The sequence below is a fragment of the Streptomyces sp. NPDC085524 genome (assembly GCF_044541755.1).
Classification (GTDB): domain Bacteria; phylum Actinomycetota; class Actinomycetes; order Streptomycetales; family Streptomycetaceae; genus Streptomyces.
The window spans coordinates 1-109,109 of sequence record NZ_JBITTH010000026.1 but is presented as its reverse complement, the minus strand read 5'-3'; the positions used below and the strand labels follow the sequence as shown (position 1 = coordinate 109,109).

General features: G+C 71.8%; 114 protein-coding genes, 1 tRNA gene and 1 riboswitch (1 of these 116 running past the window's edge). Of the genes, 52 read left to right on the top strand and 63 right to left on the bottom strand.

The features are described from left to right. Positions 1-521 carry the 5' portion of a phosphoribosylanthranilate isomerase gene (locus ACIGFK_RS32535; protein ID WP_376661396.1) on the bottom strand. The gene continues 97 nt to the left of window position 1, outside the view, so only the first 521 of its 618 coding nucleotides appear in the window; it begins with the start codon at positions 519-521; its stop codon lies off the left edge, out of view. A 136-nt stretch (positions 522-657) separates the two neighbouring features. Here ACIGFK_RS32535 and ACIGFK_RS32530 point away from each other — a divergent pair, with 136 nt between their 5' ends. Together ACIGFK_RS32530 and ACIGFK_RS32525 are read left to right on the top strand one after the other, a co-directional pair. Next, entirely contained in the window at positions 658-1,245 is a 588-nt protein-coding gene (locus tag ACIGFK_RS32530; protein WP_376661404.1) for a Uma2 family endonuclease, read from the top strand. 4 nt (positions 1,246-1,249) lie between these two features. Continuing rightward, positions 1,250-1,678, top strand: coding sequence for a GNAT family N-acetyltransferase (locus ACIGFK_RS32525; RefSeq protein WP_400054657.1), 429 nt, complete (start codon positions 1,250-1,252; stop codon positions 1,676-1,678). Between the two features lie 152 nt (positions 1,679-1,830). Here ACIGFK_RS32525 and groL read toward each other — a convergent pair whose 3' ends face one another. From groL to thrC, 4 genes are all read right to left on the bottom strand, one after another. Next, the gene (gene groL / locus ACIGFK_RS32520) at positions 1,831-3,453 is read right to left on the bottom strand and encodes a chaperonin GroEL (RefSeq protein ID WP_376661398.1); all 1,623 of its coding nucleotides are present in this window, start codon (positions 3,451-3,453) and stop codon (positions 1,831-1,833) included. Positions 3,454-3,796: 343 nt separating this feature from the next. After that, the gene (locus ACIGFK_RS32515; protein WP_030009783.1) at positions 3,797-4,003 is read right to left on the bottom strand and encodes a cold-shock protein; all 207 of its coding nucleotides are present in this window, start codon (positions 4,001-4,003) and stop codon (positions 3,797-3,799) included. 408 nt (positions 4,004-4,411) lie between these two features. Beyond that, positions 4,412-4,690 (bottom strand): MoaD/ThiS family protein, encoded by a 279-nt coding sequence (locus tag ACIGFK_RS32510; protein WP_376661399.1) that lies wholly within the window; start codon positions 4,688-4,690, stop codon positions 4,412-4,414. Positions 4,691-4,726: 36 nt separating this feature from the next. Next, positions 4,727-6,040: a threonine synthase gene (thrC, locus tag ACIGFK_RS32505; protein WP_376661400.1), complete on the bottom strand. Its 1,314-nt coding sequence runs from the start codon at positions 6,038-6,040 to the stop codon at positions 4,727-4,729. Further along, positions 6,034-6,186: riboswitch (SAM riboswitch) on the bottom strand. Its footprint overlaps the gene before it by 7 nt. 185 nt (positions 6,187-6,371) lie before the next feature. Between thrC and ACIGFK_RS32500 the strand changes: the two genes are divergently transcribed. Both ACIGFK_RS32500 and ACIGFK_RS32495 read left to right on the top strand, forming a co-directional pair. Beyond that, positions 6,372-7,349, top strand: a complete 978-nt coding sequence (locus ACIGFK_RS32500; protein ID WP_400054654.1) for a glucosyl-3-phosphoglycerate synthase — start codon at positions 6,372-6,374, stop codon at positions 7,347-7,349. 46 nt (positions 7,350-7,395) lie between these two features. After that, positions 7,396-8,856: a trehalose-6-phosphate synthase gene (locus tag ACIGFK_RS32495; protein WP_376661402.1), complete on the top strand. Its 1,461-nt coding sequence runs from the start codon at positions 7,396-7,398 to the stop codon at positions 8,854-8,856. Between the two features lie 231 nt (positions 8,857-9,087). Here the strand turns inward: ACIGFK_RS32495 and otsB are convergent, their stop codons facing one another. Genes otsB through ACIGFK_RS32480 form a run of 3 tightly spaced genes read right to left on the bottom strand, consistent with a single transcriptional unit; the run spans position 9,088 to position 11,586 of the window. Next, positions 9,088-9,939, bottom strand: coding sequence for a trehalose-phosphatase (gene otsB, locus ACIGFK_RS32490; RefSeq protein ID WP_376658594.1), 852 nt, complete (start codon positions 9,937-9,939; stop codon positions 9,088-9,090). A gap of 60 nt (positions 9,940-9,999) precedes the next feature. After that, positions 10,000-10,236: a DUF3263 domain-containing protein gene (locus tag ACIGFK_RS32485; protein ID WP_376658593.1), complete on the bottom strand. Its 237-nt coding sequence runs from the start codon at positions 10,234-10,236 to the stop codon at positions 10,000-10,002. 45 nt (positions 10,237-10,281) lie between these two features. Then, entirely contained in the window at positions 10,282-11,586 is a 1,305-nt protein-coding gene (locus ACIGFK_RS32480) for an extracellular solute-binding protein (protein ID WP_386471734.1), read from the bottom strand. Positions 11,587-11,764: 178 nt separating this feature from the next. Between ACIGFK_RS32480 and ACIGFK_RS32475 the strand changes: the two genes are divergently transcribed. From ACIGFK_RS32475 to ACIGFK_RS32465, 3 genes are all read left to right on the top strand, one after another. Then, positions 11,765-12,697, top strand: coding sequence for an ROK family protein (locus ACIGFK_RS32475; RefSeq protein ID WP_376658596.1), 933 nt, complete (start codon positions 11,765-11,767; stop codon positions 12,695-12,697). Beyond that, entirely contained in the window at positions 12,697-13,848 is a 1,152-nt protein-coding gene (nagA, locus tag ACIGFK_RS32470) for an N-acetylglucosamine-6-phosphate deacetylase (protein ID WP_376658591.1), read from the top strand. The genes ACIGFK_RS32475 and nagA overlap by 1 nt, the downstream gene beginning before the upstream one ends. 114 nt (positions 13,849-13,962) lie before the next feature. After that, on the top strand, positions 13,963-14,883 hold the full coding sequence (locus tag ACIGFK_RS32465) for a 1-phosphofructokinase family hexose kinase (protein ID WP_376658590.1): 921 nt from the start codon (positions 13,963-13,965) through the stop codon (positions 14,881-14,883). A 22-nt stretch (positions 14,884-14,905) separates the two neighbouring features. Here the strand turns inward: ACIGFK_RS32465 and ACIGFK_RS32460 are convergent, their stop codons facing one another. Both ACIGFK_RS32460 and cdgB read right to left on the bottom strand, forming a co-directional pair. Next, positions 14,906-15,913, bottom strand: a complete 1,008-nt coding sequence (locus ACIGFK_RS32460) for a CBM35 domain-containing protein (RefSeq protein ID WP_400054650.1) — start codon at positions 15,911-15,913, stop codon at positions 14,906-14,908. A gap of 68 nt (positions 15,914-15,981) precedes the next feature. Further along, positions 15,982-17,706 carry a diguanylate cyclase CdgB gene (gene cdgB / locus ACIGFK_RS32455; RefSeq protein WP_376658588.1) on the bottom strand — a complete coding sequence of 575 codons (1,725 nt, stop codon included), beginning with the start codon at positions 17,704-17,706 and terminating at the stop codon, positions 15,982-15,984. 321 nt (positions 17,707-18,027) lie between these two features. On the opposite strand from cdgB, the gene ACIGFK_RS32450 reads away from it, so the two are divergent. Beyond that, complete coding sequence (locus ACIGFK_RS32450; RefSeq protein WP_376658587.1) at positions 18,028-18,597, top strand: flavin reductase family protein; 570 nt, start codon at positions 18,028-18,030, stop codon at positions 18,595-18,597. A gap of 87 nt (positions 18,598-18,684) precedes the next feature. Here the strand turns inward: ACIGFK_RS32450 and arfB are convergent, their stop codons facing one another. Next, complete coding sequence (arfB, locus tag ACIGFK_RS32445) at positions 18,685-19,110, bottom strand: alternative ribosome rescue aminoacyl-tRNA hydrolase ArfB (RefSeq protein WP_376658586.1); 426 nt, start codon at positions 19,108-19,110, stop codon at positions 18,685-18,687. 197 nt (positions 19,111-19,307) lie between these two features. Here arfB and ACIGFK_RS32440 point away from each other — a divergent pair, with 197 nt between their 5' ends. Both ACIGFK_RS32440 and ACIGFK_RS32435 read left to right on the top strand, forming a co-directional pair. After that, entirely contained in the window at positions 19,308-19,883 is a 576-nt protein-coding gene (locus ACIGFK_RS32440) for a TerD family protein (protein ID WP_376658585.1), read from the top strand. Between the two features lie 96 nt (positions 19,884-19,979). Then, complete coding sequence (locus ACIGFK_RS32435; protein ID WP_376658584.1) at positions 19,980-20,504, top strand: GNAT family N-acetyltransferase; 525 nt, start codon at positions 19,980-19,982, stop codon at positions 20,502-20,504. Positions 20,505-20,557: 53 nt separating this feature from the next. Here the strand turns inward: ACIGFK_RS32435 and ACIGFK_RS32430 are convergent, their stop codons facing one another. Further along, complete coding sequence (locus tag ACIGFK_RS32430; RefSeq protein ID WP_376658583.1) at positions 20,558-21,970, bottom strand: M1 family metallopeptidase; 1,413 nt, start codon at positions 21,968-21,970, stop codon at positions 20,558-20,560. A 44-nt stretch (positions 21,971-22,014) separates the two neighbouring features. Further along, a complete protein-coding gene (locus ACIGFK_RS32425; protein ID WP_376658582.1) occupies positions 22,015-22,572 on the bottom strand; it encodes a heme-binding protein in 558 nt (185 codons plus the stop codon). A 590-nt stretch (positions 22,573-23,162) separates the two neighbouring features. Between ACIGFK_RS32425 and ACIGFK_RS32420 the strand changes: the two genes are divergently transcribed. The 3 genes from ACIGFK_RS32420 to ACIGFK_RS32410 all read left to right on the top strand — a co-directional run bounded on the left by ACIGFK_RS32420 (position 23,163) and on the right by ACIGFK_RS32410 (position 25,646). Further along, complete coding sequence (locus ACIGFK_RS32420; protein WP_376658581.1) at positions 23,163-24,374, top strand: sensor histidine kinase; 1,212 nt, start codon at positions 23,163-23,165, stop codon at positions 24,372-24,374. Continuing rightward, positions 24,371-24,994 (top strand): response regulator, encoded by a 624-nt coding sequence (locus ACIGFK_RS32415; RefSeq protein ID WP_376658580.1) that lies wholly within the window; start codon positions 24,371-24,373, stop codon positions 24,992-24,994. Before ACIGFK_RS32420 ends, ACIGFK_RS32415 begins: the two co-directional genes overlap by 4 nt. A gap of 148 nt (positions 24,995-25,142) precedes the next feature. Next, on the top strand, positions 25,143-25,646 hold the full coding sequence (locus ACIGFK_RS32410) for a hypothetical protein (RefSeq protein ID WP_376658579.1): 504 nt from the start codon (positions 25,143-25,145) through the stop codon (positions 25,644-25,646). 403 nt (positions 25,647-26,049) lie between these two features. Here the strand turns inward: ACIGFK_RS32410 and ACIGFK_RS32405 are convergent, their stop codons facing one another. After that, complete coding sequence (locus ACIGFK_RS32405; RefSeq protein WP_376658578.1) at positions 26,050-26,724, bottom strand: pentapeptide repeat-containing protein; 675 nt, start codon at positions 26,722-26,724, stop codon at positions 26,050-26,052. A 95-nt stretch (positions 26,725-26,819) separates the two neighbouring features. Between ACIGFK_RS32405 and ACIGFK_RS32400 the strand changes: the two genes are divergently transcribed. Continuing rightward, positions 26,820-27,812 carry a zinc-binding dehydrogenase gene (locus ACIGFK_RS32400; protein ID WP_376658595.1) on the top strand — a complete coding sequence of 331 codons (993 nt, stop codon included), beginning with the start codon at positions 26,820-26,822 and terminating at the stop codon, positions 27,810-27,812. A 3-nt stretch (positions 27,813-27,815) separates the two neighbouring features. On the opposite strand, the gene ACIGFK_RS32395 is transcribed toward ACIGFK_RS32400, so the two are convergent. Both ACIGFK_RS32395 and ACIGFK_RS32390 read right to left on the bottom strand, forming a co-directional pair. Next, on the bottom strand, positions 27,816-28,286 hold the full coding sequence (locus tag ACIGFK_RS32395; protein ID WP_376658577.1) for a GNAT family N-acetyltransferase: 471 nt from the start codon (positions 28,284-28,286) through the stop codon (positions 27,816-27,818). Positions 28,287-28,295: 9 nt separating this feature from the next. After that, positions 28,296-29,120 (bottom strand): aminoglycoside phosphotransferase family protein, encoded by an 825-nt coding sequence (locus tag ACIGFK_RS32390; RefSeq protein ID WP_400054644.1) that lies wholly within the window; start codon positions 29,118-29,120, stop codon positions 28,296-28,298. Positions 29,121-29,281: 161 nt separating this feature from the next. On the opposite strand from ACIGFK_RS32390, the gene ACIGFK_RS32385 reads away from it, so the two are divergent. Next, a complete protein-coding gene (locus ACIGFK_RS32385; protein WP_376658575.1) occupies positions 29,282-30,664 on the top strand; it encodes an NAD(P)/FAD-dependent oxidoreductase in 1,383 nt (460 codons plus the stop codon). An 88-nt stretch (positions 30,665-30,752) separates the two neighbouring features. Here ACIGFK_RS32385 and ACIGFK_RS32380 read toward each other — a convergent pair. After that, a tRNA-Thr gene (locus ACIGFK_RS32380) sits at positions 30,753-30,826 on the bottom strand. 399 nt (positions 30,827-31,225) lie between these two features. On the opposite strand from ACIGFK_RS32380, the gene ACIGFK_RS32375 reads away from it, so the two are divergent. The 3 genes from ACIGFK_RS32375 (at position 31,226) to ACIGFK_RS32365 (ending at position 33,680) form a co-directional block, all read left to right on the top strand. Further along, positions 31,226-32,314, top strand: coding sequence for an ABC transporter ATP-binding protein (locus tag ACIGFK_RS32375; RefSeq protein ID WP_376658574.1), 1,089 nt, complete (start codon positions 31,226-31,228; stop codon positions 32,312-32,314). A 165-nt stretch (positions 32,315-32,479) separates the two neighbouring features. Further along, complete coding sequence (locus tag ACIGFK_RS32370; RefSeq protein WP_376658573.1) at positions 32,480-32,893, top strand: hypothetical protein; 414 nt, start codon at positions 32,480-32,482, stop codon at positions 32,891-32,893. A gap of 28 nt (positions 32,894-32,921) precedes the next feature. Next, on the top strand, positions 32,922-33,680 hold the full coding sequence (locus ACIGFK_RS32365) for an NDP-sugar synthase (protein WP_376658572.1): 759 nt from the start codon (positions 32,922-32,924) through the stop codon (positions 33,678-33,680). Positions 33,681-33,821: 141 nt separating this feature from the next. On the opposite strand, the gene ACIGFK_RS32360 is transcribed toward ACIGFK_RS32365, so the two are convergent. From ACIGFK_RS32360 to ACIGFK_RS32335, 6 genes are all read right to left on the bottom strand, one after another. Beyond that, the gene (locus ACIGFK_RS32360; protein ID WP_376658571.1) at positions 33,822-35,351 is read right to left on the bottom strand and encodes a DoxX family membrane protein; all 1,530 of its coding nucleotides are present in this window, start codon (positions 35,349-35,351) and stop codon (positions 33,822-33,824) included. Between the two features lie 152 nt (positions 35,352-35,503). Then, a complete protein-coding gene (rlmB, locus tag ACIGFK_RS32355) occupies positions 35,504-36,475 on the bottom strand; it encodes a 23S rRNA (guanosine(2251)-2'-O)-methyltransferase RlmB (RefSeq protein ID WP_376658570.1) in 972 nt (323 codons plus the stop codon). 94 nt (positions 36,476-36,569) lie between these two features. Continuing rightward, positions 36,570-37,970: a cysteine--tRNA ligase gene (gene cysS, locus ACIGFK_RS32350; RefSeq protein ID WP_376658569.1), complete on the bottom strand. Its 1,401-nt coding sequence runs from the start codon at positions 37,968-37,970 to the stop codon at positions 36,570-36,572. Between the two features lie 94 nt (positions 37,971-38,064). Beyond that, positions 38,065-38,562, bottom strand: a complete 498-nt coding sequence (ispF, locus tag ACIGFK_RS32345) for a 2-C-methyl-D-erythritol 2,4-cyclodiphosphate synthase (RefSeq protein WP_376658568.1) — start codon at positions 38,560-38,562, stop codon at positions 38,065-38,067. Next, complete coding sequence (gene ispD, locus ACIGFK_RS32340) at positions 38,552-39,298, bottom strand: 2-C-methyl-D-erythritol 4-phosphate cytidylyltransferase (RefSeq protein WP_386471755.1); 747 nt, start codon at positions 39,296-39,298, stop codon at positions 38,552-38,554. Before ispD ends, ispF begins: the two co-directional genes overlap by 11 nt. Positions 39,299-39,585: 287 nt before the next feature. Then, positions 39,586-40,068: a CarD family transcriptional regulator gene (locus tag ACIGFK_RS32335; RefSeq protein ID WP_003953493.1), complete on the bottom strand. Its 483-nt coding sequence runs from the start codon at positions 40,066-40,068 to the stop codon at positions 39,586-39,588. 670 nt (positions 40,069-40,738) lie between these two features. Here ACIGFK_RS32335 and ACIGFK_RS32330 point away from each other — a divergent pair. Beyond that, positions 40,739-41,425 (top strand): DUF461 domain-containing protein, encoded by a 687-nt coding sequence (locus tag ACIGFK_RS32330; RefSeq protein WP_386471758.1) that lies wholly within the window; start codon positions 40,739-40,741, stop codon positions 41,423-41,425. Positions 41,426-41,511: 86 nt separating this feature from the next. Here the strand turns inward: ACIGFK_RS32330 and ACIGFK_RS32325 are convergent, their stop codons facing one another. Both ACIGFK_RS32325 and ACIGFK_RS32320 read right to left on the bottom strand, forming a co-directional pair. Further along, complete coding sequence (locus tag ACIGFK_RS32325) at positions 41,512-42,192, bottom strand: response regulator transcription factor (RefSeq protein WP_007265514.1); 681 nt, start codon at positions 42,190-42,192, stop codon at positions 41,512-41,514. 52 nt (positions 42,193-42,244) lie between these two features. Next, entirely contained in the window at positions 42,245-43,444 is a 1,200-nt protein-coding gene (locus ACIGFK_RS32320) for a sensor histidine kinase (protein WP_376661782.1), read from the bottom strand. Positions 43,445-43,670: 226 nt separating this feature from the next. Here ACIGFK_RS32320 and phoU point away from each other — a divergent pair, with 226 nt between their 5' ends. Together phoU and ACIGFK_RS32310 are read left to right on the top strand one after the other, a co-directional pair. Continuing rightward, positions 43,671-44,348 carry a phosphate signaling complex protein PhoU gene (phoU, locus tag ACIGFK_RS32315; RefSeq protein WP_376661783.1) on the top strand — a complete coding sequence of 226 codons (678 nt, stop codon included), beginning with the start codon at positions 43,671-43,673 and terminating at the stop codon, positions 44,346-44,348. Positions 44,349-44,465: 117 nt separating this feature from the next. After that, the gene (locus ACIGFK_RS32310; RefSeq protein WP_376661784.1) at positions 44,466-44,615 is read left to right on the top strand and encodes a hypothetical protein; all 150 of its coding nucleotides are present in this window, start codon (positions 44,466-44,468) and stop codon (positions 44,613-44,615) included. Between the two features lie 87 nt (positions 44,616-44,702). On the opposite strand, the gene ACIGFK_RS32305 is transcribed toward ACIGFK_RS32310, so the two are convergent. Together ACIGFK_RS32305 and ACIGFK_RS32300 are read right to left on the bottom strand one after the other, a co-directional pair. Next, the gene (locus ACIGFK_RS32305; RefSeq protein WP_376661785.1) at positions 44,703-45,065 is read right to left on the bottom strand and encodes a hypothetical protein; all 363 of its coding nucleotides are present in this window, start codon (positions 45,063-45,065) and stop codon (positions 44,703-44,705) included. A gap of 164 nt (positions 45,066-45,229) precedes the next feature. After that, positions 45,230-45,988 (bottom strand): phosphoglyceromutase, encoded by a 759-nt coding sequence (locus tag ACIGFK_RS32300; RefSeq protein WP_386471763.1) that lies wholly within the window; start codon positions 45,986-45,988, stop codon positions 45,230-45,232. Positions 45,989-46,140: 152 nt separating this feature from the next. Between ACIGFK_RS32300 and ACIGFK_RS32295 the strand changes: the two genes are divergently transcribed. After that, on the top strand, positions 46,141-47,472 hold the full coding sequence (locus tag ACIGFK_RS32295) for an MDR family MFS transporter (protein ID WP_376661789.1): 1,332 nt from the start codon (positions 46,141-46,143) through the stop codon (positions 47,470-47,472). 32 nt (positions 47,473-47,504) lie between these two features. Here ACIGFK_RS32295 and ACIGFK_RS32290 read toward each other — a convergent pair whose 3' ends face one another. After that, positions 47,505-48,002 carry a YbjN domain-containing protein gene (locus ACIGFK_RS32290; RefSeq protein ID WP_376662294.1) on the bottom strand — a complete coding sequence of 166 codons (498 nt, stop codon included), beginning with the start codon at positions 48,000-48,002 and terminating at the stop codon, positions 47,505-47,507. Next, positions 47,995-49,377, bottom strand: a complete 1,383-nt coding sequence (gene mshA, locus ACIGFK_RS32285) for a D-inositol-3-phosphate glycosyltransferase (protein ID WP_400054637.1) — start codon at positions 49,375-49,377, stop codon at positions 47,995-47,997. Before mshA ends, ACIGFK_RS32290 begins: the two co-directional genes overlap by 8 nt. Before the next feature lie 213 nt (positions 49,378-49,590). Here mshA and ACIGFK_RS32280 point away from each other — a divergent pair, with 213 nt between their 5' ends. The 3 genes from ACIGFK_RS32280 (at position 49,591) to ACIGFK_RS32270 (ending at position 53,973) form a co-directional block, all read left to right on the top strand. Then, the gene (locus ACIGFK_RS32280) at positions 49,591-50,430 is read left to right on the top strand and encodes a class I SAM-dependent methyltransferase (RefSeq protein ID WP_376662296.1); all 840 of its coding nucleotides are present in this window, start codon (positions 49,591-49,593) and stop codon (positions 50,428-50,430) included. 188 nt (positions 50,431-50,618) lie between these two features. Next, positions 50,619-51,695, top strand: coding sequence for an NlpC/P60 family protein (locus ACIGFK_RS32275; RefSeq protein ID WP_400054684.1), 1,077 nt, complete (start codon positions 50,619-50,621; stop codon positions 51,693-51,695). Positions 51,696-52,644: 949 nt separating this feature from the next. Then, positions 52,645-53,973: a PP2C family protein-serine/threonine phosphatase gene (locus ACIGFK_RS32270; RefSeq protein ID WP_376659482.1), complete on the top strand. Its 1,329-nt coding sequence runs from the start codon at positions 52,645-52,647 to the stop codon at positions 53,971-53,973. Positions 53,974-53,981: 8 nt separating this feature from the next. Here ACIGFK_RS32270 and ACIGFK_RS32265 read toward each other — a convergent pair whose 3' ends face one another. The 7 genes from ACIGFK_RS32265 to ACIGFK_RS32235 form a co-directional block, all read right to left on the bottom strand. Next, positions 53,982-54,323 carry a DUF2516 family protein gene (locus ACIGFK_RS32265; protein WP_376659483.1) on the bottom strand — a complete coding sequence of 114 codons (342 nt, stop codon included), beginning with the start codon at positions 54,321-54,323 and terminating at the stop codon, positions 53,982-53,984. A 124-nt stretch (positions 54,324-54,447) separates the two neighbouring features. Beyond that, positions 54,448-55,008, bottom strand: a complete 561-nt coding sequence (locus tag ACIGFK_RS32260) for a hypothetical protein (protein WP_376659484.1) — start codon at positions 55,006-55,008, stop codon at positions 54,448-54,450. 24 nt (positions 55,009-55,032) lie between these two features. Then, a complete protein-coding gene (locus ACIGFK_RS32255) occupies positions 55,033-55,443 on the bottom strand; it encodes a helix-turn-helix domain-containing protein (RefSeq protein WP_376659485.1) in 411 nt (136 codons plus the stop codon). Between the two features lie 133 nt (positions 55,444-55,576). Next, entirely contained in the window at positions 55,577-56,344 is a 768-nt protein-coding gene (locus ACIGFK_RS32250) for a putative protein N(5)-glutamine methyltransferase (RefSeq protein WP_400054682.1), read from the bottom strand. A gap of 24 nt (positions 56,345-56,368) precedes the next feature. Then, positions 56,369-57,184 carry a sigma factor-like helix-turn-helix DNA-binding protein gene (locus ACIGFK_RS32245; RefSeq protein WP_376659486.1) on the bottom strand — a complete coding sequence of 272 codons (816 nt, stop codon included), beginning with the start codon at positions 57,182-57,184 and terminating at the stop codon, positions 56,369-56,371. Positions 57,185-57,261: 77 nt separating this feature from the next. Further along, positions 57,262-58,506: a GNAT family N-acetyltransferase gene (locus ACIGFK_RS32240; RefSeq protein ID WP_386472560.1), complete on the bottom strand. Its 1,245-nt coding sequence runs from the start codon at positions 58,504-58,506 to the stop codon at positions 57,262-57,264. A gap of 71 nt (positions 58,507-58,577) precedes the next feature. Continuing rightward, entirely contained in the window at positions 58,578-59,153 is a 576-nt protein-coding gene (locus ACIGFK_RS32235; RefSeq protein WP_376659488.1) for an AmfC protein, read from the bottom strand. Between the two features lie 136 nt (positions 59,154-59,289). Here ACIGFK_RS32235 and dtd point away from each other — a divergent pair, with 136 nt between their 5' ends. Continuing rightward, positions 59,290-59,715: a D-aminoacyl-tRNA deacylase gene (dtd, locus tag ACIGFK_RS32230; protein WP_376659489.1), complete on the top strand. Its 426-nt coding sequence runs from the start codon at positions 59,290-59,292 to the stop codon at positions 59,713-59,715. A 10-nt stretch (positions 59,716-59,725) separates the two neighbouring features. Here the strand turns inward: dtd and ACIGFK_RS32225 are convergent, their stop codons facing one another. The 13 genes from ACIGFK_RS32225 to ACIGFK_RS32165 form a co-directional block, all read right to left on the bottom strand. Next, positions 59,726-60,694 carry a YgfZ/GcvT domain-containing protein gene (locus tag ACIGFK_RS32225; RefSeq protein ID WP_376659490.1) on the bottom strand — a complete coding sequence of 323 codons (969 nt, stop codon included), beginning with the start codon at positions 60,692-60,694 and terminating at the stop codon, positions 59,726-59,728. Between the two features lie 21 nt (positions 60,695-60,715). Continuing rightward, on the bottom strand, positions 60,716-61,177 hold the full coding sequence (locus ACIGFK_RS32220) for a Fur family transcriptional regulator (protein WP_376659491.1): 462 nt from the start codon (positions 61,175-61,177) through the stop codon (positions 60,716-60,718). Positions 61,178-61,261: 84 nt separating this feature from the next. Further along, positions 61,262-61,834 (bottom strand): FABP family protein, encoded by a 573-nt coding sequence (locus ACIGFK_RS32215; protein WP_329381583.1) that lies wholly within the window; start codon positions 61,832-61,834, stop codon positions 61,262-61,264. A gap of 273 nt (positions 61,835-62,107) precedes the next feature. Beyond that, positions 62,108-63,160 (bottom strand): hypothetical protein, encoded by a 1,053-nt coding sequence (locus ACIGFK_RS32210; protein WP_376659492.1) that lies wholly within the window; start codon positions 63,158-63,160, stop codon positions 62,108-62,110. Further along, on the bottom strand, positions 63,157-64,020 hold the full coding sequence (locus ACIGFK_RS32205) for a hypothetical protein (protein WP_376659493.1): 864 nt from the start codon (positions 64,018-64,020) through the stop codon (positions 63,157-63,159). Before ACIGFK_RS32205 ends, ACIGFK_RS32210 begins: the two co-directional genes overlap by 4 nt. Then, a complete protein-coding gene (locus ACIGFK_RS32200; protein WP_376659494.1) occupies positions 64,017-64,844 on the bottom strand; it encodes a hypothetical protein in 828 nt (275 codons plus the stop codon). The genes ACIGFK_RS32205 and ACIGFK_RS32200 overlap by 4 nt, the downstream gene beginning before the upstream one ends. A gap of 140 nt (positions 64,845-64,984) precedes the next feature. Beyond that, positions 64,985-65,248 (bottom strand): DUF3099 domain-containing protein, encoded by a 264-nt coding sequence (locus ACIGFK_RS32195; RefSeq protein WP_376659495.1) that lies wholly within the window; start codon positions 65,246-65,248, stop codon positions 64,985-64,987. Positions 65,249-65,388: 140 nt separating this feature from the next. Next, positions 65,389-65,679, bottom strand: coding sequence for a DUF1416 domain-containing protein (locus tag ACIGFK_RS32190; RefSeq protein ID WP_329381595.1), 291 nt, complete (start codon positions 65,677-65,679; stop codon positions 65,389-65,391). 63 nt (positions 65,680-65,742) lie between these two features. After that, positions 65,743-66,588, bottom strand: a complete 846-nt coding sequence (locus ACIGFK_RS32185) for a sulfurtransferase (protein ID WP_376659496.1) — start codon at positions 66,586-66,588, stop codon at positions 65,743-65,745. 184 nt (positions 66,589-66,772) lie between these two features. Continuing rightward, positions 66,773-66,856, bottom strand: a complete 84-nt coding sequence (locus tag ACIGFK_RS32180; protein WP_350206375.1) for a putative leader peptide — start codon at positions 66,854-66,856, stop codon at positions 66,773-66,775. A 161-nt stretch (positions 66,857-67,017) separates the two neighbouring features. Continuing rightward, positions 67,018-67,734, bottom strand: a complete 717-nt coding sequence (locus tag ACIGFK_RS32175; RefSeq protein ID WP_376659497.1) for a DUF2993 domain-containing protein — start codon at positions 67,732-67,734, stop codon at positions 67,018-67,020. A gap of 64 nt (positions 67,735-67,798) precedes the next feature. Further along, a complete protein-coding gene (locus ACIGFK_RS32170; RefSeq protein WP_400054630.1) occupies positions 67,799-69,619 on the bottom strand; it encodes a hypothetical protein in 1,821 nt (606 codons plus the stop codon). A 10-nt stretch (positions 69,620-69,629) separates the two neighbouring features. Next, positions 69,630-69,884 (bottom strand): MoaD/ThiS family protein, encoded by a 255-nt coding sequence (locus ACIGFK_RS32165; protein WP_376659499.1) that lies wholly within the window; start codon positions 69,882-69,884, stop codon positions 69,630-69,632. A 472-nt stretch (positions 69,885-70,356) separates the two neighbouring features. On the opposite strand from ACIGFK_RS32165, the gene ACIGFK_RS32160 reads away from it, so the two are divergent. Then, positions 70,357-71,130, top strand: coding sequence for a response regulator transcription factor (locus tag ACIGFK_RS32160; protein WP_376659500.1), 774 nt, complete (start codon positions 70,357-70,359; stop codon positions 71,128-71,130). A gap of 91 nt (positions 71,131-71,221) precedes the next feature. Beyond that, positions 71,222-72,244, top strand: coding sequence for a LacI family DNA-binding transcriptional regulator (locus ACIGFK_RS32155; protein WP_376659501.1), 1,023 nt, complete (start codon positions 71,222-71,224; stop codon positions 72,242-72,244). A gap of 94 nt (positions 72,245-72,338) precedes the next feature. Here the strand turns inward: ACIGFK_RS32155 and ACIGFK_RS32150 are convergent, their stop codons facing one another. Beyond that, positions 72,339-72,731: a hypothetical protein gene (locus ACIGFK_RS32150; RefSeq protein ID WP_400054628.1), complete on the bottom strand. Its 393-nt coding sequence runs from the start codon at positions 72,729-72,731 to the stop codon at positions 72,339-72,341. A gap of 158 nt (positions 72,732-72,889) precedes the next feature. On the opposite strand from ACIGFK_RS32150, the gene ACIGFK_RS32145 reads away from it, so the two are divergent. From ACIGFK_RS32145 to ACIGFK_RS32135, 3 genes are read left to right on the top strand one after another with little or no spacing between them, the layout of a single operon-like run. Beyond that, positions 72,890-74,113 (top strand): S1C family serine protease, encoded by a 1,224-nt coding sequence (locus ACIGFK_RS32145; RefSeq protein ID WP_400054627.1) that lies wholly within the window; start codon positions 72,890-72,892, stop codon positions 74,111-74,113. A 60-nt stretch (positions 74,114-74,173) separates the two neighbouring features. Further along, positions 74,174-74,905: a response regulator transcription factor gene (locus ACIGFK_RS32140; protein WP_400054625.1), complete on the top strand. Its 732-nt coding sequence runs from the start codon at positions 74,174-74,176 to the stop codon at positions 74,903-74,905. After that, the gene (locus ACIGFK_RS32135) at positions 74,902-76,359 is read left to right on the top strand and encodes a sensor histidine kinase (RefSeq protein ID WP_386472586.1); all 1,458 of its coding nucleotides are present in this window, start codon (positions 74,902-74,904) and stop codon (positions 76,357-76,359) included. Before ACIGFK_RS32140 ends, ACIGFK_RS32135 begins: the two co-directional genes overlap by 4 nt. Here the strand turns inward: ACIGFK_RS32135 and ACIGFK_RS32130 are convergent. Further along, positions 76,339-77,211 carry a phosphatidylinositol-specific phospholipase C gene (locus tag ACIGFK_RS32130; RefSeq protein ID WP_376661773.1) on the bottom strand — a complete coding sequence of 291 codons (873 nt, stop codon included), beginning with the start codon at positions 77,209-77,211 and terminating at the stop codon, positions 76,339-76,341. The two genes, ACIGFK_RS32135 and ACIGFK_RS32130, sit on opposite strands and share 21 nt — an antisense overlap. 157 nt (positions 77,212-77,368) lie before the next feature. Continuing rightward, positions 77,369-77,938: a TetR/AcrR family transcriptional regulator gene (locus ACIGFK_RS32125; protein ID WP_386472589.1), complete on the bottom strand. Its 570-nt coding sequence runs from the start codon at positions 77,936-77,938 to the stop codon at positions 77,369-77,371. A gap of 130 nt (positions 77,939-78,068) precedes the next feature. On the opposite strand from ACIGFK_RS32125, the gene ACIGFK_RS32120 reads away from it, so the two are divergent. Next, entirely contained in the window at positions 78,069-78,926 is an 858-nt protein-coding gene (locus ACIGFK_RS32120; protein ID WP_400054622.1) for an alpha/beta fold hydrolase, read from the top strand. Positions 78,927-78,985: 59 nt separating this feature from the next. Then, positions 78,986-79,636, top strand: coding sequence for a dihydrofolate reductase family protein (locus ACIGFK_RS32115; protein WP_386472592.1), 651 nt, complete (start codon positions 78,986-78,988; stop codon positions 79,634-79,636). A 59-nt stretch (positions 79,637-79,695) separates the two neighbouring features. On the opposite strand, the gene ACIGFK_RS32110 is transcribed toward ACIGFK_RS32115, so the two are convergent. Beyond that, complete coding sequence (locus tag ACIGFK_RS32110) at positions 79,696-81,513, bottom strand: bifunctional metallophosphatase/5'-nucleotidase (protein ID WP_376661769.1); 1,818 nt, start codon at positions 81,511-81,513, stop codon at positions 79,696-79,698. A gap of 191 nt (positions 81,514-81,704) precedes the next feature. On the opposite strand from ACIGFK_RS32110, the gene mshD reads away from it, so the two are divergent. The 8 genes from mshD (at position 81,705) to ACIGFK_RS32070 (ending at position 90,987) form a co-directional block, all read left to right on the top strand. After that, the gene (gene mshD, locus ACIGFK_RS32105; RefSeq protein WP_376661768.1) at positions 81,705-82,631 is read left to right on the top strand and encodes a mycothiol synthase; all 927 of its coding nucleotides are present in this window, start codon (positions 81,705-81,707) and stop codon (positions 82,629-82,631) included. A 339-nt stretch (positions 82,632-82,970) separates the two neighbouring features. Then, positions 82,971-85,232 carry an RNA degradosome polyphosphate kinase gene (locus tag ACIGFK_RS32100; RefSeq protein ID WP_376661767.1) on the top strand — a complete coding sequence of 754 codons (2,262 nt, stop codon included), beginning with the start codon at positions 82,971-82,973 and terminating at the stop codon, positions 85,230-85,232. Further along, entirely contained in the window at positions 85,213-86,178 is a 966-nt protein-coding gene (locus tag ACIGFK_RS32095; protein WP_400054619.1) for a CHAD domain-containing protein, read from the top strand. Before ACIGFK_RS32100 ends, ACIGFK_RS32095 begins: the two co-directional genes overlap by 20 nt. A gap of 245 nt (positions 86,179-86,423) precedes the next feature. Beyond that, positions 86,424-87,560 carry a phosphate ABC transporter substrate-binding protein PstS gene (gene pstS, locus ACIGFK_RS32090; protein WP_376662206.1) on the top strand — a complete coding sequence of 379 codons (1,137 nt, stop codon included), beginning with the start codon at positions 86,424-86,426 and terminating at the stop codon, positions 87,558-87,560. A gap of 128 nt (positions 87,561-87,688) precedes the next feature. Continuing rightward, entirely contained in the window at positions 87,689-88,675 is a 987-nt protein-coding gene (gene pstC, locus ACIGFK_RS32085) for a phosphate ABC transporter permease subunit PstC (protein WP_376662207.1), read from the top strand. Next, positions 88,675-89,757, top strand: a complete 1,083-nt coding sequence (pstA, locus tag ACIGFK_RS32080; protein WP_400054617.1) for a phosphate ABC transporter permease PstA — start codon at positions 88,675-88,677, stop codon at positions 89,755-89,757. The genes pstC and pstA overlap by 1 nt, the downstream gene beginning before the upstream one ends. Before the next feature lie 29 nt (positions 89,758-89,786). After that, positions 89,787-90,563 carry a phosphate ABC transporter ATP-binding protein PstB gene (gene pstB / locus ACIGFK_RS32075; protein ID WP_384590827.1) on the top strand — a complete coding sequence of 259 codons (777 nt, stop codon included), beginning with the start codon at positions 89,787-89,789 and terminating at the stop codon, positions 90,561-90,563. A 133-nt stretch (positions 90,564-90,696) separates the two neighbouring features. Continuing rightward, positions 90,697-90,987 carry an FG-GAP repeat protein gene (locus ACIGFK_RS32070; RefSeq protein WP_400054615.1) on the top strand — a complete coding sequence of 97 codons (291 nt, stop codon included), beginning with the start codon at positions 90,697-90,699 and terminating at the stop codon, positions 90,985-90,987. Here the strand turns inward: ACIGFK_RS32070 and ACIGFK_RS32065 are convergent. Together ACIGFK_RS32065 and ACIGFK_RS32060 are read right to left on the bottom strand one after the other, a co-directional pair. Beyond that, positions 90,984-91,982: an anion permease gene (locus ACIGFK_RS32065; protein ID WP_376660443.1), complete on the bottom strand. Its 999-nt coding sequence runs from the start codon at positions 91,980-91,982 to the stop codon at positions 90,984-90,986. The genes ACIGFK_RS32070 and ACIGFK_RS32065 overlap by 4 nt on opposite strands. 5 nt (positions 91,983-91,987) lie before the next feature. Then, entirely contained in the window at positions 91,988-92,608 is a 621-nt protein-coding gene (locus ACIGFK_RS32060; protein ID WP_376660442.1) for a DUF47 domain-containing protein, read from the bottom strand. A 187-nt stretch (positions 92,609-92,795) separates the two neighbouring features. Between ACIGFK_RS32060 and ACIGFK_RS32055 the strand changes: the two genes are divergently transcribed. Then, on the top strand, positions 92,796-93,110 hold the full coding sequence (locus tag ACIGFK_RS32055) for a metal-sensitive transcriptional regulator (protein WP_376660441.1): 315 nt from the start codon (positions 92,796-92,798) through the stop codon (positions 93,108-93,110). Positions 93,111-93,350: 240 nt separating this feature from the next. Here the strand turns inward: ACIGFK_RS32055 and ACIGFK_RS32050 are convergent, their stop codons facing one another. Beyond that, positions 93,351-93,545, bottom strand: a complete 195-nt coding sequence (locus tag ACIGFK_RS32050; RefSeq protein WP_376660440.1) for a hypothetical protein — start codon at positions 93,543-93,545, stop codon at positions 93,351-93,353. A gap of 150 nt (positions 93,546-93,695) precedes the next feature. Further along, positions 93,696-94,529, bottom strand: a complete 834-nt coding sequence (locus ACIGFK_RS32045; protein ID WP_400054611.1) for a hypothetical protein — start codon at positions 94,527-94,529, stop codon at positions 93,696-93,698. A gap of 132 nt (positions 94,530-94,661) precedes the next feature. On the opposite strand from ACIGFK_RS32045, the gene ACIGFK_RS32040 reads away from it, so the two are divergent. Beyond that, the gene (locus ACIGFK_RS32040; protein ID WP_386473402.1) at positions 94,662-94,877 is read left to right on the top strand and encodes a hypothetical protein; all 216 of its coding nucleotides are present in this window, start codon (positions 94,662-94,664) and stop codon (positions 94,875-94,877) included. A 54-nt stretch (positions 94,878-94,931) separates the two neighbouring features. Continuing rightward, the gene (locus ACIGFK_RS32035; protein WP_376660437.1) at positions 94,932-95,150 is read left to right on the top strand and encodes a hypothetical protein; all 219 of its coding nucleotides are present in this window, start codon (positions 94,932-94,934) and stop codon (positions 95,148-95,150) included. A 119-nt stretch (positions 95,151-95,269) separates the two neighbouring features. Here the strand turns inward: ACIGFK_RS32035 and ACIGFK_RS32030 are convergent, their stop codons facing one another. The 4 genes from ACIGFK_RS32030 to ACIGFK_RS32015 all read right to left on the bottom strand — a co-directional run bounded on the left by ACIGFK_RS32030 (position 95,270) and on the right by ACIGFK_RS32015 (position 98,873). After that, on the bottom strand, positions 95,270-96,010 hold the full coding sequence (locus tag ACIGFK_RS32030) for a phosphatase PAP2 family protein (protein ID WP_376660436.1): 741 nt from the start codon (positions 96,008-96,010) through the stop codon (positions 95,270-95,272). 204 nt (positions 96,011-96,214) lie between these two features. Next, entirely contained in the window at positions 96,215-97,222 is a 1,008-nt protein-coding gene (locus ACIGFK_RS32025; RefSeq protein WP_376660444.1) for an NlpC/P60 family protein, read from the bottom strand. Positions 97,223-97,417: 195 nt separating this feature from the next. Continuing rightward, positions 97,418-98,212, bottom strand: a complete 795-nt coding sequence (locus ACIGFK_RS32020; RefSeq protein WP_376660435.1) for a thioesterase family protein — start codon at positions 98,210-98,212, stop codon at positions 97,418-97,420. Positions 98,213-98,264: 52 nt separating this feature from the next. After that, a complete protein-coding gene (locus ACIGFK_RS32015) occupies positions 98,265-98,873 on the bottom strand; it encodes a LysE family translocator (RefSeq protein ID WP_376660434.1) in 609 nt (202 codons plus the stop codon). 66 nt (positions 98,874-98,939) lie between these two features. On the opposite strand from ACIGFK_RS32015, the gene ACIGFK_RS32010 reads away from it, so the two are divergent. Further along, positions 98,940-99,440 (top strand): GNAT family N-acetyltransferase, encoded by a 501-nt coding sequence (locus tag ACIGFK_RS32010; RefSeq protein ID WP_376660433.1) that lies wholly within the window; start codon positions 98,940-98,942, stop codon positions 99,438-99,440. A 4-nt stretch (positions 99,441-99,444) separates the two neighbouring features. Further along, on the top strand, positions 99,445-100,257 hold the full coding sequence (locus ACIGFK_RS32005; protein WP_400054608.1) for a pentapeptide repeat-containing protein: 813 nt from the start codon (positions 99,445-99,447) through the stop codon (positions 100,255-100,257). Between the two features lie 56 nt (positions 100,258-100,313). On the opposite strand, the gene ACIGFK_RS32000 is transcribed toward ACIGFK_RS32005, so the two are convergent. Then, on the bottom strand, positions 100,314-100,955 hold the full coding sequence (locus ACIGFK_RS32000; RefSeq protein WP_376660431.1) for a hypothetical protein: 642 nt from the start codon (positions 100,953-100,955) through the stop codon (positions 100,314-100,316). Between the two features lie 403 nt (positions 100,956-101,358). On the opposite strand from ACIGFK_RS32000, the gene ACIGFK_RS31995 reads away from it, so the two are divergent. The 6 genes from ACIGFK_RS31995 (at position 101,359) to ACIGFK_RS31970 (ending at position 108,395) form a co-directional block, all read left to right on the top strand. Beyond that, entirely contained in the window at positions 101,359-101,667 is a 309-nt protein-coding gene (locus ACIGFK_RS31995) for a hypothetical protein (RefSeq protein ID WP_008742356.1), read from the top strand. A 104-nt stretch (positions 101,668-101,771) separates the two neighbouring features. Beyond that, on the top strand, positions 101,772-102,605 hold the full coding sequence (locus ACIGFK_RS31990) for a hypothetical protein (protein ID WP_376660430.1): 834 nt from the start codon (positions 101,772-101,774) through the stop codon (positions 102,603-102,605). Beyond that, a complete protein-coding gene (locus ACIGFK_RS31985; RefSeq protein WP_400054606.1) occupies positions 102,595-103,917 on the top strand; it encodes a hypothetical protein in 1,323 nt (440 codons plus the stop codon). The genes ACIGFK_RS31990 and ACIGFK_RS31985 overlap by 11 nt, the downstream gene beginning before the upstream one ends. Then, positions 103,914-105,473 (top strand): SCO6880 family protein, encoded by a 1,560-nt coding sequence (locus ACIGFK_RS31980; RefSeq protein WP_376660428.1) that lies wholly within the window; start codon positions 103,914-103,916, stop codon positions 105,471-105,473. Before ACIGFK_RS31985 ends, ACIGFK_RS31980 begins: the two co-directional genes overlap by 4 nt. Before the next feature lie 19 nt (positions 105,474-105,492). Continuing rightward, positions 105,493-106,908, top strand: coding sequence for an ATP-binding protein (locus ACIGFK_RS31975; RefSeq protein WP_376660427.1), 1,416 nt, complete (start codon positions 105,493-105,495; stop codon positions 106,906-106,908). A 2-nt stretch (positions 106,909-106,910) separates the two neighbouring features. Continuing rightward, on the top strand, positions 106,911-108,395 hold the full coding sequence (locus ACIGFK_RS31970; protein WP_400054603.1) for a type VI secretion protein: 1,485 nt from the start codon (positions 106,911-106,913) through the stop codon (positions 108,393-108,395). Here ACIGFK_RS31970 and ACIGFK_RS31965 read toward each other — a convergent pair. Next, positions 108,392-108,943: a GNAT family N-acetyltransferase gene (locus ACIGFK_RS31965; RefSeq protein WP_376660425.1), complete on the bottom strand. Its 552-nt coding sequence runs from the start codon at positions 108,941-108,943 to the stop codon at positions 108,392-108,394. The two genes, ACIGFK_RS31970 and ACIGFK_RS31965, sit on opposite strands and share 4 nt — an antisense overlap. Positions 108,944-109,109 lie beyond the last annotated feature (166 nt).

The window sequence follows — 109,109 nt, the reverse complement described above, 5'->3', positions numbered from 1 at the left end:
CCCCACGCGCCGGTGACCTCGACCGCCTCCCGCACGTTGCCCGGGTTCAGCCCGCCCGCGAGCAGCCAGTGCCCCTCGGGGGCGGTGAAGTCCGCCGCGCCCCAGTTCCAGGGCTTGCCGGAGCCGGGGTCGGGGGCGTCCAGCAGCAGCAGGTCCTCCCCGTACTCACCGCACCGCTCCACCTGCTCGGCGGTGGCCCGCAGCAGGGTACGGCCCTCGGCGCGCAGCGCCGCGAAGTCCTCGGGGCCTTCCTCGCCGTGCAGCTGCACACCCCGTACACCGCTCTCCTCGGCGAACCGGCGCACCTCCTCGACCGTCTGCTTCCGGAACACCCCGACGGTGAGCACCTCGTCCGGCACCCGCGCCGCCAGCACCCGCGCGGTGGCGGCGTCGACCGTACGCGGACTCCCGGGCGCGAACACGAACCCGACGGCATCGGCCCCGGCCTCGACGGCCACGTCGACGTCGTGGGCGGTCTTGAGGCCGCAGATCTTGACGAAGAGTGCGCTGCTTTCGCTCATGCCCCGAGTCAACCAAAACCACCCGGTCGATGGGGACCCGTCCCGAGGACCGGGCACGGAAACGACCTCGGCACTAGCCTGGGATGAGGCACGGGCTCAGCACAGCACGCCGTGCGGAGGACGACGGGTGACCATCATGATCGAGCGGGCCACACCGATAGAGACGTTGTCGGCGCCGCCGACCTTCGAAGACCTCCTGCGCACGGTCGCGGAGCTGAACACGCCAGACGGCTTCAAGGCCGAGCTCATCCGGGGGAAGATCGTCGTGTCGCCGTGGTCCCTGCGCCGCTACTACCGCCCCATGCGGGCACTGCGCAAGCAACTCGAGGCCCACGCCCCGGAAGGACATGTCGCGGACATCGCGCCGTTCCTCTTCCAGTTCCCTGAAGCAGGACGTGCTTACGGCCCCGATCTCTACGTGGTGGACGAGTCCGGCTTCGAGGGCGAGGGGAGGCATCTGGACGCAGCGGCACTCTCCCTGGTGACCGAGTTCACCTCGGTGTCCACGAAAGACGTGGACTGGCACGAGAAGCTGGACGTGTACGGACAGCTCGTCCCCGTCCACCTGGTCGTCGACATGCAAGCGTCCGAGATCACCTGCTTCTGGGAACCCTCCCCGCACGGATACCGCTCCCGCAGGACAGTGTCCTTCGGCGAGCCCCTGCCCGTCCCTGCCCCCTTCGGATTCGAGATCGACACCACCGGCTTCCGACCCGCACGATGACCCCATGAACGACAACGGGGTGGGGATCACCACAGGCGGCCCGGACGCCGAGCTCGACGCGCGCCTGAGCAAGGAGCTGGACGTCTTCAACCAGGCCGCGACGCCGGGCCAGGAGCAGTCCGAGTTCACCGTGCGGATCACCGACGCGGACGGAGAGCTCGTCGCCGGGCTCAGCGGCTGGAGCTGGGGCGACCGGGCGGGCATGGCGATGACCTGGGTCCGCGAGGACAGCCGGGGCGCCGGCTGGGGCGCGAAGCTCCTGGCCGCCGCCGAGGAAGAGGCCCGGGCCCGGGGCTGCGCGAGCGTCCTCGTCTCCTCGTTCACCTTCCAGGCCCCGTCCTTCTACGCCCGCCACGGCTACGTGGAAACGGCCCGCGTCCCGGGCTTCCCGGGCGGCCACGAGGACGTGTACTTCCTCAAGCAGCTGGCCTGACCCGCTGGCCTGACCCGCACCCGAGCATGAACCGCACCGCACCGCACCGCGGAAACGCCCGAGGGCGGCACCCCCTCCGTCAGGAAGGGGTGCCGCCCTCGGTACGTGAAGAACAGCCGATCCACCAGGGCCGGAGGCCGGCCCGCGGTGGATCAGAAGTCCATGTCGCCGCCCGGCATGCCGCCGCCGGCAGCAGCGCCGGCCTTCTCGGGCTTGTCGGCGATGACGGCCTCGGTGGTGAGGAAGAGGGCCGCGATGGACGCCGCGTTCTGCAGCGCGGAGCGGGTGACCTTCGCCGGGTCGATGATGCCCTCGGCGATCATGTCGACGTACTCGCCGGTCGCGGCGTTGAGGCCCCAGCCGACGGTCAGGTTGCGGACCTTCTCCACGACGACGCCACCCTCGAGACCACCGTTGACGGCGATCTGCTTGAGCGGGGCCTCCAGGGCGAGCTTCACGGCGTTGGCGCCGGTCGCCTCGTCACCCGACAGGTCGAGCTTCTCGAAGACCGAGGAGGCCTGCAGCAGGGCCACGCCACCGCCGGCGACGATGCCCTCCTCGACGGCCGCCTTCGCGTTGCGAACGGCGTCCTCGATGCGGTGCTTGCGCTCCTTGAGCTCGACCTCGGTCGCGGCACCGGCCTTGATGACGGCCACGCCGCCGGCCAGCTTCGCGAGGCGCTCCTGGAGCTTCTCGCGGTCGTAGTCCGAGTCGGAGTTCTCGATCTCGGCGCGGATCTGGTTCACGCGACCGGCGACCTGGTCGCTGTCACCGGCACCGTCGACGATGGTGGTCTCGTCCTTGGTGATGACGACCTTGCGGGCGCGGCCGAGCAGGTCGAGACCGGCGTTCTCCAGCTTGAGGCCGACCTCCTCGGAGATGACCGTGCCGCCCGTGAGGATGGCGATGTCGCCGAGCATGGCCTTGCGGCGGTCGCCGAAGCCCGGGGCCTTGACGGCGACGGACTTGAAGGTGCCGCGGATCTTGTTGACGACCAGGGTCGACAGGGCCTCGCCCTCGACGTCCTCGGCGATGATCAGCAGCGGCTTGCCGGACTGCATGACCTTCTCCAGGAGCGGCAGCAGGTCCTTGACCGAGCCGATCTTGGAGTTGACGATCAGGATGTACGGGTCGTCGAGAGCCGACTCCATACGCTCCATGTCGGTGGCGAAGTACGCCGAGATGTAGCCCTTGTCGAAGCGCATGCCCTCGGTGAGCTCGAGCTCCAGACCGAAGGTCTGCGACTCCTCGACGGTGATGACGCCTTCCTTGCCGACCTTGTCCATGGCCTCGGCGATGAGCTCGCCGATCTGGGTGTCGGCGGCGGAGATGGAGGCCGTGGAAGCGATCTGCTCCTTGGTCTCGACATCCTTCGCCTGGGCGAGCAGGGCGGCGGAGACGGCCTCGACGGCCTTCTCGATACCACGCTTGAGGGCCATCGGGTTGGCACCGGCGGCCACGTTGCGCAGACCCTCGCGGACGAGCGCCTGGGCGAGGACGGTGGCGGTGGTCGTACCGTCGCCGGCGACGTCGTCCGTCTTCTTGGCGACTTCCTTGACCAGCTCGGCGCCGATCTTCTCGTACGGGTCCTCGAGCTCGATCTCCTTGGCGATGGAAACACCATCGTTGGTGATCGTGGGGGCGCCCCACTTCTTCTCAAGGACGACGTTGCGACCCTTGGGGCCAAGGGTGACCTTGACGGCGTCGGCGAGCTGGTTCATCCCACGCTCGAGGCCGCGGCGGGCCTCCTCGTCGAACGCAATGATCTTGGCCATCTGAAGTGGTCCTCCCGGACAGCGGTGGATTGCTCCTGGACCGCGCCCGCGCCCGCGACGGACGGCCTGCGTGCCCGGCGGTTCCTTCCCGCCGGACCCTGCGGGCCTCACCGACCCGGTCCTCGTTCAGTAGCACTCTCAACCGGAGAGTGCTAACGCCAATGATTAGCACTCGACCCCCACGAGTGCAAGCGGCTTGGGGTAACGCCGGGCCGTGGCCCAAGGGACGTACGGCAAACGCACGAGGGGCCCGCATCCCTCCTCGGATGCAGGCCCCTCGTTGTGTCTGCGCGTACGCGGGTGCGCGCGTACGTGTCGCGTCGGTGGTCGATCGCTCCGGGACTCAGCCGAGTGCGAGCTTGACCATGTCCGCCTGCGGACCCTTCTGGCCCTGCGAGATCTCGAACTCGACCCGCTGACCCTCTTCAAGGGTGCGGTATCCGTCCATCTGGATGGCGCTGTAGTGGACGAACACATCCGCACCACCGTCGACCGCGATGAAGCCGTAGCCCTTCTCCGCGTTGAACCACTTGACGGTGCCCTGAGCCATGCCTAACTCCCCTATTACTGGCCCTTGCGCGGGAACGCACTTCGCGTTACCGGGTCATCACTTGCGTCGGAACGCGTCGACCGAGGCTGAATGTATCTGCGCCGATGCTGTCTGCAACAGGTCAATCCGACGAGAAATCTGGACACCCAGATACATTGAAATGAAGTGAAAATTTGACATATTCCAGGGCAACTCGGGCCTGACATATCCCGCCAAAGCCCCAAACCGCACCCGCACATTGACCAGATGTCGACCCTCACGCGACCCGTTCATATGCACCGGGCAAGAACAGCGGAGGGGACTTCCCCAACTCTACCGTGCCCAATCAAGCAGAATTGCCCCCTCCGCTTCCAGCGGAGGGGGCAATTCAATTTATGGAGATCCTGTCGGAAGCCCGTGGGCGTCCGGTCAGCAGCCGCCCGCGACGGCCGGGATGATCGAGACGCCGGCGCCGTCCGGCGTCGCCGCCTCCAGCCCGCCCTCGAAGCGCACGTCGTCGTCGTTCACGTAGACGTTCACGAAGCGGCGGAGCTTGCCCTGGTCGTCCAGGACGCGCGCGCCGATGCCGGGGTGGTTCTTCTCCAGCGACTCGATGACCTCGGCCAGGGTCGCACCCTCGGCCGTCACCTCGGCGGCGCCGCCGGTGTAGGTGCGCAGGATGGTGGGGATGCGGACGTTGACGCTCATGGCGACACTGCCTTTCCGGTAGTGCGTAGGGGGTGGTCAGGCCAGGCCGGCGGCGCGGAACGCGTCCAGGCTCGGGCGGATGGTGGCGGTCTGGCCGCTGTCCGCGGCCACCGCCTCCAGGGTCTTGAGGCCGTCACCGGTGTTGAGGATCACGGTGGTCAGCGTCGGGTCGAGCAGCCCGTTCTCGATGAGCTTCTTCGTGACGCCGACGGTCACGCCGCCCGCGGTCTCGGCGAAGATGCCCTCGGACTGCGCGAGGATCTTGATGGCCTCGACGACCTGCTCGTCGTTGACGTCCTCGACCGCACCGCCGGTGCGGCGGGCGATGTCCAGGACGTACGGGCCGTCGGCCGGGTTGCCGATCGCCAGCGACTTGGCGATGGTGTTCGGCTTCTGCGGGCGGACCACGTCGTGGCCGGCCTTGAAGGCGGCCGACACCGGGGAGCAGCCCTCGGCCTGGGCGCCGAAGATCTTGTACGGCTTGTCCTCGACGAGGCCGAGCTTGATCAGCTCCTGCAGACCCTTGTCGATCTTCGTCAGCTGCGAGCCGGACGCGATCGGGATGACGATCTGGTCGGGCAGCTGCCAGCCGAGCTGCTCGCAGATCTCGTACGCCAGCGTCTTGGAGCCCTCGCCGTAGTACGGGCGCAGGTTGACGTTGACGAAGCCCCAGCCCTCGCCCAGCGGGTCGCCGATGAGCTCGGAGCAGAAGCGGTTGACGTCGTCGTAGTTGCCCTCGATGCCGACGAGGTCGCCACCGTAGACACCGGCCATGACGACCTTGCCCTGCTCCAGGTCGTGCGGGATGAACACGCAGGAGCGGAAGCCGGCGCGGGCGGCCGCGGCGCCGACGGCGCCGGCCAGGTTGCCGGTGGAGGAGCAGGAGAGCGTGGTGAAGCCGAACGCGCGGGCCGCCTCGACGGCGATGGCCACGACGCGGTCCTTGAAGGAGTGCGTCGGGTTGCCGGAGTCGTCCTTGACGTAGAGCTTGCCGGTGACGCCGAGCTCCTTGGCCAGGTTGGCCGCGTCCACGAGCTTGGTGAAGCCGGGGTTCAGGCTGGGCTTGGAGGCCACGTCCGCGGGGACGGGCAGCAGCGGGGCGTAGCGCCAGATGTTGTTCGGGCCGGCCTCGATCGCGGCGCGCAGGGCTTCCACGTCTTCGGACGAACCAGTACCGGCGGGAAGGTCGTAGGCGACCTCGAGCGGTCCGAAGCACTCGGCGCACGCGAAGATGGGGCCGAGCTCGAAGCGGGTGCCGCACTCGCGACAGGAAAGACCGTTGGCAGGTCCGAGGTCAACAGAGGTGGCGACAGTCTGTGCAGCCATGATGGCGAGGCCCTTTCTCCTCATCTTCCCCATGGCGCACTTCGCCATGAGACGGAATTGGCACCTTCCCTAGCCGGGGACCCCGCGGGATGCGTATCGCATCGCGAGAACCGACTGGAGGGTTGCCGGGGCTTCAACGGGCCGTGTCCCTCTGCCCCTCTGGATGAGCGGTATGGCACCGGCACACGCGCTCTGTGGCGCGCCGGTGCGTTTGTACGCGGGGACCCCCGGCATGCGGTGGTCCTTCGCGTTGTTCAAGACTGTAACCGAAGGTCCGGGCGGCTGAGATGGCTGTCCGAACCGCGAGATGGATCACATATCGCACCATAACGCCGAAACGCAGGGAGTGCTGAGGGTGCTGGAAGAGGTGGAGCGCTGGCTGGCAGCCCGCTCCTGGTCAGCCGCCGACCGACCGCTCGACCAGCTGCTCGACCGGAAACGGGCGACGGGCACCACGGTCAGCGTGGTCCTGCCCGCGCTCGACGAGGAGCCGACGGTCGGGTCGATCGTGGAGGTGATCCGGCGCGAGCTGATCGAGGGGCTGCCGGTCCCGCTGGTCGACGAACTGGTGGTGATCGACTCGGGCTCCACCGACCGGACGGCCGAGGTAGCCGCGAAGGCCGGCGCCCGGGTGGTGCACCGCGACGGGATACTGCCGCGGATCCCGGCCCTGCCCGGCAAGGGCGAGGTGCTGTGGCGCTCGCTGCTGGCGACCACCGGGGACGTCGTCTGCTTCGTCGACGCCGACCTGCGGGACTTCTCGGCGACCTTCGTCTCCGGGATCGTCGGGCCGCTGCTGACCGACCCGGACGTGCAGTTCGTCAAGGCGATGTACGACCGCCCGCTCGGCACAGAGTTCGACGGGCTCGTCTCCGGCAAGACATCGGGTCAGGGCGGCCGGGTCACGGAGCTGGTGGCCCGCCCCCTCCTGAACCTGCACTGGCCGCAGCTGGCCGGTTTCGTGCAGCCGCTGGGCGGCGAGTACGCCGTGCGCCGCTCCCTGCTGGAGCGGCTGCCGTTCCCCGTCGGGTACGGCGTCGAGCTGGGCCTGCTGGTGGACGCGCTGCACACGGTCGGGCTGGACGCGCTGGCCCAGGTGGACGTGGGCGTACGGCTGCACCGCCACCAGGACGGGCAGGCGCTGGGCCGGATGGCCGCGGCGATCTACCGCACGGCCCTGGTCCGGCTGTCGCGCGGGCACCTCGTACGTCCGGAGCTCACGCAGTTCGAGCGCGGACCGGAGGGCTTCGTACCGCACACGCACCCCGTGGACACCGAGGAGCGGCCGCCGATGCTGGGCGTCAAGGAGTACGCCGTGCGTCGCGTGGCGTGAGGTTTCGCATGGTTTGAGGGGGACCCGGCCGGGCTAGGTGTGCCGCATGGCTTCTCAGGTACTCGTCGCGGCGAACCGCGGCCCGCTCTCCTACGCCCTCGCCGCCGACGGCACGCTCGGTGCCCGGCGCGGCGGGGGCGGTCTCGTCTCCGGCCTCTCCGCGGCCCTCGCGGAGCAGCCGGAGGCGCTGTGGATCTGCGCGGCCCTGTCGGAGGCGGACCGCGAGGCGGTCCGGCGAGGGGTCTCGGAGCCCGGGGTCCGGATGCTCGACATCGACCCCGCCGTCTACGACGACGCGTACAACGGCATCGCGAACTCGGTGCTGTGGTTCACCCACCACCACCTGTACGACGTGCCGCGCGAGCCCGCCTTCGACGCGGAGTTCCGCCGCCGCTGGGCCTCGTACACCGCCTACAACCGCGCCTTCGCGGCCGCCCTCGCCGAGGAGGCCGCCGAGGGGGCGTGCGTGCTGGTCCAGGACTACCACCTGGCCCTGGTCCCGGGGCAGTTGCGGGAGCTGCGGCCGGACCTGCGCATCGCGCACTTCACGCACACGCCGTGGGCCTCGCCGGAGTTCCTGGACATGCTGCCGGACGACGTCCGCTCGGAGCTGATCTGGGGAATGCTCGGGGCGGACCGGCTCGGCTTCCACACCTGGGCCTGGGCCTCGGCCTTCATCAGCGGCGCCGAGACGGACGACGCGATCGGCCTCGCGTGGGGCGCCCTGCCGGGCGGCGACCGGCGCCACGGGGGCCGGCACCGCGGGGTCCAGCACCGGAAGGCGGGCTCGTCGAACCGGTTCACGGACGTGGACGTGTACCCCCTCGGCGTGGACGGTGACGACCTGCGGGCGCTCGCGCACCGGCCGGAGGTGGACGGCAAACTGGCGGGCCTGCGCGCGGAGGTCGGCGACCGGATGACGATCGTCCGGGTGGACCGCACCGAACTGTCGAAGAACATCCTGCGCGGCCTGCTGGCCTACCGGGAGCTGCTCACGACCCACCCCGAGTGGCGGGGCCGGGTGGTCCATCTGGCGTCCGCGTACCCGTCGCGGCAGGACCTGGAGGTCTACCGGGCGTACACGGCGTCGGTGGCGGAGCTGGCGGCGGACATCAACGCGGAGTTCGGCACGCCGGACTGGCAGCCGGTGCTCGTATCGGTCGAGGACGACTTCGCACGCTCCCTGGCGGCGTACCGGATGGCCGACGTGGCGCTGGTGAACCCGGTGCGGGACGGCATGAACCTGGTGGCGAAGGAGATCCCGGTGGTGTCGGAGGCCGGCTGCGCGCTGGTGCTGTCCACCGGGGCGGGGGCGTACGAGGAGCTCCGCCGCGACGCGCTGACGGTGAACCCGTACGACGTCTCGGAGACGGCCGCCGCGCTGCACACGGCTCTCGCCATGCCGGCGGCGGAACGCGCGGACCGCACCAAACGGCTCGCCGCCGCTGCCGTGGCGCTCCCGCCGGCCCAGTGGTTCGCGGCCCAACTGGCCGGCCTCCGCGACTGACCCGTGCGGGGCGGCGCCCCTGAAAATGCCGCTGCGCGGCACCCTGGGCTCCGCCCAGACCCGCTCCTCAAACGCCGGAGGGGCTGGAGTTGGCAAATCCAGCCTCGCCGGCGTTTGAGGCGCCGCCGGAGGCAAACCAGCCCCTCCGGCGTTTGAGGAGCGGGGTCCGGGGCGGCCCGGGGGAAAGGAGGAAGGGCGGGGCGGGGAGCAGCTCCGCGCAGCGGGGCCCGGCTACGCGCGAACGGCCCCGGCCAGCTCGGCCAGGAAGGCCGCCACGGCACCCGGTCCGGGGAGGACCAGGTCGGCCCGCGCGGCCAGCTCCGGCACCTCCGCCGAGCCGCTGGCCACCAGCAGCCCCGGCAGCCCGTCCGCGCGCCGCTTCTCGACCGCCGAGTACGCCGCCAGGTCCCCCAGGTCGTCGCCCGCGTACAGCACCGCCTCCGCGGACCGCTCCGCGAGGAACTCCGTCAGGGCGACGCCCTTGTCCATCCCCGGGGGCCGCAGCTCCAGGACCGCACGCCCCGGCTCCACCATCAGCCCGTGCCGCGCCGCCAGCTCCGCCAGCGGCTCGCGCAGGGCCGCGAAGGCGGCCGCGGGGTCGGCGGCCCGCCGGGTGTGCACCGCCAGGGCCCGGCCCTTCTCCTCGATCCAGGTGCCGCGCCAGGCCCCGATGGAGTCCAGGAAGCCCGGCAGCTCGGCCCGTACGGCCGCCACCCCGGGGTGTTCGGCGGGGGCGTGGACTATGCCGGTGACGGCGTCCCAGCGCTCGGCGCCGTAGTGGCCCAGGACGACGAGGTGCTCCAGCCCGGTGACCCCCGCGAAGCCCCCGTACCGCACGGCGACGCCCGCCGGCCGGCCGGTGATGACGGCGACCGAGTCGACCTCGGGGGCGAGTGCGGAGAGGGCCGGGACGGCCAGGGGGTGGGCGCGGGCCTGGTCCGGGTCCGGGACTATCTCGGCGAGGGTGCCGTCGAAGTCGAGGGCGACCACGGAACGGCGGGGTGCGCGGAGCAGGGCTTCGAGTCCCTCGCGTCCGGCTGCGGTGACGGGCATCGGCAGGTGGTGGTGCGGAGTGCTCCCCATACGGATGACCCTAATGGCCCAGCCGGGCCCCGGCTACGGGGCCGGGACACCGCGCCCCCGCTACCGCCGCGCCCGCTGCGCCTCACGGATGCGCCGCAGCCGGTTCACCGTGCCCGGGGCGTGGGCGAGGGCGCGCGGGTCGTCCATGAGGGTGTTGAGCAGCTGGTAGTACCGGACCGGCGTCATGCCGAGCCCTTCCCGTATGGCCCGCTCCTTGACCCCGGGCCCGGGCCAGGTCCGGCCTTCGTACGCGAGCACCGCGGCCTCGGTGGCCGTCAACTGCCCCTCGTCCGTCATACGGCCAGATTAACGCCGCCCACCGACACCCGGCCCGGCCCGCCCTCAGTGGGCGTCGGCCGACCGCGCCGCCGTCGCGATCTCCTCCAGCACCTTCGCCGGCTGTCCGCCCGGCTGCACGGCGGTGCCGATCTTCTCCTTGATGTCCTCGCTGACGCCCGCCCAGGACTTCTTGCCGACGGGGTACAGCTTCGCGTTCGGCAGTGCGGTCAGGAAGGTCTTCAGCTGTGGCGCGGCGCCGCCCGTACCGGATTCCACGGCCCGGTAGCCGCTCGTGGTGGCGGGCAGCAGGTCGTACTTGGCGGTGAAGGCCGTCACGTTCTGCGGCTCGTACAGGTAGTCCAGGAACGCGCCGGACTCCTTGCGGTGCCCGTTCTTGAAGGCCATGACCCAGTCGGCGACGCCCATCGCCTGGGGGTCGGACCCGTCCGCCGTCGGCAGCGGCACCATCCCGAACTTCACGCCCTTGGCGGCGGCCTGCTTCAGCAGCGTCGGGTGTCCGTTGAGCATGCCGACCTCGCCGCGCGTGAAGGCGTCGAAGGCGGCCTGCCGGTCGACCTTGCCCGGTTCGACGGAGCCGGTGAGGCCCTGGCCGACCAGCTTGTCCCGGAGGAACTCCAGGGTCTTGATGTTGTCCGGGGAGTCGATGGCGTACGCCTCTTCGTTGTCGGTGTAGCCGCCACCGCCCGCCAGGGTCCACATCATCGTCTCGGCCTGCGCCTCCTCGCGGCCCAGCGGCACCGCGAAGGGGGTGGGGACGCCCGCGGCCTTGAGCTTCTTGGCCGCCGCTTCCAGGTCGGCCCAGTTCTTCGGCTGCCAGGACCCGGGCTTCGCGTCCTTCCCGACGACGCCCGCGTCCGCCAGCAGCTTCTCGTTGTAGAAGAGCAGCCGGGTACTGGAGACGAAGGGCATCCCGTACTGGACGCGCTTGACCTTGCCCGCGTCGGCGAGGGGCGCGAGGAAGTCTGCCTCGGTGCGCACGGAGAGCAGCTCGTCGGCCTTGTAGAGCTTTCCGGCGGCCGCGTAGTCGGCGTAGGCGCCGATCTGGGCGATGTCGGGGGCCTTGCCGGCCTTGACCATGGCGGCGACCTTGGCGTCGACCTCCGACCAGGAGTAGACGCTGACCTCGACGTGCACGCCCGGGTTGGCCTTCTCGAAGCCGGCGGCGAGGTCCTTCCAGTAGGCCGCCGAGGAGTTCTGCGGATTGTCCCCGTAGTCGGCCGCCACGACCCGCAGGGTCACCTCGTTGTCCCCGGTGAGTCCCCCGACGGCTCCGCAGGCCGTCAGCGTCACGGCGGTCAGGCACAGCGCGGCGCCGGATGCGGCCAGGCTCAGAAAACGGCCCTTCACGGTTCTCGATCCACTCCCTTTGTCGTACGTACGATCCACGTAAGGTCTACACCACTTTGGCGGCTCCCTCACACCCACCCCCCACCCCGGGTCCCGGATTTGTATGGCCACTCAACAATCCCTCTCACTGGACTAGACCTTTCCCCGCCGAGCACGCGAGACTGTCCCTGTGAAACCCGTGAAACACGTCATCGCCCTCGATGTGGGCGGCACCGGGATGAAGGCCGCCCTGGTCGCCGCCGACGGCACCCTGCTGCACGAGGCCCGCCGCGCCACCGGCCGCGAGCGGGGCCCCGAAGCCGTCGTCGAGACGATCCAGGACTTCGCCGCCGAGCTCCTCGACACCGGCAGGGAGCGCTTCGGGGAACCCGCCTCGGCCGCCGGAGTCGCCGTGCCCGGCATCGTCGACGGCGAGAACGGGATCGCCGTCTACGCGGCGAACCTGGGCTGGCGCGACGTACCGATGCGCGAGCTGCTCGGCCGGCGCCTCGGCGGCATCCCCGTCGCCCTCGGCCACGACGTCCGCACGGGCGGACTCGCCGAAGGCCGCATCGGCGCGGGCCGCGGCGCCGACCGCTTCCTGTTCGTACCGCTCGGCACCGGCATCGCCGGGGCCATCGGCATCGCCGGCCGCATCGAGGCCGGCGCCCACGGCTACGCGGGCGAGATCGGCCACATCGTGGTGCGCCCCGGCGGCCCCGCATGCGGCTGCGGCCAGTACGGCTGCCTGGAGACCCTCGCCTCCGCCTCCGCCGTCAGCCGCGCCTGGGCGGCCGCCTCCGGCGACCCCGACGCCGACGCAGCGGACTGCGCCAAGGCCGTCGAGTCCGGCGACGCCCGCGCCCGCGAGGTGTGGCACGGCGCCGTCGGCGCGCTCGCCGACGGGCTGGTCACCGCGATCACCCTGCTGGACCCGCGCACGCTGATCATCGGTGGCGGGCTCGCGGAGGCGGGGGAAACCTTGTTCACACCACTACGGAAGGCAGTGGAGGAGCGCGTGACGTTCCAGCGGCTGCCCCACATCGTCCCGGCGGCCCTCGGGGACACCGCCGGATGCCTGGGCGCAGGGCTGCTCGCCTGGGACCTACTCGCCACGGAGGTACCGGCCTGATGTCCGGAAGCGCACGCAGCACAGTCCTTTCCGGCGCCAGGGTGGTGCTGCCCACCGGCATCGTGGCGGGCGGCCGCGTCATCGTCGAGGGCGACCGGATCGCCGGGAGCGCGCACGAGGACACGCAGGCCGTCGACCTGTCCGGGCACTGGATCGTCCCCGGCTTCGTGGACATGCACAACCACGGCGGCGGCGGCGCCTCCTTCACCTCCGGCACCGCCGAAGAGGTCCTCCGGGGCGTGCGGACCCACCGCGAGCACGGCACGACCACCCTGGTCGCCTCCACCGTCACCGGGGAGCTCGACGAGCTGGCCCGGCGCGCGGGGCTGCTCGCCGAGCTCACCCAGCAGGGCGAGATCGCGGGCGTCCACTTCGAGGGCCCGTTCATCAACGCCTGCCGCAAGGGCGCGCACAAGGAGGAGCTGCTGCGCGACCCCGACCCGGCCGAGGTCCGCAAGCTCGTCGACGCCGCGCACGGCACGGCCCGCATGTTCACCCTCGCCACCGAACTGCCGGGCGGCCTGGACTCCGTACGGCTGCTGGCCGAGCACGGGGTCATCGCCGCGATCGGCCACACGGACTCCACGTACGACCAGACCCGCCAGGCCATCGAGGCGGGCGCGACCGTCGCCACGCACCTGTACAACGCGATGCCCGGCATGGAGCACCGCGCCCCGGGCCCGATCGCCGCGCTGCTGGAGGACGAGCGGGTCACCGTGGAGCTGATCAACGACGGCGTCCACCTGCACCGGGCCATGCTGGAGCTGGCCTTCCACCACGCGGGCGCGCACCGGGTGGCGCTGATCACGGACGCGATGGACGCGGCCGGCTTCGGCGACGGCACCTACCACCTGGGCCCGCTGGAGGTCGAGGTCAAGGAGGGCGTGGCGCGGCTCGTGGAGGGCGGCTCCATCGCCGGCTCCACGCTGACCCTGGACACCGCCTTCAAGCGCTCGGTCACCCTCGACAAGCTGCCGGTGGAATCCGTGGTGCAGGCGATCTCCGCCAACCCGGCCAAGCTGATCGGCCTGTACGACGAGATCGGCTCGCTGGAGCCCGGCAAGTACGCGGACCTGGTCGTCCTGGACGCGTCCTTCGACCTCAAGGGCGTCATGCGGCGCGGCGAATGGGTCGTCAATCCGGTGTCCTGAACAGCGCCCTGACGGCCAAGCGGCTGTACGGATCAAGGCGGTCGGCCCCGAGAACTGGGCCGACCGCCTTCCGTTTGGCATGATCCCGGCAGCAACAGACCCGGGGGTGCCCAGATGATCCTGACCGTGACGCTCAACACCGCGCTCGATGTGACCTACCGCGTACCGCGGTTGCTGCCGCACGCCTCACACCGGGTCACGGCCGTAACCGAACGCCCCGGCGGCAAGGGGATCAACGTCGCCCGGGTGCTGGCCGCGCTCGGCCACGAGGTGACCGCCACGGGCTTCGCGGGCGGCCCGGTGGGCGCCGTCGTACGGGAGTTGCTGGCGGCCGGGGCCCCCGGGGTGGCCGACGCCCTCGTGCCCTGCGCGGACACCACCCGCCGCACGCTGGCCGTCGTGGACGAGGCCTCCGGCGACACCACCCAGTTCAACGAGCCCGGCCCGCAGGTCACTCCGGCGGAGTGGTCGCAGTTCCTGGCCCGGTACGAGGAGCTCCTGGCCGGCGCCCGGGCGGTCGCCCTGTGCGGCAGCCTCCCGCCGGGCGTCCCCGTGGGCGCGTACGCGGTGCTCGTGCGGCAGGCCCGCGCGGCCGGGGTGCCCGTCCTGCTGGACACCAGCGGGGAGGCCCTGCGCCGCGGGGTCGCCGCCCGCCCGGAGATCATCAAGCCGAACGCCGCCGAGCTGGCGGAGCTCACCGGCTCCCGCGACCCGCTGCCGGCCACCCGCGACGCCCGCCGCCGGGGCGCGCACGCGGTGGTCACCTCGCTGGGCCCGGCCGGCCTGCTGGCCACCACCGCCGCGGGCACCTGGCAGGCGGCCCCGCCCCGCCCGCTGGCCGGCAACCCCACGGGGGCCGGCGACTCCGTGGTCGCCGGGCTGCTGTCCGCGCTGGTGGAGGGCCTGGACTGGCCGGAACGCCTGACCCGCGCGGTGGCCCTGTCGGCGGCCACGGTGCTCGCGCCGGTGGCGGGAGAGTTCGACCCCCGCACCTACGAGGAGGTACGGGGGTCGGTGAAGGTCACGGAGGCCTAGGAAGCCCAGGAGGCCGGCCGGGTCAGCCCTGCTCGAGCCACAGCTGGTCGAGCACGACGTCGCACTGGTTGCCGGCCTCGCACGAGATCTTGATGACGTTCTGGCCCTTCTTGAGGTCGACGAGCGAGTACGTGTTGGTCCAGCCCTTGGCCCAGTCGCCCTCGGCGGCCTTCGAGAAGTTCTTCATGTTGACCGGCCGGGTCTGCACCTCGCCGTTGAGGGTCAGCGTGGTGTTGGCGTCCTTGCCCGGCACCCCGTAGGTCATCTTCAGCTTGTACGAACCGGCCTTGGGCACGTCCAGCGTCCACGTCGCCGCGGCGCCGGGCGTGTTCAGGCCGTCCACGTACTGGCCGCCCGCGCTCTTGGCGCCCGGAACGGCGCTGTTCAGGCGCGCACCGCCGGTGAGGGACATGCCGGCGCCCGCGAAGTCGGCCTTCGGTAGCGGGGCCTCCGGCGCCTGCGAGGCCGTCGCGGGCGCACTCGACGGGGTCTGCGGGGCCGCGGACTGCTGGCCGCCGTTCGCCTCGCCCTTCCCCTTCTTGTCCTTGTCCTTCGGGGAGAAGACCACGGCCGCGCCGATGCCGATCGCGACGGTGGCCACCACCGCGACGGCCGCGATCAGCAGACCGCGGCGGCTGGAGCCGCCACCGCCGCCGTGACCGCCGGAGTGCGACATCGTCTGCGTCTGGTGCTGCGGGGGCTGCTGCTGCGGCGGAACGCCGTAGCCGCCCGCCTGGAGCGCCTCCGGGGCCTGGTACTGGGCCTGGTAGCCCGGCTGCGCGGGCACCTGGCCGCGCTGGCCGCCGTTCCTGCGCTCGCCGACCGTGCGCACCTGGTGGTGGGAGGTACGGGGAACACCCGGCTGCACGCCGGAAGGACCACCCGCGGGTCCCGGGTAGCCGTATCCGCCGGCCTGACCGGGCGGGGTGGCTCCGGCGGCCTGGCCGTCCGCGTAGAGATAGCCGAACGGATCGTCGTCCTCGGGCTGGTTCGCCCCACCGTGCGGTCCGTTGTTCGCGGGCGTCGTCATCGCAGGTCACTCCTTTCGACCCCCGGGAGCCTACCCCGAACAGGTGCGCCCACGGGTGCCGGATCGCCTCAGCCCGCCCTGCGGTGGGCCTTTGAGCGCGACCTCTTCTCGATGTACATGCGCTGGTCGGCCGAGCGCAGCACCTCGTCCGCGGACATGCCGCAGCTCGCCCAGCCGATGCCGAAACTCGCCCCGACACGCACCGCACGGCCGTCCACCCGGATCGGCGGGATGATCGCGTTGCGCAGCCGGACGGCGAGGTCGGCTGCGTCCGCCGCGCCCAGTCCGTCCGCGAGGACGACGAATTCGTCACCACCCAGCCGGGCGACGGTGTCACCGTCCCTGACGCCCGTCGTGAGCCTGCGGGCCACCTCGATCAGGACCGCGTCGCCCGTGTGGTGCCCGAACCGGTCGTTGATCGACTTGAAGCCGTCGAGGTCGCAGAAGAGCACCGCGAGCCCCTTGGTCCCGTCGTCGATGTCGGTCGCGGGCGCCACCGTGTGCACGTGGTGGTCGTACGGGCCGTCCGGCGCGGCCAGCGCCCCGGGGAACTCGAAGGGGTCGGCCCCGGAGAGGCCGTCGGCGGGGTCGGGGCGGAAATCGGGCCGGAAGTCGGGCTGAAAGCCGTGCTCACCGGCACCACCCGCCTCGACCCGCACCTCGCGCCCGTCGTAGGCGGCGTCCAGGGCCTCGATGGCACTCGCCCGTACGGACTGTGGCCTTCGGCACAGTCGCGCGCCGAGCCGGGCGCGCAGCTCGGCGCTGTTGGGCAGGCCGGTCAGCGAATCGTGGCTGGCGCGGTGCGCGAGCTGGAGCTCGTGCCGCTTGCGCTCCTCGATGTCCTCGACGTGGGTGAGCAGGAAACGCGGCCCGTCGGCGGCGTCGGCGACCACGGAATTGCGCAGCGAGACCCATACGTACGTGCCGTCGCGCCGCCCCAGCCGCAGTTCGGCGCGGCCGCCCTCGGCGGAGGTGCGCAGCAGGGTGCCGATGTCCTCGGGGTGGACCAGGTCGGAGAAGGAGTACCGGCGCAGCACGGACGCGGGCCTGCCGAGGAGGCGGCAGAGCGCGTCGTTGGTGCGCAGCAGCCGGCCGTGCTGGTCGCCGCCCATCTCGGCGATGGCCATGCCGCTGGGCGCGTACTCGAAGGCCTGGCGGAACGACTCTTCACTGGCCCTCAGCGCCTGCTGTTCACGCTCCAGCCGCACCAGCGCCCGCTGCATGTTCGCTCGGAGCCTCGCGTTGCTGATCGCGATCGCGGCCTGGAAGGCGTACATCTGGAGCGCCTCTCGGCCCCAGGCCCCGGGACGGCGTCCGTTGCGGGGCCGGTCCACCGAGATGACACCGAGGAGCTCCCCGCCGGACGCGTACATCGGCGCGTACAGCCGGTCCTCGGGGTGCCACTCGTCCTCGAAGCGCGGTTCGGGGCCGTCGGTGTGCCACTGGGGGACGTCGTCCTCCAGGAGGATCCAGCCCTCGGTGTGCGGGATGAAGCGCAGCCCGTCCCAGTCCTCGCCCATCATCAGGCGGCGCTCCCACGAGGAACGGGAGCCCACACGGCCGGTGATCAGGGCTTCTGCGGAGGGGTCGCCCGCGAAGGCGGCGACGACGAGATCACCGTCGGGGCGTACGAGGTTGACGCAGGCGAGTTCGTAGCCGAGGCCCACGACGATGCCGTCCACGACGGTCTGCAGAGTGTCCGCCAGGCTCCGGGCCGTATTGAGCTCGGCCACCACCCGGTGCAGCTGCCGCAGGGTCGCAAGACGGACGTACGGCTCCGACTCGGTCTCCATTGCTCGCTCTCCCCGAGACCTCGACAGCAACTCCAGGTTTGTCATCGGCGTTTCGTTGCGGTGTCCCGTCCACTGAATCACAGTGAGCTGTGCGGCAGGTACACAGGGTCAACAAATCTTGCTCTCTGTGACTCAAGTCACATGAGATGACCAATAGAGCGTGTGGGGAGACGGCGGGCCGCGGGCCGGCCGCAAGCGGGCCGGGAGCGCTCCCGGCCGTTCCCGGGAGCAAACATACGCCGCGGCCTAGGCCGGGAGACGGGGCCACGCCTCGGACCTGGGCCCGATGTGGGGAGAAGAACGCGAGATTAGCGTTCGACCGTGCCCAAGACGACCCCCGTACCCGCCCCTCCCCGCAGAAGCCCCCATCCTGAGGGGGTGAGCAACGACGAGTTCCGGGCCGCGATGTCCCGGCTGGCGGCGGGCGTATGCCTGATCACCGCACACGAGACCCCCCTGACCGCGGACGGCCCGCGCGGCGAGGACGTCGGCATGACGGCGACCGCCTTCATGTCCGTGTCCCTGGACCCGCCCCTGGTCCTGGTGAGCCTGCGCGAGGGCTCCCGGATGGACGACCTGCTGGCGGAGCAGCCGCTGTGGGCGGTGTCGGTCCTCGCCGAGAACCAGCTCCAAGTCGCGGGCCGGTTCGCGATGAAGGGCAGGATCAGCGACCGGCTGCTCTTCGCGGACGTGCCCTACGTACGGGGCGAGGCCTCCGGCGCCCCGCTGCTGACGGGGGCCCTGGCCACCCTGGAATGCCGTACGGAGAACCGCGTCGAGGCGGGCGACCACACCCTGGTCATCGGCCGCGTCCTCACGGCCGCCCTCCCGAAACCGGACTCCGCCCCCCTGACCTACTTCCGCGGCCGCTACCGCCACCTGTCGCAGTAGCCCGGGAATCCAGCCCCGCCGGCGTTCGAGGCGCGGGGTCCGGGGCGGAGGCCCGGCAACGGCGCCGCACCCGCCGGAGGCGAACGGCTACCAGTCCCGCCCGGTCCGCCCCCGCTTGGTCTCGGCCCGCGCCTTCTTCTCCCGCAGCCGCCGCTCGTTGATCCCGCGCGGAATCTTCGTCGCCCGGCGCGGCTTCGGCGGCGGCGCCGTCGCCTCGGCCAGCAGTGAGGCCAGCCGGACCAGCGCCATCTCCCGGTTGCGGAACTGGGAACGGTGCTCGGAGGCCCGTACGGTCACCACCCCGTCGACCAGCCGCGAGGCGAGCCGCTCCAGCGCCCGCTCCTTCCACACCTCGGGCAGCGACTTCGTCGCACCCAGGTCGAAGAGGAGCTCCACGCGCGAGTCGGAGGTGTTGACGTGCTGGCCGCCCGGCCCGGAGGAACGCGAGAACCGCCAGGCGAGCTCCCCCTCGGGGAGCGCGACGGAACCGCGGATGACATAGGGACCAGGCATGCCCCCTATGATCCGCGCCCGCCGCCGCCCCGTCACCCTCATTTACCGCCCGCGACCCGCCGCGACCGCGGCCGCGCACCGTCATCACGAATTCACGCGGGAACCTGCCTGCCCCCTCGTCGCGTTATAGGGGGCAGAGGTAATTTGGCCGCCTGTACGTGATGTGCGTGCATGTCGGATGAGGAAAGGGACATTCCATGGCTGTCAGCCTGTCCAAGGGCGGCAACGTCTCGCTCACCAAGGAGGCCCCGGGCCTCGCTGCCGTCACGGTCGGCCTGGGCTGGGACGTCCGCACGACCACCGGCGTGGACTTCGACCTCGACGCCTCCGCGATCGCGGTGAACCAGACCGGCAAGGTCGTCTCCGACGGCCACTTCGTCTTCTTCAACAACCGCTCCACCCCGGACCAGACCATCGTCCACACCGGTGACAACCGCACCGGCGAGGGCGCGGGCGACGACGAGGCCATCAACGTCAACCTCGCCGGCCTCCCGGCCGACGTCGACAAGATCGTCTTCCCGGTCTCCATCTACGACGCCGAGAGCCGCAGCCAGAACTTCGGCCAGGTCCGCAACGCGTACATCCGCGTCGTGAACCAGGCCGGCGGCGCCGAGATCGCCCGCTACGACCTCTCCGAGGACGCGGCCACCGAGACCGCCATGGTCTTCGGCGAGCTCTACCGCAACGGCGCCGAGTGGAAGTTCCGCGCGGTCGGCCAGGGTTACGCCTCCGGCCTCACCGGCATCGCGCAGGACTTCGGCGTCAACGTCTGACCCTGAGCTGCCGGGCGCCCGAGCCCACGGCGGACACACCGCCTGCGAAACCCCCTCCCGGCCGTCCGGGGAGGGGGTTTCGCTACCGTTCGGCAGGTGATCCTCCAACCGCTCGTCACCGTCGACGGCGCACTGCCCGGACCGGTCCTCACCGAGGTCGCCGCCCTCTACTCGACGAACCACGCCTTCTTCGAGCTCAGCGGTGACTTCCCCGATCCGCACCGCATCACGGTCGAACAGGTCGCGGCCGCCCTCGCCGGCGAACTCGCCCACGACGGCGCCGAGGTGCTCCTCGCCCGCTCCGCCGGCCGGCTCGTCGGACTCGCGGCCACCCTCGCCCACCACCCGGACCCGGCCTCCGGGGACCCGGACCCGTGGATCGGGCTGCTGCTCATCGACGCCACCGCGCACCGCGAGGGACACGGCCGCACCGTGGCCACCCTGGTCGAGGACCGCTTCCGCGCCGCGGGACGCGCGGGCGTGCGGATCGCCGTACTCGACGACAACGCCAAGGGCTTCGCGTTCTGGGAGTCCCAGGGCTACACCGTCCTGCGCCGGGCCAAGGACCGCGAACTGGGCCGCGACTGCACGGTGATGCGCAAACCGCTCGACACGCCGTAGCCCGATGACCGGGGCCGGTGACCTGGTGCCCCGGTGACCGGCGGAGCCGGGGGTCAGTGGGGCCGGTCCTTCCCGTACAGCCAGACGTCCCAGACCTTCTTCAGGTCGTGGCCCGTCCGCTTCTCGGCGTACGCGGTGAACTCGGACGTGCTCGCGTTCCCGTGCCGGTGGTCGGCGACCCAGCCCCGCACCAGGTCGAAGAACTTCGCGTCCCCGACCTCCTGCCGGATCCGGTGCAGGACCATCGCGCCCCGGTAGTACACCGGGTACCCCGAGATGTCCTGGGGCGTGGGCGGGGCGGCGGGCGGGAAGGCGTCCCACTCCGAGTCGGCCTCGGCGGCCACGTCGGTGTCGCCGTCCAGGAAGGCCCGGAAGTACTCCTCGGCGGTGTGGCCGCCGTGGTCCTCGGCCCACAGCCACTCGGCGTAGGTCGCGAAGCCCTCGTTGAGCCACATGTCCTTCCAGGACTTCGGCGACACCGAGTTCCCGAACCACTGGTGGGCCAGCTCGTGCACCACGAGGTCCTCCTCCACGGGCGCACCGGAGAAGACGGGTTTGGTCTGGGTCTCCAGCGCGTAGGTCAGAGTCCCCTTCGGCAGCACGATCGCCCCCGCCGTGGTGAAGGGGTACGGCCCGAACCGGCCACTGCCCCACTCCACCATGTCCGGCAGACGGGAGAGGGGGACCTCGCTCGCGGCCGCCTCCCCCGGCGCCACCGCGTCGTAGACGGGAACACCCGACTGGGTCTTCCCCGTCGTGACCTTGTACGGACCCACGACCGCGGTCGCCAGATAGCTCGACATCGGCTCCGGGCTGTGCCACGCGAACTCGGTCCGTCCGTCACCGGTGTCGGTGCGGGAACGCAACTCCCCGTTCGACACGGCCTCGTAGCCGTGCGGGACGGAGATCGTGATGTCGTAGGTGGCCTTGTCGCTCGGGTGGTGGTTGCCGGGGAACCAGGCCATCGACCCGACCGGCTCTCCGACGCCGACGGCACCGCCCTCGGTGGTGATCCACCCCTCCTTGGCGCCGCCCGGATCCACGATCGTCTTCGGCTTGCCGCCGTAGTCGACCTCGACCCGGAAGGCCTCGCCCTTCTTCAGGTCCTCGGCGGGCCGGACCGTCAGCTCGTTGCCCGCGCGGTTGTGGCGGGCCCGCTCGCCCTGCACGGTCACGCTCTCGACCTCCAGACCGCTGAGGTCGAGGTTGAAGGCGCTGAGTCCCTGCTCCGCGCGGGCCGTGATGACGGCCGTGCCCTCCAGCCGGCCGTCGGCGGGGTCGTAGTCCAGGTCCAGCGCGTAGTGGTCGACCTGGTAGCCGCCGTTGCCGGCCTTGGGGAAGTACGGGTCCCGCAGCCCGGACGCACCCGGCCGCCCCTGCACCGTGCCACCCGTACACCCCGCGGTGAGGGCGATCAGGGCTGCGACGGCAGGGGCGGCGAGGCGGGTGAGCGCACGGTGTTCCACACGCCCGATCCTAAGCGTCCGACCGACTTGTCCTACTTATCGGCCTACTTCGAGAGGGCGTCGACGCCGGCCTTGGCGAACTTCTCGTCCAGGTCGCCGCTCGGGGCGCCGGCCACGCCGATGCCGGCGACCGGGGCGCCGCTCGCCTGCACCGGGACGCCGCCGCCGAGGAAGAGGGTGCCGGGGATGTCCTTCAGGTTCGGGGCCTGGGCGAGACGGCCCGCGAGCACCGAGGTCGGGGCGTTCCAGGACACGGCCGTGAAGGCCTTGCGCTCGGCCGACTCGTAGGACTGCGGGCCGGCGCCGTCGCCGCGGAGGGTGACGATGGTGTTGCCGTTGCGGTCCACCACCGCGACGGTGACCTTCTGGTTCTCGGCCTGCGCGGCCTTCAGCGACGCCTGGGCGGCGCGGGTGGCGGCGTCGATGGTGAGGTGCGTGGTGGTGGTGAAGTTCTTGTCGTCGCCCTCGTCCTTCTTCTTCGCGGCGGCGGCCGGGGCGGACTCCGGGGCGGGGGTGGCACTGGCGCTGACGGCACCGAAGGTCCCGGCGCCCAGGGCGATGGCGAGGGCGGTACCGGTGAGAACGCGGGTGCGGGTGTTCATCTCTACTCCTGAGTACGGTGACACGGTGACGGCATCGGGGCGGTCGGCGAGCGGGCCTGCGGTGCTGGGCGGCCCGGCTCCTTCCCTGCTCCAAGCCTGGGCCCGAACCCCCCTCCACCCCGTCCCCGTACCGGCTCCCACCGCCCACCGCACCGGCTGACCCGAGGGTCAACCGATCGGCTGATGCGCACCCGCTCCCCGGCGGTATTGGCTGGCCACGCCGGGGCAGAGTCCGGCCTCACCGTCTACGCCCCCCGTCGGCAACCCAGCCCCGCCAGGGGAAACCCACCCTCCACCGTCGGCAACCCAGCCCCGCCAGGGGAAACCCACCCCCCGCCGGAGGCAAACCCCACCCCGCCAGGGAAACCCAGCCCCTCCGGCGTTTGAGGAGCGGGGTCCGGGGCGGAGCCCCGATCCCTGAGCCGCACCCGCCGACCGACACCGGCCCGACCCAGCCCCTCCCGCGACAGACCCAGCCCCGCCGGCGCTTGAGGCGCGGGCGCCGGGGGCAGCGCCCCGGCAGCGCCCCGGCAGCGGAACCGCACCCGGCAAACCCACCCCGCACCCCGCCGACAGGCAAACGGCAGACAATGGACCCAGGCCCCCGACCCAGGAGCACCCCCGTGACCCCCGCCCGCAACCCGGACACCCGAACCCTGGCCACGGTCGCGCACACCGCCTTCTTCCTGCTCCTCGGCGCCTCCCTGGCCCGCTTCCTCCTCCGCCACCCCGGCGACCCCCGCACCCCGGCGATCATCGCCCTCAGCATCACCCTGGCCCTGCTCTACGTACTCGGCCCCGCCCTCGGCAGCCGGGACGCCGCCCCCACCCCCCGCCGCCTCGTCTGGCTCGGGCTCGTCGTCGCCACCTGGGTGGTCCTGGTCGTCCTCGCGCCGAGCTTCGCCTGGTGCGCCGTACCCCTCTTCTTCACCGCGCTCCGGACCCTCCCCCCACGCGCCGCGATCATCCTCGTCGCGCTCCTCACCGCCCTCGTCGTCATCGCGCAGCTCAAGCTCGCCAAGGCCTTCGACCCCAACCTCCTCCTGGCCCCGCCCGCCGTCGCCGCCCTCGCCACCGCCGTCTTCGTCCACATGGAACGCCAGACGCAGGCCCAGCGCCGGCTCATCGACGACCTGATCCGCACCCGCCGGGAACTGGCCGCCACCGAACGCCGCGAAGGCACCCTCGCCGAGCGCCAGCGCCTCTCCATGGAGATCCACGACACCCTCGCGCAGAACCTCTCCAGCCAGCAGATGCTGCTCCAGGCCGCCGACCGCACCTGGGACACCGACCCGGCCACCGCCCGCGCGCACGTCCGTACCGCCACCGGGATCGCCGCCCACGGCCTCGCCGAGGCCCGCCGGCTCGTCCACGACCTGGCCCCGTCCGAGCTCGCCGACGGCGCCGGCCTCGCCGATGCCCTGCGCTCCCTCGACGCCGGCCCGGACATCGAGGTCCGCTTCCACCTCGAAGGCACCCCGGCCCCGCTCCCCGACCGCGTCCAGTCCGCCCTGCTGCGCATAGCCCAAGGGGCCCTCGCCAACGTCCGGGAGCACTCCGGCGCCCGTACGGCCGCACTCACCCTGAGCTTCCTCGGCGACCAGGTCGTCCTGGACATCGCCGACGACGGCCACGGCTTCGCCGAAACCGAGCCACCGGCCGCCACCACCCCGCAACGCGGCCACGGCCTCCCCGCCATGCGGGCCCGCGTCCGCCAGCTGGGCGGCACCCTCACCATCGAATCCACGCCGGGCGAAGGCACCGTCCTCTCCGCGGCCGTCCCCCTGGAGCCCACCGGATGACAACGATCCTCCTCTGCGACGACCACGTCGTCGTCCGCGCCGGCCTCCTCGCCCTCCTGGGCAGCGAACCGGACATCGAAGTCCTCGGCGAAGCGGGCAGCGGCGAGGAAGCCGTCGCGCTGGCCGCCAAGCTCCGGCCCGACGTGGTCCTCATGGACCTCCAGCTCGGCGAGGGCATCGACGGCGTCGAAGCCACCCGCCGCATCACCGCCGGCCCCAACCCGCCACACGTCCTGGTCCTCACCACGTACGACACCGACGCGGACATCACCCGCGCCATCGGCGCCGGCGCGACCGGCTACCTCCTCAAGGCGGAACGCCCGGAGGAGCTCTTCGCCGCCATCCACTCCGCCGCCCAGGGCCGCACCACCCTCTCCGCGCCGGTCGCCAGCCGCGTGATGGCCCACATGCGCGGCAGCCGCCCCACCCTCACCGACCGCGAGCTGGACATCCTGGGCCAGCTCGCCCGCGGCCTGGGCAACCGCGAGATCGCCCGGGCGCTGTTCATCAGCGAAGCCACGGTCAAGACGCACCTGGGCCGCATCTACGACAAGCTCGGCGTCGACACCCGCGCGGGGGCGGTCTCGGTGGCCAAGGAGCAACGCCTCCTCCCCTCTTGAACGCACCCCTCGCCCTGGACGGCGCCGGGGCGCCTCACAGGCTTCGGGCCGCTGCGCCGAACTCCGTCCGGCGACCGGGGACCCAGCCGGTGGAGGACCTCGCCGGTCAGGGTGAGCACCGCACCGGACCCGTGACACCATCGGGTACGTGCTCGACATCGGCTATTCCCTCTCCCGGCGCTTCCCGGACCCCCCGCAGACCGACTACCGCTCGGCGGACGTCCACACCCTGCGCCACGACCTGTTCTGCGGGGACGTCTACCTCGCGGACACCGTCAAGGACCGGGAGGTGTCCACAGCCTGGGGATGGGTCCCCGTACTGGACTTCGCGTGGGCCCTCTGCGACATCGTCGAGGCCCTCGACCAGGACCCGCGCGGCAGCCGCTCCGCGCACCGCCAGTACGCCGAGCTCGACTTCACCGAGTCCACGGACCGCATGCTCTTCGAGCGCCGCTTCGGCTGGGTCGACATCGAGGCGGACTGGATGCCGCCTGAGGAAGACCCCCTCACCTTCAGCCACCGCCTGCTGCGCCGCGAGGCCCGCGACTTCCTCCACGATCTGATCGCGGACCTCGTCGACATGCACGAGGGCCTCGCCGACAACCCGGCCATCTGGACCCTCCAGGCCAGATTCCCCCGCGTCCCTGCATGACCGAGGCCGAACCCGCCGCTGCCGCGCGGCCGCCGCGGCCCGCGCCCGGGGTTGCGCAGCCGGGGTACGGGGCGGAGCCCCGGGTCTTTCAGCCCCGCCGGCGTTTGAGGAGGGGGGCACCTCCCAGCGGTAGCTGGGGGAGGGTCCGGGCAGAGCCCGGTTTCGGGAAGGGGCGGGGTGGGGGAAAGGCCCCGCGCAGCGGCCCGCACGCAGCCGGCCGCCGGGGCCGGGCGCGCGGCGGGGCACCTCCTCGGCCGTCGAACGTTTCCACGGGGTCGGCCGAAGTACGGCGTGGTTGCGTTCGACGCCCTGCGGGGGCACCCCACCCCACACCCGACCCCGGCGGCGCGGCGTCGGGGGCTACGGCCAGCACCGGCACCGGCCCCGGCAGGGGAACTGCCCCCTACGGAACCACCCGCACCCCCAGCTGCGCAGCCAACGCCGGCGCCAGGTCGAAAAGCTGCGCCGGGCTGATCACCGCCCCGGCCAGCGCGTCCACCCCCCGCGCAATGCCCAGCTCCGCCGCCTCCCGCAGGTCGACGTCGGTCATCCGCGCCCCGCTGAAATCCGCCCCCCGCACCACGCAGTCGCGGAACTCGACCCGTTCCAGCACCGCGCCCCCGAAGTCCGGCTCCACGAGCACGCATCCCTCGAAGACCACGTCCCGCAGCTCCGCCTGCCGCAGGTTCAGGTAATCGATCTTGCCCCCGCGTACGACCACCGCCTGCAGGATGCTCCCGTGCATCTGTACGCCACCCAGCCGGGCGTCGACCAGCTCCACGTCCCGCAACGACGCCCCCGCCAGGTCCGTCCCCACACCCCGGACCTGCTCCAGCAGCGTGTCCACGAACCGGGCCTTGCGCAGCCCCGCCCCGTCCAGCGCGCAGCGCCGCACCGCACAGTCCATGAACCGGGCCCCCACCCCTTCCTGTCCTGCCAGGTCGAGGTCCGTGAACTCCAGCCCGTCGTAATCCCCGTCCGGCTCCAGCTCGCCGCCCTCCCAGGCCGCCAGCTGCGGCAACCGCACCTCCGCCCGCCGCGCCGCCTTGACCGTCCGTTTCTGTCCACTTTGCGCCATGCCCTCCATCCTGGCTCACGGCACTGACAGCCGGCAGCCGCCCTTGACCTCAACCCCACTTGAGGTCAGAGGCTGACCCCATGCCGCCCACCACCATGCACGCCATCCGCCTCCACGCCTTCGGCCCCGCCGAGAACCTCTCCTACGAGCCCACCGAAACCCCGCTCCCGGCCCCCGGCCAGGTCCGCATCGCCGTGGCCGCGGCCGGCGTGCACCTCCTCGACACCGCCCTCCGCGAGGGCGACCAGGGCCCCGCCCCCTCCCTCCCCGAGCTCCCCACGATCCCCGGCCGGGAGGTCGCCGGCACCGTCGACGCCCTCGGCCCCGGCACCGACACCGCCTGGCTCGGCCGGAGCGTCGTCACCCACCTCGGCTTCGCCCCCGGCGGCTACGCCGAGTACGCCGTCGCCGACGCCGACCGCCTCCACCCGGTACCGCCCGGCCTCGACCCCGCCGCGGCCGTCGCCATGATCGGCACCGGCCGCACCACCCTCGGGATCCTCCAGTTCGCCGACCTCGGCCCGGGCTCCACCGCCCTCGTCACGGCCGCCGCCGGAGGCATCGGCACCCTGCTCGTCCAGTACGCGAAGAACGCGGGCGCGACCGTCGTCGCCCTCGCCGGCGGCCCCGCCAAAACCGCCCTCGCCGCCGCGAACGGCGCCGACCTCGCCCTCGACTACACCGCCCCCGACTGGCCCGAGGCGGTCCGCGCGGCACACCCCGCCGGCGCCACCGTGCTCTTCGACTCCGTCGGCGGCGAAACCGCCCGCACCGCCCTCGGCCTGCTCGCCCCGGGCGCCCGGCACCTCGTCTTCGGCCGGTCCGGCGGCCCGATCCCGCTCACCGACGCCGACCGCGCCGACCTCACCGCCCGCGGCATCACCACCCCGGGCGTCCTCGGCCCCGCCATGCTCCAGCGCGTCGGCGCCCCCGACCCCCTGCGCGTACTGGAGACCCGCGCCCTCGCCGAAGCCGCCGCCGGCCGCCTGCGCCCGGCCCTCACCCGCTACCCGCTCGCCGAGGCCGCCGCCGCCCACCGGGCCCTGGAGACCCGCGCCACCACCGGCAAGGTCGTCCTGGAGCCCTGACCGCTACGCACCCAGCTCCGCCAGGGCCCCGTCCGTCAGCCGGTACACCGACCACTCGTCCTGCGGCCGCGCGCCCAGGCCCTCGTAGAAGGCGATGGTCGGGGCGTTCCACTTCAGCACCGACCACTCCAGCCGCTCGTACCCGCGCTCCACGCAGATCCGCGCCAACTCCCGCAGCAGCGCCTTCCCGTGGCCGCCCCCGCGCACGCCCGGGCGGACGTACAGGTCCTCCAGGTAGATGCCGTGGACCCCGCGCCACGTCGAGAAGTTCAGGAACCACATCGAGAAGCCGACGGCCTCCCCGTCCTCCGCCTCCGCGATGTGCGCGAACACCGCAGGCCGCTCCCCGAACAGCGCCTCCCGCAGCTGCTCCTCGGTGGCCCGCGCCTCGTGCGGCACCTTCTCGTACTCCGCGAGCTCGCGGATCATCGCGTGGATGACGGGCACATCAGTGATCACAGCGCTACGAATCATCCCCGCACCCTAGACCGGCCGCCCCAGGAGCACCTCGGCCACCGCCAACTGCCGCTCCTCCAGCCGCTCCTCGCCGTCCTCCACGTCCCACAGGCAGTTCTGCAGCACCCGCCCCAGCGTCCACGCGCGCGCCCGCTCCCGGTCCGCCGCCACCGCCTCCGCGAGCGACTCGAACCGCCAGCGCACCTCCTCCACGCGGAACCCGTTGACGATCGCCGGCAGCAGCTCGAACCCGGGATCCCCCGACAACGGCTTCGGATCGATCGCCAGCCAGGGCTCCCGCCCGCCCGCCAGCACGTTTTCGTAGTGCAGGTCCCAGTGCAGCAACCGGTCCCCCGGCTCCCCCGCGACCTCCGCCAGCGCCGCCGCGCAGTCCCGCAGCAGCCGCCGCTCGCCGTCATCCGCCAGCCGCGCGAGCGCCGACGGTACGGATTCCAGCATCCCGGCGGCGATCTCCCCGAGCCCCCGCAGGCCGGCGGGTGCGGCCACCGCCGTCAGCCGCGCCAGCAGTCCTCCGACCACCGTCACCGCCGCCCGCGCGTCCTGCCGTGCCAGCGCCGACAGGTGCCGCCGCTCGTCCAGCCGCTCCAGCAGCATCGTGCCGGTGTCCGCGTCGTGCTCCAGCAGCCGTACGCAGCCGTCGCCGCCCCACGCGCGCAGCGCGACCGGCTCCCCGGCCGTCTCCTCGTCCGGGACCAGCACCTTCAGCACGGCCGCACTCCCGTCGGCCCGCTCCACCGGCAGCACCAGGGCCGTCATCCCGCGCATCCCGGGGCCCGTGCGCCGCAGTTGCCACCGGTCCAGGAACCGCTCCGCGAGCACCGTCTCGATCACGCTCCGACGCTACAAGAACCACCCCGGAGCATGCCGGAATCCCCGTCGCCCTACGTCCCCCGCCACCCCTCCCACATCGGCCAACCGGCCACCCCTGACCCCCCGAGGCACGACAACCCGTCCCTGGACACCCGCTCGAAACGAGGTGTACCAACTCCCCCATGACGATCAACGGCGGCATTTCCTTCTGGTACGCGACCGACCACACCCTCCCCGCCACCCCACCCCGGCCGCCCCTGACCGCCAACGCGACCGCCGACGTCGTCATCGTCGGCGGCGGCTACACCGGCCTGTGGACCGCCTACTACCTCAAGTCCTCCGCCCCCGACCTGCGCGTCACCGTCCTTGAGCAGAAGTTCTGCGGCTACGGCGCCTCCGGCCGCAACGGCGGCTGGCTCTACAACGGCATCGCCGGCCGCGACCGCTACGCCGCCCTCCACGGCCGTCCGGCCGCGCAGCGCCTCCAGCAGGCCATGAACGACACCGTCACCGAGGTCATCGACGTCACCGCCAAGGAGGGCATCGACGCGGACATCCACCGCGGCGGCGTCCTCGAAGTGGCCCGCACCCCCGCCCAGCTCGGCCGCCTCAAGGCCTTCCACGCCGCCGAACTCTCCTTCGGCGAGACCGACCGCGAGCTCTACGACGCCACGGAGACCCACAGCCGGATCAACATCGCCGACGCCGTCGGCTCCAGCTGGACCCCGCACGGCGCCCGCATCCACCCCCTCAAGCTGGTCAAGGGCCTGGCCGCGGCCTGCGAACGCCTCGGCGTCGTCATCCACGAGTCGACACCCGTCACGGCGATCGAATCCCGCAGGGCCGTCACCCCCTACGGCACGGTCCGCGCCCCGTACGTCCTGCGCTGCACGGAGGGCTTCACCGCGTCCCTCAAGGGCCAGAAGCGCTCCTGGCTCCCGATGAACTCCTCGATGATCGTCACCGCCCCCCTCCCGGACTCGGTGTGGTCCCAGCTCAACTGGGCCGACAGCCCCCTCCTCGGCGACATGGCGCACGCCTACATGTACGCCCAGCGCACCGCCGACGACCGCATCGCGATCGGCGGCCGCGGCGTCCCGTACCGCTTCGGCTCCCGCACCGACAACGACGGCCGCACCCAGCCGGCCACCATCGAGTCCCTGACCACCCTCCTGACCACGTTCTTCCCGCAGCTCACCGGCACGGAGATCACCCACGCCTGGTCGGGCGTCCTCGGCGTCCCCCGCGACTGGTGCGCCACGGTCACCCTGGACTCCACCACCGGCCTCGGCTGGGCGGGCGGCTACGTGGGCTCGGGCGTGGCCACCGCCAACCTGGCGGCCCGCACCCTCCGCGACCTGGTCCTCGGCGAATCCACCGCCCTCACGACCCTCCCCTGGGTCAACCACCGCGTCCGCCGCTGGGAACCGGAGCCCTTCCGCTGGCTCGGCGTGCAGGCCCTGTACGCCGCCTACCGCGAGGCGGACCGCCACGAAACGGCCACCCACCGCCCGACGACAACCCCCCTGGCCCGCCTGGCCGACCGCATCTCGGGGCGCCACTGACAAGACGACGGAAGGCCCCGGGTGATCACCCGGGGCCTTCCGCTTCTGTACGAATTCCCTTGGCCTTCAATCCTCTGACCTGGGACGGAGCCCCCTGTCGGATTCGAACCGACGACCTACGCTTTACAAGAGCGTTGCTCTGGCCAGCTGAGCTAAGGAGGCACGACACCCACCCGCAAATCCGCTGCGCGTGGAATCGTCATCACTCTACACAGCGCTCGATTCCCCGAGCCATCACATTGATCCCGTACCCGTGACCACCCACGCACACGTTCGCCGAACGTACCGATGCGCCGTTCCGAAGATCAGATCGCGGGAGGGGAGAGGGGCGCGGTTCAGTTCGTGGACGTCACGGGGCCGCGGGGTGCCGGTCGTGCCCGCCATCCAAGCATCCGCGTCCGTCCGACGGATCGCACAGAGTTCGAAGTCACGGCCCTGCGGGTGCTGACAGGAGGTGGCTCGCCGGGTAGCGTCGGGCGGAGTCCGTTCACTGGACTAGACCCATCTTCCTTCCACTCGGATCGTCCGGCACGTTCCTGCCGGTAGAAGGGATTCATCACCATGGCTTCTGTCACTTTCGACAAGGCGACCCGGCTGTACCCCGGCGGCGAAAAGCCCGCCGTCGACCAGCTGGAGCTGGAGATCGCGGACGGCGAGTTCCTCGTCCTCGTCGGCCCCTCCGGCTGCGGCAAGTCCACCTCGCTGCGCATGCTCGCCGGTCTGGAGGACGTCAACGGCGGTGCCATCCGCATCGGTGACCGCGACGTCACGCACCTGCCGCCCAAGGACCGGGACATCGCGATGGTGTTCCAGAACTACGCGCTCTACCCCCACATGTCCGTCGCCGACAACATGGGCTTCGCGCTCAAGATCGCCGGTGAGGACAAGGCCACCATCCGCCGCAAGGTGGAGGACGCCGCGAAGATGCTCGACCTGACCCAGTACCTCGACCGGAAGCCGAAGGCGCTCTCCGGCGGTCAGCGTCAGCGCGTCGCCATGGGCCGCGCCATCGTGCGCAAGCCGCAGGTGTTCCTCATGGACGAGCCGCTGTCGAACCTCGACGCGAAGCTGCGCGTCTCCACGCGCACGCAGATCGCCGCGCTCCAGCGCGACCTCGGCATCACCACCGTCTACGTGACGCACGACCAGGTCGAGGCCATGACCATGGGCGACCGGGTGGCCGTGCTGAAGGACGGCCTGCTGCAGCAGGTCGACACCCCGCGCAACATGTACGACCGTCCCGCGAACCTCTTCGTCGCCGGCTTCATCGGCTCCCCCGCCATGAACCTGGTCGAGGTCCCGATCACCGACGGCGGCGTGAAGTTCGGCGACAGCGTCGTCCCGGTGTCGCGCGAGGCGCTGTCCGCCGCGGCCGACGCGGGCGACCGCACCGTCACGGTCGGCGTGCGCCCGGAGCACTTCGACATCGGCAGCGAGGGCGGCCTCAGCATCGTCGTGAACGTCGTCGAGGAACTCGGCGCCGACGGCTACGTCTACGGCTCCGCCGAGTCCGCCGCGGGCTCGCAGGACATCGTGGTCCGCGTGAACGGCCGCCAGGTGCCGGAGAAGGGCTCGACGCTGCACGTGGTGCCGCGGTCCGGCGAGATCCACGTGTTCTCGACCTCTTCCGGCGAGCGGCTCTCCGACTGACCTGCCGGCAAGGCGAGTACGGAGGGGCGCCCCGTCAAGGGGCGCCCCTTTTCGTGGCATTCGGCCCCGGCGCGTCAACCCATAAATCGAAAAACCACGTCGAACCATCCCCCGACCGGGTGACTAAATGTCGCCAAATCCTCACCGAGCGCTACTCTCGCCCTCGTGACCCACACTGCCCGCCGAATCGGCCGTTCCCTCGCCCTGGTCCTGCCCGTCGTCCTGGTCCTGTCCGGGACCCTCGCGGTCACGATGGTCCCCTGGGCGGACAACTCCTCCTCCCAGATCCTGACCGCCTCCGCCGAGGGCGTCTCCGCCCCCGCGAAGCCGCGTGCCGCGCACGAGGTGCTGCGCGACGACCTCGTCGGCCAGTTGCAGCGGGGCAAGGCGCCGGGTGACGTACTCACCGACCTCCAGCAGGAGGTGAACCGGCGGCCGTCGCTCGCCGAGCACTGCGTGGGGATCGCGCGGGCGCTGGGGCGGGCCGCGGTCGAGGCGTACGGCCCCACCAAGGCGCAGTCCTTCGCACGGCCCGTGTGCGACACCTCGTACGCGACCGGCGTCGCCTCCATGGGCTGAGGCAGACCGCCTCCCTACGCTGGACTTCATGACCGAGACCCCCCGATCCGCCTCCCCCGCAGCCGCGTTGCCCGCCGCCCCCACCCAGGCAGTCGTCCTGGCGGGCGGCCAGGGTTCGCGGCTGCGGCCGTATACGGACGACCGGCCGAAGCCGATGGTCGAGATCCCGGGCACGGGGGTGCCGATCATCGGCCATCAGCTGGCCTGGCTGGCCTCGGAGGGGGTCACCGATGCCGTGGTGTCCTGCGGGCACCTCGCCGAGGTGCTCCAGGAGTGGCTGGCCGGGGCCCGGTTGCCGTTGCGGGTGACGACGGTGGTGGAGGAGGAGCCGCTGGGCCGGGGCGGCGGGCTCAAGTACGCGGCGCGGCACCTGCCGCACCCGGAGCGCGCCTGGTACGCGACGAACGGGGACATCTGGACCAGGTTCTCGCTGCGCGAGATGGCGGCCTTCCACGAAGAGCGGGGCGCGACGGCGACGTTGGCGCTCGCCCGGCCGCGCATTCCGTGGGGGGTGGTGGAGACGAACGAGTTCGGGCAGGTGCTGGACTTCATCGAGGCGCCGCTGTCGCCGTATCCGGTCAATGCGGGGGTGTACGTCTTCGGGCCCGAATTCGTTTCGCTGCTGCCGGACTTGGGTGACCACGAGCGGACGACGTTCCCGCGCCTGGCGCGCGAGCGGCGGCTGGCCGGCTTCCCGCTGCCGCAGGGGGCCTACTGGCGGGCGATCGACACGGCGAAGGACCTGACCGAGGCCGCACGGGAGTTGGCGTCGCAGACGGCCCCCTGAGGGCCGCGGGAGCCCGTCCGTCTCCGGTACGCACGAAGCGGGGGCCAGGCGCGTACGGAACGGGAAGCCCGCCGCGCACGAAGCGGGGCCCGGCGCATCCCGTGCGCCGGGCCCACTTCGTTTCGTGCGCGACCGCAGGCGTCAGCCGATGAGCCCGCCGATCAGGCCGGGCTGCTTGCTCGCCGCCCCCGCGCCGCTCGCGCTGCTCCCGGAGCTGGTCGGGGTCTTCGGGGAGGCGGACTGGCGGGGGGTGCTGCGCGGGGTCGACCTGCCGGTCGTGCCCTTCGTCGCGGTGGGCGACTGGGAGCCCGTGCCCGTGGTCTCCCGGGCGGGGCCGCCCGTGGCGCTCGCCCCGGGCTTCGCCGAGGGCCCGGTGGCGGTGGCGGAGGGCTGCGGCTTGCCGGCCTTCGGCTGCTGCGAGGGCTGCTGGCGGGCCGGGGCCTGCGGCAGCGGCTGGCCGGGGAGGTAGTTGGTCGGGGCCTGGCCGGGGCCCGGCACGGTGACCACGGTGGTGGAGCGGACGGCGCCGCCGAGGAGGGAGCCGACGAGCAGGGTGAGCCCGCAGACGACGGTGGCCATGACGGCGCCGCGCCGCAGGACGCGCCGGCGCAGCTGCCAGATCTCGGAGCGGGGTCCGAGGGTGCGCCATGCCTCCCCGGCGAGGCGTCCGTCGAGGGAGTAGACGGGGGCGCCCGCGATGATCAGCGGGCTCCAGGCGGCGAGGTAGATGATGTCGGGCGCGTCGTAGGCGGGGACGGTCCGCCAGCTCACCGTCATCAGGAGCGCGGCGGAGAGCAGTGCTCCGATGCAGGCGGCGAAGCGCTGCCAGAGGCCGAAGACGGTCAGGACGCCGACGATGACCTGGAGGAAGGCCACGGTGAGCCCGGCGCCGACGGGGTGGGCGAGGGCGAAGTCGCGCAGCGGTTCGGCGAGGGCCCACGGGTGCAGGGTGTGCAGCCAGGTGACCATGGAGCCGCGTTCGCCGCCGTCGAAGTAGACGGGGTCGCACAGCTTGCCCATGCCGGCGTAGATGGAGATGAAGCCGAGGAAGCAGCGCAGCGGGAGCAGGACGACGCCGAGGTTCATCCGGCGGCCGGGGTAGTACGAGGCCTGGCCGCGGGAGTCCGGGGCGGTGCGGCGGGGGTCCGTCCCCTGGTCGGTGCCCCCTCCGCCCGGGTGCGCGGGCTCGTACGGCAGGTCCCGTACGGCGGCCATGGTGCGCGTCTCGTCCGGGTCGCCGTAGCTGCGCTGGCCGACGACGGTCGGCGTGGCGAGGGTGTCGTCGGCGAGGTCCTGGGCGAGGTCGATGCGCGGGATGACCTGAGTGGCTCCGCCGTCGTACTCGCCGCCGTACTCGTCGCGGCCGCGCCCGGCCTCGCGTACGGCCTGGAGGAGGCCGCCCATGGCGGCGGAGTCGCCGGGGGCCGACCTGCCGCTCCAGACGACGGGGGCCCGGCGGCGGGTGGCCCCGGCGGCGGCGACCACGGCACCGCCGAGGACGGGTGCGCGGCCGGGGGCGTTCGCGGGCTTGGGACGCGCGCTCGTGCTCGGTGCGAGCCGCACGCGGAAGCTGGCGTGGTTGACGATGACCTGTGCGGGGTCGCACGGCACCTTGACCATGCTCAGCGACGGCTGGTCGTCGAACCCTGACGTTCTGGTGTCCACACTCATCTAACCGAGTGATCAGTGTTTAGGACACTGCCTTGACACCAGCGATGTGTCCGAGACCCGTCAAGATCAAGCCACCCCGCCCGGAAGGGGCGGGGTGACACGCTCACGGGTCACGGACCGTGGGCCATTCGGCAGAGCTCGGATCGAGCCGGTCAGGTGCGCGGGGTCGTGGCGCGGCGGCGGGCCGCCTCGTAGAGGACGACGCCCGCGGCGACACCGGCGTTCAGGGACTCGGCGCCGCCCGGCATCGGGATGCGGACGAGGTAGTCGCAGTTCTCGCCGACGAGGCGGCCGAGGCCCTTGCCCTCGGAGCCGACGACGATGACGACCGGGCCGGCGAGCGCCTCCAGGTCCTGCACCTCGTGCGTGCCCTCGGCGGCGAGGCCGACGATGGTGATGCCGGCCTTCTTGTAGTCCTGCAGGGCGCGGGTCAGGTTGGTGACGCGGGAGACCGGGGTGCGGGCGGCGGTGCCGGCGGAGGTCTTCCAGGCGCCGGCGGTCATGCCGGCGGCACGGCGCTCGGGGATGACCACGCCGTGGCCGCCGAAGGCGGAGACGGAGCGGACGATCGCGCCGAGGTTGCGCGGGTCGGTGACGCCGTCGAGGGCGACGATGAGGGGGTCCTCGCCGTTGTCGTGGGCGCCGTCGGTGAGGTCCTCGGGGTGCGCGTACTCGTACGGCGGGACCTGGAGGACCAGGCCCTGGTGGTTGAGCCCGTTGGTCATGCGGTCGAGCTCGGGGCGCGGGGCTTCCATCAGGTTGATGTTGCCGCGCTCGCCGGCGAGCCGGAGGGCCTCGCGGACGCGCTCGTCGTTGTCGATGAACTGCTGGACGTACAGGGTGGTGGCGGGGACGCCGTCGCGCAGGGCCTCGAAGACCGGGTTGCGGCCGACGACCATCTCGCTGGTGCCCTTGGGGCCGCCGCGGCGCGGGGCCGGGCGGCGCTTGGCGGCCTGGCGGGCCATGGCGTTGGCGATGCGGTTGGCCTTGTGCTTCTTGCGGTCCTCGGCCTTGGGGGTGGGGCCCTTGCCCTCCAGGCCCTTGCGCCGCTGGCCACCGCTGCCGACCGTGGCGCCCTTCTTGTTGGACGTGCGGCGGTTCCTGCGCTGGCTGTTCCCGGCCATGACTTCTACCTGTTTCGTCTGGTGCTGCGATATGTACGTATGAAGAGTGTGCCGCCCGGAGTGCCGGGCGGCACAGCAGGCTGAGCTGCCCGGTTCAGCGGGGTCCGAGCGTCCAGCGCGGTCCGGTGGGGCTGTCCTCGATGACCAGGCCCGACTGCTGGAGCTGGTCGCGGATGGCGTCGGCAGTGGCCCAGTCCTTGCGGGCGCGGGCGGACTCGCGCTGGTCCAGGACGAGGCGCACGAGGGTGTCCACGGCGCCGTGGAGGTCCTCGCCGCGGTCGGTCTCCTCGGCCCAGTGCGGGTCGAGCGGGTCCAGACCGAGGACGCCCAGCATGGCCCGTACCTCGGACAGGCGCGCGATGGCCTCGTCCTTGTCGTCTGCGGCCAGCGCGCTGTTGCCCTGGCGGACGGTGGTGTGGACGATGGCGAGCGCCTGCGGGACCCCGAGGTCGTCGTCCATGGCCTCGGCGAAGGCGGGCGGGACCTCGGCGGCGGGCTCGACGGGCGAGCCGGCCTTCTCGATGACGCGCTGGTAGAAGCCCTCGATGCGCGCGAACGCGGACTCGGCCTCGCGCAGGGCCTCCTCGCTGTACTCGATCATCGACCGGTAGTGCGGGGTGCCGAGGTAGTAGCGCAGCACGATGGGGCGCCACTGCTTGACCATCTCGGAGACGAGGACCGAGTTCCCGAGGGACTTGGACATCTTCTCGCCGGACATGGTGACCCAGGCGTTGTGGACCCAGTACGTGGCGAACTCGTCGCCGAAGGCCTTGGCCTGGGCGATCTCGTTCTCGTGGTGCGGGAAGATCAGGTCGAGTCCGCCGCCGTGGATGTCGAAGGCCTCGCCGAGGTACTTGTGCGCCATGGCGGAGCATTCGAGGTGCCAGCCGGGACGGCCGCGGCCCCAGGGGGTCTCCCAGGAGGGCTCGCCCGGCTTGGCGGACTTCCACATGGCGAAGTCGCGCGGGTCGCGCTTGCCGGTCTCGCCCGTGGACTCCGGCTGGCGGATGTTGTCGAGCTCCTGGCGGGAGAGCGAGAGGTAGCCGGGGAACGACTTCACGTCGAAGTAGACGTTGCCCTCGGACTCGTAGGCGTGGCCGCGCTCGATGAGGCCGCGCATCATCTCGACCATCTCGGTGACGTGGCCGGTGGCGCGGGGCTCGTAGGTGGGCGGCAGGCAGCCGAGGGCGGAGTAGCCGTCGTTGAAGGCTCGCTCGTTCTCGTAGCCGATGGACCACCAGGGGCGGCCCTGCTCGGCGGACTTCGCGATGATCTTGTCGTCGATGTCCGTGACGTTGCGGATGAAGGTGACGTCGTAGCCCCGGTACTCGAACCAGCGGCGCATCATGTCGAAGTTGAGGCCCGACCGGATGTGCCCGATGTGCGGGGCCGCCTGCACGGTGGCGCCACAGAGGTAGATCGAGACGCAGCCCTCGGTGAGCGGGACGAAGTCGCGGATCTGCCGGGCGCTGGTGTCGTACAGGCGAATAGTCACGGCATCCAGGGTAGTGCGCGCATAGCAGTGCCCCGCGACCCTTTGGGGCCGTGGGGCACCTTTGTTGCCGAAGAAGTGCCGCCTCCGGGCATTTTCAGGCCCGGTTCGTCCGGTACACGAGGGCGGTGGCGATCGCGGCGAGCCCTTCGGCCCGTCCGGTGAGGCCGAGTCCGTCGGTGGTGGTGCCGGAGACGGAGACGGGGGCGCCCGCCGCGGCGGCGAGCGCCTTCTGTGCCTCTTCGCGCCGCTTGCCGATCTTCGGGCGCACTCCGATGACCTGGATCGCGATGTTGCCGATCTCGAAGCCCTCGGCCCGGACGATACGGGCGGCTTCCGCCAGGAGGGTGACGCCGGCGGCTCCCGACCACTCGGGGCGGGAGGTGCCGAAGTGCGCGCCGAGGTCTCCGACGCCGGCGGCGGAGAAGAGCGCGTCGCAGGCGGCGTGTGCGGCGACGTCCCCGTCGGAGTGTCCGGCGAGGCCGTCCTCGCCCTCCCACAGCAGGCCGGCGCACCACAGTTCGCGGCCGGTCTCGAAGGCGTGCACGTCGGTGCCGATCCCGACCTGGGGGATCAGGGGGAGGTCAGTAGACATCGGTGGCCCTCCTGCGGGCGAGTACGGCCTCGGCGAGGACCAGGTCGAGGGGGCGGGTGACCTTGAAGGCCTCTTCGTGGCCGGGTACGACCAGGACGGTGGTGCCGAGCCGCTCGACCATGCCGGCGTCGTCGGTGGCGCCTTCGCCGTCGACGGCGATCTCGTCGTGCGCGCGCAGCAGCGTGGCGACGTCGAACCCCTGCGGGGTCTGTACGGCGCGCAGCCGGGCCCGCTCGGGCGTGGCGACGACCGGCTCCGGCTCGCCGGGCTCGCCCGGCTCGACCTCCTTGACGGTGTCGGCCAGCGGCAGGGCGGGGACCACGGCGGGGGCGCCCCGGTGCACCGCCTCGACGACGGAGTCCACGGTGTCGACGGGGACGAGCGGGCGGGCCGCGTCGTGGATGAGCACGGAGGTGATGTCCGCGGGGAGTGCGCGCAGGCCGGCCCGTACGGATTCCTGGCGGGTCTCGCCGCCGGGGACGACCAGGACCTCGGTCCGCTCCGGCAGCGCGTGCTCGCCGAGCATGAGGCGCACCTCGTCGGCCCCGTCGGACGGGGCGACGACCACCACGAGGGAGACCGCGCGCGAGCGGGCCATCGCGCGGACGGCGTGGACGAGCATCGGGGTGCCGCCGAGGGCCCGCAGGGCCTTGGGGGCGCCGGGACCGAGGCGTACGCCCCGGCCGGCGGCCGGGATCACCGCGGCGGTGCGGTGGGGGCGCGTTTCGTCAGACATCAGTAGCTCCGAGCCAGGTTTGTGACTTCGGCCGACATGGGTATGGCCTGAAGCGTGCCGGGTGCGACGCCCCTCGCCCCTTCCGTGACGACCGGTCGAGCAGGCTGCCCGGACCCGGCACGCCACCGAGGTGGTGGCTTCTGAAACGGTAGATCAAAAGGGCATGAGTGCAGACATGCCGCAGCGCCCGGCAACAGGCCCCTCGTGGGAGAGGGACCTTGTCATCGGGCACCGCGGCACAACTGTGTACACCCAGTTTTGAAGAACGTGATGTACGGGGCCTCGCGTCAGGACGCGAGCACCTCGTCGAGGAGGGCCTCGGCCTTGTCCTCGTTCGTGTTCTCAGCGAGCGCGAGCTCGCTCACCAGGATCTGGCGCGCCTTCGCGAGCATGCGCTTCTCGCCCGCGGAAAGCCCGCGCTCACGCTCACGACGCCACAGGTCACGCACCACTTCGGCGACCTTGATGACATCGCCAGAAGCGAGCTTCTCCAGATTTGCCTTGTAGCGCCGGGACCAGTTCGTCGGCTCTTCTGCGTACGGTGCGCGGAGCACCTCGAAGACCCGGTCCAGCCCGTCCTGGCCGACTACGTCGCGAACACCGACGAACTCTGCATTGTCCGCAGGCACGCGAACCGTCAGGTCGCCCTGAGCGACCTTGAGCACCAAGTAGGTCTTGTCCACGCCTTTGATCTGACGAGTCTCAATGGCCTCGATCAGCGCGGCCCCGTGATGGGGATAGACCACGGTGTCGCCAACCTTGAACGTCATGTGACAGGTACCCCTTCCGTGGCTATCCAGGGTAACACGAGAACTGACTGTTATGAATGGCGTTTTCGCAGGTCAGGGCACATCTCAGGGCTTGACAACAGCAACAGGAACGTGCTGCGAAGGGCTCCCGGAAGGGGGTATTCGCAGGTCGGGGGCGCTGCGCGGACCAGGCGAAAGGGCCACGCTACACCTCCCCGATGCCGCCGCCAGTGTGACGTACGTCCCGTTTTGCCGGTTTGTGAGCCGGGAAACCGAACTACTCCGTTCGACTGGCGGGCATCCGCACGGATCGGTTCCGGACCAATCCTGAATTGATCACGAAGCGCCGTTCGAAGGAATCCCGGAATTTGATCACCGGGGTCCGCCCGGTGTTATGCGGACGCCGTACGGCACTCCACGTGATCACCACATGAAGCCCACGTGAACCGGCACATGAGGGAGGGCGTGAAGCGGGGCCGGGGGAGAGGCCGAAGCGGCGCATGATCGGCGAGTGGAATGAAAGATCGCGGCGAGCGCGCGAGGGCGGGCGCCGCGCTGCGGAGGGTCGGGTGCGGGGGCGGGGTGGCGGCTCGGTAACCTGAGCCCGCTGACACACCCTTAGAGCGGCTTTACCTCGGCCGTTCCGAGGACCCACCCTTCCGTTCCGTACGTCCAAGGAGATGCCGCCGCCGTGAGCCGCAGCCTTCGACGCGGCGCCCTCGCCGCCACCGCCGTCGTGTTCTCGATCGCCTCGCTGGCCGCCTGCGGCGCCGGCCAGGACGCGCAGACCCTCCAGATCAAGCCGGACAACTCCGCCACCACCAAGGGCGTCATCAAGATCCAGAACGCTCTGGTCATCCAGGGCGAGAAGGACAAGAAGGGCCCCGCCGCCATTTCGGCGACGGTCTTCAACTCCGGCAAGACGGAGCAGACCATCGACGCCATCACCCTCACGGGTGGCAAGGGCAAGGTCACCCTGAAGGGTGCCGAGGGCTCCGGCAAGGTCACCGTCCCGGCCGGCGGGTCCGTGATCCTCGGCGGCAAGGGCAACCCCTCCGCCGTGATCGAGGAAGGCGCCGAGGCCGCCAAGCTCGGCGAGAACCAGAGGGTCGTCTTCCAGCTCAGCCGCACCGGTGACGTCGCGCTGGGAGCCCTCGTGGTCCCCGCCGCCGGCATGTACGCCGCGTGGGGCCCCACCGCGGCCCCGGGCGCGCTCCCGGTCCCGGGCGCCACCCCGGCGGGCACCCCGTCCGGCACCCCCGCGGGCACCCCGTCGGGCACGCCGTCCGGCAGCCCCGCGGGCACCCCGTCGGGCGCGGCCTCGGGCACCCCGGCGGGCACCCCGTCCGGCACCGCCTCGCACGGCACCGGCCACTGACGCAGTCGGTGACGCACGCACACGGGAAGGGCCCCGGCCGCACGATGCGGCCGGGGCCCTTCCCGTAGCTGCGGAGCAGTGCCGGCTTACGGCTCGAACTTGTAGCCGAGGCCGCGCACGGTCACCAGGTAGCGCGGGGCGCCCGGGTCCGGTTCGATCTTGGCGCGCAGCCGCTTGACGTGGACGTCGAGGGTCTTGGTGTCGCCGACGTAGTCCGCGCCCCAGACCCGGTCGATCAGCTGCATGCGGGTCAGCACGCGGCCCGCGTTGCGCAGGAGCATCTCCAGCAGGTCGAACTCCTTCAGCGGGAGGTCCACCTTGGCGCCGGCGACGGTGACCACGTGGCGGTCGACGTCCATCCGTACGGGGCCCGCCTCCAGGGCGGCCGGCGTGACCTCCTCCGGCTCGCCGCGGCGGCGCAGGACCGCGCGGATGCGGGCGACCAGCTCGCGCGAGGAGAAGGGCTTCGTGACGTAGTCGTCGGCTCCTATCTCCAGCCCGACGACCTTGTCGATCTCGCTGTCCTTCGCGGTCACCATGATCACGGGAACGTTGGAGCGGCCGCGCAGCTGCCGGCAGACCTCCGTCCCCGGCAGGCCGGGGAGCATCAGGTCGAGGAGGACGAGGTCGGCGCCGTTGCGCTCGAACTCGTCGAGCCCGTCGGGCCCGGTCGCCGCGATGGCGACCTCGAAGCCCTCCTTGCGGAGCATGTACGACAGGGCGTCGCTGAAGGATTCCTCATCCTCGACGACGAGCACTCGGGTCACGGAAGGTCCTCCGGGGCAGGAATGGCTGGAGCGGTTGCTGGGGAATGCGAGGTCAGGCGGGGGTCGGGTGGGTGTGGCGGTCCGGCGCCGGGGACTGCGCCGCCGCTTCGGGGAGCCGCAGGGTGAAGGTGGATCCCTGGCCTTCCGAGCTCCATACCGACACCTCCCCGCCGTGCGAGGCCGCCACGTGCTTCACGATCGCAAGGCCGAGGCCGGTTCCTCCCGTGGCGCGGGAGCGGGCCGGGTCCACGCGGTAGAAGCGCTCGAAGATGCGCTCGCGGTCCTTCTCCGGGATGCCGATGCCCTGGTCGGTCACGGCGATCTCGATCAAGTCTCCCCCGGGCGCGGTCACCCTGCGTCCGGCTATGCCCACCCGGGTGCGGGCGGGGCTGTAGTTGACGGCGTTCTCGACCAGGTTTCCGAGGGCTGCCGCGAGCTGGCCGCGGTTGCCCCAGACGCGCAGGTCGGCGGTGCCGCCCGCGGCCATGATGATCTGCTTCGAGGACGCGGTGTGGCGGCAGCGGTCTATGGCCTCGGCCACCAGCGTGTCCACGCGGACGGGCTCGGCGTCCTCCAGCGGGTCGTCGTTCTGGACCCGGGAGAGGTCGATGAGCTCCTGGACGAGGTTGATCAGCCGGGTGGCCTCGATCTGCATGCGGCCCGCGAAGCGGCTGACCGCCTCGGGGTCGTCGGCGGCGTCCATGACCGCCTCGGAGAGCAGGGAGATCGCGCCCACCGGCGTCTTCAGCTCGTGCGAGACGTTGGCGACGAAGTCACGGCGGACGGCCTCGATGCGCCGGGCCTCGGTGAGGTCCTCGACCAGGAGCAGTACGAGGCGCGAGCCCAGCGGGGCGACGCGCGCCGAGACGGCGAGGGCCTCGCCGCGGCCGGTGCCGCGCCGGGGCAGGTCGAGCTCGACCTGGCGTATCTCCCCGTCGCGGCGGGTGTCGCGGGCCATGTGCAGCATGGGCTCCACGGCGAGCTTGCCGCCGCGGACCAGCCCGAGGGCGTAGGCGGCGGAGCTCGCCTTGACCACCGCGTCGCCCTCGTCGAGCACCACTGCGGAGGACCGCAGCACCGACAGGACGGTGTCCACGCCGGGCGGCAGTACCGCATTGATGTCGGGGCGCATGGAGCTCCGGGTGGGGCGGGCGTGGTCGCGCTCGCTCCAGCGGAACGCCAGCATCGCGATGACGCCGGTGCAAAGACCGGCGATCGCTGCAGCTGCGGCGACCGCCGCGTTCACGTCCATGGATCCAGGTTAAGCAGGCCCGACGACACTTCCACAGCCGTTCGGGTGGCACCTCGAACAGTCGTCGCCCAGAGTTCACCCTGGCGACGGGGTTGATTCATTTGTGATGCCGGAGTCGGACGCGTTTGCGGTTCAACGTGAAAACGTGGGGCCCGGGCAGCCGAATCCGGGCGCAGAACACCAGCAGCACAGCTGTCAGCAGTAGGTCGAGAGAAGGACACGAGACATGCGCGACGCGTACCACGAGGAACTGGACTCGATCGGGGAAGGCCTGGTCGAGATGGCCCGGCTCGTCGGTTCCGCGATCGGGCGGGCCACGACGTCCATGCTCGACGCCGACCTGAAGCTCGCCGAGAGCGTCATCGCATCCGACCAGAAGGTCGACGACCTCCAGCACGACCTGGAGGCGCGCGCCATCGCCCTGCTGGCCCGCCAGCAGCCGGTCGCCACCGACCTGCGCATCGTCGTCACCTCGCTGCGCATGAGCGCCGACCTGGAGCGCAGCGGCGACCTGGCCCAGCACGTGGCCAAGCTCGCCCGGCTGCGCTTCCCGGACTCGGCGGTGCCGCGGGACCTGCACGCCACCATCCTGGAGATGGGGCAGCTGGCGCAGCGCCTGATGGCGAAGGCGGCCGAGGTCATCATCACGAAGGACGTCGACCTGGCGCTCCAGCTGGAGCAGGACGACGACGAGATGGACCAGCTGCACCGCACGCTCTTCCAGCACCTGATGGACGACCGCTGGAAGCACGGCATCGAGACGGCGGTGGACGTGACGCTGCTGGGCCGCTACTACGAGCGCTTCGCGGACCACGCGGTGTCGGTGGCCAAGCGCGTGGTCTATCTGGTGACCGGCGAGCACGCGGACGACCTCCAGCAGCCGACGGTCGTCGACGGCGTCTGATCCGCGCCGGGGGAACCCGGATCCCTGCACCAATGCGCCGTTGACGCGCCGGTGCGGCTGGGCATGAATGAGGCGAAGGCAGCACGACATCCCGTTCGTCGCCTGCGAGGAGGATCCATGCCCGATTCCCCCGTCCCCATCACCCCGGAGCAGGAGCAGCAGCCGAAGCCGGAGCCGCTGCGGCTCCCGCTGCTGGCGGCCTGCGGCTGCGGCTCGGGCTGCGGCTGCGGTTGCCAGTCCGGCGCCCCCTGCCAGTGCGGCGGCTGACGCCGGCCGTGCGTACGCGCGCGAGGGCCCCGTCCGGTTCTGCGGACGGGGCCCTCGCGTGTGCGGCGGTCCGAGGAGTTGCCGGCGCTACGGGGCGATGTCGATGCGCGCCGCACCGCCCGGAAGGACGGGGGCGGCCTGGACGGTGCGCTTCGGGGCGGCGGGGGCCGCAACCGGGGCTGCGGGCGCGGCCGGAGCGGCGGCCGGGGCGGCCGGAGCGGCGGCGGGGGCCGCGAGCGGCGCCAGCAGCGGCTCTGCCTGCGAGAGGGTGGTGGAGCCGCCGTTGGTCACGACGACCGCCGGGTTGCTGAGGACCCGGGAGACGTTGAGGTCCGAGATGTTGAGGTTGTCGATGAGGTCCAGCAGCGGGTCCGCCTGAGCAGGGGCGCCACCGGCCAGCAGGACTACGCCGGCGAGGGCGCCGACCGCGGAGAATCGATTGATCTTCATGCCGGGGAAACGCCCCGCCATCGCCCCCGGTCACCGCTCCGCTCCCGCCGTCGCCCGTTCGGCCGCAGGGATCCCCCCGTCCGGCCCCCGTACCGCACCGACGTGCGTCAAGCCCCCGACCCGAGGGTGAAACCGCAGGTCGGGGGCGTGTTCACGGCTGTGGGTTACTTCTTGCCCTGGTTCTTGACGGCCTCGATGGCGGCCGCGGCGGCCTGCGGGTCGAGGTAAGTGCCGCCCGGGTTGAGGGGCTTGAAGTCGGCGTCCAGCTCGTAGGAGAGCGGGATGCCGGTCGGGATGTTCAGGCTCGCGATGTCGGCGTCGGAGATGCCGTCGAGGTGCTTGACCAGGGCGCGCAGGGAGTTGCCGTGCGCGGCGACCAGGACGGTGTGGCCGTCGAGCAGGTCCGGGACGATCGAGTCGTACCAGTACGGGAGCATGCGGACGACGACGTCCTTGAGGCACTCGGTGCGGGGGCGCAGCTCCGGCGGGATCGACGCGTAGCGCGGGTCCCCGGACTGCGAGAACTCCGTACCGTCCTCGAGGGCCGGCGGCGGGGTGTCGTAGGAGCGGCGCCACAGCATGAACTGCTCCTCGCCGAACTCGGCGAGGGTCTGGGCCTTGTCCTTGCCCTGGAGGGCGCCGTAGTGGCGCTCGTTCAGGCGCCAGGAGCGGTGGACGGGGATCCAGTGGCGGTCGGCTGCCTCCAGTGCGAGCTGGGAGGTGCGGATCGCGCGCTTCTGCAGGGACGTGTGGACCACGTCGGGGAGCAGGCCGGCGTCCTTGAGCAGCTCACCGCCGCGGACCGCCTCCTTCTCGCCCTTCTCGTTGAGATTGACGTCCACCCAGCCGGTGAACAGGTTCTTCGCGTTCCACTCGCTCTCGCCGTGACGGAGGAGGATCAGCTTGTACGGTGCGTCGGCCATGCGTACGAGCCTAATGGACGCCCGGGGGCGCCCGCTCGCCCCGTGCCGTGGCCCCCGATTGACGGTCCGCGTCAATTGAGTGGCGCCCGCAGACCGCCACTCGTAACGTGCGTTCTGCTCTAGTGACACTTACTCTTCCGGGGGGATTCCTTATGTCCGTTGCCAGGTTCAGACGGGCCGCACGGGAGAGCGTGTCGGGGCTGCCGACGGAGTTCTGGTGGCTGTGGACGAGCACCCTGGTCAACCGGCTCGGCGCCTTCGTCGCCACGTTCATGGCTTTGTACCTGACCCTGGACCGGGGCTACTCGGCCTCCTTCGCGGGACTCGTGGTCGCCCTCCACGGGCTCGGCGGGGTGATTTCGTCCCTCGTCGCCGGCGTGATGACCGACCGGCTCGGGCGGCGGCCGACGCTGCTGGCCGCCAACGTGTCGACGGCCCTGTCGGTGGCGCTGCTCGGCTTCATGGAGCACCCGGCGGCCATCGCCGCGGTGGCCCTGCTGGTCGGCATGGCCTCGAACGCCTCCCGGCCGGCGGTGCAGGCGATGATGGCCGACATCGTGCGGCCCGAGGACCGGGTGCGGGCGTTCGCGCTGAACTACTGGGCGATCAACCTCGGTTTCGCCGTCTCCTCGACCGTCGCCGGTTTCATCGCCGAGTACAGCTACCTCGCCGGCTTCCTGGGCGAGGCGGCGCTGACGCTGGTCTGCGCGCTCCTCGTCTACCTGAAGCTGCCCGAGTCGCGGCCCGTGAAGGACACCGCCGCCGCGGCGGCCGCGGAGCCCGAGGTCGGGCTGGGCGCGGTGCTGCGCGACGCACGGTTCATGGGCGTCGTGGGCCTGTCGTTCCTGATCTCGCTGATCTTCATGCAGGGCTCGTTCGGCCTGCCGCTGGCGATGGGCGCCGCGGGCTTCTCCACCGGCGACTACGGCCTGGTCATCGCGGTGAACGGCGTGATGATCGTGCTGCTCCAGATCCCGGTGACCCGGTTCATCGAGCACCGGGACCCGCAGCGGCTGCTGGTGGCCTCCGCCCTGCTCGCGGGGTACGGATTCGGGCTCACGGCCTTCGGCGGGTCCGTCGGGGCGCTCGCGCTGGCGGTGTGCGTGTGGACGCTGGCCGAGATCATCAACTCGCCGACCCAGATGGGCCTGGTCGTGCGGCTGTCGCCGGTGCACGCGCGGGGCCGCTACCAGGGCATGTACACGCTGTCGTGGGCGGTGGCCTCGCTGGTCGCGCCGCTGCTGGCGGGGTGGGTCATCGACCGGTTCGGGGCGCAGTGGCTGTGGGGGACGACGGCGGCCCTGGGCACGGTCGCGGGGCTCGGGTACTGGGCGCTGATGCGGAACCTGCCGGGGACTCCGTCGGATGAGGAGGCAGAGGCGGGCATGGTGGCCGTCCCCGTCCCCGAGCCCAAGGCCGAACCCGGGCCCACGGCCCCTGCCGCGCCGGGGTCCGCGTCGCTGCCGGCCACCGCCGAGGTCTAGGACGGTGTCCGGCGGGGCCGTAGCGGGACGCGTCAGGGCGTCGGCTGCGTCAGGTGCTTGAACGCGTCGAGGTTGAAGGTCGGTTCGCCGCGGGACACGCGCCACTCGTACTCGCGGCGGATCGCACTGGCGAAGCCCAGCTCCAGCAGGGTGTTGAAGGCGCCGTCGGCCGCTTCCAGGACGGTGCCGAGGAGGCTGTCCAGGTCCTCCGGGTTCACCACCGACAGCGGCAGCCGGCCCGTGAGGTAGACGTCCCCGAGGCGGTCCACCGCGTAGCTCAGCCCGTACAGCTTGAGGTTGCGTTCCAGCAGCCAGCGGTGGACGCCCGCCTCGTTCTCGTCGGGGTGGCGGATCACGAAGGCGTTGACCGACAGGGAGTGCCGGCCGACCCGGAGCGAGCACGTGGTGCTCAGCTTGCGGGTGCCGGGGAGCTGGACGACGTACGAGCCCGGCTCGGGGCTCTCCCAGCTCAGCTCCGCGCCGGTCAGGGCGCTCTCGACGATCGCGGTGATCTCGGCGGTGTCAGCCATGGTGGGAGCGTACGCGACGGCGATGATCGTGCATCGCTGCCGTGTACACGTCGGCCGTGGCGCTCGCGGCCGTGTCCCAGCCGAAGAACTGCGCGTGCCGGGCGGCCTGTCCGCCCATCCGGTCGGTGAGCCCCGGCTCGTCGACGAAGCGCCGCAGCTGCCGCGCGTAGTCCACCGGGTCGTGGCCGGGCACGAGGACGCCCGTGACCCCGTCGTCGACCGCGACGGGCAGTCCGCCGACCGCGGCGGCGAGCACCGGGGTACCGGCGGCCTGGGCCTCTATCGCGACGAGGCCGAAGGACTCGCTGTACGAGGGCATGACCAGGACGGACGCGGCCCGGAACCAGTCCGCGAGGCCGTCCTGCGCGACGGGCGGGTGGAAGTGCACGAGGTCGGCGATGCCCAGCTTGGCGGCGAGCTTCTGCAGCCCCTCCGGCTTGGCCAGCCCGCTCCCGCTCGGGCCGCCGACGACGGGGACGAAGAGGCGGCGGCGCAGCGAGGGGTCCTGGTCGACCATCACGGCGACGGCCCGCAGCAGTATGTCGGGGGCCTTCAGGGGCTGGATGCGGCCGGCGAAGAGCGGGATGACGGCGTCCTGCGGCAGGCCGAGGCGGGCTCGGGCGGCGGCGCGGCCGTCGGCGACGGTGAAGCGGTCGAGGTTCACGCCGGGGTGGACGACGGCCACCTTGGCGGGGTCCGCCTCGTAGTGCCGTACGAGTTCGTCGGCCTCTTCGGCGGTGTTCGCGATGAGGCGGTCGGCGGCGGCCACGATCTGGGTCTCGCCGATGACGCGGGCGGCGGGCTCGGGGGTGTCGCCCTCGGCGAGAGCGGCGTTCTTGACCTTCGCCATGGTGTGCATGGCGTGCACGAGCGGCACGCCCCAGCGCTCCGCGGCGAGCCAGCCGACGTGGCCGGAGAGCCAGTAGTGCGAGTGGACGAGGTCGTAGTAGCCGGGGCGGTGGCCGGCCCAGGCCTGCATCACGCCGTGCGTGAAGGCGCACAGCTGGGCCGGGAGCTCCTCCTTGGCCAGGCCTTCGTACGGTCCGGCGTCCACGTGCCGCACGAGGACGCCGGGGGCCAGCTCGACCACGGGCGGCAGCCCGCCGGTGGTGGCCCGGGTGAAGATCTCGACCTCGATGTTGATCGCCGCGAGGCGCCGGGCCAGCTCCACGATGTAGACGTTCATCCCGCCGGCGTCGCCGGTGCCGGGCTGGTGCAGCGGTGAGGTGTGCACGCTGAGCATGGCGACGCGGCGCGGCTTGCGGTGGCCCCCGACGGCGGCCGGCAGGCGCAGCCGCGGCGGGTCGTGGCGGGTCGCGCGGGCGGCGAGGCGGCCGCCGATACTGCCGCCGATGCGGGACACGTACTGGCTCAAGGGAGCAGTTCCTCTCGCTCGGACGGACTCGTACAGCTGGCGGGCATGCGGACAGGAGCGCACGGGGCGCCCTTCAAGGAGTGCAACCCGGATGGCGGTCCCGCGCATTCCGGGATGGCCCGGGATTCCGCGATTTTTCTTGCGGAGGGCTCGGCGCTCCGGTGCCGGGGTCCGGTTTTCCCGCGGTGAGGGGGCTCCGCTTAACCTCGGCTCATGGCCTCCCGCAGCACCCCGTCCCCCTCGCCCAGCCATGGCTCCGGCCACCGGCACGGCCGCCCCGTGGGCACGGTGACGCGCGGGACGACCAACCCGAACCGGTTGCGCCGCATGGACCGCTGGATCGCGGCTGCGCACGGGGCTGCGCTGCGGCGGGCGGAGGCGCCGGTCGCGGTGGACCTGGGGTACGGAGCGGCACCGTGGACGGCGGTCGAGCTGCTGGCGCGGCTGCGGGAGGCGGCGCCGCGGGTGCGGGTGGTCGGCATCGAGATCGAGCCCGCCCGGGTCGCGGGGGCGAAGCCGTACGAGCGGGAGGGCCTGAGCTTCCGGCACGGCGGCTTCGAGGTGCCGCTGGACGGCGGGGAGCGCCCTGCGCTGATCCGCGCGGCGAACGTGCTGCGCCAGTACGACGAGGACCAGGTCGCGGAGGTCTGGCGGGGGCTGTGCGCGCGGCTCGCGCCGGAGGGGCTGCTGGTGGAGGGCACCTGCGACGAGATCGGGCGGCGGCACGTGTGGGTGGCGCTGGGCCCGGAGGGGCCGCGCACGGTGACGTTCGCGACCCGGCTGGGCTCGCTGGAGCGGCCCTCGGACCTGGCGGAGCGGCTGCCCAAGGCGCTGATCCACCGCAACGTGCCGGGCGAGCCGGTGCACGCGTTCCTGCGGGACTTCGACCGGGCGTGGGCCGCGGCGGCCCCGTACGCGTCGTACGGGGCGCGGCAGCGCTGGATCCGGACGGCGCGGGACCTGGCCGCCGACTGGCCGCTGGCGGACGGTCCGGGGCGGTGGCGGCAGGGGGAACTGACGGTGCGCTGGGAGGCCTTGCGCCCGGTGGGGTGAATACGGCGGGCCGGGGAACCGGTGATCCGGGTGGCCCGTTGAGTCGTCAGGGGTGGGGGCGCTCAAATGAATCCGGGCTGGGCGGGCCGGACATCCACAAGGGTGTTGGAATTCATCGACTCGTGACACCATCCCGAAGGCGATGACAAGTTACTGATGGATAGTCAGTTATGAAGTCTGGGGGGACCATGGGGGCCGTGAGGCGAAGGCGTGGCGCGAGCGCACTCGTACTGCTGTGTGCGATGGCGATATTGACCGCGCCGGGTCTTGCGACGGGCATGGCGCACGCGGCACCGGCCGCGCCGGCCGCACCCGCACCGGAACCGGGGGTCAAGTCCCTGGAGCAGGTCCAGAAGGAGATAGAGGACCTCTACCACCAGGCGGGCGCCGCCACCGACGCCTACAACCAGGCCGAGGCCGAGACCAAGGCCCAGTCCGAGAAGATCGTCGAGCTCGCCAACCTGATCGTGGCCGGGCAGTCGAAGATCGACACCCTCAAGAGCCGTGCGGGCGCCGCCGCCCGCGCCCAGTACCGCTCGGGCGGCCTGCCGCCGGGTGCGCAGCTGGCGTTGAGCGAGAGCCCGACGCAGTTCCTGGACGGCGCGGGCCGGTTGCGGCAGGGCGAGAAGGCCACCTCCAGCATGCTCTCCGAACTGGACAGCGCCCAGAACGACTTGCGGCGCTACGCGGCGGACGCGAGCGCGCGGTGGGCCGTCCTGGAAGCCAACCGGGTCAAGCAGGAAGCCGCCAAGAAGGAGATCGAGGAGAAGATCAAGGCGGCGGAGGAGCTGGAGAGCAAGCTGAAGGCCGAGGAGAAGGCCCGGCTGATCCAGCTCGAGCAGGAAGCGCAGTACAAGGCGCAGACGGCGTGGCTGTCGACGGGTGCGCTGAAGGACCTCAACGGCACGGCGACGGACGCGGGCAAGCGGGCCGTGCAGTTCGCCACCGCGCAGATCGGCAAGCCGTACGTCTGGGGCGCCGAGGGCCCGGGCTCGTTCGACTGCTCGGGGCTGACCTCCCAGGCCTGGCGGGCGGCGGGCAAGGGCATCCCCCGCACCTCGCAGGAACAGCTGCGGCTGCTGCCGAAGGTCGCGCTGAAGGACATGCGGCCCGGCGATCTGATCATCTACTTCGACGACGCGAGCCACGTCGCCATGTACATCGGCGACGGCGCGATGGTCCACGCCCCGCGGCCCGGCCGCAACGTCACGATCGCGGGGGCGGGCTCGATGCCGATCAAGGCGGTCGTCCGCCCCGACGCGTAGCCGTTGAACGGGTTGCCCTGCGGGCGGCTCGGCGGGTGCGGGTTGCCCTGCGGGCGGCTCGGCGGCGTGCGGGTTGCCCAGCGGGCAGCTCGGCGGGTGCGGGTTGCGCAGCGGGCGGCTCGGCGGGTGCGAGGTGCCCTGCGGGCGGCGGGTGCGGGTTGCCCTGCGGGCCGCGCGGGCGGGCTTCGCCCGCACCAACCGGCCCGGCCGCACCATCCAGCCCGTCCGGCGTTTGAGGACCGGGGTCCGGGGCGGAGCCCCGGGTCTTGCAGCCCCGCCGGCGTTTGAGGAGGGGGGCACCTCCCAGCGGTAGCTGGGGGAGGGTCCGGGCAGAGCCCGGTTTCGGGAAGGGGCGGGGTGGGGGAACGGCCCCGCGCAGCGGCCCGCCGGCGACGGCCCGCCGGGGCCGGGCGCGCGGCGGGGTACCTCCTCGGCCGTCGAACGTTTCCACGGGGTCGGCCGAAGTACGGGGCGGTTGCGTTCGACGCCCTGCGGGGGCACCCCACCGCACACCCGACCCCGGCGGGGGCGGCGCGGGCCGCGGGGGTCCCGGGTGGGCGCCCGACCCCGGCGGGGGCGGTGCGGGCCGCGGGGGCACCCCACCGCACACCCGACCCCGGCGGGGGCGGTGCGGGCCGCGGGGGTCCCGGTGGGCGCCCGACCCCGGCGGGGGCCGCACGGGCCGCGGGACCACCCCGGCGGGAATGGGGCGGATCGGGTGAATCGTCGGGAACGAGGCAACCGACTCGGCCCCGGCTACGTCTCGCCAGACGGGACGAAACGAGGGCCCCGTCGTGACGTTTGTCATCCAGTGAGGCCGAATTTCCCCCGGGATAACGGCATATGCCGGAGCTCCTGATCCACAGCGGCATTCCGCTCGCCCGGCCCTGCCGCTAGGGTCTGCCGGACGAGCGCACGACCCTCGGGGGGAGGGAAGGAACCGGAGACGATGCCCGTACCCGTACCGAGGCAGCGGGAGACCCCTGTCGAGGCGAGCGGTCAGGCCGTTCTGCACACCGCCACAGGCGCCACCGGCACGGCCACGGCCACCGCCATCGCGACGGCCCCCTCTTCGGCGACCCCTCACACCACCCCCCTGACCCTCCTCGTCATCGAGGACGACCCGGCCGGCGGCCTCACCGTCCCCGAGATCCTCGATTCCGACGGCCACCGCATCCGGCTCCGCACCGCCCGCAACCTCGTCGAGGCCGAGCGGCTGCTCACCCCCGACGTGCACTGCATCCTGCTCGACCTGTCCCTCCCGGAGACGAGCCCCCGCGCCGCGGCCACGGCCACCGCCGTCGACCAGCTGGCGATCCTGCGCCAGGTGCTCCGCCTCGCCCCCCGGCACGCCGTGCTCGTCCTCACCTCCGAGGCCGACGCCGAGCGCGCCGCCGAGGCCGTCCGGGTCGGCGCCCAGGACTTCCTCTTCCGCGACGAGCTGGACGGCCGGCTCCTGAGCCGCGCCATCCGCTACGCGGTGGAGAGAAAGCGGGCGGACATCGCCCAGTACAAGCTTGCAGAATCGAAACTGCGGGCCCAGGAGAACGCCCGCCTGGAGCGAGGGCTGCTCCCCACGCCCCTCCTCGAAGGCTCCGACCTCCGCTTCGCCGCCCGCTACCGGCCCGGCCGCAGCCGGGCCCTCCTCGGCGGCGACTTCTACGACGCCGTCCGCACCCCCGACGGCACCGTCCACGCGATGATCGGCGACGTCTGCGGCCACGGCCCCGACGAAGCCGCCCTCGGCGTCGAACTGCGCATCGCCTGGCGCGCGCTGACCCTGGCCGGACTGTGCGGGGACGACCTGCTGGCCACCCTCCAGGAAGTCCTGGAGGTGGAGCGCCCGTGCGAGGAGATCTTCGCGACGCTGTGCACGGTCGACATCTCCCCCGACGGCCGCCACGCGGGCCTGTGCCTGGCCGGCCACCCGGCCCCGCTGGTGTCCAGGCCGGGCCGCCCCGCGCGGCTGCTCCCGTACGAGAACAGCGGCCCGGCGCTCGGACTGCTGCCGCGCGCCCGCTGGCCGCGCCGGCAGGTCGAGCTCGGCGGCACGTGGAGCCTGATGCTCTACACGGACGGCCTGATCGAGGGCAGGATCGGCGAGGGCAGGGAGCGCCTCGGGCAGGACGGCATGGTCGAGATGATCAACCGCCACCTGGAGCACGGGCTGAGCGGCGAAGGCCTGCTGGAGGCCTCCGTCACCGAGGCCCGCCGCCTCAACGGCGGCGAACTCACCGACGACGTCGCCGTGGTCCTGCTCTCGCGCACCGAAGGCTGAGGGCCGGGCTACCGCCCGCCGTTGTAGGGCCCGTACGGCCCGTCACTGCTGCTGCCGCCGCGCCGCCGGCCGCCGCCCGAGACCTGCTTGAGGGCCGGGCGGACGTCGACGAGGAACACGATGGTCGCGACCAGTCCGGCGATCGTCAGGAACAGCATCGACGCCAGGAAGAAGTCCACGAGGACCGTGATGCCGAGGATGACCAGCCAGAAGGTCTTGGTCTGCTTGTCGGCCGCCCGGTAGGCGTCGTCGCGCGCCAGCAGCGCGAACACGAATGCCACGACGGCGAGCGCCAGCATGGCGAACCCGAGCAACGGGAGCACCCCGTTATCGAACCCGTTCATCAGCATCGCTTCGACCGCCTTCTTCTTCGCCTACGCATACCTGGGCATTCCACGCTACCGGCACGAGCGCCCTCGTGAACCACAACGGGCCGGACACCCTCCAGGTGCCCGGCCCGCCGCATTTCTACGCTCAGCTCTCGTCGGCCGCGGCGGCGACCGTGGCCTTCTTCGCCGTGCTCTTGCGCGCGGAGGCCTTCTTGGGGGCGGCCTCGGCCGCCGGCTCCGCGGCGGGCTCCGCCTCGGGCGCGGGCTCCACGGCCACGGCGATGTCGACGATCTCCTCGGAGACCTCGCCCCGCCAGGCGCGCACGGCCTGCTCGCCGTGCTCGGCGACCTTGTCGTAGGTCTCCTTGGCGCGCACGGCGTACTCCGCGGCCACGCCGACCCCGCGCAGGGCCAGGTCCTGGGCGGTCTCGCCGAGCTTCTTGGCGTCGATCGCGCCGAGCACTTCGGCGACCTTGGCGGTGACCGCCTCCTGCGCCTCCTTGGCCGCTTCCTTCGCCTTCTCCTGCACGGCCTTCGGGTCGGTGTTCTTCACGGCCTCGATGCGCGCGGGGGCCTCGGCGCGCAGCTGCTCGATGAGACCCGGCACCTTCTTGGCCTGCTGCACCGCGAGGTCCGCGGTGCCGGCGGCGAAGTAGAGCGGGGTGGGGTCGGTGAGGGTCTTCTTCAGGTCATCGGCGATGGCCATGTGGCTGGTCCTCCCGGATCAATTTCAGTTCGTCTTCGACGGCATCTCGTCGTCGGGCGTCCCGGTCGCGTCGGTCGCTCCGGGCAGGTCGAGCGCGTTCTCCTTGCGGAACGACTCGTAGATCTGGAGCAGCACCTGCTTCTGCCGCTCGTTGATGGACGGGTCGGCGAGGATGACGGCCCGTGTCTCCACCTCGTCCCGGTCCCGCTCATCCAGGATCCCGGCCTGCACGTACAGCGTCTCCGCAGAAATCCGCAGCGCCTTGGCCAGCTGCTGCAGGATGTCCGCGCTCGGCTTGCGCAGCCCGCGCTCGATCTGACTCAGGTACGGATTCGACACCCCCGCCGCGTCGGCCAGCTGCCGCAGCGAGAGCTGGGCCTGGCGGCGCTGCTCACGGAGGTATTCGCCGAGGTTTCCGACGTTGAGCGATGCCATGCCCCCACCCTGCCCCACCCTGCTAACTTTTGCAAGCGCCTGCTTGCAACATCTCCCACCCGGCCGGAGCCGATCGGGCTACCCGTCCGTCCCGGTGCTCTTCGCCTCGGCCTTCCCCGTCGCCTCTGCCTGGTCAGGCCTCCGCGACGACCACCGTCGCGTAGTACTCCTCCGAAGTGGCCACGCGGGTCGTGAGGCCCGCCGCGGCGAGGGCCGCCTCCGTCGACGGCGACTGGCGGACGCTCGTCTCGATCAGCAGGCGGCCGCCCTGAGCCAGCCAGCGCGGGGCGCCCGCCGCGACCCGGCGGTGGATGTCCAGCCCGTCCGCGCCCCCGTCGAGGGAGACCCGCGGTTCGTGGTCCCTCGCCTCGGGCGGCATGAGGCCGATCTCCTCCGTGGGCACGTACGGGGCGTTGACCACCAGCACGTCCACCCGGCCGAGCAGGGAGGCGGGCAGCGGCTCGTACAGGTCGCCCTCCCAGACCGTGCCGCCGTACGGGGCCACGTTGCGCCGCGCGTACGCCAGCGCCGCCGGGTCCACGTCCGCCACGTGCAGCTCCACCCCGCCCGGGGTCCGCGCCGCGACCGCCGCGCCCAGGGCGCCGACCCCGCAGCACAGGTCGAGCACCACCGCACCGGGCCGGGCCAGCGCCGCCGCCTCCTCCACGAGGAACTCGGTGCGCCGCCGCGGCACGAAGGCCCCCTCGCCCACCTCCATGCGCAGCCCGCAGAACTCCGCCCATCCCACGACGTGTTCCAGCGGTTCACCGCCCACCCGCCGGGCCAGCAGCTCCGCCAGGTGGGCGTCGTCGCGGGCGGCCCCGCCCAGCAGCTCCGCCTCTTCCTCCGCGAACACGCAGCCCGCCGCGCGCAGGGCTTCCACCAGTGACACCGGTGACATCGAGTGCGTCAAGTAGATCTGTCCTCAGTTGTCGACGAGTGCGACGTCCAGGGCGGCCAGCCGTGCCGGGTCCGCCGAGACGTCGATGGCGACGATACGGTCGTCGCCCACCGTGAAACCCATGGCCGCCACCGTCCGGCCCCCGGGCGGGACCGTGACCGCACCGGGTACGCCGTTCACCAGCGCGGGCCGCGCGTAGGGGGCCAGCCGCTGGAAGGTGAGCGCCTGCCGGGCCACCGCGCCCGCGCCCACCGCCGTCTCCGCGTCGTCCACCCGCAGCACGACGTCCGGGTCGAGCACCGCGGTCAGGTCCTCGTGGCTGCCCTTCCGGGCCGCGGCGAGGAAGGCGTCGACGATCTCCCGCTGCCGGAACGGGTCCGCCTCCGGCTCCGGCGCCCCGCCCCGCACCCGCCGGCGGGCCCGGACCGCCAGCTGCCGGGCCGCCTCCGGACTGCGCTCCACGATCGGTGCGATCTCGTCGAAGGGCATCCCGAAGAGGTCGTGCAGTACGAACGACAGCCGCTCGGCGGGCCCGAGCTGGTCCAGGACGACCAGCAGCCCGAGCGCGACCGAGTCCGCGAACAGCCCCTCCCCCTCCGGCCGGCCGCAGGGGATCGCGGGCACACCGGCGCGCGCCCGCAGCCGGTCCAGGCAGACCCGGGCGACGACACCGCTCAGCCAGCCGGAGTCGGCGTGCTCCAGGTGCCGCCGGGCCTCCTGGAGCGCGTCCTGCGCCTCGGCCTCGGAGCCGAGCATCCGGACCGCCACCGCGTGCAGTTGCCCGCGCCGCTCCTCGAACCGCGCCGCGAGGTACCCGCCGTCACCCGTCCCGCTCCCCATCGCCCCGGCTCCTCTCGTCCGTTGTCACACTGACCGCCCGGAGCCGGCGGACGTGACAGGCCGGATGCGGCGGGGGCTCAGAAGACGTCCGGGCACCACGGCCGGCGGGCCGTGCGGAACACCGCGTCCGCCAGCTCCACCGCCCCCGGCCGTCGCTCCGTCACCCGGCCGAGCGCGGCCAGCCGTACCGCCGACTCGTCGCCCAAGTAGAGCGAGCCCAGCGCGGACACGTCCAGGCTCAGATCCGCCGGGTCCTCGGTCCGCTCGCACGTGCCGCCGCCCGCGTCGAGCCGGTAGCGGCCGTCCGACAGACCCGCCGCGTCCGCGACGTCCAGCACGAGGATCCCCGGCACGGCGTACGTCCGCGCGGCCAGGGCCCGTACGACGTCCAGCAGCCGCACCCACAGGAAGTCCGCGGCGGTCACGATCCGGGCCGAGCGCGGGTCGGGCAGCAGCTGGGCGACCAGGTCGTCGGGGGCCCGGTAGCCGGTGCGGACCTTCGCCACCCAGTCGATGGAGCACAGGAACCGCCACAGCGCCCGCTCCGCCTGCGGGGTGACCGCCAGCAGGTCGTTGACCTGCACGGTGTTCTGCGGGACCTTCGCGTCCGTCCAGTGGTCGTCCGCCCCGTACACGGCCAGCCCGGTCACCTCGCCGGCCGCCGTGCGGTACACCGCGTGGAACTTCTCCTTGTACGGGCGGTACGACATCTCCTCCAGACCGGTCGCCAGGTTCCACCAGCGCTCGTTCCGGTTCACGGCGCCGTGGGTGCGCGCCCGGAGCCGTTCGTGCAGCTCCGGCCCCACCCGCCGGACCTCCTCCACGTCGACCAGGTCGATCCGGCCGCCGTCCGCGGGGGCGGCGAGGCGCGGGTCCAGCCCGGTGCGCGGTACGTCGATCTCCCACTCCGAGACGGCGGCCGCGGGGCCGTACCCGTACCGCCCGTAGATCGGGTACTCGGCGGCGATCAGCGTCGACAGCACGTCGCCGCGCGCCTTGGCGGCGGCCAGCTCGTCGGCCATCATCCGCGACAGCAGCCCCTGGCGGCGGTGCGTGGGCAGCACGCCGACGTTGGAGACGGCGCTGGAGGGGACGGACGCCCCGCCGGGCACGGTGAGTTGCTGTGCGAAGGAGCGGAAGGCGCCGACGCAGCGGCCGGTTTCGGAGTCGAACGCGCCCAGCGTCCGGGTGAGGTCGTTCTGCTTGGCCCGCTGGGCCACGTCGGAGTCGGTGACACGGGCGGCGGTCAGGAAACCGGTGTTCACGGTTCGCAGCCACTCGGGGAGTTCGGATTCGGCGATCGGCCGGACGTCAGCACTCATAGCCGCCCACGCTAATCGCCGGGGCGACGTCCGGTCGCCCGGTTTTCCGCCCGCCCCAGCGCCCTCCCGTCCTACGCCAGCAGGTCGTCCACCTGCGCTTCTCCCTCCCGGTAGCGCCGGGTGATCTCCGCGCTGCAGTCGTCCACCGTCCGCTGGAGCTGCTGCCGGCGCCGCGAGACCTGCTGCTCGTAGCGCACCAGCTTGCCCATCCCCTCGTACAGTTCGCCGTCCGTGCGCGCGCTGAGGTCCGACAGCTCGACGTCGGACAGCATCTCCGCGGCCAGCAGCCGGTACTCCTCGCCGTGCGGGGTGCCGAGCGTGACGTGCCGGGCGGAGGCGCTGCGGCTGGAGGGGGCGTCGGCGAGGATCTCCGAGAGCCGGTCCACGACCGGCGCCTCCGGGTCGGCGCGCCGGGCGAGTTCGGCCCGCAGGATGTCGATGCGGCCCTGGAGCAGCCGGCGCACGTAGCTCAGATCGGCCTCGTCGCGCTGCGCGTCCCGGCGCAGCGCACGCAGTTCCGGCAGCCCGAGCTCGCTGGTGGGGTCCTCCGGCCCCGGCTGTTCACCGGTGCGCTGCGCGGGCGGTCGTACCGCTGCAGCTGCGACGGAGGAGGGTGATGCAGGTACGGAGGTACCAGAAGTATTCATACGAACGAGTCCGTCCCCTCGACCGGTGCGGCGCACCCGCACCGCCTGCGTGCATCGTGCCACTCTCCGTGGTCCCGATGCAGTCGTACTCCACCCGATCGGCCCCGGACGGGTGCAACCCTGATACACAGGTGGTATGCGAGCTGTGGTGCAGAGGGTGGACGGCGCGAGCGTCGTCGTGGGCGGCGAGACCGTGGGCGAGATCGTCGGCGAGGGGCTGTGCGTGCTGGTGGGGGTGACCCACGACGACACCCCGGAGAAGGCGGCGCTGCTGGCGCGCAAGCTGTGGTCCGTGCGGATCCTGGAGGCCGAGAAGTCCTGCAGCGACGTGAACGCCCCGCTGCTGGTGATCTCCCAGTTCACGCTCTACGGCGACGCGCGCAAGGGCCGCCGCCCCACGTGGAACGCGGCGGCGCCCGGCCCGGTGGCCGAGCCGCTGGTGGACGAGGTCGTGGCGCAGCTGCGGGCGCTGGGCGCGACGGTGGAGACGGGCCGGTTCGGCGCGGACATGCGGGTCTCGCTGACCAACCACGGCCCGTTCACCATCGTCATCGACATCTAGCGCGCGGGGATCACGGCGCTACGACGACCTCCTGCGCGGCGGCCGTCCCGCCGACCAGCAGCGGCGCGTCAACCGGCACGTTCCGCTTGACCAGCGCGAGCGCGATCGGGCCGAGCTCGTGGTGGCGTACGGCGGTGGTCACGAAGCCCAGCTGCCGGCCCTCCTCCCCGTCGGCGGCGAGCCGGACGGGGGCGCCGTGCGCCGGGAGGACCACCTCGGAGCCGTCCAGGTGGAGGAAGACCAGCCGGCGCGGGGGCTTCCCCAGGTTGTGGACGCGGGCCACCGTCTCCTGGCCGCGGTAGCAGCCCTTCTGGAGGTGGACGGCGGTGCCGATCCAGCCCAGCTCGTGCGGGATGGTCCGGTGGTCGGTCTCCAGGCCGAGCCGCGGCCGGTGCGCCTCGACGCGCAGCGCCTCGTAGGCGAGGAGCCCGGCGGCCGGACCGTGCGCGGCGGCGAAGGCCTCCAGCTCGGCGCGCGGCAGGAAGACGTCACGGCCGTGCGCGGTCTCCCGGACGGTGAACTCCTTGGGCACCTCGGCGATGGACCCGGCCGGCAGGTGCACGACGGCGAACTCGTCGGTGCGGTCGGCGATTTCGACGCGGTAGAAGAACTTCATCGCCTCCAGGTAGGCGAGCAGCTCCCCCTGGGTGCCGGGCTCCACGTGAGCCCACGTGGTCTCGCCGTCGTCGACGAGGTAGAGCGCGTGCTCGATGTGGCCGTTGGCGGAGAGGATCAGCGCCTCGGTGGCCTGGCCCGCGGGCAGTTCGGTGAGGTGCTGGGTGAGCAGCAGGTGCAGCCAGCTCAGCCGCTCCGGCCCGCTGACGGTGACGACTCCGCGGTGCGAGAGGTCGACGAAGCCGCGGCCGTCGGCGAGGGCGCGCTGTTCGCCGTACAGCTCGCCGTAGTGGGCGGCGACGCCCTCGTCGCGGCCTTCGGCCTGCACGGCGCCGGGGAGGTGGAGCAAGGGGCTGCTGGTCATGGGACCAAGCGTACGACTCTGCTACGCGTGGCCGTCATGTTGTCGGGCCGAACACTTCTTGCACAGGCCGAAGATCGCGAAGTGCTTCATGTCGGTCTCGAACCCGAAGGTGGCGTGGAGCTTCGCGGTGAAGTCGGCGGCGATGTCCACGTCCGCCTCGATGACGTCCGCGCAGTCGCGGCAGACCAGGTGGATGTGGTGGTGCCGGTCGGCGAGGTGGTAGGTGGGGGCGCCGTGCCCGAGGTGGGCGTGCGAGACGAGCCCCAGCTCCTCGAGGAGCTCGAGGGTGCGGTACACGGTGGAGATGTTGACCCCGGAGGCGGTCTTGCGCACCTGGGCGAGGATCTCGTCCGGGGTGGCGTGCTCCAGGGTGTCGACCGCTTCCAGTACGAGCTGGCGCTGCGGTGTCAGCCGGTATCCGCGCTGCCGCAGGTCGCTCTTCCAGTCGGTGCCCTCGGGGTTCTCGGCGCTCTCGGTGCTCACCACCCGGCCAGTGTAAGCGCGAGAGGGGGACCGCGGGTGCTCCCGCGGTCCCCCTCGTGCACAGCCTGTGGACCGCTCAGCGGCTCACCGGAAGAAGGCGATGCCGTCGTCCGGCATGTCCGGGAGGTTGCGCGCCATCTCGGCGACCTCCTCGGGCGTGACGACCTTCTTCAGCTGGGCCGACATGTACGGACGCAGCTCGACGTCGGGCGTGGCCTTCTCGCCGACCCACATCAGGTCGCTCTTGACGTAGCCGTAGAGACGCTTGCCGCCGCTGTACGGGCCGGAGGCCGCGGTGCGCGCGACGGCGTCCGTGACCAGGTCGATCTGCGGCTTCTGGTCGGCGAGATCGCCGTACCAGACCTCGACGACGCCCTGGTCGCGGACCATGACGACCTCGACCTTGCGGTCCTTGTCGATGCGCCAGTAGCCGGACTCCGACTCCAGCGGCCGCACCTTGTTGCCCTCGGCGTCGAGGACCCAGGTGTGCGAGGTGTACTCCAGGAAGTCCCGGCCGTCGTGGCCGAAGACGACTTCCTGGCCGAAGTTGCACTTCTCCTCACCGGGGAAGTCGAAGACTCCCGCGCCCTCCCAGGTGCCGAGGAGGAAGGCCAGGGGGACGAGGCCGGGGTTCAGGTCGGACGGGATCTGGATCATGAATGGCTGCTCAGGCGATCTGTGGGAGGGGTTCCGGGGCGGTCTGCCGGGCCGGCTGCGGAGCCGCGGCTCAGCGCTGGCCCTGGTACAGCTTCTTGACCGCCAGGCCGGTGAAGGCCATGACGCCGACGCAGACCAGGACCAGCAGGGAGGTGAAGACTGCCTCAAGCACGGGGTGCTCCTCGGAATTCGTTTCTGGGGCTGTACGGGGCCGGTCCCCAAGCCTACTGGCCCGGGGACCGGCGCACTGTGTGAGGTGGGCCGTACCGCCGGTCAGCCGAGCAGCTGGCCCTGCAGGATCACCGTCTGGTGGAACGGAATGGTCGCCACCTCGCCCTTGCGGGTCTGGAAGACGGCGGCGAGCAGGTCTCCGGAGTCGACGCAGCCGACCCTCACCTGCTCGTCGCCGTACGGGCGGGCCTCCGAGAAGAAGGAGAGGGGGTTGCCGACGACCCCGGCGACGTCGGGTACGGGCTGGGTGCTCTTGGCCTTGCTCCAGGCGGAGTCGGGCTCCATGCGGTTGACGCCGTTGACGTTCATGTTGATGCCGCAGCCATCGAAGGCGTTCACGAAGCCCGACGAGTGGAAGCGCAGCAGGTAGACACGGGTGCGGGTGCCGTCCGGCATCAGCCAGCCGCGGCCCACGATCTGGCGCAGGCCGTCGTCGGTGAAGCCCTGCTTCATGTTCTCGCGAGCTGTGGGCTCGTACTCCTCCAGGAAGGTGTCCACGGACACCACGGAGTCCTTCTCCAGCTTCAGCGCGGGGTCCGGGGTGGACCCCTTCGGGGCCGGGAGGAGGAGTTCAAGGGTGGACGCGTAGTGGATGCGGTCCTTGTTGTCCTCGGCGAAGGGCTGGGCGGCGCCGGGCGGCAGCGTGGGCTTGACCAGCTGCGGGAAGACCCATCGGCCGTCGTCCTTCGTGGAGAGCCCGGGGACGTCGGTGCGCTCGGGCCGTGTGATCCCGTACGCCACGCCTGCGCCGGCGACGGCGAAGACGGTGACGGCTGCGGTCCAGCGGAGGAAGGCGAAGAGCTTGCGGCGGTCCTTGGGCGCCGTGCCCTGCGGGGCTTCGGCGGTCTCGGGGGCTTCGGCCGCCTGCGGGGCCGCGAAGGCCGCCAGCGTGTCCGTGGCAGCCGGGACCCGGGTCGCGACGGGTGCTTCGGGGGCTGCCGCCTCGGGGGTCTCCGGAGCCTGCGGCTGTGCGGCTACCGCCTCCTGCGCTGCCTCGGGGGCCTGGGCCTGCGCGGCCACCGCGTCCTGCGGGAACGGGGCCTTGACCATGTCGACCGGCTCCGGAGCGGCTGCGGTCGCGTTCTGCTCGGTCACACGCTCTCCCCGGGGGTCTTCAGGTGGGTCAGCTGGTTCTTGAAGAACTCCGCGGCAGTGGAAGTGGAGAAGGGCTTGGGGCCGTACGCCCGGAAATTGACCATCACGTCACCCTGGATCGCCACGCATTCGAGCGAGTCGATCTTCTCTTCCTTCTTCTCCTCTCCGATGGCGAGGAGTGAGCACTTGGCGTCCGGGAAGCCGTCCACCTTCGGTGCGTCACGGCCGTCGCCGAGGAGATCGAGGAGCTTCTTGCTGATCTCGGAGAACTGGCCGATGGCCTTCGGATCGGCCTGCATGAGGCGGACCTCCAACACCATCTGGCCGCCGGCCTTGGCGTAGCTGCGACCGGCCAGCCCCTTGAGCTTCAGCTCCGCCAGTGCTTCGTCGCGCTTCTTGCGCTCGCTGCCGGACAGGCCCTTGCTGGACGCCTTGAAGCCCTCGACGGCGGCCTCGCCGGAGACGAAGAAGTTGTTGCCGTCGTCGTCGAGGTCCGGGCCGAGGCTGAACTCGCGCTCGCTCGGTACCGGCAGTAGCTTGCCCGCCAGCTCGTTCAGCGGCACGGGAGCCGGCTTCTCGGCGCTCACGGGGCGCTCGTCCTCGGCGGTCCAGTAGCGGGTGGGTGCGGTGCGGTCGGCGTCGGCGATCGCGGAGGCGCCCCATGCACCACCGCCCACGAGGAGCGCCACGGCCACGACCGCTGCGGTGAGGGCGACCTTTTTGCGGTTGACCTTGCGCGCGGGCCCGGCCGGCTCGGCTGCCGCCGCCTCGGGCGCCGTGGGAGCCTCGGGCTCCGGTGCGGCTGCAGGGACCTGCGGAGCCTCCGGAGCCGGGTTCGTCTCGTTCTGCGGCTCGGTCACAGTCGCTCCAGCTGTCGCTTGGCCAGGTCGATGACATCGCTCTCGGCGATCTTCTTGCCGCGCTTGTCGTAGTAGAAGACCTCCACGACGATGTCGCCCCGGCGGACTTCCGCAGTGGCGGTGCGGAGCGGGTAGTACCCCGGCTTCTCCTTGGCGTCCGACCCCACCCAGGCGTGCCCCACCTCGTCGGGGACACCCGGGATGGCCACGCCGGAGTTACCGGAGTCCTTCGTCCTGTACTCGGCCTGGTGCTGCTGGAACTCCTCCGCGGCGGAACGTTCGCGGAACTGCAGCAGCCGCACCTCGACCACGATGTTGTCGCCCTCCTGCCACCGCGTCGTCGCGACCCGTCGGAGGTTGTTGCGCACGATGTTGCGCAGGCCCGCGTCCGGCTTCTCGAAGTTCGTGGCGAACCAGTCGAGGGACTCGTAGCCGGCGCCCTCGACCTCCGCCCCCTTCGGCGCCTCGATCAGCAGCTTCCTGAGGTCGCCGTCCGTCTTGTGCCAGCGGTTGCCGTTGATCGTCTTGTTCGTCGTGGTGGCGTCGGGCGCCAGCGCCTTCGGCGTCACCAGCTTCTGCTGGGCCAGCGGCGGCAGCGGCGTCGGTTCGCGGTGGTACTGGATCGCGTAGCCGGTGACCGCGCCCGCGAGGACGCCGAGGGCTGCCGCGCCCGCGATCAGGAGCGTCGTACGGCCGCGGCGGCGCGGGGCGGCGGGGGCGGCGGCTTCGTCGGCTGCCGGGGTGGAGAGCTGGTCCGGAGTGTCCGAATCAGGGGTGGTCTCCGCCTCTTTTCGCAGCTCGGGGATGGTCTGTTCGTGTTCCAAAGGGGTCCCCCCACAGGACATGAGGCACAGGTTGACTACCCGTGCGTATCCATGACCCGACCCAGGGGGGAGCAGTTGTATGAATGCTTATTACATTCTTATCTCGCCGGGCTTGATCCCCGGTTCCCCGGTTCCCCGCCTCAGTCCTCGTGGCGCCGCTTCCCGTCCAGCTCGTCCCACCACTCGTCGGACTTCGGATCGCCCGAGGGGTCGTCCCACCAGCGGTCGTCCGGGCCGCGCCGGTTCGCGATCATCGCGGCGACCGGCGGGATGACCATCGCGACCACGCACATGGCCACGGCCGCCTCCACGGAGAGCAGGCGCACGAAGGACCAGGCGGAGACGAAGAGGAACAGGCATCCGCCCATGAGCAGGAAGTAGGTGCGCCTACGCCTGGCGTACATAGCTCCAGGGTAGAGCCGTGGTCGCTCCGGACAAGGGTGCGGACAGCACGAAGGGCCGCACCCCGTTCCAGTGGCGTCCAACCCCTGGGGTGCGGCCCTTCGGCCGGTCAATCAGTGCCGCGGTGCGCGGGCACGGTCCGTCAGACCGCGATCGCCACGTCCGTCACGCCGCCGGCCTCGGCGACCACGACGGCGCGGTCGGCCTTGGCACCCGGGACGAGCGCGCGCAGCGTCCACGAGCCGGGGGCCGCGTAGAAGCGGAACTGGCCGGTGGCCGAGGTCGGGACCTCGGCGGTGAACTCGCCGGTCGAGTCCAGCAGACGGACGTAGCCGGACACCGGCTCGCCGCCCTGGGTGATCTGGCCCTGGATCGCGGTCTCACCGGGCTTCAGCGTCGCGAGGTCGGGCCCGCCGATCTGTGCTCCACACATGTTCTCTGTCCTGTCCTGGAGAGGTTCTGCTGCTTCGGGCGGGCGTCGCGTGCCCGGCCGGGATTACTTGTTGGCGCCGAGCTCGATCGGCACGCCGACGAGCGAGCCGTACTCGGTCCAGGAGCCGTCGTAGTTCTTGACGTTCTCCTGGCCCAGGAGCTCGTGCAGCACGAACCACGTGAGCGCGGAGCGCTCACCGATGCGGCAGTAGGCGATGGTGTCCTTCGCCAGGTCGACCTGCTCGGCCTCGTAGAGGGCGGTCAGCTCTTCGTCCGACTTGAAGGTGCCGTCGTCGTTGGCGTTCTTCGACCACGGGATGTTGCGGGCGCTCGGCACGTGGCCGGGACGCTGCGACTGCTCCTGCGGCAGGTGCGCCGGGGCGAGCAGCTTGCCGGAGAACTCGTCGGGGGAGCGGACGTCGACCAGGTTCAGCGAGCCGATCGCGGCCACGACGTCGTCGCGGAAGGCACGGATGGAGGTGTCCTGGGCCTTGGCCTTGTACTCGGTGGCCGGGCGGTTCGGGACGTCCTTGCCGTCGACCAGGTCGCGGGAGTCGAGCTCCCACTTCTTGCGGCCGCCGTCGAGGAGGCGGACGTCCTGGTGGCCGTAGAGCTTGAAGTACCAGTAGGCGTAGGACGCGAACCAGTTGTTGTTGCCGCCGTAGAGGACGACGGTGTCGTCGTTGGAGATGCCCTTGGCGGAGAGGAGCTTCTCGAAGCCCTCCTGGTCCACGAAGTCACGGCGGACCGGGTCCTGGAGGTCGGTCTTCCAGTCGATCCGGACGGCGTTGGTGATGTGGTTCTTGTCGTAGGCGGACGTGTCCTCGTCCACCTCGACGATGACGACGTTGGCGTCGTTCAGGTGGGCCTCGACCCAGTCGGCGTCTACGAGGACGTCGCTGCGGCTCATGGTGTTCTCCTCCGGGGCAGTGTGCGGCGGGGCGGTACGGATGCTGCGGTGCTGCTGCGTGCGTACGGGTGCGCTTCTGAACCTGCGCGGGGAGGCGTCAGGGATCAGGAGGCGGGTGCGGTCACGCGGGAAGGGCCGGTCTGGCGGCCGTCGTCCGGTCGTATGGAGCGGTAGCGCTCACACGTCACATGGATCGACAGAGCATGGCGGCGACGCGACACAGGTCTACTGCCCGCCGCTTCGTGAGGTCCGCCTGCTGATGCTTCATAACCATGGATCGTAGGGACGAATCGGCCGCCCTGTCACCGGTGTGTCATATCCCGAGACGGGATCGTCCGGATACTGGGATGCGAACTCCTCGTACGGCCGCCGCGCCGCCTCCTGGAGCCGTTCTGCGGCCCGTCCTTCTGCGGATCGGACCGCTCTGTCTCACGATCCGGCCAGCACCACGTTCGAGCCGCCCAATTCCAGGTGCACGCCCTCTTCGTCCGAGGTCAGGGCGGTGAGCTGGAGCCCGGCCGGGAGGCCGGCGTCGAGGCTGCGGTCGAAGTCGGTCCGCTTGCGGACGAGCCGTTCCAGGCCGGGTATGCCCTCGCCGGGCACCTCGTCGGCGTGCACCCGGACGATCTTGCCGCCCTTGCCGCCCTCCGCGTCCACCAGAGTGACGGTCGACACGACGCTGCGCGTGAGGGTCTTGCCGAGCACGTCCACGCCCACGGAGACCTTCACCTTGCCGGGCGCCCCGCCGTAGGACAGGGTCGCGCCGGTCTGCGAGGCCGCCGTGAGGTCCGCGTACGTGATGAGCCCGGAGCCCTCGGCGCGCTTGGCGGTCCCGCCCGCGTAGTCCCCTGCGACCTTCACTCCGTGGAAGCTCGCGTCGAGCTCCGAGAGGCGCGTCTTGCGCCCGTCCGCCATCACCTCGATGCCCCGGAGCTTCAGGTCGACCTGTTCCAGGTCGTGGCTGAGCGCCTGGGTGAGGAAGGGGAACCCGCGGATCTCGACCTCCGCGCTGCCGGCCAGGCCCTGCCGGGCCTGGATCCGGTCCGCCAGCCGGTTCTCGGCGTAGCCGACCGCCCACCGGTCCACGCCGGCGAACAGTGCTCCCAGCACCACTCCGATGATCACGACGACACGCAGAGCCCGCACGCGCCCCTCCCCCAGTAGTCCGGTACGTGCGTTCTAGTTGACCACGCCCGATGTCAGGGACAGATCAGCTCACCACCCGGCCGATCAGGTACACGGCGGGAGCGGCCACCGCGAGGGGCAGCGCGACACCGGCCGTCATGTGCACGAACTTCGACGGGTAGTCGTACGCGGCCACGCGCAGCCCGATCAGGGCGCAGACCCCCGCCACGAGCCCGACCAGGGCCCCGCCCGCACCGACGTCGGTGAGCCCGCCCACGACGAGGCCGGCGCCCGCGGCCGAGGCCAGCGCGACCGCGACCGAGGGGGCGGTGGGCAGCGGCAGGGCGCGGGTGAACACGGCCACCGCCACGGCCACCGCACCCACGGAGACCGCGGCCGTGTCCGCCGCGAGCCAGCCCGCGCAGACGACGGCGAGGGCGGCGGAGGCCACCGAGGCCATCAGGCCGTACATGCGCTCGTCCGGGTCGGCGTGGCTGCGCAGCTGGAGGACGAGGGTGACCAGCACCCATGCGCCGAGGGTGCCGATGATCGCGCCGGGGGCGTACGTGTCGTCCACCGCGAGCACGGCGACGTCTGCGACGAGGGCTCCCGCGAAGGCGAGGGCGATGCCCTGGCGGGCCGGCCACATGCCGTTGAGGCGGAACCAGCCGGCCGCGGTGAGCGCCTGGAGGGCGACCAGCGGGACGAGCACGGCGTACTGGCCGAGGAAGGCGGCGAGGGCCATCAGCAGGCCGAGGGCGGCCGTCAGTATGGCCGACTGCGGACCGGGGTCGATGATCGGCGACCGGCCCTCGGCGCGGGCCTGCGCCGGGTCGACGGCGCGCAGGGTGTTCCCGCCGAGGGTGGGGGGCGACCAGGCGCTGTCGTCCGCCGGGCCGTCCGCCGGGCCGTCCGCGACGGGCTCGGCGGTGGGGGCGGGTGCGGCCGCCTGCGGCGGCAGGTACGCCGTCTGCTCGGCGGCGGCCTCCGGCTGCTGCTCGGCCGGGCCCGGGTAGGGCGGCAGGTACGCCGTCTCGGCTGCCGAGACGGCCGTCCCGGCGCCCTGGGACCAGTCCTGGGCGGGAGCCGGGGCGGAGGCCTGGGCGGGGGCCTGGGCGGGAACCTCGTCCCGGAACCAGCCCTCGGGCACGGCGGCCTGCGCCTGCGCACCGGGACCGTCCTGGTAGGGCGGCAGGTAGGCCGTCTCCTCGGCGGCGGCCGGAGCCGCGGGCTGCTGCTGCCCGAAGCCGTGGTGCGCGGGCGCGGCCTGCGGGTCCGGGCCGGGGTACGGCGGGAGGTAGGCGGTCTCCGCGGCCGAAGCGGGCGCGGCGGGGGACGCGGGGGACGCGGGCGGCGCGTAGGCGGAGCCGTCGCCCTGGGACCAGTCCTGGGCGGGGGCCGGAGCCCGGACCTCGTCGCGGAACCAGCCCTCGGGGGCGGCGGGCTGCCCCGCCGGGGCCTGCTGGTACTGGGGGTCCTGGTACGAGGGGTACGCCTCGGCGGCGGGGCCCTCGGGCCAGGGGACGCCCGGACCGGCACCGGGGGCGGAGCCGGCACCGGTGCCGTCCGGCCACGGGCCGCCGGCCCCGGCCTCCTCGCCCTGCGGGGCCTGCGGGGCCGGGTACGACGGGTAGGCCTCGGCGGCCGGGGCTCCGGGCCACGGCACGCCGGCCGGAGCCGGAGCCTCGCCGCCGGAGACGGCCGGGGCCTCGTCGCGGAACCAGCCCTCCGGGGCCACCGGCTGGCCGGGGACGGCGCCCAGCGGCGGCTGCACCGGCTGGTAGCCGGTGTCCCAGGTGTCGGCCTGCCAGGTCTGCGTCCCGTACGGGTCCTGCTGACCCTGCTGGTCCCCATGGTGCTGCTGCTGTTGCTGCTGTTGCTGCTGCTGTTCCTCAGGCGTGCTCATCGGCTTCCGCTCACCCGCCCGCGAACGGCGGGAGCACCTCTACGGTGCCCCCCTCGGTCAGCAGGACGGCCTCGTGCGGGCGCTTGCCCACGGGTTCGTCGTTCACGAGGAAGGAGCAGCGCTGCAGGACCCGGGTCAGCTCCCCGGGGTGGCGTTCCCGCACGGCGTCGAGCGCCTCGGCCAGTGTGTGCGCCGAGTACGGCTCCTCCGCAGTCCCGGACGCGGCCTTGGCCGCCGCCCAGTAGCGGATGGTTCCGGTTGCCACTGCAGCTCCTATCGTCGGCTCTCTACCGTCGGCCTCCATGATGACCCCTCGCGCGCCCGACCCCGGCGTGCTTCCGCGCGCCCCGGGTGCGCCCGGTCGGCCCTGCCGCACCGCCCGGCGGGCCCCCGAACCGGTGAAACCAGGGCATACCCAGGGCCCGGGCGTGGCAGGAACCACAGAATCGGAAGCGGAAGATGCCTCGGCCCCGGAAGGGCGGGTGGGCTATTCTCGAGGCGAGAGGATCCGGGCAACGTTGCCCCCGGGTCCTTTTGTGCTTTCAGCACGTTGAACGAAACGGGAACAACGGCCGTCCCCGCAGGCCTCAGGGCGCGGGGCCGCGAGGACGCCGACGGGACCGCGAACGACACCGTACGAAGCAGAACCGCGCACGTCCTCGACGGGACCGAGGAGGAACCGACGTGATGGACCAGCGATCCGTGCACCACCGTCCGGCCCGGGCAGGTGGTCGGGCATGAGCTCCCTACTGCTGCTCACCAATGCCCTGCAGCCGTCGACCGAGGTGCTGCCCGCCCTCGGCCTGCTGCTCCACAACGTCCGGGTGGCCCCGGCCGAGGGTCCCGCGCTCGTGGACACCCCGGGCGCCGACGTGATCCTCGTGGACGGCCGCCGCGACCTGCCGCAGGTGCGGTCGCTGTGCCAGCTGCTCCGCTCCACCGGCCCCGGCTGTCCGCTGATCCTGGTCGTGACCGAGGGCGGTCTGGCCGCGGTCACCGCCGACTGGGGCATCGACGACGTACTGCTGGACACCGCGGGCCCCGCCGAGGTCGAGGCCCGGCTGCGACTGGCCACCGGCCGTCAGCAGATGGGCTCGGACGACTCCCCGATGGAGATCCGCAACGGTGACCTGTCGGTCGACGAGGCGACGTACTCCGCGAAGCTGAAGGGGCGGGTCCTGGACCTGACCTTCAAGGAGTTCGAGCTGCTGAAGTACCTCGCGCAGCACCCGGGCCGGGTCTTCACCCGCGCGCAGCTGCTGCAGGAGGTCTGGGGCTACGACTACTTCGGCGGCACCCGCACGGTCGACGTGCACGTACGGCGCCTGCGCGCGAAACTCGGCCCCGAGCACGAGTCGCTGATCGGCACGGTGCGCAACGTCGGCTACCGCTTCGTGACCCCGGAGAAGGTGGAGCGGGCGGCGGCGGAAGCGGCGGCCCAGGCTGCCGCGAAGGCCGCGGCACAGGCCTCCGCGGAGGCCTCCACCCAGGCCTCCGCACACAGCGGATGAAGCCGTCACCCGGTCGGCCGAAGGCCGTGTGACCTACCTCTGGGCAGGACGCCCTGCCCAGAGGCAGGTCACCCCGCGTAGACTCCCGCACGTGGCCAAGGTGACGCGGGATGACGTTGCACGACTTGCGGGTACGTCTACCGCCGTCGTGAGCTACGTCATCAACAACGGACCCCGGCCGGTTGCCCCGGCCACGCGCGAGCGTGTCCTCGCCGCGATCAAGGACCTGGGCTACCGCCCGGACCGGGTCGCGCAGGCGATGGCCTCGCGGCGCACCGACCTCATAGGCATGATCGTCCCGGACGCCCGTCAGCCGTTCTTCGCGGAGATGGCGCACGCGGTCGAGCAGGCCGCCGCCGAGCGCGGAAAGATGGTGCTGGTCGGCAACTCCGACTACCGCACCGAGCGCGAGGTCCACTACCTGCGGGCCTTCCTCGGGATGCGGGTCTCGGGACTGATCCTGGTCAGCCAGGGCATGAGCGAGCAGGCCGCGAGCGAGATCGAGGCCTGGGACGCGCGGGTGGTGCTGCTGCACGAGCGCCCGGAGGCCATCGACGACGTCGCGGTCATCACGGACGACATCGGCGGCGCCCAGATGGCGACCCGGCACCTGCTGGAGCACGGCCACGAGTACGTCGCCTGCATCGGCGGCATCGAGAACACCCCGTCGGTCGGCGACCCGGTGGCCGACCACGTCGAGGGCTGGCGCCGGGCCATGCTGGAGTCGGGCCGCTCGACCGAGGGCCGGCTGATCGAGGCCCCGTACAACCGCTACGACGCGTACCAGGTCGCCCTGGAGGTCCTGGCCCGGCCGGACCGCCCGACGGCGATCTTCTGCGCGACGGACGACCAGGCCATCGGCGTGCTCCGGGCCGCGCGCGAGCTGCGCATCGACGTGCCCGGGGAGCTGGCCGTGGCGGGCTTCGACGACGTCAAGGAGGCGGCCCTCACGGACCCGCCCCTGACCACGATCGCCTCGGACCGCACGGCGATGGCCCGCGCGGCCGTGGACCTAGTCCTGGACGACGCCGTGCGCGTGTCGGGCTCCCGGCGCGAGCGGCTGAAGCAGTTCCCCTCGGCCCTGGTGATCCGCCGCTCCTGCGGCTGCCGTTAGCCGTCCGGCGGTAGGCGGGGAAACGGGGGTCCGACCCCCGTCCCGCGGACCCCGTCAGCCCGTCAGCCCGTCAGCCCGTCAGCCCGTCAGCCCGTCAGCCCGTCAGCAGAAAACACGTCCCGGGCAGCGACGCCGCCAGGGCCACGGCCAGCCATGCCGGGTGCGGCCGGTTGCTGCGGTCGGCGAAGGCCGCGACGATCAGCAGCGGCGGCGCGATGACGAACACGGGCAGCGTGAAGAGGGCCAGGAGCAGACCCGGGAGCAGCATGACCATGCCCAGAAGCAGGCAGACCACGGTGAAGGTCTTCGGCGTCCGGCGCATCAGCAGCGGTAGGGCGACCGGAACCTGGAAGACGAGAACGAGCCACTCGAAGTCCGTGACAGCGGCGAGGACGAGTGACACCGCGACCGCCGCCCAGGCAGCCGCCACCGCCCAGGTCCACGACTCGTCCGCGACCTTCCGACGTGCTTTCCCGTTCCCGTCCATACCGGCCCCCCAGTTTTGAACACGTTCATCTGAACACGTTCAAGATAGCGGAAGGCGGGGACTCCGGGAAGCATCCTCATTTCGGGCATACACGGTTCTGTCGGGCTTCTCAGCCCGGACTCAGGAAGCTCTCATCAACGGCGGCCAGAGTCATGGCCATGACCGAGAGCTTCCGCCGCGAAGGCGAGTACCCCCAGGAACACCGCCCGGCCCAGCCCGCCCCCTTCGGCGAGGACTGGGAGCGCGGACGTGACCGGCTGACGCAGGAGGCCGCCGCCGGGGCCTACCCCCCGCCGCCCTCCTACCCGCCCGCCGCCCCCGGCTGGCACGAGGCGCACCAGCCCCATCCCCCGGTGATCCAGGGCGAGACCGTCCCCGCCGCCACCGCCTCCGAGGGCTCCGGCGGCTGGGGCACCTGGGGTTCCGCCCCGCACGGCCCCGCCCACTCGGCGCCCCCGGCCCCCCGCGCCAAGAAGCCCGTCGCGCTGCTGGCGGCCGTCGCGCTCGCCGCGGCCGTGGTCGGCGGTGGCACCGCGGCCGCCGTCCAGCAGCTGATGACCGTCAAGGGCTCCTCCGGCGGCGGCGTGAACGGCACCAACGTCTCGCAGTCCAGCAACGGCACCGTCTCCGGCGTCGCCGAGCAGGTCAGCCCCTCCGTGGTCCGCATCGACACCCGTACGGGCTCCGGCCAGGGCACCGGCTCCGGCATCGTCCTCACCTCCGACGGCGAGATCGCCACCAACAACCACGTCGTCGCCGGAGCCTCCGAGGTCCAGGTGACGATGAGCGACGGCAAGAAGTACAAGGCCCAGATCGTCGGCACCGACCCCGACAAGGACCTGGCCCTCATCAAGCTCCAGGGCGCGAGCGGCCTCAAGGCCGCCTCCCTCGGCAACTCCGACCACGTGAAGGTCGGCGACCAGGTCGTCGCCATCGGCTCCCCCGACCGCCTCACCGGCACCGTCACCAGCGGCATCGTCTCGGCGCTGAACCGCGAGGTCACCGTCGACAAGTCCGAGCAGCGCCAGTCCCCCCAGCAGGGCACCGACGGCTGGCCGTTCTCCTTCGGCGGCCAGCAGTTCAACGGCCGGACCGGCTCGGACACGGCCACCTACAAGGCCATCCAGACGGACGCCTCCCTCAACCCGGGCAACTCCGGCGGCGCCCTCGTCAACATGAACGGCGAGATCGTGGGCATGCCCTCCGCGATCTACTCCCCGTCCAACGGCAGCTCCACCGCCGGCAGCGTCGGCCTCGGGTTCGCCATCCCGGTCAACACGATCAAGGCGGACCTGGACTCCCTCCGCAAGGGCGGCCCGGGCGGCAACGGCTCCTCCGACACCGGGAACTCCCCCGCCAACGGCTACGGCACCTCCTACTAGGTCGCCGTGCGAGGCTGGGAGACGCCGGCCCGCACCGAACACCACCACCCTGGGGGACACATGAATCCCGCCGAAGGCGAAGCGCGGATCCTCGTCGTCGACGACGAGCCCGCCGTACGCGAAGCCCTGCGCCGCAGCCTCGCCTTCGAGGGGTACGACGTACAGACCGCGGTCGACGGGCTCGACGCCCTCGAGAAGGCGGCCTCGTACGATCCCGACCTGATGGTCCTGGACATCCAGATGCCCCGCATGGACGGTCTGACGGCGGCCCGCCGGCTCCGCTCCTCGGGCAGTGTCACCCCGATCCTGATGCTCACCGCCCGGGACACCGTCGGCGACCGCGTCACCGGCCTCGACGCGGGGGCCGACGACTACCTGGTCAAGCCGTTCGAGCTCGACGAGCTCTTCGCCCGCGTCCGCGCCCTGCTGCGCCGCAGCTCCTACGCCGCCCCGCGCCCCGGTACCGGCACCCCCGAGGACGGCCTGACCTTCGGCGACCTCCGCATGGACCTCGCGACCCGCGAGGTCACCCGGGGCGGGCGGGCGGTGGAGCTGACGCGCACCGAGTTCACGCTGCTGGAGATGTTCCTGGCGCACCCGCGCCAGGTCCTGACCCGCGAGCAGATCCTCAAGACCGTGTGGGGCTTCGACTTCGAGCCCAGTTCCAACTCCCTGGACGTGTACGTGATGTACCTGCGCCGCAAGACCGAGGCCGGCGGCGAGCCCCGTGTGGTCCACACCGTGCGCGGGGTGGGCTACGTACTGCGCGCCGGCGAGAGCGGGCCCGAGTGAGCCCGGCCGCCAGATTCCGCGGGCTGCCGCTGCGCTCGCGGCTCGCGCTGCTGGTGGCGGTCGCGGTGGCGCTGGCCGTCGCGGCCGTCGCCGCCGTGTCCTGGGTGATGGTGCGGACCCAGCTGCGGGACCAGCTCGACAACTCCCTGACGACCGCGAACGAGTCGGCCAACGCCCAGGTGCTGCGGGCCTTCAGTGAGGGTGCCTGCATCGCCCGGCCGCCCGCCCCGCAGAACGGCCAGGACATCGCCGGAAACCTCAACGCGACCGTGCAGGTCGTGACGGCCGACGGCGGGCACTGCTGGGTGAGCGGTCCGGCGACGGTCCCGGTCACCGCTCTGGACAAGCAGATCGCCCGCGGCGACCGCGCCAGTGCCCTGCACGACGTGACGACCGCCGACGGTGTCGAGATGCGCGTCTACACCCGCGCCGCGCGGACCAACCCCGGATCCCCGGTCTTCGGGATCTCCATCGCCAAACCCGTCGCGGACGTCGAGAAGCCGCTGTCCACCCTGGCCTGGGTGCTGTTCCTGGTGGCCGGCGTCGGAGTCGTCGGCGCGGGCGCCGCCGGCCTGTGGGTGACCCGTACGGGGCTGCGACCCGTCGACGAACTGACCGGCGCCGTCGAGCACATCGCCCGTACCGAGGACCTCACCGTCCGCATCCCCGACGAGGGCGACGACGAGATCGCCCGCCTGTCTCGGTCCTTCAACTCCATGACGGCGGCCCTCGCCTCCTCCCAGGAGCGGCAGGCCCAGCTGATCGCGGACGCCGGGCACGAGCTGCGCACCCCGCTCACCTCGCTGCGCACCAACATCGAACTGCTCGCGCGCAGCGAGGAGACCGGCCGGGCGATCCCGCCCGAGGACCGCAAGGAGCTGCTGGCCTCGGTCAAGGCGCAGATGACGGAGCTGGCCTCGCTGATCGGGGACCTCCAGGAGCTGTCCCGGCCGGACGCCGTCTCCCCCGGCCCGCTCCAGGTCGTGGCCCTGCACGAGATCGCCGGGGCGGCGCTGTCCCGGGCCCGGCTGCGCGGTCCGGAGCTGGAGTTCACCTCCGCGCTGGACCCCTGGTACGTGCGGGGCGAGGCGGCCGCGCTGGAGCGCGCGGTGGTCAACCTGCTGGACAACGCGGTGAAGTTCAGCCCGCCGGGCGGCGCGGTCGAGGTGACGCTGCGGGCGGGCGAGCTGACCGTACGGGACCACGGGCCCGGCATCCCGGCCGAGGACCTCCCGCACGTCTTCGAGCGGTTCTGGCGCTCGGAGTCGGCGCGCGCCCTGCCCGGCAGCGGGCTCGGCCTGTCGATCGTGGCGCGTACGGCTGCCCGCGCGGGCGGCGGCGCCGAGCTGCGGGCGGCGGCTGACGGCGGCCCGGGCACGGAGGCGGTGCTCCGCATCCCGGGGGCGCCGACGCCGCCGCCCGCGGTGGAGCCGTCAGTTGTGCCGGATCAGTGAGGCGACCAGGCCGGACCGGGTGTTCGGGAAGTCCATCGGGACGATCCCGAGCCCGGTGCGGCCGGCCATCTCCCCGCCGTCGACGAAGGCGTGCACCTGCGGGCCCAGCCGGTCGGAGTTCCAGCGCGGCGGCATGTAGGCCGAGGTGCTGGTGTAGTTCACGAAGAGCCTGCCGGGCTGCTGGACGGCCTTGCGGAAGTGGTTCTCGATCTTGCCGCGCTTGGCGAAGGGCTCGGCGTTCCAGTCGTCCTGGATGTCGAAGACGTTCCCGTCGCCGTAGCGCAGCCCCGGCAGGCCGCCGTTGTCGGCGAGCAGGACCACCTTGCCGCGGGCCTGTCCGAGCGAGGGCAGGGTGTCGGCGATGCGGAACAGCGGGCGCCAGCCGCGGTTGTCCAGGTAGTCGTCGAAGACGGCGCGGAAAGTGGCGTCGCTGTCCGTGGAGTACTCCTGCTTGAGCCGCATGAGGACGGTCTCGGAGGGGTGTGCGGCGAGGAAGTTCCCGCAGGCGACGAGGACGTCCCCGAACATCAGGTCCTGGAAGAAGGCCGCGTGGTGGATGGCGAAGGAGCCGCCCGTGACCCGGCAGCGGACGTCGAGGAAGCGGATGCCGGAGTCGAGCTGCTGGGCGATCGAGGTGTTCTGGCAGGCGACGTAGAGGCCGCCCTTGGTGGCGCCGGAATCGTGCGTGCCGGGGATGGTCATGCGCTGCAGGGCGGTGGAGTCGGGCAGTCCCGCCATCCAGTCCTGGGTGCCGAGGGCCGCCGCGGCGGCGGGTGGTGTCCCGAGCCCGATGGCGGCGCCGGTCGCCAGTGCTCCGGCCAGAAACGCCCGCCGGTCCAGTCCCCTGCCCATGCCCGCCCCTTCGCCGACCCAGTGGTGGGGGCGATTATGGCGTGCGCACGTCAATTCCACTACCCGTGGGTACGAACCTCCCGCATCCCGGGTGAGGGCCAGGCCGTCTCTTTCGGATCTTGCCGGTCAAGCCCGCGCACGATCCTGAAGAGACGGCCTAGCGCTCCAGCAACTCCGCCATCCGGCGCAGCCCCTGGGCCAGCTCACGGCCGTTCGGGGCCTGCTCCGGGTCGGTCAGGCACTGCACCATGACCCCGCTGAGCAGCGCGATGTGCAGCGAGCCGAGGGACCGTACGTCCTCCTCCGCGACCTCCCCCTCGGGCACTCCGGCCAGCACGGCGGCCACCATGCGCCGGTTGCGGCGCTGCCCCTCGGCCAGGATCGCCAGCAGTTCCGGCCGGGACTGCGCGTACACGAAGGCTTCGACGGAGGCGGTCCACAGCCAGCGCATCTCGCCGAAGTCCCGGATCTTGCGGTCCCAGGTGTCGGCGTAGCGCTCCGCGGCGGTGTCACCCTGCCCGGTGAGCCGGCCGGATCCGGCGGCCCACTCCTCCATGGCGTCGAAGAGCGCCTGGTTGAGCAGGGCGTCGCGGGATCCGAAGTGGTAGCCGATCGCAGCCATGCTCACGTTCGAAGCCGTGGCGATATCGCGCACGGTCGTGCGCAGATACCCCTTCTCCTCCAGACAGCGCCGGGCTCCGGCCAGCAGGTCCTCGCGATTTCCCATACCGGGATCGTAGCCGCGCCCTCCTCCCTCTTGGGCAAGCGCGCAAGACAAACGTATTGCGCGCTTGCCCAAGAGGTGACAGGCTTCGGTCGTCGGAAAGATCCACCGGTCCCCACGGGAGGCAAGAACCATGCGCAGCGAGCTGAAGATCGACGACCGCACCCTCGCCTACACCGACTTCGGCGGCACCGGCCGCCCGCTGCTCGCCCTGCACGGCGGCATGTCCGAAGGCGCCGCCTTCACCGGGCTCGCCGCGGCCCTCGGCGAGGAATGGCGGGTCATCGCCCCCGACCAGCGCGGCCACGGCGACTCCGACCGGGCCCCCGACTACCGCCGCGAGGGATACGTCGCCGACGCGGTCGCCCTCCTCGACCACCTCGGCCTCCAGGAGCCCGTCACCGTCCTCGGCTACAGCCTGGGCGGGCTGAACGCCCTCCACCTGGCCGCCGCCCACCCCGACCGGGTCTGCGCGCTCGTCAACACGGACGCCACGGTGCAGATCCACCCCGCCGAGTCCGACTGGTTCGCCTTCCTCCGCGGCCTGGTCTACACCGCCCCCACCCGCGAGGAGCTGCTGGAGGCCGCCGGACCGCTGGGCGCCCAGATCGTCGGGCAGGCGCTGCGCCCGCTCGCAGAGGGGTCCCCCGGGACGGAGTCTGGGGGAGGGACGGGCTGGCGGCTGCCGTTCCACCCGCAGGACCAGCTCGACTCGATCGAGGCCTGCCGCGGCGACCACTGGGACGCCTGGCTCGCGAGCACCTGCCCCGCCCTGCTCATCCACGGCACCCGCAGCGCGGCACTCCCCCAGGAGGTGGCCACCGCGATGGTCACCCGGCGGCCGAACACCTCGTACACGCCCCTGGAGGGCGACCACTTCGTGCCCTTCCAGGACCCCGAGGGCTTCTACGACGCGGTGCGCAAGTTCCTGGCGGGCCTCGAGGGGGTGTCCGCCGACCGGGTGACCGACCGGGCGCGTCCGGAGCGATGAGTCCGGCCGGTCCGGGCAGTCTCCCCTGTTGTCGACGTCGACAGCGCGGGAGGAAACGCATGAACCAACTACTGAGGGTCCAGAACCTGACCGTCTCCGGCGACGGATTCGGTGCCGGTGAGGGCCAGAGCCTGGAGAGGCCCTTCGGCCACGCCGATCCCGGCGAGATGTTCTCCTGGGCCGGCGCCACGGCGAGCTGGCCGAACCGCACCGACCCCGGGGGCACCCGCGGCCTCGACGACTACTTCACGCGGGACTTCAGGAACAACATCGGCGCCGAGATCATGGGCCGCAACAAGTTCGGTCCGCAGCGCGGGCCCTGGAAGGACCTCGACTGGCGCGGCTGGTGGGGTGACGAGCCCCCGTTCCACACCCCGGTGTTCGTCATGACCCACCACGTGCGCCCCTCGTTCACCCTCTCCGACACCACGTTCCACTTCGTCGACGCCGACCCGGCCACCGTCCTGGAACAGGCGCGGGAGGCCGCGCAGGGCAAGGACGTCCGGCTCGGCGGCGGGGTCACCACCGTCCGGGAGTTCCTCGACGCCGGCCTCGTCGACACCCTCCACGTCGCGGTCTGCGACGAGGTGGTGCTCGGCTCCGGGGTACGGCTGTGGGAGTACCCCGAAGAGCTGCTGGACCGCTACCACCTCGATGTCGTGCCCAGCCCGGCCGGCGCCGTGACGCACCACCTGTTCTGGCGCAGGTGAAACGCCCGAGGGGCGGCGGGCCGAAGCCCACCGCCCCTCGGGACGCTCTACTGCCGGTACTACTTGATGACCGTGATCCGGTTCGCCGCCGGCGGGGCGATCGGGGCCGCCGCCGTCGACTTCATCAGGTACGCGTTGAAGCACTCCAGGTCCACCGGACCGTTCAGCTTGTTCTTGTGCTCCTTCAGCACGGTGAAGCCGTCACCGCCGCCCGCGAGGAACTCGTTCATCGCGACCCGGTAGGTCTTGGCGGGGTCGATCGCCTCGCCGTTCAGCTTGACCGAGTCGACGACGATCCGGTCCGCACCGGTCTTCGTCATGTCGAGGGTGTACGTGAAGCCCTTCGACACCTGAAGGATCTTCGGGTTGACCCCGTTGACCGGGCCCGTGACCTGCTGCTGGAGCGCGGTGATCAGCTGCGCGCCGGTCAGGTCCACGACGTTCATCAGGTTGTTGAACGGCTGGACCGTGTACGACTCGCCGTACGTCACCACGCCGTCGCCCTCGTCGCCCGCCGCCTTGTAGGCGAGGTCGGCGCGGATGCCGCCCGGGTTCATGATGGCCAGCTGCGCGCCGCCCTTGTCCGCCGGAGCCAGGGCCTCCAGCTGCGCGTCGGCGATCAGGTCACCCAGCGGCTTCTCCGGCGCGTCCAGGCCGCGGCCCGGGATGTCGGCGGAGATGTAGCCCTGCGGGCGGTTGGCGATCGGGGCCGCCAGCGCCTTCCAGCGGTCGACCAGCTCGGTCATGTCCGGGGCCTTGGGCAGGTCCCGGGAGACGATCTTGTTGACCGGCTTGGGCGAGGTGACCGGGGTGCGGACGATGTCCTTGGTCGCCCGGTCGTAGGTGAGGGTGGTGTCCGTGAACAGCCGGCCGTAGGAGGCCGCCGAGGTCACCGTGCGCGGGTTGCCCGCCGGGTCGGGGATGTTGCAGCTGTACGCCTGGTGCGTGTGGCCGGTGACCAGGGCGTCGACCTTCGGGTCCACGTTCTTGGCGATGTCCACGATCGCGCCCGAGATGCCGGCGCCGGCGCCCGGGGAGTTGCAGTCGTAGTTGTACGCGCCGCTCGCGGGCAGACCGCCCTCGTGGATCAGCGCGACGATCGACTTCACGCCCTGCTGGTTCAGCTCGGCGGCGTACTTGTTGATCGTCTCGACCTCGTCGCCGAACTTCAGGCCCTTCACGCCCTCGGCGGTGACGACGTCCGGAGTGCCCTCCAGGGTGACGCCGATGAAACCGATCTTCACGTCCCCCTTCTTCCAGATGAAGGTGGGCGACAGCAGCGGACGCTTGGTCTTCTCGTCCGTGACGTTCGCGGCGAGGTACTTGAACTCGGAGCCCGTGAACTCCTTGCCGTACTCGAAGCAGCCCTCGACCGGGTGGCAGCCGCCGTACGCCATGCGGCGCAGCTCGGCCTTGCCCTCGTCGAACTCGTGGTTGCCGACGCTGGTGACGTCCAGGTCGAGCTTGTTGAGCGCCTCGACGGTCGGCTCGTCGTGGAAGATGCCCGACAGCATCGGGCTGCCGCCGATCATGTCACCGGCCGCGGCCGTGACGGAGTACTCGTGGCCCTTGCGGGCCTCGCGCAGGCTGGTCGCGAGGTACTCGACCCCGCCCGCGGGTATGGCTTTGGTGGTGCCGTCGGCCTGACGCTCGGTCACGGTGCCGGAAGAGCCCTGCGGGGGCTCCAGCGTGCCGTGGAAGTCGTTGAACGACAGCAGCTGAACGTCGACGGTGCGGGCCTTGGCGGACGCACCGCCACCACTCGCGGCTCCGGCCGGAAGGGCGGCGGCAACCATGGCCCCGGCCCCGGCGGTGACGGCGAGGGCGGTGAAGGTCAACCGGCGGGCTCGGCGGTGCCGTTGTGGCGTCGCTGACATCTAATCCCCTTTGTGGACAGCGATACTGCTTGGGAGGTCCGCCGAAGCCTATTGTCAACGCGCGTAGCACGACAGGGGGTAACCGGTATCAAGCTGGTTACATGCAGGAGAAGGACGGCTCCCTGAGGTACGGAGCCGGACAACGCGGGCTGATCCTCCCCGACTCGAACGGGACGGCCTACGCTCGTGCCATGACTGACGCAACAGCGGCCCTGGAGCCGGGACGGCAGATTGAGACCCTCGACGAACTGACGGAGGAACAGGCCGAAGCCGTCCTCGCCCTGATCGAGGACGCGGCCCGGTCGGACGGCACCACCGCCGTGTCCGAGCAGGGCCGGCTCCAGCTGCGCGGCGGCCCGCGCGAGGGGATCCGGCACTTCCTGCTCACCGACGGCGGGCGGCTCGCCGGATACGGGCAACTGGAGGACACCGACCCGGTCGAGGCCCCGGCCGCCGAGCTCGTCGTCCACCCCGCGCTGCGCGGCCGCGGACACGGACGGGCGCTGGGCTCGGCCCTGCTGGCCGCCTCCGGCAAGCGGATCCGGGTGTGGGCGCACGGCGGCAAGTCCGCCGCCCGGCACCTCGCGCAGGTGCTCGGGCTGACCCTCTTCCGCGAGCTGCGCCAGCTGCGCCGCCCCCTGGCCGAGGGCGACCCGCTGCCCGAGCCGGTCCTGCCCGCCGGGGTGACCGTACGGACCTTCGTACCCGGCGCCGACGACGCCGCCTGGCTCGCGGTGAACGCGGCCGCCTTCGCCCACCACCCCGAGCAGGGCGCGCTGACCCAGCGCGACCTGAACGACCGGATCGCCCAGCCCTGGTTCGACGCGGACGGCTTCTTCCTCGCCGAGCGCGAGGGCGAGCTCGTCGGTTTCCACTGGACGAAGGTCCACGCGGCGGACAAGCTCGGCGAGGTCTACGTACTCGGCGTCCGCCCGGGCGCCCAGGGCGGCGGCCTCGGCAAGGCCCTCACCGCGATCGGCCTGCGCCACCTGGCGGCCCAGGGCCTCCCGACGGCGATGCTCTACGTGGACGCCGACAACCCGGCGGCCCTCCGCGTCTACGAGGGCATGGGCTTCACCACCCACGAGGTGGACCTGATGTACCGCACGGAAAGCTGACCCCTGCCCGGCGGGGCCGAACCGGCTCCGCCGGGCAGATCCAGCCCCGCCGGCGTTTGAGGCGCGGGCTCCGGGGCAGAGCCCCGAAAGCCCGGGCGCGGCCCGGGGCCGCTCGCGCAACGGCGCCGCACCCCAACCGCCCGGCCCAGCGCCCCGCACCCGGCAACCCGCCCCACACCGGCAAGTGCACCAGCCGGACCCGGGAAGCCACACGCCATTAACCGCGCATTCAGACACGCTTGCGACGCTCCGTGAATGCAGCCCCGGCAGCCCCGACTCCGACTGACGGCCGACACTTCCGACGCGCCTGTCCTACCGCGTGCGCGGAAGAATGGAGTCATGAGCCACAAGCCCAGCGCAGGCCCCACCGAGGTCCCCGCCCAGCACCCGTCTCAGACCGCCACCACCAGCGCCGCGGCGCAGCTCAGCGCGCCGCCGCGGCTGGGGTCCATAGCCGCGCACCGGCCCCACGTGGGCCTCGATCCGGACCTCGACGCCGATCTGGACGCGTACGAGGACAAGGACGGCAACGAGCTCCCGCCTGGCCGGTTCCTCGACCGGGAGCGCAGCTGGCTCGCCTTCAACGAGCGCGTGCTCGAGCTCGCGGAGGACCCCACCACGCCCCTCCTCGAGCGCGCGAACTTCCTGGCGATCTTCGCGAGCAACCTCGACGAGTTCTTCATGGTCCGCGTCGCCGGCCTCAAACGGCGTATCGCGACGGGTGTCGCCACCCGTTCGGCCTCCGGCCTGCAGCCCCGCGAGGTGCTGGACCTGATCTGGACCCGCTCGCGCGAGCTCATGGCCCGGCACGCCGCCTGCTTCCAGCAGGACATCGCCCCGGCCCTCGCCGAGGAGGGCGTGCACCTCATCCGCTGGCCCGACCTCACGGAGAAGGAGCAGGCCCGCCTCTTCACGCTGTTCCGGAACCAGATCTTCCCGGTGCTCACCCCGCTGGCCGTGGACCCCGCGCACCCCTTCCCGTACATCTCCGGCCTCTCCCTCAACCTGGCCGTCGTCGTACGCAACCCCGTGAGCGGCCACCGCCACTTCGCCCGGGTCAAGGTCCCGCCGATCCTCTCCCGCTTCCTGGAGGCCTCGCCGCAGCGCTACGTCCCGCTGGAGGACGTCATCGCCGCGCACCTGGAGGAGCTGTTCCCCGGCATGGAGGTGCTCGCGCACCACATGTTCCGGGTGACCCGCAACGAGGACCTCGAGGTGGAGGAGGACGACGCGGAGAACCTGCTCCAGGCCCTGGAGAAGGAACTCATGCGGCGCCGCTTCGGCCCGCCCGTGCGCCTGGAGGTCGAGGAGTCCATCGACCCGGGCGTCCTGGACCTGCTGGTGCAGGAGCTGAAGGTCAACGCCTCCGAGGTGTACCCGCTGCCCGGGCCGCTGGACCTGACCGCGCTCTTCGGGATCGCCTCGCTGGACATCCCGGAGCTGAAGTTCCCGAAGTTCGTGGCCGGCACCCACCGGGACCTCGCCGAGGTCGAGTCCGCCTCCGCGCCCGACATCTTCGCCGCCCTGCGCGAGCGGGACGTCCTGCTGCACCACCCGTACGACTCCTTCTCCACCTCGGTGCAGGCCTTCCTGGAGCAGGCCGCCGCCGACCCGGACGTCCTCGCCATCAAGCAGACGCTGTACCGCACCTCCGGCGACTCGCCGATCGTGGACGCGCTGATCGACGCGGCGGACGCCGGCAAGCAGGTCCTCGTACTGGTCGAGATCAAGGCCCGCTTCGACGAGCAGGCCAACATCAAGTGGGCGCGCAAGCTGGAGGAGTCCGGCTGCCACGTCGTCTACGGGCTGGTCGGCCTCAAGACCCACTGCAAGCTCTCGCTCGTCGTGCGCCAGGAGGGCGAGACGCTGCGCCGCTACTCGCACGTGGGCACCGGCAACTACCACCCCAAGACCGCCCGGCTCTACGAGGACCTCGGCCTGCTCACCGCCGATCCGCAGGTCGGCGCGGACCTCTCCGACCTGTTCAACCGGCTGTCGGGCTACTCGCGGCGCGAGACCTACCGCCGGCTGATGGTGGCCCCGCGCTCGCTGCGCGACGGGCTGATAGCGCGCATCGACAAGGAAGCCGCCCAGCACCGGCTCGGCCGCCCCGCCTACGTGCGCATGAAGATGAACTCGATCGTCGACGAGGCGCTCATCGACTCGCTCTACCGGGCCTCCCAGGCGGGCGTGCCCGTCGACATCTGGGTCCGCGGCATCTGCGCCGTGCGCCCCGGGGTCCCCGGGCTCTCGGAGAACATCCGGGTCCGCTCGATCCTCGGCCGCTTCCTGGAGCACTCCCGGGTCTTCGCCTTCGGCAACGGCGGCGAGCCCGAGGTGTGGATCGGCAGCGCCGACATGATGCACCGCAATCTCGACCGCCGAATCGAAGCACTGGTCAGGGTCGCCGACCCGGCCCACCGCGCGGCACTGGACCGGATGCTGGAAACCGGCATGTCCGACCTCACCTCCTCCTGGCACCTGGGCCCGGACGGCGAATGGACCCGGCACAGCACGGACTCCGAGGGCCAGCCGCTGCGGCACGTACAGGAGATGCTCATAGACGCCCGGAGGCGCCGGCGTGGCTCAGCCAAACCATGACCCGACCGCAGGTGACGTGCTCGGCGTCTACCTGACTTCCCAAGCCACGGCTTTCCTGCGCGCGCTGCGCCTGCACGATGCAGGCGCAGCAGGCGTGTCCGACTCCGGGGAGAGCAGTGAGGCGGCGCGCGGCCTGCGGGGGGCCGCGCGCCGGATCAGCGGCTCGCTCGCCACCTTCCGGGGGGTGACGGAGTCCTCCTGGGCGGACGGGCTGCGCACCGAGCTGGTGTGGCTGTCCACGACGCTGGCCGACGAGCACGCGTACGCGGCCCGGCTGACCCGGCTGATGGACGCGCTGCACCGGCTGTCGGGGTCCTCCTCCGCGGAGCTGCCCGCCCCCCGCGCCGGCGGGGGCACGGGCGCCCTCACGGTGGGTTCGGCCCGGGCGGGCGCGCTGCTGGAGCGGCAGCTCACCCTGGCCCGTACGCGCGCCCACTCGGCCACCCTGCAGGCCCTCGGCTCCTCCCGCTTCCACGCGGTGGCGGACGCGGTGGCGGTGCTGGCCTCGGAGGTCCCGCTGAACCTGGTCGCGGCCCGGGGCCGGGTGTCGGAGGTCCTGGCCCCGCTGGCAGAGGTGGCCGAAAACCGCCTGGCGGCGGCGGTCGCGGCGCTCCCCCCGGCCGACCGCTCGCACCCGTACGACTGCGACCACGACGGGCTCTGGCACGAGGTGCGCCGTCTGCTGCGGACCCACCGCTACGCACGGGAGGCGCTGGGCGGGGACGTGGCCCGGCTGGCGGCGGCGGGCGAGGCCCTGGACCGGCACCGCGACGCGGCCGAGGCCGCGGCGGCCTCGGCGACCGCGGCCCGCACCCCGCGCATCGCCCCGGCGACGGCGTACGCCCTGGGCGTGCTGCACGCGGACCAGCGCCATGAGGTCGAGGCGGCCCGGGCGGAATTCCAGGCCATCTGGCTCCCGGAACCCGTCGCAATCACGCCACGGTAACGGAGGGATAACGGATGCTTACGTCCGCGTACATACCGCTCGGCACGCACCGGGCCGTCCGCCACGGTTCACCGTCCGTTCACTCTCCTCGGTCGGCTGCTTCACCTGTTCTGCCTAATTTCGGTGGTGCAAGGAGCGAGTCGCAGGTCGGACCGGCGGCTCTCCCGGGCAAACCGACGTAGTCCTCTTCGCACGCCGCCCCGATACAGAAAGCGGCCGGCGGCTTCTGGAAGGAACACCCGAAAGTGAAGCTTCAGCGCAAGAACATGCTTCGTGCCTCTGCCCTCGGGGCGCTCGTCGTGTCCGGCGCCCTGGTCCTCACGGCGTGCGGCTCGGACGACAACACCAAGACGGCCGAAGGCAGCCCGAAGGCCTCCGCCCCCGCCGCCGGCGACATCAAGTGCGACGGCGCCAAGGGCAAGCTCCTGGCTTCCGGTTCCTCTGCCCAGAAGAACGCGGTCGAGCTGTGGATCAAGAACTACATGGCCGCCTGCTCGGGCGTCGAGGTGAACTACAAGTCCTCCTCCTCCGGTGAGGGCATCGTCGCGTTCAACCAGGGCACCGTCGGCTTCGCCGGCTCCGACTCGGCGCTGAAGCCGGAGCAGGTCGAGGAGTCCAAGAAGGTCTGCACCGGTGGTCAGGGCATCGACCTCCCGATGGTCGGCGGCCCGATCGCCCTCGGCTTCAACGTCGCCGGCGTGGACAAGCTGAACCTCGACGCCGCCACGATCGCCAACATCTTCAACGACAAGATCAAGAAGTGGGACGACGAGGCGATCAAGAAGCTGAACCCCGGGGTCACGCTTCCCGCCACCGCCATCCAGGCCTTCCACCGCTCCGACGACTCGGGCACCACCGAGAACCTCACCAAGTACCTGAAGGCCGCCGCCCCCGACGCGTGGACCTACGAGCCGGCCAAGAAGTGGGCCGCCCCGGGCGGCCAGGCCGCCTCCGGCTCCGCCGGTGTCGCCGCCCAGGTCAAGCAGGTCGACGGTGCGATCGGCTACTTCGAGCTCTCCTTCGCGAGCGCCCAGACCATCAAGACCGTCGACCTGAACACCGGCGCCTCCGCCCCGGTCAAGGCCTCCGGTGAGAACGCCTCCAAGGCCATCGCCGCCGCCAAGATCTCCGGCACCGGCTCCGACCTGGCCCTGAAGCTCGACTACACCACCAAGGCCGAGGGCGCCTACCCGCTGACCCTCGTCACCTACGAGGTCGTCTGCGACAAGGGCAACAAGGCGGAGACCCTGCCGACCGTGAAGTCCTTCCTCAACTACACCGCCTCGGACGCGGGCCAGAAGGTCCTCCTCGAGAACGGCTACGCGCCGATCCCGGCCGAGATCAACGCCAAGGTCCGCGAAGTCATCAACAGCCTCGGCTGATTCCTGACCCCGAGGTCCGGTCCACCCCCCGTCCGGGGCGGACCGGACCCGGGACCCTTCCCCTTCACCCGGGGGAATCCGGTGCACCGCCGCCAGGGGGCCTGCCCCCCACACAGACCGGAAAGACCATGGCTTTCACACCCACCCAGATAGACACGGCTCCGCCCGTCATCTCCAAGAGCAAGTCCACCGGCCGCGCCGGTGACAAGATCTTCGCCGGGCTCTCCAAGGGCTCCGGCATCCTGCTCCTGGTGATCATGGCGTCGATCGCCGCCTTCCTCACCTACCGCGCCTCGATCGCCCTGTCGAAGAACGAGGGGAACTTCCTCACCACCTTCGACTGGAACGCGTCGGCCAACCCGCCCGTCTTCGGCATCGCCGTCCTGCTCTTCGGCACCGTCGTCAGCTCGATCATCGCGATGGCCATCGCGGTTCCGATCGCCGTCGGCATCGCCCTGTTCATCTCGCACTACGCGCCGCGCAAGCTGGCCGCGCCGATCGCGTACGTGGTCGACCTGCTGGCCGCCGTGCCGTCGATCATCTACGGCATCTGGGGCGCCCTCTTCCTGGTGCCGCAGCTGAACGGCCTGAACCTCTGGCTCGACGAGTTCTTCGGCTGGACCTACGTCTTCGACAAGACCCAGGTCGGCGTCGCCCGCTCCCTCTTCACCGTCGGCATCCTGCTCGCGATCATGATCCTGCCGATCGTGACCAGCGTCAGCCGCGAAGTCTTCCTCCAGGTCCCGCGCATGAACGAGGAGGCCGCCCTGGCCCTCGGCGCGACCCGCTGGGAGGTCATCCGCATGTCGGTGCTGCCCTTCGGCCGCTCCGGCGTCATCTCCGCCTCGATGCTCGGTCTCGGCCGCGCGCTCGGCGAGACCATGGCCGTCGCGACCGTCCTCTCCCCGAGCTTCCTGATCTCCTTCCACGTCCTGAACCCCGGCGGCGGCACCTTCGCTCAGAACATCGCCGCGAAGTTCGACGAGGCCAACGAGTTCGGCCGTGACGCGCTGATCGCCTCGGGTCTGGTCCTCTTCCTGCTCACCCTGCTGGTCAACGGTGCAGCTCGCCTGATCATCGCTCGCCGCAAGGACTTCTCGGGGGCGAACGCCTGATGAGCCACGCAATCCAGGACCAGCGCCCCGCCCGGGCCCCCCGGTCCGCGCCCGCCAGCAGCCTCACCCGCGGCGGCCTGCCCCGCTGGGCCCCGGCCGGCATCGCGGCCCTCTCGACCGCGCTCGGCTGCGGCATCGGCATCGCCTTCGACCTCGGCAGCAAGATCCAGTGGGGTCTGCTCGCGGCCCTGCTGTTCATCGTCATCACGTACACCGCCAGCGCAGTGGTCGAGAACCGCCGCCAGGCCAAGGACCGCGTCGCGACCTCCGTCATGTGGGTCTGCTTCGTCCTCGCCGTGATCCCGCTGCTCTCGCTGATGTGGACCACCGTCAGCCGCGGCCTCGAACTGCTCAGCGCGAACTTCCTCACGCACTCCATGAACGGCGTGACCAGCTTCGACGAGGGCGGCGGCGTCTACCACGCGCTGCTCGGCACCATCGAGCAGGTCGCCCTGGCCACCCTGATCGCGGCGCCGATCGGCCTGCTGACCGCCGTCTACCTCGTCGAGTACGGCAAGGGTTCGCTCGCCAAGGCCGTCACCTTCTTCGTCGACGTCATGACCGGCATCCCCTCCATCGTCGCGGGCCTGTTCATCCTGACGACCTGGAACCTGATGCTCGGCTTCGGCCCCTCCGGCTTCGCCGGCGCCATGGCCCTGTCGATCCTGATGATGCCCGTCGTGGTCCGCTCCACCGAGGAGATGCTCAAGCTCGTCCCGAACGAGCTGCGCGAGGCCGCCCTGGCCCTCGGTGTGCCGAAGTGGCGCGTGATCCTCAAGGTCGTGCTCCCCACCGCCATCGGCGGTATCGCCACCGGCGTCATGCTGGCCGTGGCACGCATCGCGGGCGAGACCGCCCCGATCATGCTGCTGGTCTTCGGTACCCAGCTGATCAACGGCAACCCCTTCGAAGGCGCCCAGTCCTCGCTCCCCCTCTACATCTGGGAGCAGTACAAGGTCGGTAGTGAAGCCTCCTACGACCGGGCCTGGGCCGCAGCGCTCGTCCTGATCGCCTTCGTCATGATCCTCAATCTGGTGGCCCGCGGCATCGCCCGCTGGAAGGCCCCGAAGACCGGTCGCTGACGCGACTACTGAAAGCGAAGTGACCCCTCATGGCTAAGCGAATCGACGTCAGCGGACTGTCCGCCTTCTACGGCGCCCACAAGGCCATCGACGACATCTCGATGACCGTGGAGCCCCGCTCCGTGACGGCCTTCATCGGCCCGTCCGGCTGCGGCAAGTCCACCTTCCTGCGCACCCTCAACCGCATGCACGAGGTCACCCCCGGCGGCCGCGTCGAGGGCAAGGTCCTCCTGGACGACGAGAACCTGTACGGCACGGGCGTGGACCCGGTCGCGGTCCGCCGCACCGTCGGCATGGTCTTCCAGCGCCCCAACCCGTTCCCCACCATGTCGATCTTCGACAACGTGGCGGCGGGCCTGCGCCTGAACGGCAAGTACAAGAAGTCCGAGCTCACGGACATCGTGGAGCGGTCCCTCAAGGGCGCCAACCTCTGGAACGAGGTCAAGGACCGCCTGAACAAGCCGGGCTCCGGCCTCTCCGGCGGCCAGCAGCAGCGTCTGTGCATCGCCCGCGCGATCGCGGTCGAGCCGCAGGTCCTGCTCATGGACGAGCCGTGCTCGGCCCTCGACCCGATCTCCACCCTCGCGATCGAGGACCTGATCGGCGAGCTCAAGGAGCGCTTCACGATCGTCATCGTGACGCACAACATGCAGCAGGCGGCCCGCGTCTCGGACCGCACCGCCTTCTTCAACCTCGCCGCCGTGGGCCAGCCGGGCAAGCTCATCGAGCTCGACGACACGGACCGGATCTTCTCGAACCCGTCCGTCCAGGCCACCGAGGACTACATCTCGGGCCGCTTCGGCTAAACCCCGAGGTCACAGACGTCCTGCGGTGCTGCATGGCGGTGCCACCGCAAGGCGAGAGAAAGAAAAAGGGCCGGCTCCCCCTGGGTGGGGGGAGCCGGCCCGCTCTCGTTCCCGGCCCGGCACGCGTGATGTGATGACGGCGGGACGGACTGCTCGTCCCGTCATCATCACCGGGGGGAAGTCGTGCGCCTGCGTTCCGCTCAACGGTGACGGTTACGCCGAACTCTTCGTCGGTTCCCCGTACGAGGACGGCACGAACGACGGCACGCAGAAGAACACCGGCGCGGACCGGGCCGAAGTCCGGCTACTCCGGCGTGTCCTTCAGCCGCTGAGACGGCCCCCGGACGCAGTTTCGCCCCGCCGGACGGATCCGGCGGGGCGAAACTGCGTCCGGGTCCACGACCCGGAAGCCAGGCGCAGCTAGACGAACGCCAGGTCCACGACCCAGAAGCAGAGCGCAGCGACCAGCGCCGCGGCCGGCATCGTGATGAACCAGCCCAGCACGATGTTCTTGGCGACGCCCCAGCGGACCGCGTTCACGCGCTTGGTCGCGCCCACACCCATGATCGCCGAGGTGATCACGTGGGTGGTGGAGATCGGCGCGTGGAAGAGGTACGCCGAGCCGAACATGATCGAGGCACCCGTGGTCTCCGCCGCGAAGCCCTGCGGCGGGTCCAGCTCGATGATCTTGCGGCCGAGCGTGCGCATGATGCGCCAGCCGCCCGCGTACGTACCCAGCGACAGCATCACCGCGCACACGATCTTGACCCAGACCGGGATCGGGTCGTCGGCGGTCTGCACGTCGGCGATGACCAGCGCCATCACCACGATGCCCATCGTCTTCTGCGCGTCCTGGAGGCCGTGGCCCAGCGCCATGCCGGCCGCGGACACGGTCTGCGCGATACGGAAGCCGTGCTTGGCCTTGTGCGGGTTGGAGCGGCGGAACATCCACAGGATGACCACCATGACCAGGTACCCGGCGGTCAGGCCGACGACCGGCGAGACGAACATCGGGATGATGACCTTGTCGATCACACCCGACCAGATCACCCCGGTACCGCCCGCCAGCGCCGCACCCACCATGCCGCCGAACAGCGCGTGCGAGGAGGACGAGGGCAGTCCGAAGTACCAGGTGATCAGGTTCCAGACGATCGCACCGGCCAGGGCCGCGAAGAGGATCCACATGCCCGTGGCGCCGGTGGGCGTCTCGATCAGGCCCTCGCTGACCGTCTTGGCCACCCCGCTGCCCAGGAAGGCGCCGGCGAGGTTCATCACGGCGGCCATGGCGAGCGCCGCGCGCGGGGTGAGCGCCCGCGTGGAGACGGACGTCGCAATGGCGTTCGCCGAGTCGTGGAAGCCGTTCGTATACGTGAAGCCGAGCGCGACACCGATGGTCACGACCAGGGCAAAGGTGTCCACGAGGTTCAGGACTCCTTGACCGCGATGGTCTCCACCGTGTTCGCGACGTGCTCGAACGCGTCGGCCGCCTCTTCGAGCACGTCGACGATCTGCTTCAGCTTCAGCACCTCGATGGCGTCGTACTTGCCGTTGAAGAGCTGGGCGAGCAGCTTGCGGTGGATCTGGTCGGCCTGGTTCTCAAGGCGGTTGACCTCGATCCAGTACTCGGTGAGGTTGTCCATCGTCCGCAGGTGCGGCATCGCCTCGGCGGTCAGCTCCGCCGCCCGCGCCAGCACCTCGATCTGCTGCTCGACGCCCTTGGGGAGCTCCTCCACGTTGTAGAGGACGACCAGGTCGACCGCCTCCTCCATGAAGTCCATGATGTCGTCGAGCGACGAGGCCAGGCTGTAGATGTCCTCGCGGTCGAACGGCGTGATGAAGGAGGAGTTCAGCTGGTGGAAGATCGCGTGGGTCGCGTCGTCCCCCGCGTGTTCCGCTGCCCGCATCCGCTCCGCGATCTCGGCCCGGGCGGAAGCATCCGCTCCGAGCAGTTCCATCAGGAGCTTGGAGCCCGTGACGATGTTGTCCGCGGATGCGGCGAACATGTCGTAGAAGCTCGTCTCCCTGGGGGTCAGACGAAATCGCACGTGAGGTCCTCGGGCTGCATTGGATTCGGTCAGGCTGATGCTAGGCGCATCCCCCGGCCACGGCTAACCGGCGGTTCCCCAGTGTCCTCCATCAGGCAGAGTGAGGACCACGGACCCCTGTCCGTTCGACGGGAGCCCGGTATCCTATACCCACGAGGGGTATGCGCGGACCACCACGGGAGAAGTGATGACGACCATCGAGGCCGAGGGTTCCGGAGCCGTCCACGGTTACCACGACCAGAAGGCAGAGCACCTCAAGCGCCTGCGCCGGATCGAGGGCCAGATCCGCGGCCTCCAGCGGCTCGTGGACGAGGACGTGTACTGCATCGACATACTCACCCAGGTCTCCGCGAGCACGAAGGCCCTCCAGTCCTTCGCGCTCCAGCTCCTGGAGGAGCACCTGCGCCACTGCGTGGCGGACGCGGCGGTCAAGGGCGGCACGGAGATCGACGCCAAGGTGGAAGAGGCCACGAAGGCCATCGCCCGCCTGCTGCGCACGTAACCGCCTCCGGGCCCCGCCGACGCTTGAGGCGCGGGGACACCCCCAGCCCCGCCGGCGTTTGAGGCGCGGGGACTGGGGCGGAGCCCCAGGACACGGCGGGAAGTCCGGGGAGGCCCGGGTCGCGGCACGGGGTCCGGGGAGGCCCGGGTCGCGGCACGGGGTCCGGGGCAGGGCCCCGGGGACGCGGGGTCCGGGGCGGCGTCCCGGGACGCTCAGCCCCGGGCCGCCCGGGACGCGGGGTCAGCCCGACCAGATCCCCATCAGGACCTCGTCGATCCGGTCCTGGCTGAGCCGCTCCTCGGCCGCGGCCGACGCCGCGATGATCAGCTCACCGCACAGTTCGATCTCGGCCAGCGCCACGTGGTCCTGCACTGTCGTACCGCCTGCGGGAGTCACGGGTGTCACCTCAATCTGCCACCGGCCACCGGCCGTCATCGGTCATGCCGCATCACTCGCCGGCGCCCGGCTTCTCAGCGTAGGGAGAGCGCCCGGCGGCGCCCATGGCACGGAAGGACCATTTCCGGGCACCGGGCCATGGCCCGACCCGTACGCCCCGACCCGCCCGCCCGCACCGGCCCGTACCCACTACTCGGCGATCTTCCCTGCGTAGATGTCCCCTCCGGCCGGCAGCACGACGGTCACCGGCGTCCCGAAGCCGTACAGCAGGGTCGTGGACGAGACATCGATCACGCCATCGTTGACGTACGTGAACCGGTGCCGGACCTTCCGCAGCCGCCCCTCCTCGTCCAGGTACGCGTCGAACGGCACGGTGTCGTTGCTGAACCCTTTCGCCGCCGCCTCCAGCGCCCCGCGCACCTCCGGGGAGGCGATCCGCGCGGCCCGCCCGATGTCCGTCGTCCCCCGGTAGTGCCGCACCTTGGTGCCCGCCACCTCGGTCTCCCCGACGTACGTCACTTCCTGCGCGCCCCGCAGCAGCTCCGCCGCGACCAGCGGATCGGTGGCCCCGCCCGTGACCAGGTTCCCGTCGGCGAGGGTCGTCGTGTCGACCCGGACCCACTTGTCGTCGGGCACGCCCGCGCCCCGGTTCTTCATGTACAGCGCCCCGGGCACGAGCAGCTCGGTGATGGGCCGGTGCTCGGCCTGCCCCTTCACGTCCGCGGGGAGCATGACCAGCAGCTGTCCCATCCGGTTCTTGAAGTCGACGCCGCCCTCGCCGCGGATGGTGACCCGGGTGCCGCCCGTGGCCATCTCCATGGCCGTACGGGCCTGCGCGCTGCCCGTCCTCGTCAGTGCGTCCGCGGCCCCGCGGACCACCGCCGCCGGGTCACCGTGGGGCCTGTCGTCGCTGTCGCCGCCGCCCGCGCATCCGGCCATCGCCGTGACGGCCAGGGTGACGCCGGCCGCGAGCACCGCCTCGCCCGCACGCCCGCGCAGCCGCCTGTGCTGGTGCACCACCATCGCCTGCCAACCCCCAACGCGTGACCGCTGTCTGCCCGAGGCCCCCACCCGCTCCGGTTAACGAGGTCCGGGGTTTCCCGTCACGGTTCCGGGCCCTCCCGGAACCGCGCCCCGCCCGGGTACCGTTGGGGTGTGGAACCGCATACCGACGCGCCGTTGGTCACTCCGCTTGTCCCCGTACCGCTCCAGCGCCCGCAGTTGCAGTCGCAGCCGGCTGCCGGGCACATCACCTCCACCGCCGAGCGGGGCTCGTTCTGCCTGGCGGTCTGCAGCTGCGGCTGGACCGGTCCGGCCCGCCGCTCCCGCGACCTGGCCCGCAAGGACGCCTCGCGGCACACGACCGGCTAGCCCTTTCGGCCCCCTCGGCTGGCCGCGGCGCGCCGGAGCCGATGCCCTGGACTCATGCCAGGACCCGCAGCCCGCCTCGCCGCCCTCGTCTGGGCCCTGCTCATCGTGTCCGCTCCGGGCGGCGCGGCCTGGGCCAGACCCGTCGGCTCGGCGGAGGGCCCGGCCGACGTGGCCCTGGCCGTGGGACTCACCACCCTCGCCGCCCTGGCGACCGGGCTGTGGCTGCGCTCCCGCCACCGCCGCGGCGGCGACACCGACGGCGGCGAACCGTGACCCCCCGCCCCCGCCCCCGCCCGACGGCGGTGCGGATGTGCTTCGGCGCGGCGGGGCTGTGCCTGCTGGCGGCCGTACTGCTCGGCGTGTGGAAGCTGTACGCCTAGTACGGCCGGCCCTCAGGCCGCGAGGTCGCTCTCGTGCGTGCGCTGCTCCGCCGCCGGGTTCTGCGGCTGTGCCAGCCCGACCGGCTTCGGCAGCATCCGCTCCTTGGTCCGTACGAGCCGCCCCAGGCGCGGGGCGCGGGCCACGGCCCGGACCACCGGGTTCAGCAGCGCCAGCGCGAGCGGTGCGAGGACGAGGACGACGGCGGTGCCGAGCGCGTAGCCGCCGATGACGTCCGTCGGGTAGTGGACGCCCATGTACACGCGGCAGGCGCCCTCGGCGAGGGCCAGCGCGATCCCGGCGAGCCCGAGCCTCCGGTCGGCCACGAACAGGCCGATGCCCAGGGCCATCGCGAGGGTGGCGTGGTCGCTGACGAAGGAGAACCGGGCGTCCCCGAACTCGGCGCCGAGGCGCGCCCCGAGGCCGGGGTCGAGCACCTGCAGCCCCTCGTGCTGTGCGAACGGCCGCGGCCGCCCGACGAATTCACGCAGCGGCACGTTCACGAGCAGGGCCAGTCCCGCGGCGAGCGGGGCCCACACCAGCGCGGTGAAGGTCTCGACGGCCGCGGTCTCGTCCTGGCGGCGGGCACCGTGCCAGCACCACAGGACCAGGAGCACGAGGGCCAGCGGGATCCCGTACTCGCCGGCCAGCGCGACGAGCCGGTCGAACCAGCTCGGGGCCTGCCGGGCCGCGTCGTTGATCTCGTACAGCAGGCTGACATCCACATTCGGCCCACTGCTCGTGAGTCCAGCCATGGTGATGCGGCCCCTTGCTCTTGCCGTGGTTCCCCTGCGGGCGCACGCCGGTGTGCACCCCTTCGCCCCCGTTTTGATCAAGCTCCGTGTCCATGGAACGCCCGTTCTGACAAGTACGTTCCACTCTCCACCGAATGATCACCCCAACGTTATCGAAGAGTGACTCATCGTCGCAGCTCAGGGCCTTTGGTTTACGGAGAGTTACTACGGCGCCTTGCTCGCCCCGCCGCGCTCCGGAAGCGCCTCCGCGCCGTCCTTCGTGACCCGCGTGGCGCCGAAGTAGTCGGGGGTGTCGATCTTGTCGAAGCGGATGACGGCGCCGGTGTAAGGGGCGTTGATCATGTAGCCGCCGCCCACGTAGAGCCCGACGTGCCGAATGTCCCGAGAATTCGTCAGATCATCGGAGAAGAAGACCAGGTCTCCGGGCAGGAGTTGGTCCCGCGAAGGGTGCGGACCGGCGTTGTACTGGTCGTTCGCCACGCGCGGCAGCTGGATCCCCACCGTCTCGTACGCGGCCTTGGTCAGCCCCGAGCAGTCGAACCGGCCGCCCTGGTCGGGCGTTCCGTTGCCGCCCCACAGGTACGGCGTGCCGAGCTGCTTCTGCGCGAAGTAGATGGCCCCGGCCGCCTGTTGGGAGGGGGCGACCCGGCCGACGGGCCGGGCGAAGCTCTTCGCCAGGCTGGTGATCGCCTTCACGTAGCCCTGGGTCTCCTTGTACGGGGGCACACCGCCGTACTTGATGACCGCGTAGGCCCCGGCGTTGTAGGCGGCGAGCATGTTCGACGCCGGGTCACCGGGCACGCTCGCCACGTCCTTGGCCAGCTCGCAGTCGTACGAGGCAGCCGAGGGGATCGCGTCGTTCGGGTCCCAGATGTCGCGGTCCCCGTCCCCGTCCCCGTCGATGCCGTGGCCCGCCCAGGTGCCGGGGATGAACTGCGCGATGCCCCGCGCGTCCGCCGGGCTGACCGCGCTGGGGTTCCAGCCGCTCTCCGAGTACAGCTGGGCCGCGAGCAGCGCCGGATTGACCGCGGGGCACAGGTTGCCCCACTTCTCCACCAGAGCCTGGTACTTCGCGGGCACCGCTCCCTTGGCCAGGCCCACCGCACTGCCGCCCGCACCAGCACGCCCGAGTCCCGCCGCGGCGGAGTAGGTCCCCACGACGAGCAGCACGAGGAAGCTCAGGCAGAGCCCGATCCCGATCCCGCCGGCCATCCAGAATCTGCGCACCCGTCAACCCTCCCCCATCGCCGCCGCTTTCGGACGCGATTCGACCGTGTCGCCTGTCCTACTACCCCACTTGCCATCTTTGACGGACGGCGGTCGGGCGTCCAGTCCCTCCCGCCCTCCCGCGGCACGCAGGGACCGGAACCGGACGGGGGGGGACGCCCCGGGGGACGGGGCCGACGGCTACCTCGGTGCGACGAAGAGGCTCTGCGCACCCCGCCCGATCGGCCCCTTCTCGTCGTGCAGCCGCGCGTCGGCCAGCCCGATCCCGGCTGCGTCCACGCTGGTGGCGGCCTCCACGCAGACCCACTCGCCCACCGGATGACGGTGGAGGTGGACCGTCAGGTCACCGTTGACGAAGACGAAGCGCCGGAAGTCCATCACCGAACTGATGCCGTTCCCCGAGTCGGCGGCGACCAGCACCCGGTCCAGCGCCCTGTGCTCCTCCCCCGCCACCAGCGGCACCCTCATCCGCATCCAGCAGGTGCCCGGCCCCTGCTCGACGAACGCGCCCTCGGCGAACCGGCTCTCCATCGCCGTGTGGTAGCCCACGTCCCACGGCACCGGGAAGAACGGGGTCTGCGCCACCTCCCCCGGCGACGGCAGCCCCGGCCCCGGCACCACCGCCGGCACCGCCTCCTCCGCGACCCTGATCCGCAGGGCCCGCGCGAGCATCACCGGCGCCGCGGCGCCCTCCGGCGTGAGGGCGGCCTCGACCACCTCGGTGCTGCGGCCGGCCCGCAGCACGCTCGTGGTGATCTCCAGCGCGCCGATCGGCACCGGGCGCAGGATCTCGTACGTGATCCGCGCGATCCGCATGTCCGCGCGCCCGCCCGGCCGCTCCTCGACCGCCCGCCCGAGCAGCGCGGCGGGCGGCCCGGCGTGCTGCGACGCGGGGTCCCAGGGGCCCCTCGTGGACTCGGTGGCGGCGAACCGCCCGGCATCGACCCGTTCGTAGAACCCCTCGGCAGCGCCCATGCGCCTCACGCTACCGACAGGTAACCAACGGCACCAGCCCCGTCCCCGACGCTCAGCGGGCGAACCCCAGCCCCACCCCCAGCCCCACCAGCACCGACCCGATGGCCCGGTTCAGCGTCTTCTGCGCCTTCAGCATCCGCTCGCGCAGCCGGGAGTCGGAGAAGAACAGCGCCACCGCCCCGAACCACCCCAGGTGCGCCGCCGACATGAACAGCCCGTACCCCGCCTGCTGCCACACCGGCGTGTCCGGCCCCACCACCTGCGTGAACGTCGACACCACGAACAGCGTCGTCTTCGGGTTCAGCACATTGGTCAAGAACCCCGACCTCAGCGCCCCGGCCCGCGTCAGCTCCGGCTTCGTGTCCAGGTCCACGGTCACCGCGTCCCGCGCGCGGAAGGTCCGTATCCCGATCCACACCAGATACGCCGCGCCGGCCAGCTTGATCGCCGTGAACAGCGCGGTCGAGGAGGCGATCAGCAGCCCGACCCCGAGCATCGTGTACGTGACGTGGACCAGCACCCCGGCGGCGACCCCGGCGGCGGCGAACAACCCGGTGGGCCGCCCGTAGAGGTAGCTGTTGCGGACCACCATGGCGAAATCGGCGCCGGGACTGATCACGGCGAGGAGGGTGATGACTGCGACTGCGATCACTTCTGTCATGCGCCGATGCTCGGCCCCCGCCCCACCCCCGCTCAACCCCCTTTTGCGGTCGGCATACTTGGCGGCATGCCCACACAGCCCCCGCTGTCCCTGATCCCCTACCGGCCCGCCACCGACGGCCCCCTGCTCCGCTCCTGGGTGACCGGCCCCGCCGAGCTGATGACCTGGGCCGGCCCCTCCTTCTCCTGGCCCCTGGACGAGACCCAGCTCGCCGCCTACGCCGCCGAGCCCGGCCGCCGCATCTGGACCGCCGTCTCCCCGGCCGGCGAGCCCGTCGGGCACGTCTCGCTCTCCGGCACCCGCCTCGGCCGGGTCCTGATCGCCCCCGGGGCCCGCGCCCACGGCCTGGGCTCGGCCCTCGTCTCCCGGGCCGTGGAACTCTGCTTCGGCGAGCTGGACCTGCCGGAGATCACCCTGGGCGTCTGGTCCCACAACACGGCCGCCCTGCGGATCTACGAGAAGCTGGGATTCCGCACGGAGCAGGTGATCGAGGACGTGGAACGGGTCGACGGGATCCCCTGGACCGCCGTCCAGATGCGCCTGCCCGCCCCCCACCGGTCACAATGAACGGGTGGCCCTCCCTCCTCTCCCCCTCCTGCAAGCCGACTGCTCGAACTGTTTCGCGCTCTGCTGCGTCGCCCTCCCCTTCGCCAAGTCGAACGACTTCGCCGTGAACAAGCCCGCCGGAACCCCCTGCAAGAACCTCCGGCAGGACTACCGCTGCGGCATCCACACCCAGCTGCGCGACAAGGGCTTCCAGGGCTGCACCGTCTTCGACTGCTTCGGCGCGGGACAGCAGGTCTCCCAGGTCACCTTCGGCGGCCGCGACTGGCGCACCGGCCCCGGTACGGCCCGCCCGATGTTCGAGGTCTTCCCCGTGATGCGGCAGCTGCACGAGCTGCTCTTCTACCTCGCCGAGGCCCTCACCCTCCCGGCAGCCGCCCCGCTCCACCCGGACCTCCGCCACGCCCTCGCCACCACCGAGGAGTGGACCCGGGCCGACGCGGACGCCCTCGCGGCCCTCGACGTGTCCGCCCTGCGCCAGGAAGCGAACGTCCTCCTCCTCGAGGCCAGCGAGCTCGTACGCGCCAAGGCGCCGGGCCGGAAGAAGAACCACCGCGGCGCCGACCTGATGGGAGCCCGCCTCTCCGGCGCCGACCTGCGCGGCGCGAACCTCCGCGGCGCCTACCTGATCGCCGCCGACCTCAGCCGCGCCGACCTCCGCACCGCGGACATGATCGGCGCCGACCTCCGGGACGCCGATCTCCGCGACGCCGACCTGCGCGGGGCCGTCTTCCTCACCCAGGCCCAGCTCAACGCGGCCCGGGGCAACCCCGGAACCCGCATCCCCGACACCCTCGCCCGCCCCGCCCACTGGGCCTGAGAACGAACGGCGAAGCCGCGTACACCAAGGGCTCGGGGGCCCAGGCCCTCAGGGCTTCAGGGCCTGACGATGGCCGTCCACCCCGACGGACAGGTCACCACGCCCGCCGTGTGCGTGCAGAAGTTCTCGTAGATGTCGCCCGTGGTCGTGAGCACCTTGATCCGCACCGTGTTCCCCTCGCTGGCGATGGACACGCTGCACGCGTTCCTCGGGTGGCCCGGGTTCGCCGGCGTGGTGAGGTTCTTCCACGAGTAGGGGCCCGGGACGGGGTTCACGGTCCGCCGCCCGATGAAGGTCCGCCCCCGGTCCAGAGCCGCGGTGAACTCCAGGTTCGCCGTACCCCGGACCGTGTCGATGTCCGAGCACGGCCCCGGCGCACCCGGCGCGCCGGGCCGCCCGGGAGGACCTGCCGGACCCCGGTCGCCCTTGGGCCCCTTCGGCCCCGGCGGCCCCTTCGGACCCCGTCCGCCCCTCGGCCCCGCACAGCCGTCAGCGGCCACCTCCGGCGTGGCCCTCACCTCCTCCTTCCCGCTCGCTCTCACCCCGTCGCCGCACTCCCGGCCCACGAAGGCCTCCGCCTCCGCCCCCGCCACCGCCGCCGAAGCCGGCACCGAAACACCCGTGAGGCCGAGCGCCAACGGCACCGCCAGACCACCGGCCAGCCATGCACGCCGGCCTGCCCTGATCGCCGAACCCATCCGTCCACTCCTCGTGTCGCCGTTCCGAACGACCGGAGCATCACCCGCACTAGCGCGTTCGGATGGAATGACTGACGGAATGTCGGACATATATCAGCGAAACGGCCCAACGACACGCACCCCCACTGCGCCGAACGGCGGCCCCTCACCCCACCCCCAGCACGCCGAGACGGCGATCATTGCCCGGCGTCACCCCCCGTGATACACACAGTGACCACACGCACATTCGCATACCCACCACCCGTGCCCAGGTCAGAGCGCACGGTCGGGTCACAGGCTGGGACATCGGGTAAAGAGAGCCGTCAAGTCGACGACGGCGGCGGTTTCATCAGCGAAGATAGTGAGTGACCCCTGCCGTCGGGCACGGGCTACCGGAACTACCCATACAGGGGCGGTGAGTTACATGATCCTGGCAGCCGAAAAGGGCGACATCACCACCATCATCGGCGGAATCGCCCCGAACTGGGGGCCGTTCGGCAGTCTCGGCAACGAAGCGAAGGTCATGATCGAAGTGGTCATGGCCGTGGCGATCCTCCTCTGCCTCGGCATCGCCATCTGGGGCGCGGCCAAGCAGCGCATCGGCGCGACCGCGCTGCGCGACACGTTCAGCGCAGAACAGGGCAAGGGCCTCATCGTGGCCGGCCTGACCGGAGTCTTCATCATCGGCTCCCTCGGGACCCTCTTCACGATCGTCTACGGGATGGCCGTCTAACCGCGCCGAGGACCACGGCGGCAGCACCTGATGAGGAATCACCACACCGCGCCTGCGCGGAAACCAGCGCTACCGGCGTACGACGCGGAGGGGGCCGACACGGAATGAGCAACGACGACCACTACGGCGGCGGCAGCGGCCACGGCGAGGTCGGCGGCACGGGCCAGACCCGTACCCGCCTCCCGGACGCCCCCTCCGACCCGTACGGCCCGGCCCGCCGCGCCCCGCGCGCGTCCCGCAGCCTGATCACGGTCGTCGGCGTGGTGGTCCTCCTCATCGCCGCGATCGCGTTCGCGAACCAGGCCCCGGACGGCACCGAGGACAAACCCGCGGACAACGCCCCCGCCGCCTCCTCCACCGCCGCCACGGGCACCAACCCCGTCACCGGCAAGGCCGCAGGCATCCCCCGCGGCTTCGCCCACGACGAACAGGGAGCCCAATCGGCAGCCGCCAACTACGCGGTGGCACTCGGCTCCGACGGCATGTTCAAGACGAACACCCGCCACGCCCTCGTCGACGGGATCTACACCCCGGAGACAGCAGCCCGCCTGAAGGGCCCTCAGGACGAGGCGTACTCGGCCGCGTTCCTCGCCAAGCTCGGACTCGACGCGAACGGAAACCCCCCGCAGGGCAGCACCTTCGTCACCCGGGCCGTCCCCATCGGCACCCGCGTCGAGAGCTACACCCCGACCGGCGCCAAGATCGCGGTCTGGTACACCGGCCTCATCGGCATGTCCGGCGCCAAGTCCACCGACCCGGTCCGGACCCTCTGGAAGACCTGGACCTTCGAACTGAGCTGGATCGGCGAGGACTGGAAGGTCGTCGACGACACCCAACAGGACGGGCCCGCACCGGTTCCCGGCGATGTCCCCGTGTCGACGTCCGACGACATGAGCAAGGCCATCAAGGAATTCGGAGGATTCACCTATGCCCGCTAGCCGACGGCTCACCGCCCGGCTGGGCGTGATCGCCTCTGCCCACCTGGCCCTCGCATCCCTGGCCACCCACGCCTACGCGGCCCCCACGCCCACCCCGACACCCACGCCGACGCCCACGCCACAGCCGAGCAACGACCCCTGCGCCCTGCTCGACGGCCCTTCCAAGCAGTACTGCCAGAGCGGCACGGGCGGTGGCGCACCCAAAACGGGTCTGGCCCCCAGCGACGGCGCAGACGCCCTCAACCCCCTAGCCTCCCTAGCCAAGGGCTGCGCCGACGCAGCCTCCTGGATCGTCGCCAAGCTCAGCGAAGCGGTAAAGGGCGGCGCCAACGTCGACTTCACCAACCCCGCCTTCCTCAAGCAGTACTCCGTCGTCTTCGCCGCCTCCACCATCCTCACCCTCGTCCTCTGGCTCTTCGCCGTGGCCAAACGAGCCGTCCGGGGCGTCCCCCTCACCACCGCCCTCTCCGAAGCCATCGGCTTCCTCTGGCTCACCGTCCTCGCCTCCGCCTTCACCCCCCTGATCCTCTACACCGTCGTCTCCGCCACCGACGGAGTCACCGAGGTCATCGCCTCGGCCACCGGCGGCCAGACCGACGTCTTCTTCGGCTCCTTCTCCGAAGCCCTCAAGAAGGGCGACGACATCGGCGGCGGCCCGATCATGCTGATCGTCGTCTCCCTCGTCACGGTCCTCGCCGCCGGCATCCTGTTCCTGGAGCTCTTCATCCGGGCCGCCCTCCTCTACGTGGGCGCCCTCCTCGGCGTGGTCGTCTACTCCGGCCTCGTCGACCGCAACCTCTGGGGCCACGTCCGCCGCTGGGCCGGCATCATGATCGCCGTCATCCTCGTCAAGCCGGTCATCGTCATCGTCCTCGGCCTCGCCGGCGCCCTGACCGGAGAAAAGGGCCCCAACGCCTTCTCCGCCGTCGTCACCGGCCTCGCCATCATCCTCCTGGCGATCTTCGCCTCCGCCGTGATCTACCGCTTCGTCCCCGGCTTCGGCGACGAGATCGCCTCCGCCCGCGCAGGCCGCAGCAAGGCCACCGACGGCGCCCAGGCAGCCGCCGTCATCAGCTCCCCGGCCTCCCTCGTCTCCCAGGGCATCAAGACCCACAGCAGCCGCGGCGCCCACCGCGGCGGCGACGGCGGGGCGGCCAACGCCGCCCGTCCCGCCAACCCCATCTCCGGAGGCGTGGCCGCCCACAGCAGCCGCCCCACCGGCGGCGGGGCCGGCGGCGGATCTGTCCCCTCCGCCGCACCCCCGCCCCGCACAGGTTCGAGCACGAGGAACACAGGAGGTGACGGGCGTTGACGACCCAGTCCCACCAGCTGCACCCGGTCGCGCCCCGCCGCACGTATCTCATCGGCCGCGCCCGGCCGAACGCGATCGTCGGCAAGAACCGCGAGACCGGCGAGATCGCCCTGATCATCGCGGGGGCGTTCCTCGGCATGATGAGCGGACTGCTCGTCCCCGACCTCACCCTGCGCATCGTCAGCCTCGCAGGCTTCCCCATGCTCGCGCTCGCCGCCGTGTACGTCCCCTACCGCGGCCGCACCTTTTACAAGTGGTTCGAGATCAACCGCAGCTACAAGCGCACCCTGCGCCGCGGCACCACGTACCGATCCACCGCCATGGAAGCCGGCACTCGCGCCGCCGACGGCCGCGAGGTCGAGATCGGCCCGCCCCCCGGCATCGGCCGCATCAGCTGGCTCGCCGCCCCCTTCGGCCCCGACGAGATCGCCGTACTCCTCCACGCCGACCGCCGCACCGTCACCGCCGCCATCGAGATCGAGGGCCCCGGCGTCGGCCTGCGCGACAGCGAGGACCAGGAAGCCCTCGTCGACCGCTTCGGCACCCTCCTCAAGCACGTCGCCAACGGCGACGGCTTCGTCACCCGCCTCCAGATGCTCGCCCGCACCCTCCCCGCGGACCCCGACGCCCACGCCAAGGACGTCGCCCAGCGCGGCGACACCAACGCCCCCGGCTGGCTCCGCGACTCGTACGACCAGCTCCAGTCGATGGTCTCCACCTCCTCCGAGCAGCACCGCGCCTACCTCGTCGCCTGCATGCACTACTCCCGCGAACTCGCCGCCGAGGCCCACACCATCGCCCGCGCCGGCACCCCCAAGGGCCGCAAGCTCGACCGCGACGCCGGCCTCGCCATCGTCATGGCCCGCGAACTCACCGACATCTGCGCCCGCCTCGCCGAAGCCGACATCCGCGTCCGCCAGCCGCTGGGCCAGGGCCGCCTCGCCTCCCTCGTGCACTCCATGTACGACCCGGACCACCCCATCGACCACATCCAGGCCATGACCAAGCGCAACGCCTGGCCCGCCGAACTCGACGCGGTCGAACCCACCTACCTCCAGGCCAAGACCCGCGAGTCCTCCACCCGCGCCCCCTGGTGCCACGCCACGGCCTGGGTGAAGGAATGGCCGATGACCCCCGTCGGCGTCAACTTCCTCGCCCCGCTCCTCGTCCACACCCCCGACGTGATCCGCACCGTCGCCGTCACCATGGATCTGGAGCCCACCGAGGTGGCCATCGAGCGCATGCTCACGGAGAAGACGAACGACGAGGCCGACGCCAGCCGCGCCGCCAAGATGAACCGCACCGTCGACCCCCGCGACATCGCCGCCCACGGACGGCTCGACCAGAGGGGTGAAGATCTCGCCAGCGGCGCTGCGGGAGTCAACCTGGTCGGGTACATCACGGTGTCCTCGCGTTCCCCGGAAGCCCTGGCCCGGGACAAGCGCACCATCCGCGCCTCGGCCGGCAAGTCGTACCTGAAACTCGAATGGTGCGACCGCGAGCACCACCGCGCCTTCGTCAACACCTTGCCGTTCGCCACCGGCATCCGACGCTAGCTGGAGGGAAGTGCCGCCCATGCGAGATCCCATGTCCGCTCTGACGGACGCCTTCACCAGCTTCCTGTTCGGCAAGGTCGAAACCACGCGCCTGCCCGTCCGCACCTCCACCGGGCAGGCGCAGGCCGTCTACCTGCCCACCGCCGCCCCCGGTCTCGGCGACTCCGGCGTCATCATCGGCCGCGAGGTCTACAGCGGCAAGGGTTACATCTACGATCCCTTCCAGCTGTACGGACAGCAGCTCCCGGCCCCCCACTGGCTGGTCCTCGGCGAGTCCGGCAACGGCAAGTCGGCCCTCGAGAAGACGTACGTCCTGCGCCAGCTCCGCTTCCGCGACCGCCAGGTCGTCGTCCTCGACGCCCAGGGCGAGGACGGCGTCGGCGAGTGGAACCTGATCGCCCAGCAGCTGGGAATAACCCCCATCCGCCTGGACCCGATCGCCGCCAACGACTCGGGCATCCGCCTCAACCCCCTCGACCCGGCGATCACCACGACCGGCCAGCTCGCCCTGCTCCGCACCATCATCGAAGTCGCGATGGGCCACGGCCTCGACGAACGCTCCGGCTTCGCCCTGAAGGTCGCGCACGCCTACGTCGTCGACAGCATCCGGGACCGACAGCCCGTCCTCACCGACATCGTGGAACAACTGCGCCACCCCGAAGCCGAATCGGCCCTCGCGATGAACGTCGACATAGACGATGTCCGCGCCTGGGGCCTCGACGTCGCGCTCGTCCTCGACCGCCTCGTCGACGGCGACCTCCGCGGCATGTTCGACGGCCCCACCACCGTCGGCATCGACCTCGACGCGCCCCTCATCGTCTTCGACCTGTCCCACATCGACCGCAACTCCATCGCCATGCCCATCCTCATGGCGATCGTCGGCGTCTGGCTCGAACACACCTGGATCCGCCCCGACCGCAAGAAGCGCATCTTCCTGGTGGAAGAGGCCTGGCACATCATCAACAGCCCCTTCGTGGCCCAGCTGTTCCAGCGCCTCCTCAAGTTCGGCCGCCGCCTCGGCCTGTCCTTCGTCGCCGTCGTCCACCACCTCTCCGACGTCGTCGACGGCGCCGCCGCCCGCGAGGCCGCGGCCATCCTCAAGATGGCCTCGACCCGCACGATCTACGCCCAGAAGGCGGACGAGGCCCGCGCCACCGGCCGCGTCCTCGGCCTGCCCCGCTGGGCGGTGGAAATCATCCCCACCCTCACCCCGGGCATCGCCGTCTGGGACGTCAACGGCAACGTCCAGGTGGTCAAACACCTGATCACCGAGGCCGAACGCCCCCTCGTCTACACCGACCGCGCCATGACGGAGTCCTCGGCCCCCGCGCTCCCCGCCGACCTGCTCGCGGCGGAACTCGAAGCGGAGGAAAGGGCCCTGTCGATGGAACGCCACCGCAACAACGGCACCGGCTCGGCAACCACGGTGGCCTGACCATGTCCAACGCCAGAGGTACGGAACCCACGGCCCGGGCCGGCGGAATCCCCGACGGGGTCCTCGTCGGCCTCCTGGCCTTCCTCCTCGGCCTCGCCGTCCTGGTCTGGTCGGCCACCGGCCTCGCCGCCCTCTTCGCCAAGGGCGCCTGGCCGGCCACGGTCACCTTCACCCGCACCCCGGGCGCCGTCCGCGCCCTGATAGCGCAACCCCACGACATCCCGGCGGCCTGGCCGGACACCGACCCGGCCGCCCTCTCCGGCTGGGGCCTGTTCTGGGGCCTGTTCATCAGCCAGCTCCTCATCCTGCTGGTCCTGACGATCTTCACGATGGGCGTCATCGCCCGCACCAGGGCCCGCCGCACCCTCGCCAGAAGACCAGCCCCGGCACCCGACCCGCAGGACCCCCGGCCCACGCCCCCCGCCCAGCAACAGCCGTACGCACCCCAGCCGTACGAACCCCGGCCCCCGGCCCCCCGCCCGGCCGCGGCCGAACCGCCGCCGGCCGCGCTGGACGACGCCCACCGCCACGGCTTCGGCCACGCCCCGGCCACCACCGCCGGAACCACCGCCCCACCGCACCGCCTGACGTACGCGACCCCCGCCGAACGCCACCACCTCGCCACCCAGGCCATCGCCACGGCAGAAGGCGCGGCCCTGGTCGTCACGTCCTCCCCCGCCCTCTGGGCGGAGACCAAGGACGCCCGCGCCAAGATCGGCCCGGTCCTCCTCTACGACCCCTCGCACCTGTGCGACACCCCGGCCCGCATGCACTGGAACCCGGCCGAGGGCTGCGCCGACCGCGACACCGCAGCCGCCCGCGCGATCGCCCTCCTGGCCCCCGTACGCCCGCAGGCACGCATCGACGCCGCCCTCACCCACACGGCGGAAACGCTCCTGCGCAGCTGGCTCCAGGCCGCCGCACTCGACGACCGCCCCTTCAAGCAACTCCACCGCTGGACCCAGGGCAACAGCGCCCAGGACCCGGTCCGCATCCTCCGCACCCACCCGCAGGCCGCCCCCGGCGCGGCCGGCGAACTGGAGAGCGCCCTCACCGCCCACCCCGAACGCCGCGAACAGGCCCTCCAGCTGACGGCCCGCGCCCTCGACTCCCTGACCTCGATCCACATCCGCGAGGCCTGCAACCCGAACCGAACGGATTCCCTGACGCTGGCTTCGTTCGTGGCCGAGGGGGGCACGCTCTACGTGGTGGGCGAATCCCTGGAAGACCCCCGCACCCACCCGGGTGCGATGCCTTTGCTCACCGCACTCGCCGCTCACGTGGTCGAGCACGGCCGCCGCATGGCCGCACGGTCATCCCACGGTCGGCTCGACCCACCACTCACCCTGGTCCTGGAGGACGTAGCAGCCGTCGCCCCGATCCCCCAGCTCCCGGAGCTCCTGACGGACGACACGCTCCCCGTCGTCGCCCTGTGCCGCAGCCGCGAACAGGCCCGCTCCCACTGGCCGGAAGCGCCCCTCCCCTAGGGCCTGGCCACGACGTACTCCCGCTCCTTCGCACCGGTCTCCAGCGGCACCAGCAGACCACTCGCCTCGAACCCGTAGCGCCGGTAGAAGGCCTCGGCCCTGGCGTTGTCCTCGTGCACGAACAGCCGCACCCGCTCGGTCACCGGCTCGTCCAGCGACCAGGCCCATTCCAGCGCGGCATCGAACAGCCTGTCCACGAGCCCGCCGCCCCGCTGCTCGGGCCGTACGAACACCCCGACCACGTGCCCCTGCTGCTGCTCGACGGCCTCACCGAAGAAGTCCTCACTGCCCTGCGCCTCGATGAGCACGGTCACGGACCCCACCCACCGACCGTCGCCGGCCTCGGCGACGAACTGCCGGGCACCCCGCCCCTCGGCAGCCCGCGCGGCACGCTGCTGCCAGAAGGAATCGTCCTGGGCGAGGGCCTTCTCCTCGGTCTCGAGGAAGGCCACCGCCGCCGCAGGATCCCGCAGCGCGGCCAGCCGCAGCTCCTTGACCTTCTCCCACTCGCCGCCCCGTACGGCCCTGATCACATAGTCGTCACTCATGCCCGGAGCCTAACGACCTGCCCCCACGGCCTCACCCGCGTTTCCCGGCCACTCATCAGCGAACCGCCCGTAAACGCAGAAAAGCCCCGCACCAGAAGGTGCGGGGCTTTCCCACAATGATTGTTCGGCGGCGTCCTACTCTCCCACAGGGTCCCCCCTGCAGTAC

Excerpts from the sequence above, each read along its gene's own strand:
- ACIGFK_RS32420 (WP_376658581.1), top strand. The coding sequence starts at position 23,163 with ATGGACCCAGGCCCCCGACCCAGGAGCACCCCCGTGACCCCCGCCCGC.
- ACIGFK_RS32140 (WP_400054625.1), top strand. The coding sequence starts at position 74,174 with ATGAATCCCGCCGAAGGCGAAGCGCGGATCCTCGTCGTCGACGACGAG.
- ACIGFK_RS31975 (WP_376660427.1), top strand. The coding sequence starts at position 105,493 with ATGCGAGATCCCATGTCCGCTCTGACGGACGCCTTCACCAGCTTCCTG.
- ACIGFK_RS32510 (WP_376661399.1), bottom strand. The coding sequence starts at position 4,690 with ATGAGCGTCAACGTCCGCATCCCCACCATCCTGCGCACCTACACCGGC.
- pstB (WP_384590827.1), top strand. The coding sequence starts at position 89,787 with ATGGCTAAGCGAATCGACGTCAGCGGACTGTCCGCCTTCTACGGCGCC.
- ACIGFK_RS32400 (WP_376658595.1), top strand. The coding sequence starts at position 26,820 with ATGCACGCCATCCGCCTCCACGCCTTCGGCCCCGCCGAGAACCTCTCC.
- ACIGFK_RS32025 (WP_376660444.1), bottom strand. The coding sequence starts at position 97,222 with ATGGCCGGCGGGATCGGGATCGGGCTCTGCCTGAGCTTCCTCGTGCTG.
- ACIGFK_RS32250 (WP_400054682.1), bottom strand. The coding sequence starts at position 56,344 with ATGTCACCGGTGTCACTGGTGGAAGCCCTGCGCGCGGCGGGCTGCGTG.
- ACIGFK_RS32280 (WP_376662296.1), top strand. The coding sequence starts at position 49,591 with ATGGCCTCCCGCAGCACCCCGTCCCCCTCGCCCAGCCATGGCTCCGGC.
- ACIGFK_RS32525 (WP_400054657.1), top strand. The coding sequence starts at position 1,250 with ATGAACGACAACGGGGTGGGGATCACCACAGGCGGCCCGGACGCCGAG.
- ACIGFK_RS32180 (WP_350206375.1), bottom strand. The coding sequence starts at position 66,856 with ATGAAGCATCAGCAGGCGGACCTCACGAAGCGGCGGGCAGTAGACCTG.
- ACIGFK_RS31985 (WP_400054606.1), top strand. The coding sequence starts at position 102,595 with ATGCCCGCTAGCCGACGGCTCACCGCCCGGCTGGGCGTGATCGCCTCT.
- ACIGFK_RS32055 (WP_376660441.1), top strand. The coding sequence starts at position 92,796 with ATGACGACCATCGAGGCCGAGGGTTCCGGAGCCGTCCACGGTTACCAC.
- ACIGFK_RS32150 (WP_400054628.1), bottom strand. The coding sequence starts at position 72,731 with ATGGACGGGAACGGGAAAGCACGTCGGAAGGTCGCGGACGAGTCGTGG.
- dtd (WP_376659489.1), top strand. The coding sequence starts at position 59,290 with ATGCGAGCTGTGGTGCAGAGGGTGGACGGCGCGAGCGTCGTCGTGGGC.
- ACIGFK_RS32255 (WP_376659485.1), bottom strand. The coding sequence starts at position 55,443 with ATGGCATCGCTCAACGTCGGAAACCTCGGCGAATACCTCCGTGAGCAG.
- ACIGFK_RS31970 (WP_400054603.1), top strand. The coding sequence starts at position 106,911 with ATGTCCAACGCCAGAGGTACGGAACCCACGGCCCGGGCCGGCGGAATC.
- ACIGFK_RS32275 (WP_400054684.1), top strand. The coding sequence starts at position 50,619 with ATGGGGGCCGTGAGGCGAAGGCGTGGCGCGAGCGCACTCGTACTGCTG.
- ACIGFK_RS32215 (WP_329381583.1), bottom strand. The coding sequence starts at position 61,834 with ATGATCCAGATCCCGTCCGACCTGAACCCCGGCCTCGTCCCCCTGGCC.
- ACIGFK_RS32070 (WP_400054615.1), top strand. The coding sequence starts at position 90,697 with ATGACGGCGGGACGGACTGCTCGTCCCGTCATCATCACCGGGGGGAAG.
- ACIGFK_RS32495 (WP_376661402.1), top strand. The coding sequence starts at position 7,396 with ATGGCTTCTCAGGTACTCGTCGCGGCGAACCGCGGCCCGCTCTCCTAC.
- cdgB (WP_376658588.1), bottom strand. The coding sequence starts at position 17,706 with ATGGAGACCGAGTCGGAGCCGTACGTCCGTCTTGCGACCCTGCGGCAG.
- ACIGFK_RS32375 (WP_376658574.1), top strand. The coding sequence starts at position 31,226 with ATGGCTTCTGTCACTTTCGACAAGGCGACCCGGCTGTACCCCGGCGGC.
- ACIGFK_RS31995 (WP_008742356.1), top strand. The coding sequence starts at position 101,359 with ATGATCCTGGCAGCCGAAAAGGGCGACATCACCACCATCATCGGCGGA.
- ACIGFK_RS32405 (WP_376658578.1), bottom strand. The coding sequence starts at position 26,724 with ATGGCGCAAAGTGGACAGAAACGGACGGTCAAGGCGGCGCGGCGGGCG.
- pstA (WP_400054617.1), top strand. The coding sequence starts at position 88,675 with ATGAGCCACGCAATCCAGGACCAGCGCCCCGCCCGGGCCCCCCGGTCC.
- ACIGFK_RS31990 (WP_376660430.1), top strand. The coding sequence starts at position 101,772 with ATGAGCAACGACGACCACTACGGCGGCGGCAGCGGCCACGGCGAGGTC.
- phoU (WP_376661783.1), top strand. The coding sequence starts at position 43,671 with ATGCGCGACGCGTACCACGAGGAACTGGACTCGATCGGGGAAGGCCTG.
- ACIGFK_RS32415 (WP_376658580.1), top strand. The coding sequence starts at position 24,371 with ATGACAACGATCCTCCTCTGCGACGACCACGTCGTCGTCCGCGCCGGC.
- ACIGFK_RS32310 (WP_376661784.1), top strand. The coding sequence starts at position 44,466 with ATGCCCGATTCCCCCGTCCCCATCACCCCGGAGCAGGAGCAGCAGCCG.
- ACIGFK_RS32395 (WP_376658577.1), bottom strand. The coding sequence starts at position 28,286 with ATGATTCGTAGCGCTGTGATCACTGATGTGCCCGTCATCCACGCGATG.
- ACIGFK_RS32515 (WP_030009783.1), bottom strand. The coding sequence starts at position 4,003 with ATGGCTCAGGGCACCGTCAAGTGGTTCAACGCGGAGAAGGGCTACGGC.
- ACIGFK_RS32185 (WP_376659496.1), bottom strand. The coding sequence starts at position 66,588 with ATGAGCCGCAGCGACGTCCTCGTAGACGCCGACTGGGTCGAGGCCCAC.
- ispD (WP_386471755.1), bottom strand. The coding sequence starts at position 39,298 with ATGTCTGACGAAACGCGCCCCCACCGCACCGCCGCGGTGATCCCGGCC.
- ACIGFK_RS32020 (WP_376660435.1), bottom strand. The coding sequence starts at position 98,212 with ATGGGCGCTGCCGAGGGGTTCTACGAACGGGTCGATGCCGGGCGGTTC.
- ACIGFK_RS32335 (WP_003953493.1), bottom strand. The coding sequence starts at position 40,068 with ATGACGTTCAAGGTTGGCGACACCGTGGTCTATCCCCATCACGGGGCC.
- ACIGFK_RS31965 (WP_376660425.1), bottom strand. The coding sequence starts at position 108,943 with ATGAGTGACGACTATGTGATCAGGGCCGTACGGGGCGGCGAGTGGGAG.
- ACIGFK_RS32160 (WP_376659500.1), top strand. The coding sequence starts at position 70,357 with ATGAGCTCCCTACTGCTGCTCACCAATGCCCTGCAGCCGTCGACCGAG.
- ACIGFK_RS32530 (WP_376661404.1), top strand. The coding sequence starts at position 658 with ATGATCGAGCGGGCCACACCGATAGAGACGTTGTCGGCGCCGCCGACC.
- ACIGFK_RS32260 (WP_376659484.1), bottom strand. The coding sequence starts at position 55,008 with ATGGCCATCGCCGATGACCTGAAGAAGACCCTCACCGACCCCACCCCG.
- ACIGFK_RS32245 (WP_376659486.1), bottom strand. The coding sequence starts at position 57,184 with ATGGGGAGCGGGACGGGTGACGGCGGGTACCTCGCGGCGCGGTTCGAG.
- ACIGFK_RS32050 (WP_376660440.1), bottom strand. The coding sequence starts at position 93,545 with ATGACGGCCGGTGGCCGGTGGCAGATTGAGGTGACACCCGTGACTCCC.
- ACIGFK_RS32300 (WP_386471763.1), bottom strand. The coding sequence starts at position 45,988 with ATGGCCGACGCACCGTACAAGCTGATCCTCCTCCGTCACGGCGAGAGC.
- ACIGFK_RS32485 (WP_376658593.1), bottom strand. The coding sequence starts at position 10,236 with ATGACGGACGAGGGGCAGTTGACGGCCACCGAGGCCGCGGTGCTCGCG.
- ACIGFK_RS32115 (WP_386472592.1), top strand. The coding sequence starts at position 78,986 with ATGAACCAACTACTGAGGGTCCAGAACCTGACCGTCTCCGGCGACGGA.
- rlmB (WP_376658570.1), bottom strand. The coding sequence starts at position 36,475 with ATGGCCGGGAACAGCCAGCGCAGGAACCGCCGCACGTCCAACAAGAAG.
- otsB (WP_376658594.1), bottom strand. The coding sequence starts at position 9,939 with ATGGGGAGCACTCCGCACCACCACCTGCCGATGCCCGTCACCGCAGCC.
- mshD (WP_376661768.1), top strand. The coding sequence starts at position 81,705 with ATGACTGACGCAACAGCGGCCCTGGAGCCGGGACGGCAGATTGAGACC.
- ACIGFK_RS32120 (WP_400054622.1), top strand. The coding sequence starts at position 78,069 with ATGCGCAGCGAGCTGAAGATCGACGACCGCACCCTCGCCTACACCGAC.
- ACIGFK_RS32110 (WP_376661769.1), bottom strand. The coding sequence starts at position 81,513 with ATGTCAGCGACGCCACAACGGCACCGCCGAGCCCGCCGGTTGACCTTC.
- ACIGFK_RS32045 (WP_400054611.1), bottom strand. The coding sequence starts at position 94,529 with ATGGTGGTGCACCAGCACAGGCGGCTGCGCGGGCGTGCGGGCGAGGCG.
- ACIGFK_RS32320 (WP_376661782.1), bottom strand. The coding sequence starts at position 43,444 with ATGGACGTGAACGCGGCGGTCGCCGCAGCTGCAGCGATCGCCGGTCTT.
- ACIGFK_RS32145 (WP_400054627.1), top strand. The coding sequence starts at position 72,890 with ATGACCGAGAGCTTCCGCCGCGAAGGCGAGTACCCCCAGGAACACCGC.
- ACIGFK_RS32190 (WP_329381595.1), bottom strand. The coding sequence starts at position 65,679 with ATGTGTGGAGCACAGATCGGCGGGCCCGACCTCGCGACGCTGAAGCCC.
- ACIGFK_RS32440 (WP_376658585.1), top strand. The coding sequence starts at position 19,308 with ATGGCTGTCAGCCTGTCCAAGGGCGGCAACGTCTCGCTCACCAAGGAG.
- ispF (WP_376658568.1), bottom strand. The coding sequence starts at position 38,562 with ATGTCTACTGACCTCCCCCTGATCCCCCAGGTCGGGATCGGCACCGAC.
- ACIGFK_RS32365 (WP_376658572.1), top strand. The coding sequence starts at position 32,922 with ATGACCGAGACCCCCCGATCCGCCTCCCCCGCAGCCGCGTTGCCCGCC.
- ACIGFK_RS32030 (WP_376660436.1), bottom strand. The coding sequence starts at position 96,010 with ATGGCTGGACTCACGAGCAGTGGGCCGAATGTGGATGTCAGCCTGCTG.
- ACIGFK_RS32235 (WP_376659488.1), bottom strand. The coding sequence starts at position 59,153 with ATGAATACTTCTGGTACCTCCGTACCTGCATCACCCTCCTCCGTCGCA.
- ACIGFK_RS32295 (WP_376661789.1), top strand. The coding sequence starts at position 46,141 with ATGTCCGTTGCCAGGTTCAGACGGGCCGCACGGGAGAGCGTGTCGGGG.
- ACIGFK_RS32305 (WP_376661785.1), bottom strand. The coding sequence starts at position 45,065 with ATGAAGATCAATCGATTCTCCGCGGTCGGCGCCCTCGCCGGCGTAGTC.
- groL (WP_376661398.1), bottom strand. The coding sequence starts at position 3,453 with ATGGCCAAGATCATTGCGTTCGACGAGGAGGCCCGCCGCGGCCTCGAG.
- ACIGFK_RS32290 (WP_376662294.1), bottom strand. The coding sequence starts at position 48,002 with ATGGCTGACACCGCCGAGATCACCGCGATCGTCGAGAGCGCCCTGACC.
- ACIGFK_RS32125 (WP_386472589.1), bottom strand. The coding sequence starts at position 77,938 with ATGGGAAATCGCGAGGACCTGCTGGCCGGAGCCCGGCGCTGTCTGGAG.
- ACIGFK_RS32360 (WP_376658571.1), bottom strand. The coding sequence starts at position 35,351 with ATGAGTGTGGACACCAGAACGTCAGGGTTCGACGACCAGCCGTCGCTG.
- ACIGFK_RS32015 (WP_376660434.1), bottom strand. The coding sequence starts at position 98,873 with ATGACAGAAGTGATCGCAGTCGCAGTCATCACCCTCCTCGCCGTGATC.
- arfB (WP_376658586.1), bottom strand. The coding sequence starts at position 19,110 with ATGCCTGGTCCCTATGTCATCCGCGGTTCCGTCGCGCTCCCCGAGGGG.
- ACIGFK_RS32240 (WP_386472560.1), bottom strand. The coding sequence starts at position 58,506 with ATGAGTGCTGACGTCCGGCCGATCGCCGAATCCGAACTCCCCGAGTGG.
- pstC (WP_376662207.1), top strand. The coding sequence starts at position 87,689 with ATGGCTTTCACACCCACCCAGATAGACACGGCTCCGCCCGTCATCTCC.
- ACIGFK_RS32465 (WP_376658590.1), top strand. The coding sequence starts at position 13,963 with ATGATCCTGACCGTGACGCTCAACACCGCGCTCGATGTGACCTACCGC.
- ACIGFK_RS32130 (WP_376661773.1), bottom strand. The coding sequence starts at position 77,211 with ATGGGCAGGGGACTGGACCGGCGGGCGTTTCTGGCCGGAGCACTGGCG.
- ACIGFK_RS32170 (WP_400054630.1), bottom strand. The coding sequence starts at position 69,619 with ATGAGCACGCCTGAGGAACAGCAGCAGCAACAGCAGCAACAGCAGCAG.
- ACIGFK_RS32035 (WP_376660437.1), top strand. The coding sequence starts at position 94,932 with ATGCCAGGACCCGCAGCCCGCCTCGCCGCCCTCGTCTGGGCCCTGCTC.
- nagA (WP_376658591.1), top strand. The coding sequence starts at position 12,697 with ATGTCCGGAAGCGCACGCAGCACAGTCCTTTCCGGCGCCAGGGTGGTG.
- ACIGFK_RS32225 (WP_376659490.1), bottom strand. The coding sequence starts at position 60,694 with ATGACCAGCAGCCCCTTGCTCCACCTCCCCGGCGCCGTGCAGGCCGAA.
- ACIGFK_RS32265 (WP_376659483.1), bottom strand. The coding sequence starts at position 54,323 with ATGCTGATGAACGGGTTCGATAACGGGGTGCTCCCGTTGCTCGGGTTC.
- ACIGFK_RS32425 (WP_376658582.1), bottom strand. The coding sequence starts at position 22,572 with ATGAACACCCGCACCCGCGTTCTCACCGGTACCGCCCTCGCCATCGCC.
- thrC (WP_376661400.1), bottom strand. The coding sequence starts at position 6,040 with ATGAGGAGAAAGGGCCTCGCCATCATGGCTGCACAGACTGTCGCCACC.
- ACIGFK_RS32385 (WP_376658575.1), top strand. The coding sequence starts at position 29,282 with ATGACGATCAACGGCGGCATTTCCTTCTGGTACGCGACCGACCACACC.
- ACIGFK_RS32000 (WP_376660431.1), bottom strand. The coding sequence starts at position 100,955 with ATGGGTTCGGCGATCAGGGCAGGCCGGCGTGCATGGCTGGCCGGTGGT.
- ACIGFK_RS32270 (WP_376659482.1), top strand. The coding sequence starts at position 52,645 with ATGCCCGTACCCGTACCGAGGCAGCGGGAGACCCCTGTCGAGGCGAGC.
- ACIGFK_RS32100 (WP_376661767.1), top strand. The coding sequence starts at position 82,971 with ATGAGCCACAAGCCCAGCGCAGGCCCCACCGAGGTCCCCGCCCAGCAC.
- ACIGFK_RS32460 (WP_400054650.1), bottom strand. The coding sequence starts at position 15,913 with ATGACGACGCCCGCGAACAACGGACCGCACGGTGGGGCGAACCAGCCC.
- ACIGFK_RS32010 (WP_376660433.1), top strand. The coding sequence starts at position 98,940 with ATGCCCACACAGCCCCCGCTGTCCCTGATCCCCTACCGGCCCGCCACC.
- ACIGFK_RS32195 (WP_376659495.1), bottom strand. The coding sequence starts at position 65,248 with ATGTACGCCAGGCGTAGGCGCACCTACTTCCTGCTCATGGGCGGATGC.